The 113,338-nt window shown below is 64.9% G+C and carries 110 protein-coding genes (2 of these 110 cut by a window edge); 11 read left to right on the plus strand and 99 right to left on the minus strand.

Translation table 11 applies throughout. The features are described 5' to 3' along the window. Together deoB and deoC are read right to left on the minus strand one after the other, a co-directional pair. Nucleotides 1–544: the 5' end (the start) of a phosphopentomutase gene (gene deoB, locus HGI30_RS11650; protein ID WP_168907721.1), read on the minus strand. The gene continues 629 nt to the left of window position 1, outside the view; 544 of the gene's 1,173 nt are visible here — the first part of the coding sequence; its start codon is at nucleotides 542–544; the stop codon falls past the left edge of the window. A gap of 132 nt (nucleotides 545–676) precedes the next feature. Next, nucleotides 677–1,354 (minus strand): deoxyribose-phosphate aldolase, encoded by a 678-nt coding sequence (gene deoC, locus HGI30_RS11655; protein WP_168907722.1) that lies wholly within the window; start codon nucleotides 1,352–1,354, stop codon nucleotides 677–679. A 279-nt stretch (nucleotides 1,355–1,633) separates the two neighbouring features. On the opposite strand from deoC, the gene HGI30_RS11660 reads away from it, so the two are divergent. After that, nucleotides 1,634–2,896 (plus strand): DNA glycosylase AlkZ-like family protein, encoded by a 1,263-nt coding sequence (locus tag HGI30_RS11660; RefSeq protein WP_168907723.1) that lies wholly within the window; start codon nucleotides 1,634–1,636, stop codon nucleotides 2,894–2,896. Between the two features lie 194 nt (nucleotides 2,897–3,090). On the opposite strand, the gene HGI30_RS11665 is transcribed toward HGI30_RS11660, so the two are convergent. Then, nucleotides 3,091–3,606 (minus strand): DinB family protein, encoded by a 516-nt coding sequence (locus HGI30_RS11665; RefSeq protein WP_168907724.1) that lies wholly within the window; start codon nucleotides 3,604–3,606, stop codon nucleotides 3,091–3,093. Nucleotides 3,607–3,776: 170 nt separating this feature from the next. On the opposite strand from HGI30_RS11665, the gene HGI30_RS11670 reads away from it, so the two are divergent. Beyond that, nucleotides 3,777–4,346 carry a CGNR zinc finger domain-containing protein gene (locus HGI30_RS11670; protein WP_328805092.1) on the plus strand — a complete coding sequence of 190 codons (570 nt, stop codon included), beginning with the start codon at nucleotides 3,777–3,779 and terminating at the stop codon, nucleotides 4,344–4,346. Between the two features lie 18 nt (nucleotides 4,347–4,364). After that, nucleotides 4,365–4,841 carry a GNAT family N-acetyltransferase gene (locus HGI30_RS11675; RefSeq protein WP_168907726.1) on the plus strand — a complete coding sequence of 159 codons (477 nt, stop codon included), beginning with the start codon at nucleotides 4,365–4,367 and terminating at the stop codon, nucleotides 4,839–4,841. A 119-nt stretch (nucleotides 4,842–4,960) separates the two neighbouring features. Here HGI30_RS11675 and HGI30_RS11680 read toward each other — a convergent pair whose 3' ends face one another. From HGI30_RS11680 to HGI30_RS11780, 21 genes are all read right to left on the minus strand, one after another. Beyond that, nucleotides 4,961–5,752, minus strand: coding sequence for an SDR family oxidoreductase (locus HGI30_RS11680; protein ID WP_168907727.1), 792 nt, complete (start codon nucleotides 5,750–5,752; stop codon nucleotides 4,961–4,963). A gap of 81 nt (nucleotides 5,753–5,833) precedes the next feature. Further along, complete coding sequence (locus HGI30_RS11685) at nucleotides 5,834–6,904, minus strand: lactonase family protein (protein ID WP_168907728.1); 1,071 nt, start codon at nucleotides 6,902–6,904, stop codon at nucleotides 5,834–5,836. A 22-nt stretch (nucleotides 6,905–6,926) separates the two neighbouring features. Next, nucleotides 6,927–8,810: an LTA synthase family protein gene (locus tag HGI30_RS11690; protein WP_235680108.1), complete on the minus strand. Its 1,884-nt coding sequence runs from the start codon at nucleotides 8,808–8,810 to the stop codon at nucleotides 6,927–6,929. A 115-nt stretch (nucleotides 8,811–8,925) separates the two neighbouring features. After that, nucleotides 8,926–9,315, minus strand: coding sequence for a DUF350 domain-containing protein (locus HGI30_RS11695; protein WP_168909848.1), 390 nt, complete (start codon nucleotides 9,313–9,315; stop codon nucleotides 8,926–8,928). Then, nucleotides 9,309–9,998 carry a hypothetical protein gene (locus tag HGI30_RS11700; protein WP_168907729.1) on the minus strand — a complete coding sequence of 230 codons (690 nt, stop codon included), beginning with the start codon at nucleotides 9,996–9,998 and terminating at the stop codon, nucleotides 9,309–9,311. The genes HGI30_RS11695 and HGI30_RS11700 overlap by 7 nt, the downstream gene beginning before the upstream one ends. Continuing rightward, a complete protein-coding gene (locus tag HGI30_RS11705) occupies nucleotides 9,995–11,197 on the minus strand; it encodes a glutathionylspermidine synthase family protein (protein ID WP_168907730.1) in 1,203 nt (400 codons plus the stop codon). The genes HGI30_RS11700 and HGI30_RS11705 overlap by 4 nt, the downstream gene beginning before the upstream one ends. Then, nucleotides 11,194–11,841 (minus strand): hypothetical protein, encoded by a 648-nt coding sequence (locus HGI30_RS11710; RefSeq protein WP_168907731.1) that lies wholly within the window; start codon nucleotides 11,839–11,841, stop codon nucleotides 11,194–11,196. The genes HGI30_RS11705 and HGI30_RS11710 overlap by 4 nt, the downstream gene beginning before the upstream one ends. Before the next feature lie 21 nt (nucleotides 11,842–11,862). Next, nucleotides 11,863–12,072: a hypothetical protein gene (locus tag HGI30_RS11715; protein WP_235680109.1), complete on the minus strand. Its 210-nt coding sequence runs from the start codon at nucleotides 12,070–12,072 to the stop codon at nucleotides 11,863–11,865. Between the two features lie 184 nt (nucleotides 12,073–12,256). Then, nucleotides 12,257–12,565, minus strand: coding sequence for an HNH endonuclease signature motif containing protein (locus tag HGI30_RS11720; protein ID WP_168907733.1), 309 nt, complete (start codon nucleotides 12,563–12,565; stop codon nucleotides 12,257–12,259). Next, a complete protein-coding gene (locus HGI30_RS11725) occupies nucleotides 12,565–14,619 on the minus strand; it encodes a peptidoglycan D,D-transpeptidase FtsI family protein (protein WP_235680110.1) in 2,055 nt (684 codons plus the stop codon). Before HGI30_RS11725 ends, HGI30_RS11720 begins: the two co-directional genes overlap by 1 nt. Then, a complete protein-coding gene (locus HGI30_RS11730; protein WP_168907735.1) occupies nucleotides 14,616–15,083 on the minus strand; it encodes an OsmC family protein in 468 nt (155 codons plus the stop codon). The genes HGI30_RS11725 and HGI30_RS11730 overlap by 4 nt, the downstream gene beginning before the upstream one ends. Before the next feature lie 89 nt (nucleotides 15,084–15,172). Next, nucleotides 15,173–15,493 carry a metal-sensitive transcriptional regulator gene (locus HGI30_RS11735; protein WP_168909849.1) on the minus strand — a complete coding sequence of 107 codons (321 nt, stop codon included), beginning with the start codon at nucleotides 15,491–15,493 and terminating at the stop codon, nucleotides 15,173–15,175. Between the two features lie 235 nt (nucleotides 15,494–15,728). Then, a complete protein-coding gene (locus HGI30_RS11740) occupies nucleotides 15,729–15,947 on the minus strand; it encodes a cold-inducible protein YdjO-related protein (protein WP_168907736.1) in 219 nt (72 codons plus the stop codon). A 77-nt stretch (nucleotides 15,948–16,024) separates the two neighbouring features. Next, nucleotides 16,025–16,804, minus strand: a complete 780-nt coding sequence (locus tag HGI30_RS11745; RefSeq protein ID WP_168907737.1) for a GNAT family N-acetyltransferase — start codon at nucleotides 16,802–16,804, stop codon at nucleotides 16,025–16,027. A gap of 139 nt (nucleotides 16,805–16,943) precedes the next feature. Then, nucleotides 16,944–17,375, minus strand: a complete 432-nt coding sequence (locus HGI30_RS11750; RefSeq protein ID WP_168907738.1) for an organic hydroperoxide resistance protein — start codon at nucleotides 17,373–17,375, stop codon at nucleotides 16,944–16,946. A 94-nt stretch (nucleotides 17,376–17,469) separates the two neighbouring features. After that, nucleotides 17,470–17,862 (minus strand): hypothetical protein, encoded by a 393-nt coding sequence (locus tag HGI30_RS11755; protein ID WP_235680111.1) that lies wholly within the window; start codon nucleotides 17,860–17,862, stop codon nucleotides 17,470–17,472. Nucleotides 17,863–18,000: 138 nt separating this feature from the next. Continuing rightward, nucleotides 18,001–18,336, minus strand: a complete 336-nt coding sequence (locus HGI30_RS11760) for a hypothetical protein (RefSeq protein WP_168907739.1) — start codon at nucleotides 18,334–18,336, stop codon at nucleotides 18,001–18,003. 81 nt (nucleotides 18,337–18,417) lie between these two features. Beyond that, nucleotides 18,418–19,392 carry a serine hydrolase domain-containing protein gene (locus HGI30_RS11765; protein ID WP_168907740.1) on the minus strand — a complete coding sequence of 325 codons (975 nt, stop codon included), beginning with the start codon at nucleotides 19,390–19,392 and terminating at the stop codon, nucleotides 18,418–18,420. Nucleotides 19,393–19,562: 170 nt separating this feature from the next. After that, entirely contained in the window at nucleotides 19,563–20,480 is a 918-nt protein-coding gene (locus HGI30_RS11770; protein WP_168907741.1) for a hypothetical protein, read from the minus strand. A gap of 186 nt (nucleotides 20,481–20,666) precedes the next feature. Further along, nucleotides 20,667–21,245: a TraR/DksA C4-type zinc finger protein gene (locus HGI30_RS11775; protein WP_168907742.1), complete on the minus strand. Its 579-nt coding sequence runs from the start codon at nucleotides 21,243–21,245 to the stop codon at nucleotides 20,667–20,669. Between the two features lie 38 nt (nucleotides 21,246–21,283). Then, a complete protein-coding gene (locus HGI30_RS11780) occupies nucleotides 21,284–22,066 on the minus strand; it encodes a metallophosphoesterase family protein (RefSeq protein ID WP_168907743.1) in 783 nt (260 codons plus the stop codon). Between the two features lie 128 nt (nucleotides 22,067–22,194). Here HGI30_RS11780 and HGI30_RS11785 point away from each other — a divergent pair, with 128 nt between their 5' ends. Continuing rightward, nucleotides 22,195–22,638: a GNAT family N-acetyltransferase gene (locus tag HGI30_RS11785; protein ID WP_168907744.1), complete on the plus strand. Its 444-nt coding sequence runs from the start codon at nucleotides 22,195–22,197 to the stop codon at nucleotides 22,636–22,638. Between the two features lies 1 nt (nucleotide 22,639). On the opposite strand, the gene HGI30_RS11790 is transcribed toward HGI30_RS11785, so the two are convergent. From HGI30_RS11790 to HGI30_RS11800, 3 genes are all read right to left on the minus strand, one after another. Then, nucleotides 22,640–22,912 carry a hypothetical protein gene (locus HGI30_RS11790; RefSeq protein WP_168907745.1) on the minus strand — a complete coding sequence of 91 codons (273 nt, stop codon included), beginning with the start codon at nucleotides 22,910–22,912 and terminating at the stop codon, nucleotides 22,640–22,642. A 141-nt stretch (nucleotides 22,913–23,053) separates the two neighbouring features. Continuing rightward, entirely contained in the window at nucleotides 23,054–23,605 is a 552-nt protein-coding gene (locus HGI30_RS11795) for a macro domain-containing protein (RefSeq protein WP_168907746.1), read from the minus strand. Nucleotides 23,606–23,671: 66 nt separating this feature from the next. Further along, entirely contained in the window at nucleotides 23,672–24,124 is a 453-nt protein-coding gene (locus tag HGI30_RS11800) for a hypothetical protein (RefSeq protein WP_168907747.1), read from the minus strand. A gap of 365 nt (nucleotides 24,125–24,489) precedes the next feature. Here HGI30_RS11800 and helD point away from each other — a divergent pair, with 365 nt between their 5' ends. After that, nucleotides 24,490–26,838, plus strand: coding sequence for an RNA polymerase recycling motor HelD (gene helD / locus HGI30_RS11805; protein ID WP_168907748.1), 2,349 nt, complete (start codon nucleotides 24,490–24,492; stop codon nucleotides 26,836–26,838). Between the two features lie 62 nt (nucleotides 26,839–26,900). Next, nucleotides 26,901–28,346 carry a hypothetical protein gene (locus HGI30_RS11810; RefSeq protein ID WP_168907749.1) on the plus strand — a complete coding sequence of 482 codons (1,446 nt, stop codon included), beginning with the start codon at nucleotides 26,901–26,903 and terminating at the stop codon, nucleotides 28,344–28,346. Between the two features lie 165 nt (nucleotides 28,347–28,511). Here HGI30_RS11810 and HGI30_RS11815 read toward each other — a convergent pair whose 3' ends face one another. After that, a complete protein-coding gene (locus HGI30_RS11815; protein WP_407944985.1) occupies nucleotides 28,512–28,922 on the minus strand; it encodes a four-helix bundle copper-binding protein in 411 nt (136 codons plus the stop codon). A 185-nt stretch (nucleotides 28,923–29,107) separates the two neighbouring features. Here HGI30_RS11815 and HGI30_RS11820 point away from each other — a divergent pair, with 185 nt between their 5' ends. Beyond that, entirely contained in the window at nucleotides 29,108–29,284 is a 177-nt protein-coding gene (locus HGI30_RS11820) for a hypothetical protein (protein ID WP_168905838.1), read from the plus strand. A 90-nt stretch (nucleotides 29,285–29,374) separates the two neighbouring features. On the opposite strand, the gene HGI30_RS11825 is transcribed toward HGI30_RS11820, so the two are convergent. Genes HGI30_RS11825 through HGI30_RS11845 form a run of 5 tightly spaced genes read right to left on the minus strand, consistent with a single transcriptional unit; the run spans nucleotide 29,375 to nucleotide 33,509 of the window. After that, nucleotides 29,375–30,175: an undecaprenyl-diphosphate phosphatase gene (locus tag HGI30_RS11825; RefSeq protein ID WP_168907750.1), complete on the minus strand. Its 801-nt coding sequence runs from the start codon at nucleotides 30,173–30,175 to the stop codon at nucleotides 29,375–29,377. 26 nt (nucleotides 30,176–30,201) lie between these two features. Further along, a complete protein-coding gene (locus tag HGI30_RS11830; RefSeq protein ID WP_168907751.1) occupies nucleotides 30,202–30,561 on the minus strand; it encodes a Lin0512 family protein in 360 nt (119 codons plus the stop codon). A 43-nt stretch (nucleotides 30,562–30,604) separates the two neighbouring features. After that, nucleotides 30,605–31,750 (minus strand): DUF3900 domain-containing protein, encoded by a 1,146-nt coding sequence (locus HGI30_RS11835; RefSeq protein ID WP_168907752.1) that lies wholly within the window; start codon nucleotides 31,748–31,750, stop codon nucleotides 30,605–30,607. A gap of 24 nt (nucleotides 31,751–31,774) precedes the next feature. Further along, nucleotides 31,775–32,299, minus strand: coding sequence for a glycosyl-4,4'-diaponeurosporenoate acyltransferase CrtO family protein (locus HGI30_RS11840; protein ID WP_168907753.1), 525 nt, complete (start codon nucleotides 32,297–32,299; stop codon nucleotides 31,775–31,777). Beyond that, nucleotides 32,289–33,509 (minus strand): glycosyltransferase family 2 protein, encoded by a 1,221-nt coding sequence (locus HGI30_RS11845; RefSeq protein ID WP_168907754.1) that lies wholly within the window; start codon nucleotides 33,507–33,509, stop codon nucleotides 32,289–32,291. The genes HGI30_RS11840 and HGI30_RS11845 overlap by 11 nt, the downstream gene beginning before the upstream one ends. A 172-nt stretch (nucleotides 33,510–33,681) precedes the next feature. On the opposite strand from HGI30_RS11845, the gene HGI30_RS11850 reads away from it, so the two are divergent. Further along, a complete protein-coding gene (locus HGI30_RS11850) occupies nucleotides 33,682–35,181 on the plus strand; it encodes a phytoene desaturase family protein (RefSeq protein WP_168907755.1) in 1,500 nt (499 codons plus the stop codon). 119 nt (nucleotides 35,182–35,300) lie between these two features. Here HGI30_RS11850 and HGI30_RS11855 read toward each other — a convergent pair whose 3' ends face one another. From HGI30_RS11855 to HGI30_RS11930, 16 genes are all read right to left on the minus strand, one after another. Beyond that, nucleotides 35,301–35,480 (minus strand): hypothetical protein, encoded by a 180-nt coding sequence (locus tag HGI30_RS11855; protein WP_168907756.1) that lies wholly within the window; start codon nucleotides 35,478–35,480, stop codon nucleotides 35,301–35,303. Between the two features lie 153 nt (nucleotides 35,481–35,633). Then, nucleotides 35,634–37,130, minus strand: coding sequence for a methyl-accepting chemotaxis protein (locus HGI30_RS11860; protein WP_168907757.1), 1,497 nt, complete (start codon nucleotides 37,128–37,130; stop codon nucleotides 35,634–35,636). Nucleotides 37,131–37,187: 57 nt separating this feature from the next. Continuing rightward, complete coding sequence (locus tag HGI30_RS11865; protein ID WP_168907758.1) at nucleotides 37,188–37,751, minus strand: hypothetical protein; 564 nt, start codon at nucleotides 37,749–37,751, stop codon at nucleotides 37,188–37,190. A 164-nt stretch (nucleotides 37,752–37,915) separates the two neighbouring features. Continuing rightward, the gene (mnhG, locus tag HGI30_RS11870; RefSeq protein WP_168907759.1) at nucleotides 37,916–38,308 is read right to left on the minus strand and encodes a monovalent cation/H(+) antiporter subunit G; all 393 of its coding nucleotides are present in this window, start codon (nucleotides 38,306–38,308) and stop codon (nucleotides 37,916–37,918) included. After that, a complete protein-coding gene (locus HGI30_RS11875; protein ID WP_168907760.1) occupies nucleotides 38,301–38,576 on the minus strand; it encodes a Na(+)/H(+) antiporter subunit F1 in 276 nt (91 codons plus the stop codon). Before HGI30_RS11875 ends, mnhG begins: the two co-directional genes overlap by 8 nt. After that, nucleotides 38,576–39,052, minus strand: coding sequence for a Na+/H+ antiporter subunit E (locus HGI30_RS11880; RefSeq protein ID WP_168907761.1), 477 nt, complete (start codon nucleotides 39,050–39,052; stop codon nucleotides 38,576–38,578). Before HGI30_RS11880 ends, HGI30_RS11875 begins: the two co-directional genes overlap by 1 nt. A 6-nt stretch (nucleotides 39,053–39,058) precedes the next feature. Beyond that, on the minus strand, nucleotides 39,059–40,549 hold the full coding sequence (locus HGI30_RS11885) for a Na+/H+ antiporter subunit D (protein ID WP_168907762.1): 1,491 nt from the start codon (nucleotides 40,547–40,549) through the stop codon (nucleotides 39,059–39,061). After that, entirely contained in the window at nucleotides 40,542–40,880 is a 339-nt protein-coding gene (locus tag HGI30_RS11890; protein ID WP_168907763.1) for a Na(+)/H(+) antiporter subunit C, read from the minus strand. Before HGI30_RS11890 ends, HGI30_RS11885 begins: the two co-directional genes overlap by 8 nt. Then, on the minus strand, nucleotides 40,881–43,733 hold the full coding sequence (gene mbhE, locus HGI30_RS11895; RefSeq protein ID WP_168907764.1) for a hydrogen gas-evolving membrane-bound hydrogenase subunit E: 2,853 nt from the start codon (nucleotides 43,731–43,733) through the stop codon (nucleotides 40,881–40,883). It abuts the gene before it with no gap. Nucleotides 43,734–43,985: 252 nt separating this feature from the next. Then, nucleotides 43,986–45,233, minus strand: coding sequence for a nitric oxide synthase oxygenase (locus HGI30_RS11900; protein WP_168907765.1), 1,248 nt, complete (start codon nucleotides 45,231–45,233; stop codon nucleotides 43,986–43,988). Nucleotides 45,234–45,237: 4 nt separating this feature from the next. Then, complete coding sequence (locus HGI30_RS11905) at nucleotides 45,238–46,101, minus strand: EcsC family protein (RefSeq protein WP_168907766.1); 864 nt, start codon at nucleotides 46,099–46,101, stop codon at nucleotides 45,238–45,240. 160 nt (nucleotides 46,102–46,261) lie between these two features. Then, on the minus strand, nucleotides 46,262–48,334 hold the full coding sequence (locus tag HGI30_RS11910; protein ID WP_168907767.1) for a HelD family protein: 2,073 nt from the start codon (nucleotides 48,332–48,334) through the stop codon (nucleotides 46,262–46,264). Nucleotides 48,335–48,550: 216 nt separating this feature from the next. Further along, on the minus strand, nucleotides 48,551–48,832 hold the full coding sequence (locus tag HGI30_RS11915) for a DUF1294 domain-containing protein (protein WP_168907768.1): 282 nt from the start codon (nucleotides 48,830–48,832) through the stop codon (nucleotides 48,551–48,553). Nucleotides 48,833–48,863: 31 nt separating this feature from the next. Next, nucleotides 48,864–51,440, minus strand: coding sequence for an ATP-dependent helicase HrpB (hrpB, locus tag HGI30_RS11920; RefSeq protein WP_168907769.1), 2,577 nt, complete (start codon nucleotides 51,438–51,440; stop codon nucleotides 48,864–48,866). 35 nt (nucleotides 51,441–51,475) lie between these two features. Next, the gene (gene corA, locus HGI30_RS11925; protein WP_168907770.1) at nucleotides 51,476–52,426 is read right to left on the minus strand and encodes a magnesium/cobalt transporter CorA; all 951 of its coding nucleotides are present in this window, start codon (nucleotides 52,424–52,426) and stop codon (nucleotides 51,476–51,478) included. Between the two features lie 53 nt (nucleotides 52,427–52,479). Further along, nucleotides 52,480–53,502 (minus strand): coiled-coil domain-containing protein, encoded by a 1,023-nt coding sequence (locus HGI30_RS11930; protein ID WP_168907771.1) that lies wholly within the window; start codon nucleotides 53,500–53,502, stop codon nucleotides 52,480–52,482. Between the two features lie 129 nt (nucleotides 53,503–53,631). Here HGI30_RS11930 and gluQRS point away from each other — a divergent pair, with 129 nt between their 5' ends. Beyond that, entirely contained in the window at nucleotides 53,632–54,597 is a 966-nt protein-coding gene (gene gluQRS, locus HGI30_RS11935; protein ID WP_168907772.1) for a tRNA glutamyl-Q(34) synthetase GluQRS, read from the plus strand. 193 nt (nucleotides 54,598–54,790) lie between these two features. Here gluQRS and HGI30_RS11940 read toward each other — a convergent pair whose 3' ends face one another. After that, the gene (locus tag HGI30_RS11940; RefSeq protein WP_168907773.1) at nucleotides 54,791–57,016 is read right to left on the minus strand and encodes a heavy metal translocating P-type ATPase; all 2,226 of its coding nucleotides are present in this window, start codon (nucleotides 57,014–57,016) and stop codon (nucleotides 54,791–54,793) included. A gap of 233 nt (nucleotides 57,017–57,249) precedes the next feature. On the opposite strand from HGI30_RS11940, the gene HGI30_RS11945 reads away from it, so the two are divergent. Then, nucleotides 57,250–58,758, plus strand: coding sequence for a sensor domain-containing diguanylate cyclase (locus HGI30_RS11945; RefSeq protein WP_168907774.1), 1,509 nt, complete (start codon nucleotides 57,250–57,252; stop codon nucleotides 58,756–58,758). A 76-nt stretch (nucleotides 58,759–58,834) separates the two neighbouring features. On the opposite strand, the gene HGI30_RS11950 is transcribed toward HGI30_RS11945, so the two are convergent. From HGI30_RS11950 to HGI30_RS11995, 10 genes are all read right to left on the minus strand, one after another. After that, nucleotides 58,835–59,146, minus strand: coding sequence for a rhodanese-like domain-containing protein (locus HGI30_RS11950; protein WP_235680113.1), 312 nt, complete (start codon nucleotides 59,144–59,146; stop codon nucleotides 58,835–58,837). Continuing rightward, the gene (locus tag HGI30_RS23245; protein ID WP_235680114.1) at nucleotides 59,143–59,529 is read right to left on the minus strand and encodes a DnaJ family domain-containing protein; all 387 of its coding nucleotides are present in this window, start codon (nucleotides 59,527–59,529) and stop codon (nucleotides 59,143–59,145) included. The genes HGI30_RS11950 and HGI30_RS23245 overlap by 4 nt, the downstream gene beginning before the upstream one ends. Further along, the gene (locus HGI30_RS11960) at nucleotides 59,529–59,840 is read right to left on the minus strand and encodes a YbjQ family protein (RefSeq protein ID WP_168907776.1); all 312 of its coding nucleotides are present in this window, start codon (nucleotides 59,838–59,840) and stop codon (nucleotides 59,529–59,531) included. The genes HGI30_RS23245 and HGI30_RS11960 overlap by 1 nt, the downstream gene beginning before the upstream one ends. 40 nt (nucleotides 59,841–59,880) lie before the next feature. After that, nucleotides 59,881–60,246 carry a DUF3889 domain-containing protein gene (locus HGI30_RS11965; protein ID WP_168907777.1) on the minus strand — a complete coding sequence of 122 codons (366 nt, stop codon included), beginning with the start codon at nucleotides 60,244–60,246 and terminating at the stop codon, nucleotides 59,881–59,883. Between the two features lie 86 nt (nucleotides 60,247–60,332). After that, nucleotides 60,333–63,512, minus strand: a complete 3,180-nt coding sequence (locus tag HGI30_RS11970) for an efflux RND transporter permease subunit (RefSeq protein WP_168907778.1) — start codon at nucleotides 63,510–63,512, stop codon at nucleotides 60,333–60,335. Nucleotides 63,513–63,625: 113 nt separating this feature from the next. Then, a complete protein-coding gene (locus HGI30_RS11975; protein WP_168907779.1) occupies nucleotides 63,626–64,312 on the minus strand; it encodes a response regulator transcription factor in 687 nt (228 codons plus the stop codon). Continuing rightward, nucleotides 64,309–65,772 (minus strand): sensor histidine kinase, encoded by a 1,464-nt coding sequence (locus HGI30_RS11980; protein ID WP_168907780.1) that lies wholly within the window; start codon nucleotides 65,770–65,772, stop codon nucleotides 64,309–64,311. The genes HGI30_RS11975 and HGI30_RS11980 overlap by 4 nt, the downstream gene beginning before the upstream one ends. 184 nt (nucleotides 65,773–65,956) lie before the next feature. Continuing rightward, nucleotides 65,957–66,949: a DUF4184 family protein gene (locus HGI30_RS11985; RefSeq protein ID WP_168907781.1), complete on the minus strand. Its 993-nt coding sequence runs from the start codon at nucleotides 66,947–66,949 to the stop codon at nucleotides 65,957–65,959. Nucleotides 66,950–67,071: 122 nt separating this feature from the next. Continuing rightward, complete coding sequence (locus HGI30_RS11990) at nucleotides 67,072–68,325, minus strand: MFS transporter (RefSeq protein WP_235680115.1); 1,254 nt, start codon at nucleotides 68,323–68,325, stop codon at nucleotides 67,072–67,074. Between the two features lie 137 nt (nucleotides 68,326–68,462). Further along, nucleotides 68,463–71,114 (minus strand): ATP-binding cassette domain-containing protein, encoded by a 2,652-nt coding sequence (locus HGI30_RS11995; RefSeq protein WP_168907782.1) that lies wholly within the window; start codon nucleotides 71,112–71,114, stop codon nucleotides 68,463–68,465. A 169-nt stretch (nucleotides 71,115–71,283) separates the two neighbouring features. Between HGI30_RS11995 and HGI30_RS12000 the strand changes: the two genes are divergently transcribed. Further along, complete coding sequence (locus HGI30_RS12000) at nucleotides 71,284–71,898, plus strand: biotin transporter BioY (protein WP_168907783.1); 615 nt, start codon at nucleotides 71,284–71,286, stop codon at nucleotides 71,896–71,898. Nucleotides 71,899–71,963: 65 nt separating this feature from the next. Here the strand turns inward: HGI30_RS12000 and HGI30_RS12005 are convergent, their stop codons facing one another. From HGI30_RS12005 to infB, 39 genes are all read right to left on the minus strand, one after another. Then, a complete protein-coding gene (locus HGI30_RS12005; RefSeq protein WP_168907784.1) occupies nucleotides 71,964–73,127 on the minus strand; it encodes an iron-containing alcohol dehydrogenase in 1,164 nt (387 codons plus the stop codon). A 16-nt stretch (nucleotides 73,128–73,143) separates the two neighbouring features. Next, nucleotides 73,144–73,629 (minus strand): YlbF/YmcA family competence regulator, encoded by a 486-nt coding sequence (locus HGI30_RS12010; protein WP_101809209.1) that lies wholly within the window; start codon nucleotides 73,627–73,629, stop codon nucleotides 73,144–73,146. 181 nt (nucleotides 73,630–73,810) lie between these two features. Then, nucleotides 73,811–74,383: a phosphate propanoyltransferase gene (gene pduL, locus HGI30_RS12015; protein ID WP_168907785.1), complete on the minus strand. Its 573-nt coding sequence runs from the start codon at nucleotides 74,381–74,383 to the stop codon at nucleotides 73,811–73,813. A gap of 297 nt (nucleotides 74,384–74,680) precedes the next feature. Continuing rightward, nucleotides 74,681–75,553 (minus strand): 2-oxoacid:ferredoxin oxidoreductase subunit beta, encoded by an 873-nt coding sequence (locus tag HGI30_RS12020; RefSeq protein ID WP_168907786.1) that lies wholly within the window; start codon nucleotides 75,551–75,553, stop codon nucleotides 74,681–74,683. Continuing rightward, entirely contained in the window at nucleotides 75,540–77,288 is a 1,749-nt protein-coding gene (locus tag HGI30_RS12025; protein ID WP_168907787.1) for a 2-oxoacid:acceptor oxidoreductase subunit alpha, read from the minus strand. The genes HGI30_RS12020 and HGI30_RS12025 overlap by 14 nt, the downstream gene beginning before the upstream one ends. A 154-nt stretch (nucleotides 77,289–77,442) precedes the next feature. Further along, nucleotides 77,443–78,414, minus strand: a complete 972-nt coding sequence (locus HGI30_RS12030; protein WP_235680438.1) for a dipeptidase — start codon at nucleotides 78,412–78,414, stop codon at nucleotides 77,443–77,445. A gap of 139 nt (nucleotides 78,415–78,553) precedes the next feature. Further along, a complete protein-coding gene (locus HGI30_RS12035) occupies nucleotides 78,554–78,814 on the minus strand; it encodes a stage V sporulation protein S (RefSeq protein ID WP_028597363.1) in 261 nt (86 codons plus the stop codon). Nucleotides 78,815–78,939: 125 nt separating this feature from the next. Further along, a complete protein-coding gene (locus tag HGI30_RS12040; protein WP_028597364.1) occupies nucleotides 78,940–79,734 on the minus strand; it encodes a TIGR00282 family metallophosphoesterase in 795 nt (264 codons plus the stop codon). Nucleotides 79,735–79,795: 61 nt separating this feature from the next. Continuing rightward, nucleotides 79,796–81,337, minus strand: a complete 1,542-nt coding sequence (gene rny, locus HGI30_RS12045) for a ribonuclease Y (RefSeq protein WP_028597365.1) — start codon at nucleotides 81,335–81,337, stop codon at nucleotides 79,796–79,798. 182 nt (nucleotides 81,338–81,519) lie between these two features. After that, a complete protein-coding gene (locus HGI30_RS12050) occupies nucleotides 81,520–82,203 on the minus strand; it encodes a regulatory protein RecX (protein ID WP_168907788.1) in 684 nt (227 codons plus the stop codon). A 99-nt stretch (nucleotides 82,204–82,302) separates the two neighbouring features. Next, nucleotides 82,303–83,385 carry a recombinase RecA gene (gene recA / locus HGI30_RS12055; RefSeq protein WP_028597367.1) on the minus strand — a complete coding sequence of 361 codons (1,083 nt, stop codon included), beginning with the start codon at nucleotides 83,383–83,385 and terminating at the stop codon, nucleotides 82,303–82,305. Between the two features lie 259 nt (nucleotides 83,386–83,644). Continuing rightward, a complete protein-coding gene (locus HGI30_RS12060) occupies nucleotides 83,645–84,892 on the minus strand; it encodes a competence/damage-inducible protein A (RefSeq protein WP_168907789.1) in 1,248 nt (415 codons plus the stop codon). A 78-nt stretch (nucleotides 84,893–84,970) separates the two neighbouring features. Continuing rightward, entirely contained in the window at nucleotides 84,971–85,546 is a 576-nt protein-coding gene (pgsA, locus tag HGI30_RS12065; protein ID WP_168907790.1) for a CDP-diacylglycerol--glycerol-3-phosphate 3-phosphatidyltransferase, read from the minus strand. Between the two features lie 81 nt (nucleotides 85,547–85,627). After that, on the minus strand, nucleotides 85,628–86,119 hold the full coding sequence (locus HGI30_RS12070; protein ID WP_168907791.1) for a YajQ family cyclic di-GMP-binding protein: 492 nt from the start codon (nucleotides 86,117–86,119) through the stop codon (nucleotides 85,628–85,630). Between the two features lie 170 nt (nucleotides 86,120–86,289). Further along, nucleotides 86,290–87,204: a helix-turn-helix domain-containing protein gene (locus HGI30_RS12075; protein WP_168907792.1), complete on the minus strand. Its 915-nt coding sequence runs from the start codon at nucleotides 87,202–87,204 to the stop codon at nucleotides 86,290–86,292. Between the two features lie 23 nt (nucleotides 87,205–87,227). Beyond that, on the minus strand, nucleotides 87,228–87,992 hold the full coding sequence (locus HGI30_RS12080) for a DUF3388 domain-containing protein (protein WP_168907793.1): 765 nt from the start codon (nucleotides 87,990–87,992) through the stop codon (nucleotides 87,228–87,230). A gap of 153 nt (nucleotides 87,993–88,145) precedes the next feature. Beyond that, nucleotides 88,146–88,397, minus strand: coding sequence for a DUF3243 domain-containing protein (locus tag HGI30_RS12085; RefSeq protein ID WP_168907794.1), 252 nt, complete (start codon nucleotides 88,395–88,397; stop codon nucleotides 88,146–88,148). A 108-nt stretch (nucleotides 88,398–88,505) separates the two neighbouring features. Then, complete coding sequence (ymfI, locus tag HGI30_RS12090; protein WP_168907795.1) at nucleotides 88,506–89,237, minus strand: elongation factor P 5-aminopentanone reductase; 732 nt, start codon at nucleotides 89,235–89,237, stop codon at nucleotides 88,506–88,508. Between the two features lie 14 nt (nucleotides 89,238–89,251). Then, nucleotides 89,252–90,556, minus strand: a complete 1,305-nt coding sequence (gene yfmH, locus HGI30_RS12095) for an EF-P 5-aminopentanol modification-associated protein YfmH (RefSeq protein ID WP_168907796.1) — start codon at nucleotides 90,554–90,556, stop codon at nucleotides 89,252–89,254. 5 nt (nucleotides 90,557–90,561) lie between these two features. Further along, nucleotides 90,562–91,833 (minus strand): EF-P 5-aminopentanol modification-associated protein YfmF, encoded by a 1,272-nt coding sequence (gene yfmF / locus HGI30_RS12100; protein WP_168907797.1) that lies wholly within the window; start codon nucleotides 91,831–91,833, stop codon nucleotides 90,562–90,564. A gap of 157 nt (nucleotides 91,834–91,990) precedes the next feature. Beyond that, complete coding sequence (gene sleB, locus HGI30_RS12105) at nucleotides 91,991–92,803, minus strand: spore cortex-lytic enzyme (protein WP_168907798.1); 813 nt, start codon at nucleotides 92,801–92,803, stop codon at nucleotides 91,991–91,993. Nucleotides 92,804–92,867: 64 nt separating this feature from the next. Beyond that, complete coding sequence (locus HGI30_RS12110) at nucleotides 92,868–95,528, minus strand: DNA translocase FtsK (protein ID WP_168907799.1); 2,661 nt, start codon at nucleotides 95,526–95,528, stop codon at nucleotides 92,868–92,870. 47 nt (nucleotides 95,529–95,575) lie between these two features. Then, nucleotides 95,576–95,788, minus strand: coding sequence for a YlzJ-like family protein (locus HGI30_RS12115; protein ID WP_168907800.1), 213 nt, complete (start codon nucleotides 95,786–95,788; stop codon nucleotides 95,576–95,578). Continuing rightward, nucleotides 95,785–96,582 (minus strand): ClpP family protease, encoded by a 798-nt coding sequence (locus HGI30_RS12120; RefSeq protein WP_168907801.1) that lies wholly within the window; start codon nucleotides 96,580–96,582, stop codon nucleotides 95,785–95,787. Before HGI30_RS12120 ends, HGI30_RS12115 begins: the two co-directional genes overlap by 4 nt. A gap of 124 nt (nucleotides 96,583–96,706) precedes the next feature. Beyond that, nucleotides 96,707–98,386 carry a ribonuclease J gene (locus HGI30_RS12125; RefSeq protein ID WP_168907802.1) on the minus strand — a complete coding sequence of 560 codons (1,680 nt, stop codon included), beginning with the start codon at nucleotides 98,384–98,386 and terminating at the stop codon, nucleotides 96,707–96,709. Between the two features lie 395 nt (nucleotides 98,387–98,781). Continuing rightward, nucleotides 98,782–99,654 (minus strand): 4-hydroxy-tetrahydrodipicolinate synthase, encoded by an 873-nt coding sequence (gene dapA, locus HGI30_RS12130; protein WP_168909854.1) that lies wholly within the window; start codon nucleotides 99,652–99,654, stop codon nucleotides 98,782–98,784. A gap of 90 nt (nucleotides 99,655–99,744) precedes the next feature. After that, nucleotides 99,745–100,962: an aspartate kinase gene (gene dapG, locus HGI30_RS12135; RefSeq protein WP_168907803.1), complete on the minus strand. Its 1,218-nt coding sequence runs from the start codon at nucleotides 100,960–100,962 to the stop codon at nucleotides 99,745–99,747. Between the two features lie 177 nt (nucleotides 100,963–101,139). Then, nucleotides 101,140–101,727 carry a dipicolinate synthase subunit B gene (locus HGI30_RS12140; RefSeq protein ID WP_028597382.1) on the minus strand — a complete coding sequence of 196 codons (588 nt, stop codon included), beginning with the start codon at nucleotides 101,725–101,727 and terminating at the stop codon, nucleotides 101,140–101,142. Next, entirely contained in the window at nucleotides 101,724–102,623 is a 900-nt protein-coding gene (gene dpsA, locus HGI30_RS12145) for a dipicolinate synthase subunit DpsA (RefSeq protein ID WP_168907804.1), read from the minus strand. Before dpsA ends, HGI30_RS12140 begins: the two co-directional genes overlap by 4 nt. 255 nt (nucleotides 102,624–102,878) lie before the next feature. Continuing rightward, entirely contained in the window at nucleotides 102,879–103,322 is a 444-nt protein-coding gene (gene dut, locus HGI30_RS12150; RefSeq protein ID WP_168907805.1) for a dUTP diphosphatase, read from the minus strand. Next, on the minus strand, nucleotides 103,303–104,568 hold the full coding sequence (locus tag HGI30_RS12155) for a M16 family metallopeptidase (protein WP_168907806.1): 1,266 nt from the start codon (nucleotides 104,566–104,568) through the stop codon (nucleotides 103,303–103,305). Before HGI30_RS12155 ends, dut begins: the two co-directional genes overlap by 20 nt. 40 nt (nucleotides 104,569–104,608) lie before the next feature. Then, complete coding sequence (locus HGI30_RS12160; protein ID WP_168907807.1) at nucleotides 104,609–105,592, minus strand: polysaccharide deacetylase family protein; 984 nt, start codon at nucleotides 105,590–105,592, stop codon at nucleotides 104,609–104,611. Between the two features lie 170 nt (nucleotides 105,593–105,762). Further along, entirely contained in the window at nucleotides 105,763–107,862 is a 2,100-nt protein-coding gene (pnp, locus tag HGI30_RS12165; RefSeq protein ID WP_407944986.1) for a polyribonucleotide nucleotidyltransferase, read from the minus strand. Nucleotides 107,863–108,001: 139 nt separating this feature from the next. Further along, entirely contained in the window at nucleotides 108,002–108,271 is a 270-nt protein-coding gene (rpsO, locus tag HGI30_RS12170) for a 30S ribosomal protein S15 (RefSeq protein ID WP_028597387.1), read from the minus strand. Between the two features lie 166 nt (nucleotides 108,272–108,437). Next, nucleotides 108,438–109,388 (minus strand): bifunctional riboflavin kinase/FAD synthetase, encoded by a 951-nt coding sequence (locus tag HGI30_RS12175; protein ID WP_168907808.1) that lies wholly within the window; start codon nucleotides 109,386–109,388, stop codon nucleotides 108,438–108,440. A gap of 28 nt (nucleotides 109,389–109,416) precedes the next feature. After that, nucleotides 109,417–110,334 (minus strand): tRNA pseudouridine(55) synthase TruB, encoded by a 918-nt coding sequence (gene truB, locus HGI30_RS12180; RefSeq protein ID WP_168907809.1) that lies wholly within the window; start codon nucleotides 110,332–110,334, stop codon nucleotides 109,417–109,419. Further along, the gene (locus tag HGI30_RS12185) at nucleotides 110,331–111,314 is read right to left on the minus strand and encodes a DHH family phosphoesterase (protein ID WP_235680116.1); all 984 of its coding nucleotides are present in this window, start codon (nucleotides 111,312–111,314) and stop codon (nucleotides 110,331–110,333) included. Before HGI30_RS12185 ends, truB begins: the two co-directional genes overlap by 4 nt. After that, nucleotides 111,311–111,667, minus strand: coding sequence for a 30S ribosome-binding factor RbfA (gene rbfA, locus HGI30_RS12190; protein ID WP_028597391.1), 357 nt, complete (start codon nucleotides 111,665–111,667; stop codon nucleotides 111,311–111,313). The genes HGI30_RS12185 and rbfA overlap by 4 nt, the downstream gene beginning before the upstream one ends. A 16-nt stretch (nucleotides 111,668–111,683) precedes the next feature. Continuing rightward, nucleotides 111,684–113,338: the 3' portion of a translation initiation factor IF-2 gene (infB, locus tag HGI30_RS12195; protein ID WP_168907810.1), read on the minus strand. Its footprint extends 1,153 nt past the window's final position; 1,655 of the gene's 2,808 nt are visible here — the last part of the coding sequence; its start codon lies off the right edge, out of view; its stop codon occupies nucleotides 111,684–111,686.

A 113,338-nucleotide genomic window follows, 5' to 3' on the forward strand; every position in this document is an offset into this window, starting at 1 on the left:
TGATTTCCCGGCAGAACTCGCAGATCGCGTAGAGCTCGGGCAGCGGCACGATCTCCTCGTGCGCGGCGATCTGCAGCACGGAGTCGGCGGAGGTGTAGACGATGAGCGCCCCGGTGCGCATATGCTCCTCCCCGAGCTCGTCGATGATCTCGGTGCCGCTGGCCGGCTTGTTGCCGATCACCTTGCGCCCCGTATAGGCCTCGATGCGGTCGATCAGCTCCTGCGGGAAGCCGTGCTCGAAGACGCGGAACGGCGTGTCGATGCGCAGGCCCATCAGTTCCCAGTGGCCGGTCATCGTATCCTTGCCGCTCGACGCCTCCTGCATCCTTCCGTAAAACGCCCGCGGCTCGTCCGCCGGCTCGATGCCCTGAAACGGGCGGATATTGGCTAGGCCGAGGCTGCCCATGACGGGCATGCGCAGGCCTCCCTGCGTCTCGGCGATATGGCCGAGCGTATCGGCGCCGACATCGCCGAACGAGGCCGCGTCGGGGGCCTCGCCGATGCCGACGGAATCCATGACGATGATATGGATGCGTTTGAACATGACATCAAGTCCTTTCCTGGTCCTTCCTGCTGCTCTATCATAGCGGAATCGCCGCCGCGCGGGCAACTTGTCCGCCTCCAAACCAAACAGCCGAAAAACCGGGGTTTTTCGGCTGCAGCCGAGCCTGCTGGATCAGTAATTGCCTTCCGAGCGGCCGCCTTCCATGATCTTGACGCCGGAGCTGGCGCCGATCCGCGTCGCGCCTGCGGCCACCATGCGCTGCATGTCCTCGAGGCTGCGCACGCCGCCCGAAGCCTTGACGCCGATGTCGGGTCCGACCGTGCGGCGCATGAGCGCGATGTCCTCGGCGGTCGCGCCGCCGGTCGAGAAGCCCGTCGACGTCTTGACGAAGTCCGCTCCCGCCCGCACGGAGCATTCGCAGGCGCGGACCTTCTCCTCGTCGGTCAGCAGGCTCGTCTCGATGATGACCTTGACGATCGTCTTGCCCTCGGCCGCCTCCACGACGCCGCGGACATCCGCCTCGACATCGGCGTCGCGACCGTCCTTGAGCGCGCCGATGTTGATGACCATGTCGATCTCGCCGGCGCCGGAAGCGATCGCGTCCGCCGTCTCGAACGCCTTGACGCGGCTCGTCGTCGCGCCGAGCGGGAAGCCGATGACGGTGCATACCTTCACGTCGGTGCCCGCAAGCGCCTCGGCGGCCGTGCGCACCCACGTCGGATTGACGCAGACGGAGGCGAAGCCGTACTTGCGCGCCTCCTCGATCAGCTTGGCGATCTCGGCGGCGGTCGCGTCCGCGCGCAGCAGCGTGTGGTCGATCATTCCGGCGAGCTGTTGTTGCTGTTGCATGTCATAACCACTCCATTCTTGAACTGCCTCCATCATAGCACCGCGCTGAACAAATGTACAAGCAGGCTCAATCATATGTTCAGCGCGAGCCCCCGCACCTTGGTCATTGTTCCCTGCCTTTCCTTCCCTATCCTTTCGGGCGGGTCGCGCTGCAAAAAACCGGCGGGGCCGAGTTTTCCCGATCGCCTTCCCGCCGGAATCGATTTTGCCCTTTCTTCACGAGGCGGAATTCGTTATACTAAGCAAAATAGAACATTCGTTCGAGGAGGAGTCGACCGCATGGCTCATCGCAAGCTCAAGCTGTCCCGCACGGAAGCCCGCCGCTTCCTGCTCGATTATCACGGCCTCGGACCGGAGCGGCGCTACCGCGGCAAGTCCGGCATCATGGACTATATCCGGCAGGCGGGCTGCATCCAGTTCGACCCGCTCGACCCGGCCGGCCGCAACGCCGAGCTGGTGCTGCAAGCCCGCGTGGAGCGCTTCGAGCCGAGCCAGCTCGACGATCTGCTGTATGGAGATCGGCTGCTTGTCGACGGCATGGACAAAGTGATGAGCATCTACCCGTCCGCGGACTGGCCGGCATTCCGAAGAACCCGCGACGCCGCCCGCACGCGCTACGGCTCCATCCCCGAGGTCGCGGCGTTCGTGCCCGTCGTGCGCGAGGCGCTGGAGGCCAGGGGGCCGCTGCTCTCGCGCGAGCTGGAGAGCGGCGTCAAGCTCGACTGGGCCTGGTCGCCGGCACGCCAGGCCAAGGCGACGATGGAGAGCATGTACCTGTGGGGAGAGCTTGTCATCGACCGCAAGCAGCGCAACCAGCGCGTCTACCAGCTGGCGGAGAAGCTTTTCCCCGAGGAGCTGCTTGGCGCTCCGGACCCGCATCCCGCAGACGAGGACTATGCGCGCTGGCGGGTGCTGAGGCGGGTCGGAGGCGTCGGGCTGCTCTCTCCGCGCATGTCGGACGCCTGGGTCGGCACCGCTTTCCTCAAGGCTGCCGAGCGGGCGCGCATCTTCCGCGAGCTGACGGAGCAGGGCCTGCTCGTCGAGGTGGAGACCGAAGGGCTGAGCGCGCCTCATTACGCGCGTACCGCCGATCTGGAGCGCTGGCTCGATTCGGACTCCGCCGAGCGCTGGACCTCGCTGCCGCCGCGCACCTCCTTCCTCGCGCCGCTGGACAACATTCTCTGGGATCGGCGCCTCATCCGCGAGCTGTTCGGCTTCTCCTATATCTGGGAGGTCTACAAGCCAGCGGCGATCCGGGAGTACGGGTACTACACGCTGCCGGTGCTCCAGGGCGATGCGTTCATCGCCCGCATGGAGCCGGGCCGGCTGCCGGGCGGAGACCGGGCCGTGCTCGGCTGGTGGACGGAGCCCGGCGTCCGCCTGACCCGGGACAGCCAGCGCAGCCTGGCGCTGGCCTTCGCGGATTTTCGCGCTTATCTCGGCTGCAGCCGGCTCGCGATCTCCGAGCAGGCGGCTGCGGCCGAGCCGCGCCTGGAGCGTCTCGCCCAGGCCGGGGCGCGGCCGAGGCGTACGACGCCGTAGGAGCCGGACCGTCCGGCGCGGCCGACTCCCCGCGCTTGCGTCGCCCAAGCAACAAGCAAGAGGCGAGCCCGGAACGTCCGGCCTCGCCTCTTCGCGCTGCTTGCTTGTCATGCGTCTTCGAGACAGGCGGCGCGGCATCCGCGCCACCCGTACTTATCGCCCGCTCCGCCTGCGCGCCAGACCGCCGCTGCGCTCTAGCTGAACGAGCGCGTCGGAGCCCAGGACCCTTGAAGCTTGCGGACGAAAATGATCTGTCCGGCGTGATACGCATCGTGAACCGCTAGGCTGTTTACCCACGTTCCCGCCTCCGAGTTGCTGCCGATCCGTTTCTCGTAGCTGCTGTCGTCCTCCCACTCGCGGAGAATCGATGCGATGTCCGCATGCGCCTTTTCCAGCCTGCGCCGCGTCTCCTCCCAAGCCGCTCCCTCCGCCCCGAGGGCGGGCGCCTGGAACGTATCCGTATTGGTCACGCCCTCCGCTCTCGCGCCGCTTTCTCCCCGCCACGCCCGCAGGAAGGCCTCCTTGTAGAAGATCAGGTGATGGACCGTCTCGCGGATCGTGTTGGCTGCGGCTCCTTGCGGGCGCCAATCCGCCTGCTCCTCCGTCACGCCCTCGAGGGCGGCCTGCAGCGGCGGCGACCAGTCCTCCTTGCTGTACGCAAATTCCCATGCCTTCTCCACCAAATTCGTCTTCTCCCGGTTCGAGCCCATTGCGCTTGTCTCCCTTCCCTGGCCACGTTATAATGGCGATGTTGTCGGTAACGATGGAATTGAGGTTTGATCGTTACCCGCTGCTGTCCTTACTATACCCTGGACCGCTTCTTTTGTAACCACCTTTTCTCTTTTAGGACGTTACCACTTGACCCATGGAAGGAACTGCCATGATCTGGGAAGACTTCGCAAACAGCCTTTGGCATGACTGGAGAGGCAGCGGCGCGAGCGAGGACCGTCTTTTTCAAGCCTCATGGAGGCAATGGTTCTGGAGCAAGCATGGTCCGGACGCTGCCCGGATGCCCGAGCCTACCCCGACCGAGCTGGCCGAGCTTCAACGCCTGCGGGACGAGCTCCGCCGCCTCACCGCCGCACTCGTTGGCGCCCGTCGCGACTCGCTTCCGCTGACCGCATCGGAGCTGGAGCCTTTCCAGGCGGAGCTGCAGGAAGCTCCTTTCCGCCTGGACCTGCAGCTGGAGCAAAACGCTCTGCGGCTGGAGCGGCGTCCGCTCGCCTCGGACTGGCAGGCGATCCGCTTCCGCGTCGCCGCCGCCTACGCGGACATGCTGGCAAGCGGCGGAGCGGAACGGCTGCGCATCTGCGATAACCCGGACTGCAAGTGGATTTACTACGACGAGACGAAAAACCGGTCCAAGCGCTATTGCGACGACAAAGCATGCGGCAATCTGCTCAAAGTGCGCCGGTTTCGCGAACGCGCGCGCCAGCATCCTAAAACCTGACCCGATAGGAGAACGACCATGGACCTGAGCTTGCACAAGATCGACGTCGCCGACGCGGACGTCTCGCGGGAGCTGCGCCTCCTGCAGACCGCAGCGTACCGCGAGGAGGCGAAACAAATCGGATTCGACGCCATTCCCGGCATGAACGAGAGCCACGAGGAGCTGCTTGCCTGCCCGGCTGAGTTTTACGGCTGCCGTATAGGCGATCGGCTGGCCGGAGCGGTTGCGGTCGAGCCGGAGGCTGACGGCAGCGCAACGATTGCCCGGCTCGTCGTGCATCCGGATTTTTTCCGGCGCGGCATCGGCCGCTTCCTGCTGAAGGAAGCGCTCGCCCTCCACTCCGGAAAGACAATTCTCGTCTCGACCGGCGAGGCCAACGCCCCTGCCGTCTCTCTCTACCTCTCTTCCGGCTTCAAGCCCGACGGCCGCTTCGAGCCGGCTCCGGGCCTTTGGATCGCCCGGTTTCGCCTGGCCCCTGACGTGTCCGATCGTTGACCCCATTCCGGTCGGCCTTCTAAGTCCGTTCCAACCAAAAGCTGCCCCGCCGGTCCATAGGATGGACCGGCGGGGCAGCTTCTATTTCAATCGACCGCTCGGAGGAAGAAGGTCGCCGCCTACAGCAGCGACTCCGCTCCGTCGATGTAGATGTCGGTCCCCGTCACATGCGACGACAGGTCGGACGCCAGGTAAGTGACGAGATCGGCCACTTGAGACGCCTTGCCCGGCTTGCCCGCCAGCGGATGCGAGCCCTCCGGATATTCGACCGGAATCTTCGCCTTCTCGGCTTCCTCCGTCCGCTCCGTGTTGTCGTCGATATTGGTCTCGATCGCGCCCGGGCAGACGGCGTTGACGCGGATCCGATGCGGGGCGAGCTCCAGCGCGGCCATCTTCATGAGCGCGACCTGGCCGGCCTTGGACGCGCTGTAGGCGGTGGCTCCCGTATTGTTGAAGATGCGGTTGCCGTTGATCGAGCTCGTGATGATGATGCTGCCCCCGCCTTGCTTCTTGAGATGCGGGACGGCATATTTGAGCGTCAGGAAGGTGCCGCGCAGATTGATGCCGAGCGTCTGGTCCCAGTCCTCGACCTCCATGTCCTCCAGCGTCGTCCACACCCCGTTGATGCCGGCATTGGCAAAAACGATGTCGAGCCTGCCGAAGCGCTCCGCGATCTCGTTGATGCCCTTCTCGACCGCCTCGGCGTCGCTGACGTCCGTCGGCGCGACCCACGCCTCTCCGCCTTCGCGCTCGATTTCGGCCTTGACCTTCTCCGCTTCCTCCGGCGTCCGGTCGAGGAAGCCGACCTTCGCGCCGCGGCGCGCCAGATCAAGCGCCGACGCCCGGCCGATGCCGGAGCCTCCGCCGGTGACGATGGCGACCTTTCCTTCGAGAAGCTTGTCTGCTTGCATGGCTCTCACCCTTTCGATTCCATATCCCCATCAAGACCAGCATGGCCCCGATGCTTATAAAGGATACTTAATCGCGCCGCATCAAGCTTGAAACGGCTGAATGCAGACCGGCTGCGAAACGCCTTGCTTCCGGCCGGCATAAGTCAGCTTGCCGCTCTCGGCATCGACGGAAAAAATCGTCACGGAGTCCGTATCCTTGTTGGCGGCGAGCAGCCAGCGTCCGCCCGGCAGCAGCGCGAAATGGCGCGGGTGACGGCCTTCGACGGAAACGTGCTGGATCGGCTCCAGCTTGCGGCCGCCCTCCCCGACGGCAAAGACGGCCAGACTGTCATGGCCTCGGTTGGAGCCGTAAACGAACCGCCCGTCCGCGGAAACCGCCACTTCGGCGCAGGTATTGTCCCCCTGCCAGCCCTCAGGCAGCGTCGACACGTAGCCGAGCTCCTCGAGCGCCCCGGTCTCCGGCTCGTAGCCGAGCACGCTGACGGTCGAATCGACCTCGTTGATGACGTAGGCATATCGCCCGCCCGGATGGAAAGCCAGATGGCGCGGCCCCGCTCCGGGATGGATCGGGTTGTCGCGGACCGGAACCATGCGCTCGTCCTCCAGCCGGTACGTCCGGATGAGGTCGAGGCCGAGATCCTGGACGAACGCCCAGCGGCCGTCCGGGCTGAAGCGGGTCGAGTGCGGATGCGGGCGGTCCTGCCGCTCCGGATCGACGCTGCGGCCCGCATGCTGCGGCTGGTCGAGCCGGCGTCCGATGCGGCCGTCCTCCTCCAGCTCCATCAGTCCCGCCATCCCGCCGTGATAGCTGACGACGATCAGCCGCCGGCCGTCCGGGCTGCGCTCGATATGGCAGGTCGGTCCGTCGGTCGTCGGCGCTTCTCCGATGCGCTCGAGCGTTCCTTCGCCGGCATCGAACCGGTAGGAGACGGCGGTGCCGCATTTGCCTCCGGCCGCGTTCGCGCCTTCGGATATGACGTACAGCTTGCCCCCTTGCGGGTCCACATGCAGGAACGTCGGATTGCGGAGGCCGTCCGCCTCCGCCAGCAGCTCCAGCGCCAGCTCCTCCTCGTTCCAGCGGTACAGATGGACGCCTGGTCCTGCCGGCTGGGCATAGGAGCCGACGAACAGATACGTTTGCTTTTCGTTCATGAGCTTCACCTCTCCTTAGGGGTCAACGTTTCGGCAGCAGCTTCACATAATCGTCGGACAGCGCCATCAGCTGGAGCATGTACTCGTAATCCTCGCGATGCTTGGAGAAGTCCGCCACCGGCTGCAGCGTATCGAGGTCGATCGCTTCTCCGTCCTCGAAGCCTTTGTCCGGGACGAACAGAATCTCGTCGTTCAAGAACGATCCCGTCGGCAAGTAATACCTCATGCCGATGACGTTCCGCCCGGTGTTGAGCAGATCCCGGCCGAACGGCAGCACGCCCCCGTCCTCCGGCCGGATGCCGAGCAGGTTGGCGAGCGTCGGCAGCAGGTCCATCTGTCCGCCTGTGTTTTCAATCGTGCGGGGCTGCTGGCCCGGATAGCGGATGACGAGCGGAATGTTGAGGCGGCTGACCCGCTTGTCGTACTTGATGCCGAGCTGCTCCTGGATCAGCGCCGGATCCGTATCCTGCGGCTGCAGGCCGAAATGGTCTCCGTACAGCACGAGCGCCGTCCGATCCCAAAGCCCTTTTTCCTTGAGCCCGTCGATCAGGCGGCCGACCGCCCAGTCCGTATAATGCACCGACTGCAAATAGTCGCCGATGACCGTTCCCTCGAGCTCGTCCGGGAGCGTGAGCGCCTGCTTGTCCTTCGGAATGCGGAACGGGGAATGATTGGACGTCGTGACCAGATGCGCGTAGAAGGCGCCGCCTTCCGCCGCCGTCTCCGACAGCTTGTCCACCGCCGTCCGGTACAGCTCCTCGTCCGAGGCGCCGAAGCTGTTGAAATGATCGTTATGGAAGTAGGGCTTGTCGTAATACTTGTCGAAGCCGAGCGCCGGATACAGCTTGTTGCGGTCCCAGAAGCCGACGTTGTTGATGTGGAACGTGTAGGCGCTGTAGCCCTGCTGCTGCAGCAGCCGCGGCAGGCTCGGCAGCCGGCGGTTGCCGTAGCCCGTGCTCATCGCGATCGTGCCGGTCGGATAGATCGACGTATTGGCGATGAACTCGGCGTCGGACGTATTGCCCTGCCCGATCTGCTGGAAGAAATGCGGCGCGTACCAGCCCTCGTCCACGAGCCGGTTCAGCACCGGCGTCACCTCCTGATCGCCGAGCTTCAGCCGGATCGGAAAGTTCTGGAAGGCTTCCAGCTGGACGACGATGAGGTTCATGCCCCGCATGGCGCCGAAGCCGTCCGGCGTGCCGCCCGCTCCGGCGCCGCCATACGGATAGGAGGCCTGGAGCGCCTTGGTCTGCGCGATCGTATCGGCGATGCTGCCGGAGGCGATCTCCTTGTCCTCCTCGTAGGACTTGATCGCGCTTACGACCTGGTAGTTGAACAGCCCGACGCTCTCCGCCTGGGCCAGCTCGCTCTTGGTCGCCTCCGCCTCGCGCACGAACCACAGCGATCCGGCCGCGCCGGCCAGGCAGAGGACCGCCGCGAGCGGCTTGTACAGGCTCCGGCGTCCGTCGGGGGCGCTGCCTCTCCTGCGGCGCGCGGCCCATACGGCCGCGAAGGCTGCCAGATCGGCGAAGTACAGGTAGTCCAGCGGCCGGATCGTGCCCTTCACGCTCTCGCGCACGCCGAGCACCTGGCCCAGATTGCCGAGCGCCGTGTAGGTCGCGACCGTGCCGAAGTTCTTGAAATAGAGCGTTACCGCGAACAGAAGCGTGGAGAGGACCAGATTGAACGCCCAGTAGGCCGGACCCTTGCCCCGCCTCGGCGTCGCCAGCTCGAACAGGCCGAGCAGCGCGAGCAGCGAGAGCGCGTCCGCGGCCAGCGCGAGCGGCTCGATGCCGCCGAACAGCTCCATGCGCATCCATTGCAGCTTCAGCAGCAGCAGCAGGAACAGCCCGGCGAACAGGCTCCTTCCCTCCCGCCTCTGTCCGAAGGACAAGGGACGATTCATAGCGGATTCCTTCTTTCTCTAGCATCTTTTGCAAAATCTTTACCCAGTATAGCACAACGGCGAAGAAGCCCGCATTCGCGAGGAATGCGGGCCGAAGGCGGACCGGAACGAGGGTTCAGATGATGAGGCTGCTGATTGCGAAGCCGGTTCCGACATAGACGGCGGCGAGCAGGATGCCGACCGCCACGTTTCCTTTTTGCAGCTCCTGGGACACCTTGAAGCCCGGCGTCGCCAGCTCGAAGACGAGATAGGCGAGCACGAGGCAGACATAGCCGACCGCGAACCACAGCATCAAGTACCAGATCGAATGGTTCGTATAGGAGGCGACCCCGAGCAGGATGGCCGTGCCGAGGAACTTGCCGCCCATCGCGAGTCCGGCGGCGACGTTGCCCCGCTTCAGCTCCTCGAGATCCTTGTAGGGCGTGATCCAGCTGAAGATGAGCATTCCGACGAGCTGAAGGACGATGATGACGATGATGCTGACGAGCAGATTGACGGCTATGATGCGGCCCACCCCCTGAATTTGCTGTATGCGAGATCGAACTCGCTGAAGTCATGGATTTCTTCCAAAATGACGTCGGCCTGCTTGGCGGACTTGAGCGACGCATAGCGGTCCGCGTCGATCGGCTGCTTGACGACCTGGCCTGACGGCAGCTCGATGACGGCGAACTGGCGGCTCTTGCCGCCGAGCTCGGTCTTGTAGACTCCGACGAGGTCGACCTTCGTCTTCAGCCTCAGCTTGAGGCGCTCCAGATCGGCGTCCGCCGTCGCCTTGTCGCGGTAGGACTTGATCGGCGTCCACGCCGACAGGCTGACGGAGGCCTTGCCTTCGCTGTTCTCCTTGAGGTTGGCCGTCATGTATTGCAGCGTGAAAATTTTTTCTCCGGTCGCATACTGGTTGTCGTTGGCCATCAGCTGGTTGTCCGGCAGGATCGTCATGTCGCCGCCGATCAGGTCGCCGACCTCGGCTTCCGCGACGCGGTAGTCCCAAGGCACGACCGATGTATCGGCCGCTGCGCTTTGGCCGGCGGCCGACGTGGAAGCTCCGCCGCTGCTCGTGTCGAACACGCTGTTCGAGCTGGTCGAGCAGCCCGCCAGCGCCAGCGCCAGCAGGGCCGCGCCGATCGCGCCGGCGACGCGCTTGCGCATGCCCCGGACCGCTCCGGGCCGGATATCGGAAACGTTCATCGTTCTTTCACTCCTATCGGTACAAAATGGCTCGTGTTGCCGGTAATGAGGCCGCCGGCCCGGCCCAGCAGGCCGCACGGCTCGCCGCCGAGCATGAACAGCCCCGTCAGCAGGCGATAGCTGGACCCGCCGAGCTCCAGCTCCGGCAGATCCGCGCGGCGCTGGTAGACGGTCGGGAAAAAGACGCTCGTATCGAAGCCGTCCTTGTCCTCGATCTCCAACCCCCCGCCTTCCCCGTACAGCTTGACCGAGCCGCCTTCGCGGCCGAACATCGACTTGGATACATAGCTGCCGTCGAACAGCGGCTTCGTGTACGTCGGCAGCAGATAGGCCTCGATCGCCTCGCGCTCCTGCTCGCCGTACAGCATGCCGAGCTCATGCAACCCCCACACAAGCGCCTGCAGCCCCTTGGATTGAAGCAGGATCGCATGTGGGCTATTGAACAGCGTCAGCTGCCCGGTCTCGATCGCATAGGCCAGCGCCTCCCCCCCGTCATCGAGCGCCATCCATTCCTTCGGATAAAGGGCGAACATGCGCCGGATCGGCACGCCGTCGCCGTCCAGCACGACGCCATGCTCGACCGACAGGTCGAGCAGATCGAGCTTGCGCAGCTCGAGTCCGCTATGCCGGGCCAGCAGATCGATCGTGCCGGTATCCTCCGCATGCGACCCGTAGGCGGCGCAGGCGACGGCGTCCGGGCGCTCCTCGCTCCAGGCCGCCGCCAGCCGCTGCGCCATGGCCTCGTTGGGCGAGCGCAACCCTGCCTGCCGGCAGAGCCAGGGGGTAGCGGCCGCCGCTTCGGCATATCCGGTCGGCGTATCCGCGTTGAGCTCCAGCAGCTTGATGCCGCCATCCAGACCGACCGCGAAGTCGAATCGCGCGTATCGGCTGATCTGTCCTGGCGGAGGCAGCTCCAGCCCGTCCAGCATGTTCCAGAGAATCGGCGGGATGCCGATCAGCGCATAGAGCTCGCGTCGGCCGTGCATGTACCGCACCGTACGGTCGAAAATCGCCCACAACGACGATGCCGCCCGCTCCAGCCGCTCGTACACGTCCGCGTCCATGGCGACGACTTCATCGAGCCAGTACTCCTCTTGCTCGAGATCGGCCCAGCCGAAGCCGAGCTCCGCCAAGCGGGCTACGGCATCGGCGCGGTCAAGCCGCTCGCGGCGCGCCGCTTCCAGCGCAGGGGCGGTCATCCGGAAAATCCGCTGGACTTGCTGGAGCTTGGGCCCGACGAGTAGCCGCTCGAATTGCCGCCGATGCTGCCCTTCGACGAGGAGGTGGAGCGGCGGGTGATGCTCCCGCTGCCCGAGGACGTCTTGGGACGGACGGACGAGCCGACCGTCGGCTTGTTCTGGAAGCGGGTGCTGTCGTAGGCCGGCCGCTTGTACAGCTGGCCCGTGGAAGGATGATAGGCCGGATGCGAGGAGCCCCAAGCGCTGGAGGAGTACCCGCCGCCGCGATTGAAAATGAGGTGGTACAGCAGCATGTCGTCCCAGCCGAAGCCGCCGCCGTTATGAATGACCGTCGTGCCGCCGCCGCCCGAGCTGACGGAGCCGCTCGCGCCCGTTCCTTCGCCCTCTGCCGCCCCGTCCTCCTCCGGCTGCAGCTCCGGCAGGTTCCAGTCCTGCGCCGGATCGTAGTAAGCCTTGACCTTGTCGCTCGACCATTCGACCAGCTTCGGCGAGCCGCCGGCCGCAGCCGGACTTGCCGACGGCGCCGCGGCCGAGACGGCCGAGCTCGCGCTGCCGGCCAGCAGGACGAGGCCAAGCGTCGTCGCCATGACCTTCGGCGGCTTGGGAGCAGCCGGCGGGGTGGGATGCTTCATCGATTCGCTCATGATCGTCTCCTTTCTCGGACTCTAGCTGGAGCCGCCGGGTGCCGAGATCAGCAGCAGCTCCATCACGCCTTCGTCGACGTTGAGCCTGCCTTCGACCGTCTCGAATTCTTCTCCCCCGATGGTCAGATAATTGATATGATGCAGCGCGGCGAGCATGTCCGCCGACCAGCTGCGCTCATCGATCTTGCGAAGGCTGCCGCCTGGCAGCTTTTGAACCAATACGACTTTCATGGAAGATTCCAATTCCCCATCACCTTTTCCATTTCATATGCTTTCAGCCAATCCACCACGTATATACGCAGGTTATAGCAAAAAGGTTTACATTTAAAGAAAAAAAATGCCGACATCGCAAAAAGGCTCTGCCCGTCGGACGGGCAGAGCCTTGGACGCCGCAAGCAGCCTCGGCGAATTGGTTTCAGCGGCGCCTCACGCGCGCGGACTTGCGCAGCGCCGGCAGCACGCCGGGCGGCTGCTTGCGGATGTAGCGGACATAAGCTGCGATCGCCGGATCGGCGCGCAGCGCCTCGATGCGGGTGAGGCCGAGCTGCACGAGGTCGCGGTTCGTGTACAGGGCATGGATCTGGCGATGGCAGGCCGGACAGAGCAGCGCCTTGTCCAGCATCGCTCCGCCCTGCTCGCGCGGCGTCAGATGATGCTCGGTCAGAGCCGGAACGACTCGCCCGCACAGCTCGCAGCGCAGATCATCGGAGCGGTTCGGTTCCATCAGTTCGTCCCGGTTGCTTTTTTGGGCGTGCCGTACAAGCCGACGGCCTCGTCGTACGCATCGAAGATCTTGCGCGCGACCGGCGCGGCGCCGTACCCGCCGTAGCCGCCCTCGGGAATGATGATCGCGATCGCCAGCTTCGGCTTGTCGGCCGGAGCGAAGGCGATGAACACGGAGTTCTCGACAAGCTTGCCGCCGGCGACCTGCTGCTGGGACGTGCCCGTCTTGCGCAGGAAAGAGTAGGAAACGCCCTCGAAGCCTTGAACGGAAACCCTGCTCATGCCGGCATAGATCGTGTTCCAATATGCATCCGGGAAGCTGATCTTGTTCAGCACCTCCGGCTGCACCTTCTCGATGACATCGCCCTTGGGATCGAGAATCTCGTTGACGAACAGCGGCTTCATCCGCTTGCCCTTGTTGGCGAGCATCGAGGCGTACTGGGCGAGCTGCAGCGTCGTGTACTTGCCGAGCTGGCCGAACGAGGCCCGGACGAGCGCCGACTGGTTGCTTGCCGTCTTGGCCTCATGGAAATAGTCCTCGACGCCGGGCTGCTCGTACGGCAAGCCGCTGCCGGTCAGCACGCCGAGCCCGAACTGCTTCATGTAATCGTCCCAGACCTCGACCGCCTTGCTGCCCCCGTACTTGTCGAGCAGCCGCTCGCCGATCATCTCGGACATGTAGGCGTTGGAAGACTTGGCGAGCGCCTCGCGAGCGTCGATGTTGCCGTTCGGCTTGCGGCTGGCATTCCAGATCGTCACTTCATTCCCTTTGCTGCCGAAAACATAACGACCGACATCACGGTAGTTTTCTCCCGCCGTGAACAGCTTCTCATTGAGCCCGATCAGGATCGACAGCGGCTTCTGAGTCGAGCCGAGGTAGACGAGCGAGGGCGTGTGCTTCGCCTGCACTTTCGGATCCTTGTAGTTCGGAAAGACGGTTCGGATCGTGCCGTTGGTGACGAAGTTCTTGATCGGCTCGTACTTGTCCGGCGGAACGGAGCCGCCTTTCCAGATGTTCGTGTCGTAGTCCGGCATGCTCGCCATCGACACGACCTTGCCGGTGTCGACCTCCATCGCGACCGCGAAGCCCATGCGCGCGGCGTTGCCCTCGTTCAGCGGCCGGCTGGTCGCGTTCTGGAGCACCTCAAGCTGGTCGCTGATGGCTTTTTGGGTCGTCAGCTGCACCTGGCGGTTGATGCTGAGGACCAGGTCGTTGCCGCGCTGCGGAGGCTGCACCACGGGAGCTCCCGTCACCTTGTTCGTGCGGTCGACGGGATACGTCTTGAGCCCGTTGATGCCGCGCAGCTGCTCCTGGTACATGTACTCCAGGCCGTCGAAGCCGACCGTTTCCTCCTGGAGATACTTGTTGACGGGGTCGTTCTTCTCCTTGATCTCCTTGTACTTCGTCAGGTCGCCGGCCGACTTGTACTTCTTGAGATAGCCGACGAGCTGGGTGGCGACGCGGTCCTCGCTGTAGTTGCGGACGCTCTCCTCGACGATGTCGACGCCGAGGAACTGCTCCCTGTTCTCCGTGATGTAGGCGATCTCGCGGTTCGACAGGTCGGAGCGGATGCGCCGCGGCACGGAGATCGTATTCGTGCGGAAGTTCAGGTCCATGTTCTTTTGGATCTCCTCCGGCGTCATCTGCGCTTCCGGATCGTCGTTGAACTTCTTGAACACCTCGGACAGCTTGACGCTCATGTCGATCGCAATCTGCTTGTCCTTTTCCGCCTGAAGCGTATAGGTCAGCGTCTGCGTCGAGGTCGAGTAGGCGATCGGCTTTTTGTCGGAGTCGAGGATGTTGCCGCGGAACGGCGGGATCGACACGTCGCGCGTCCCTTGATCCTCGCGCATCAGCTTCAGCTCCGGCCCGTCGATGAACTGCAGCACCGCCAGCCGCACGATGAGGATGCCGAACATGACGAACGCCGCAAAAAAGAACAGATTGAGGCGGAACATGAACTGCCGCCGCACGACATAGTCCTTCTCCTCGTCGCGCCCGATGATTTCCGGCGGCTTGCCGTTGCCTTTCGAATTCATGCCGGGCTTCTTCATGCGCCGCCACCTCCGTCTCCGCTCAGCCGCACCTCGGGCTTCGCCTCCACCCGCACGTTGCCGGCGAGAGCTCGCGTCACCATGCAGGACTGCTCCGCCTTGAGGGCGATCCGGGCGGCACGCTCCGCAGCAGGCGCGTCCGCTCCCGCCTCCAGCATGATGAGCGGACGGTGCTCGATCGAGCGGTACGTCGGCTGGCCGGCATCATCCGTTTCGACGACCGCCGTCGAGCGCAGCGTCAGCTGCGTCGGCACGATGCCGGAGCGCTCCAGCATCGCGGCCAGCGAGATGACGTAGCAGGTCGCCGCCGCGCCGAGCAGCAGCTCGTCGGGATTCGTGCCGATGCCGGGCCCGTCCATGCCGGAGGGAATGGAGACCGCCGACTCCAGCGCGCCGCTGCGGATCGTTCCCGCCCCGCATCTTCCGCCCGACCATGCGGCTTCGAGCTCAAACTTATGTTCCATCGCCTTGCTCCTTTTATCTGGATATGCTTTCCTGCTGCTGTAGACGAGCGAGGGCCGGAAAAAGTTCGCTCCGGCCGCCTTGCGTCCGCTCAGCGGATCAGCTTGTTCATCGTCACCATCAGTTCGTCGATGACTGCGCTGTCGCCTTCCTGCAGCCGCTCCGCCACGCAGGACTTCATATGATGCTCCAGCAGCAGCTTGCCGACGCCGTTCAGCGCCGATTGAATCGAGCTGATCTGGTTGAGCACGTCGTCGCAGTACGTATCCTTCTCGATCATGCCCTTGATGCCGCGCACCTGGCCCTCAATGCGGTTCAAGCGGCTGATGAGGCTCGTTTTCGTCTTTTCGGAATGATGGCTCTTGCGCGGCTCCGAGCATCCGCAATCGGCTCCGTGCTCCGGGTGTTCCAGATGTTCCGAATGTTCCGGATGCCGCTCGGACGCTCGAGCGGCCCCGATCTCCTGTCTGATTTCCAAATCCGGCGCCCTCCTTCCCGAAACGGGTGTGGTCTTGATTCGCCCTCTATTGTAGCATACGAAGAGGCCGAAGGCATGCCGCCGCGAGCAGCAAAAAACCGCTCCGGCCGAAGGCGGCGGAGCGGCGGGAACGGCCTGGCGCAAGTATCGCAGGGCGGCGCGCGGAAGGTCAGAGGCCGTATTCGTCTTTCGGCTTCGGCTTGCGCTTGATTTTGTTCACGACGGCAGGCAGGTGCCGGATGCTGCGCAGCATCGGTCCTTTGCACATCGGGCAGAGCTGGGAGTCGGCGGCGAACTCGTCGCGCACCCACGCCTTGCAGTCGGCATTGCGGCATTTCCAGATCTTTGTGGGAATAAGCTCGGGCTTCGTTTCTTCGGTCGTAGACAAGGGGAAGCAGTCCTTTCTGATGTCGGCTCAGCGCTGCCCTCCAAAAAAGACAGCCTGACTACTATATCACCCTCGTTTCAACCAAGTAAAGACTTGACAGGATCGCTTTCCTGCACCCTGTACCAGTAGGGATAGGCTTCGCGGAAGCCAAGTCCGGCATAGAGCCGCTCGGCGGCCTTGTTGCCGGCCAGCACTTGCAGAAAGGCCTGGTCGGCGCCTTGCTCCAGCCCCCAATGCAGCAGATGGCGGAGCAGCCTCCGGCCATAGCCTTTGCCCCGGCTGTCCGGCGCCGTCAAAATGTCGTAGAAGCCGAGCAGGCGTCCGTCGAGCACCGCCAAGCCGAGCGACACCGGCCGGCCCTCGGCATGGAGAAGCGCGAACTGGCGGGGCAGCGTGGAGGCCTCGAACATCCTTTCCGTCAGCCGCAGCTCCTCTTCCCCGCAGCCTCCCCACTCCTGCATGAGCCGCAGCCACGCGGCACTCGGATCGCTCGAGACGAGCGCGTCCGCACCGGCGCACTCCGGCTTCAGCCGGCCGATCTCCGCCGTCATGACGACTGACGGATCGGAGACCCGGTAGCCGCGCCGGGCCAGCTCCGCATCGAGCTCGGCAGGCTCGGCGAACGGAGTGATCTTGAACATCGCCGGCTGTCCGGTGAGACGGTAGATGTCCTCGCAGCGCCGAATCTTCGTCTCCAGCTGCTCCAGGCTTCCGCCCAGGTGAAGGAGCGGCTGCACGGAATTCGAACGCTTCGTATAGCCGCCGTTCGACTTGACGAGCCATCCCCCGCAGCTGCTCGTCTGCAGCGCCGGCCAGCTGTTCAGCGCCGCTTCCTCGATCTCGTAATAGGCTTTCACTTCGCTTACCTCCCGGTCGTCTTGGCTTCAATAAGCATAAATATACTATTTAATTTATTTTTATTCAATATCAGGCGAAAAAGAACCTTCCGCCAGCTGGCGAAAGGCTCTCGGTTGTTTCGATCCTGTAGTCTTCATCTCAACGAGACGGCTCGGCCTCCAGCACTTCGAGCTCCACGTCGATATTGCCGCGCGTCGCCTTGGAGTACGGGCAGACCTGGTGCGCCTGCTGCGCCAGGTCGCGGACCTGGGCGAGATCGGCTTCCGGCACGTAGATCTGCAGCTTGACGCCGAGCTTGTAGCTCGGTTCGTCCTTGAAGATCGACACCTGCGCCGTCACGACCGCTTCCTTGGCCTCGACGCCGGCTTTGCGGGCGGCCAGCTGAAGCGCTCCCTCGAAGCAAGCCGCGTAGCCGGCGGCGAACAGCTGCTCCGGATTCGTCGCTTCTCCGCCGGGACCTCCGAGTCCTTTGGGAATCGCGAGCGGCAGCTCCAGAACGCCGTCGGAAGAGCTTATCTTCCCTCCGCGGCCGCCTTTTGCCCGTACTTGCGCCGTATACAATGCATCCATTCGAATCTCCTCGCTTTCGGGTTGCTGTCGTCCTTTGTTTGTACCCGAATGCAGGCAAGTCCAACCGCCGCCCGGCGGCCGGCTGCCTCAAGCGCTACAGCCGGCTCATGCCGCTATGGGCGCCGATCAGCTGGAGCATGCGCGGCGGAATCGGCAGGATGAACTGCATCGCGCCCGTCTGGAAGCGGCCGCTGCGATTGTGAACGACCGCCGCGCTGACATGGATGCGGTACACCGGAACGTCCGCCCCGCTGATCGCATACTCGGCCGTGCCGCCGCGGCTGTGTCCGGCTGTCATTTCCTTTGTCCGGCGCAGCTCGAACGGCACGAGGCTGACCATATCGTCCAGCTTGAGGTAATAATTGACATGCGGCTTGTGATAGACCAGCTCGCGGGTCGATACGGTAAGTCCGAACTCCGGCTTTTTGATGGACAAGAGCAGATGGCCCTCGAGGTCGCGCACCGGCAAGAAATCGGCATTCATCATAGCCAGGCCTCCTTTCGGCTCTATCCAGCATAGCATAGATGCCGCCGGCCGCTCCATCGCCGCCAAGCAAAAGCCCCGCTTTCCGGCTCCGACGTGTCGGAGGCTGCGGAAAGCGGGGCGCATGCGCGGAAAATAGGGTCAATGCAGCGCCGAGCCGCCGAGCGAGGAGCGGACCTCCGCCTCGACGGAGCTTGCGCGCTCCTTGAGCTTGCGCAGCTGCCGCAGCTGGGCGTCGGCCTGCACCTGGATCTGGTTCTCGGTCATGCTCAGCTCCTGCACGAGCTCCTGCATCGTATTGATGAGGCCGCGCACCTTTTCGGAGCTGCTGTCCGCGCCTGCCCGCAGAAGCGCCTGCCTGCCCTCGACCATTTCCTGATCGCGGCGCTGGCGCTGCTGCTCCTGGAACTGCTCGTAGGTCATGGTCAAGCTCGAATCGCCTTGCGGCTGCTGTCCGTTCGGATTCATGGAATTCATGGGTTTCCTGCCTCCTGCCCTAGGTCTTTCCTGCCCTTTCCGGGCAGGCTCGCCGTTAGCATGTCCCATTTTCGCTTCCCGCTATCCGTCGCGCAGCGCAGGCAGCAGATGACGCTCGAACAGCTGCCGGGAGAGGATCGCCTTGTTGCGCCCTTCCGGCCTCTTGCGCACGACTGCGACCGCCTCCAGCTCCGGCACGACGAACAGGTACTGACCCCCGTACCCGAACGCGAAGAAGTAATTCGGCCCAGGCTGCTTGTCCTGCGGCGACACCCACCAGTGATAGCCGTAGCAGCCGTATACCTGGGGCTCGTAATGGAGCAATCCTTTATGGCGAGGCTTCACCGACGCCTCCACCCATTCCTGGGGAACGATCTGCTCGCCCTGCCAGCGGCCGCCCTGAGCGTACAGACGGCCGAGCTTCGCCAGGCCGCGCATCGTCATCGACAAACCCGCGCCCCCCTCCTGCCCGCCGGCGAGGCGGCTCCAGCGGACCGGTCCGGCGCCTAAAGGTCCGAACAGATGCCTTCGCGCGAACGTGGAGAGGCTCCTTCCGCACGCCCGCTCAAGCGCGATCGCCAGCAGCTGCGAGCCGCCCGTATTGTAGGCGAACACGGCTCCCGGCTCATGCGCGAGCGGGCGGCCCAGCACGAAGGAAGCCGGATTTTCCGCGCGCTTCAGCTCCCGGTACGGCTTGTCGAAGTCCGGCCAGTCCAGCCCGCTCGTCATGTTCAACAGCTGCGCGATCGTGATGGAGCGCTTGCGCGGATCGTCCCGCAGCGCCTCGGCCAGGCCAGGCTCCTCCACATCCAGGTACGCGACGATCGGATCCTCTTCGCCGCCGATCAGGCGCTGTCCGATCGCGATGCCGATGAGCGCCGACAGCACGCTCTTGGTGCAGGACAGAACGGCCGCAGGCCGGTCCTCGCCGTCCGCGCTCCAATGCAGCCGCTCGCGGCCGGCCTGCTCGACGTGCACGCCTTTGATGCCCCAGTCCTGCAGCAGCCCGAGCTCGTCCTCCTCGAGCCGCAGCTCCTTCGATTCCATCGCCTGCATCCGCATGTCCCTCCCGAAGTGGCGGTTCGTCCGAATAGCATGCCGCCTCGCGGTCGGCGCTATCCTTTCTCCACCTTACCCCGAACCGTATCGTTTGTCCCGCGGAGCTTGCGGCAATCTTGCCGGAAAGAATCATGACGTCCGGCCGTACCGCCCCTGGCGACTCGGCGTCAAGCTCCGGGAGCGGCGGCCAGCGCTGCGTCGGAGCGCAGCCGCTGCAGCAGCAGCGAGCTCAGCTCCTCGGCGTCCTGCCAGCGCAGCGCCGCCGCGCCGGTCCATGCCGGCGGCGCGGCTGCTCCCTGGCGCGACGTCCAGAGCAGCGGGATGCCCGCGGCAAGCGCGTACCCGCCGGCCAGGCAAGCGGACGCCGCATCGCCGGACAGCTCGGCGAGGACGAGGTCTGCCCGTGCCAGCAGCTCGAGCGGGCGCTCGCCGTCGGCGTCGCCGTCGCGGCCGAGCACTCTCGGCGTGTAGCCGCATTGCTGCAGCAGGGGCAGCACGTAGCCCGTCCACTCCGCATCCGCCTCGTCGTCGCCGCTCCCGGCGACGACGCAATATTTCTGCAGCCCGCCTGCTGCGGCAAGCTCAGCCTGCTCCCAGCCTTTGGGCGTCAGCGAGAACACCGAGCCGGTCCGCTCGAGCAGCTCTTCGTCCCGCAGCTTCTCGATGACGTAGACCATCTCCTGCAGGTTCTGCGAGTAGGTGAGGTTAAAGCTGCGCGCGAGCCGGTGCACGATGACGGGCTCTCCCGGTCCGGCGCACTGGCGGCGCAAATAGGCGAGAAGCTTGGCGCATTTGGCCTCGACCGTAAGCGGCACGTGAGGCGAGGCGGGCAGCGCCTCCACCTCCTCGGCGGTGACGACGACGTCGCGGCCGAGGCCGGTCATCTCGCGGATGTAAGCGGACGCGAGCGGAAACAGCTCTCGCTGGCGCGGATACGAAAGCGAGCCGAGCACCTCGTATTGGTCCGCCGTCATGCCGTAGTCCGCTCCCGGGGCGCAGTCGCAGCCGATGAAGCGCTCCGCCGGCCCGGAGCCGACCTTCACGGGCACCGGCGAGTCGCAGAAGAGGCAGCGTTTGGTCATCATGATGTCATTCCTCCTGTCCAGTCGTCGTCCCAGTGTACCGGAAATGAGCCGGCAGAAGCGTTAAGCTTCTCTCATTCCGCTCTAAGGATTCTCATCGAGAGGCCGCCAGCCCGCGCTGCAAGGCGATTGCAGCAGGCGCAAAAAAAGCAGGACCGGAGCATCCGGTCCTGCCTGTCGCCTCCTGGCTCAACGAAGCTTCTCCATTTCATTCGCCGCTTCGGCCTCGGCCTGAGGATCGACCGTCGCGGAGGCATTGCCATATTCCTCGACCGCCTGCCAAGCTCCCGCATCGTCGAATCGGCCGGCATGCGACTGGCGGCCTTCGCCTGCCCCTTTGGGCGGAAGCGTCATGACCTGCTCCTCGACCGGGCGCTCGGGCGCCGGCTCCTGTTGCGGAACGTTCTGCACCGTATAGCGGGTCGATGGTATCGCCTCCAGACGCTCGAACGGAATGGGCTCGCCGGATTCGGCGTCGAGGCCGTACGTGCCGTCCTCCATCTGGCTCAGCGCCCGGTTCACTTGAGCCAGCTTCTTGCCGAGCTTCTCGTCGAGCGCCATGTCGCGCTCCCGCTCGAACGTCGTCGTCGCGGCATCGGCGGGATGGTTGTCATAGCTCGACAGCTCTCCGTCGGCCTCCTGCATCGTCGCCGGCCCGCCGTCCCCCGTCGTTTCGGCGTTCAGCTGAAAATGCGCTTCCAGCTCGGCTTTCTCCTCCAGAAGGGCGGCTTTCAGCTTCTCGATCTGCGATGGCTTCAAATGGTTCATATCGGCTTCCTCCTAAGCGTTCGTGTAGGTTTGTCTACCTATACCCTTGGAGGACGGCCGATGAAGCACGACCCGGCCGATTCGAAGCCGAGGTTGGCCGGAACGCTCTCCTCCTGCCAGCCGCCGTCCGGATCGAGCAGCAGCGCGTTCAGCTGATAGCCGTAGGCGCAGCCGCCGTCGATGCCGAGCTTGTCGCCCGCGTTCCAGACACCTGCGCCGTCTTGCAGCTTGCGCGTCTGCGTATGGCCGAACACGACCGTTTTCCCGGCAGCGACCGGATGGCGCAAGAACGGCTCGCGAACCGTGTAGAACATCGGCGCAGGCTGCTTTTTCCAGCGCTTGCCCCAGGCGGGATCGAGCCCTGCATGCGCATAGATGCGGAGGTCATCCTCCGCGTACAGCTCCAATCCCTGAAGCAGCCTCACATGCTCGGGATGCCGCCGCCGGATGAGGCGCAGCGCGTCGTCGAGCTCGCCCGGCGTCCAGCTGTGCTCCTGCGGCCAGCCGCCGTAGCTCGACAGCGCCGCTTTGCCCCCATGCTCGAGAAAGCTGCGCGCCAGCCCCGGGTGCCCGGTCTTGATGAGCTCCAGGAACCGGTGATCGTGATTGCCCTTGAGCAGCACGACGCTCTTCCCGCCCTCGGCCTTGAGCCGGATCAGGGCGTCCAGCGCCCCCTTGCTGTCCGGCCCTCGCCCGACGTAGTCGCCCAGGAGCAGGAGCCGATCCGCCGCCGGCTCGTAGCCGACCTTGCCGAGCAGCCGGCGAAGCGCATCCGGACAGCCGTGGATGTCGCTGATCGCGATCGTCCTTCCCATCCCCATCGCCATCTCTCCTTTTTCGCCGTCGAATTCTCGAAAAGCCGTTTTCGTTGCAGAGGCATGCGATCCTTGCTAGAATACGAGTCGATGCCTGTCCACAGGCGGTTACGGGAAAGGATGGATCCAACTTGATGCAAGCCATCGTAGTGAAAACGCCCGATCAGCTGGCCCAGTGCCTCGCGATCCGCAAGGAAGTATTCGTCCTCGAGCAGGGGGTCTCCCCCGAGGAAGAGTGGGACAGCTACGACGCCGCCCCGGACCGATGCCTTCACCTGCTGCTCCTCGACGAGGACGGCGCCACGGTTGGCACCGGACGGGTCAAGCCGTTCGAGGAAGGCATGGCCAAGCTTCAGCGCATCGCCGTTCGAGCCGAGCGGCGAGGCCGCGGCACGGGCGCCGCGCTCGTGCGGGCGATGGAACAAGCCGCCCGCGAGCAAGGCTACGGCGGCGCCGTGCTGGACGCCCAGGTCCAGGCCGAAGGGTTTTACGCCAAGCTCGGCTACGCGCCGGTCTCTCCGGACATCTTCCTCGATGCAGGCATTCCGCATGTGCGCATGTCCCGCACCTGGAGCTAGATCAGCCTTCGGGCGCGTAGGAGGAGCGGGCGGCCTCGACGAGCGCTTCGTACATCTCGTCGTTCTCCTCCAGCTCCTCCTCCACCTGCTCGATCTCCTCTTCGGGGCCGGCCTCGTTCAGGAAGAACAGGCCGTACGCCCAGTCCTTGCCCTTCTTGCTCTGCAGAGCGATTTCATAGGGCTTCTTATGCCCCGATACCTCGAAGTGCACCTTGCCGACGAATCCGTCTTCTTCCGTGCGGGCCATTTCCGCGTGAATCAGCTTCCATTCCATGCCTCTTGTCCTCCCAAGCTCGAATAGACCTATCATACTCGATTCCGGGTGAATGAAAAAGCTTCGCCAAAGGCGAAGCCCGATAAGGGTACGTTATTCGCCAACGGCGAAGCCCGATAAGGGTACGTTATTCGCCAGAACTCAGCTCGACGTGTACGCCAGCTTGATCTGCTTGCCCAGCTCCCGGCAGTCTTCCTCGTCGGAGCAGACGAAGCTGACGCGCCTGATCGACGTATCCGGATGCGATTTCAAATAGTCCGATACCGCAGCGAAAGCGATCGCGGCCGCCCGGTCCTTCGGAAAGCCGCAAAGACCGGTGCTGAGCGCAGGAAAGGCGATGCTGGTGGCGCTTTTCTCCTCGGCCAGCTCCATCGAGCGGCCGTAGCAGGACTCCAGCAGCTTGTCCTCCCCGGTGCCGCCGCCCTGCCAGATCGGTCCGACGGCATGGATGACGTAGGCGGCCGGCAGCTTGCCCGCCGTCGTCATGACCGCATCGCCCGGATCGCAGCCACCCCGCTCGTTGCGGACGAGCGTCAGCTCGTCATGAATGGCGATGCCTCCCGCATGTAGGATCGCCCCGTCCGTGCCGCCCTTCAAGCTCGAGTTGGCCGCGCTGACCAAAATGTCGGCCTCGGCCTGAGTCAAGTCCCCTTGCAGCGCCTCCAGCAGCGTCGAATTGATTTGAATCGTCATCTTCATCCCGCCTCCCGCTTGTCTGTTACCCCTATTTGGACGCAGCGGCGACGGCTGAATCGCGCATCAGTGCGAACCCGGCAACGGCTCGATCCGGCTGGCCAGCCAAGGATAAAGGCGAGCTCCCGTGCTGGACACGGCGAGAACGTACTCGATGCTGGAGCTGCGGCTCGTCAGCCTGACCCAGTCGCCCCAGGTCGGCAAGGGCTGGTCCGGCAGCGGCGGCACCGGAGAGACGTACAGGTCGGCATAGTCGAACCGGAACGTCAGCGTCCGGTTCAGTCCGTAAAACTGGAATACCGCCACGGAGGAGAAGGTCGGTCGCAGCGGCTCGAATTCCAGTTCGCGCTCTCCCAAGCTCAGCTGACCGAATGCCTCGAACGGAATCGGCACCTTGCGCAGCAGCAGGCGCATGCGGGGGAACGACGGGTCGCGCTGCCGCTCGGCCAGCGAGCATTCCCTCCGGTAGCGCCTCAGCAGCCCGGGCCCGGCGACCCAGACGGCGTTGAATCGGATCATCGCGCACCTCCTCCCCGTTCCGTCCCGCGCCTGGCGGCGCTGCCGCCAAGGGACGCGCAGCTGATCCATCCTATCGGCCGGAGGCGGAAATTATGCCTTCCAAGCCGGTGGTTCTGCGGAAGGAATTCGCCGGCGGACGGGGAACATGACTGCTTGGGGACGGAACGCAAAAAAATCCTACCCGCATGCGGGAAGGATTGAATCGGGACGGCGTCCCGTAGTAAACTGAGGAAGTCATGCAAAAAATAGAGCGATATTCAGGGTAGTAAAATTCTATTCTATTTTACTACAATAGCGGCCTTCTGTCAAGCTTCGATCCGCAGCTGGGACAGGCCGGTGCGACGAATGAAAGGATGTGTCCCTCCATGGATGCTGGCGAATGGAAAAAGGAACAGGCTCGAGTCGACGCGGTCCGCGGGCAGCTGAAGAAGCGGATCGCCCGCGACGAGCCGATCGTCTCGGAGCTGAAGGCGCAGGTCGTCGGAATCCGTTCGGAGTTCTGGGACGACGTGACCGTCAACCTGGCGGAGAGCGACGACCGGATCGAGACGGCGGTCAGCATGAAGCAGCAGGCCGAGGTGCTGTCCGAGCGGGAGCGGAGCCATCGCGCGCTGCGCAGCGGCCTGCAGAAAATGCGCCGCCTGCTGCCCGCTCCGTACTTCGGACGCATCGATCTCGTCGAGGAAGGAACGGACGGAACGCCTGAGCAGGCGTATGTCGGCGTAGCCTCCTTCCTCGCGGACGATGGGGAGACGTTCCTCGTCTATGACTGGAGGACGCCGATCGCGAGCCTCTACTACGACTACGGCCCCGGCGCGGTGCGCTACGAGACGCCGGGAGGCGAGATTGCCGGAGAGATGACGCTCAAGCGCCAGTTCTCCATCCGCGAAGGCCGCATCCGCTCCATGTTCGACACGGGCATGACGATCGGCGACGAGCTGCTGCAGGACGTGCTGAGCCGCACGTCCAGCTCGCAGATGCAGGCGATCGTCGGCACGATCCAGCAGGATCAGAACGCGATCATCCGCAACGACCGGGCGCGGCTCTTGATCGTGCAGGGAGCGGCGGGCAGCGGCAAGACGTCGGCCGCCCTGCAGCGCGTGGCTTACCTGCTCTACAAGCATCGGTCCCGCATTTCCGCCGAGCAGATGGTGCTCTTCTCCCCCAACCCGATGTTCAGCAGCTATATCTCGTCCGTCCTGCCGGAGCTTGGCGAGGAGAACATCAAGCAGACGACGTTCCAGGACTATCTGGAGCTGCGCCTCGGCCGCCGCTACGAGCTGGAGGACGCCGCCGAGCAGCTTGAAGCCGTGCTCGCAGGGCCGGAGGCAGACGACTCGATCCGGCTGCGCGCCGCTTCCATCTCCTGCAAGAGCTCCGTGCGGTTCCTGGAGCGGATTGAGGCGTTCGCCAGCGGACTGCTCCGCTCCGGCATGCGCTTCAAGGGCTTCCGCCTGCGCGGCCGCGTCGTTGTCGGGCGCAGCCAGCTGACGGAGCGCTTTTACGCCATGGACGCCTCCATCCGGCTGCCCAATCGGATCGAGCTGCTCAAGGAATGGCTGCTCGAGGAGCTCGAGCGGCTGGAGACGGCGGAGCGGGAAGCCGACTGGGTGCGCGAGGAGATCGAGTTTCTCGACGACGACCAGTATCGGAAGATCCACAAGACGCTGCGCCGGCAGCGGGCCGGGGCCGACGAGGAGGAGAGCGTGCTGGAGGAGCGGCTGCTGCGGACCGAGGTGGCCCGCCGGGCGTTCCGTCCGCTGCGACGCCTGGCCGAAAGCCTCGCCTGGATTGACGCCGCCGGCCTGTACAAGGACCTGTTCCGCGGCGAGCAGGCGGAGAATGCGGCGGAGGAGCGCTGGAGCGAGATCGCAGCCCGCACGCTTTCGGCGCTGGACGACGGCCGCCTGCTCCATGAAGACGCCGCCCCGCTGCTTTATTTGACCGAGCTCGTGCAGGGCTTCCGCATGAACACGTCGATCCGGTACGTCATCGTGGATGAAGCGCAGGATTTTTCGCCGTTCCAATTCCACTTCCTCAAGCGGCTGTTCCCGATGGCGAAGATCACGGCGCTCGGAGACTTCAACCAAGCGATCTTCGCCCACTCCACGGAGCTTGCGGCCAGCGCATGGCTGCAGCGGCTATATGGTCCCGACCAGACGGAAACGATCGTGCTGCGCCGCAGCTACCGCTCGACCCGGCCGATCGTCGAATTCACCCGCTCGCTGCTGCCGGACGGCACCGCGATCGAGCCGTTCGACCGGCCGGGCGAGCTGCCCGTGCTCGTCCGCGCCGGCAGCGCCGAGGAGCGCGACCGGCTGCTCGGCGCCGACCTGCTGAAGCTGGCGGCAGGCGAAGCGGCTTCGATCGCGGTCATCTGCCGGACCGAAGGGGAATCGCAGTCCGCTTGGGAAGCGCTGCGGGCGATTCCGGGCCTCGAGAGCTTGAAGCGGGTGACCAAGGATACGGCCAAGTTCGAAAGCGGCATGCTCGTCATCCCGGCCTATCTGGCCAAAGGCGTCGAATTCGACGCCGTGCTGCTCTACGACGCGAGCGCGGACGCTTACGGCGAGGAGCGCCTGCGCAAGCTGTTCTATACGGCCTGCACGCGCGCCATGCACGTGCTGCGCCTGTATGCGGCCGGAGCGGCATCGCCGTTCTTCGCCGATGCTTCTCCCGGCAGCTTCCGCGTCGTCGAGCCTGCCCGTCCCTGAGCGAACGTCACGTCCCGGTCCGGCATAGGATGCTTTAGCCTAACCGCGAAAGGACCGATCCTATGGACGTCACCGCCGGTTCCATCCACTGGCTTTACCTCTTTTTCGTCGGCGCCATCATCGTCCTGCTCACTCTCCGCCGCGATACGACGATCGCCTGCCTGCTCGGCATCGGCGCGATCGGCTGGATCGCCTCCGGAACGGCTAGCGGCGCCGTCGGCGGCCTGTTCAACAGCTTGATCTACGCGATCAAGGAGCTGTCAAGCACGATCCTCATCATCTCGATCATCGTGGCGATGAGCCGCCTGCTCGTCGCCACCGGCATCAACGAGATCATGGTCTCCCCCTTCGCCCGCCTGCTGCGGACGCCCGCGATGGCGTACTGTGGCATCGGCCTCATCATGATGACGGTCAGCTTTTTCTTCTGGCCTTCGCCGGCCGTTGCCCTGATCGGCGCCGTGCTGCTGCCGGTCGCGCTCCGGGTCGGCCTGCCGGCGCTCGGAGCGGCGATGGCGATGAACCTGTTCGGCCACGGCATCGCCCTGTCCGGCGATTACGTCATCCAGGGCGCGCCCAAGCTGACCGCGGACGCGGCCGGCATCGGCGTCGCCCAGGTCATGGAGGCGAGCGTGCCGCTCGTCATCGTCATGGGCGTTGCGACGACGGTAGCCGCGTTCTGGCTCATGCAGCGCGATAGGAAGACCGGCGCGTGGCGCGACGGGCTCGTGCAGCCGGGTGCCGGGTCGCTGTTCGGCGCGCCGGAAGAAGGCGGCGCGGACGCACGTCCCGAAGAAGCCGGCGACAACGCCGGCAAGGCGCTGCCGCTTGCGGCAAAGCGCGCGGCAGCGATCGCCATCCCGCTGCTGTTCGCCCTCGATGTCTATCTCCTGTTCCGCCTCGACCTGCAAGGAGGAGACGCCACCGCCTTGATCGGAGGCACCGCCGCCCTCATCGTCGCGGCACTGTCGCTGCTCGCCCATCGCGGGCGCGGCCTGGAACGGTCCACGACGTATCTGGTGGAGGGCTTCACGTTCGGCTTCAAGGTGTTCGGCCCCGTCATCCCGATCGCCGCTTTTTTCTATCTCGGCGACTCGGCGCTGCCGGCGCTGTTCGGCGATTCCGCCTTGCCTGCGGGCTCTCACGGCATCGTCAACGATCTCGGCGCTTTGCTGGCCCATTCGGTGCCGGTCAGCGGAGCGGTCGCGGCGGCCACGCTCGCCGCCGTCGGCGCCATCACCGGCCTCGACGGATCCGGCTTCTCGGGCATCTCCCTCGCCGGATCGGTCGCCAGCCTGTTCGGCACGGCGCTCGGCCACGGGACCGACGTGCTGACGGCGCTCGGCCAGATCGCCGCCATCTGGGTCGGCGGAGGCACGCTCATTCCTTGGGCGCTCATCCCGGCGGCGGCGATCTGCGGCGTCAGCCCGTTCGAGCTCGCGCGGCGCAACCTGAAGCCGGTGGCGTTCGGACTCGTCGTCACCACGATCGTCGCCATTTTCCTCCTCTAGCGCTCCCTGCAGCGCCGATAGGATCGCCAAAAGACGAAGCGGCCGGCGGCCGCTTCGTCTTGGTTCCGTCCAGCTATCGGAGTGGGCCTGCGCGGCGATTGGCCGTCCGCGGCCTCCGCCTTGCAGGCTTGCCCAGGCCGGACGGCCGTTCCGCCAAGCGCCGGTTCAGACTGCCATCGCCATGCAAGCCCGGGAGCAGGCGCGGCAGGCTTCGGCGCAAGCTTGGCAGTGGTCATGGTCATGCTTCGCGCACTCTTCGGCGCAAAGGTCGCAGGCTTGGGCGCACAGCAGCATGAACTCCTTGACGAAGGGACTGTTGCGCGTCATCATCTGGATGGCCATGCCGCATAGATCGGCGCAGTCGCGGTCGAGCCGGATGCACGCCTTCATCATCGCGGCGTGCTCCTCCTCCAGGCAGGCGTCCAGACAGTGGTTGCAGGCGGAGATGCAGGCGAGACAGGCGTCCAAGCATTCCTTCATCTTGCGCTCCATCTCCGTCGCGTCCATCGCCGCTCCTTGACCGGTGCCGCCCGCCATCGTTCCGTTCATCGGGTCCATCGTTTCGTTCGATTCCATTGTTGATCGCTCCCTTTCGGATTGGGTTCCCTGGTCCCTGCGTCCAGGCTCCAGCATGCCTCTCGTCCTTCTATACCCGGTTCGGGATCGTTCGCATCGCGAACTTCATCTCTCACCGCTAAAGTTTCTCGATCGGGTAAACGGGTGAAAAGAGAGCAGAACGAACGACAAGGGAGGAACCGAACATGAACAAAAAAGTACTCGGAACGGTGATTGGAGCAGGCGTGACCTACCTGATGCGGAACAAGAGCGCGAGGGACAAGCTGTTCTCGACCGTGCGCAACTTCGCTTCGAGCCGGCAAGGCTCGGCGCCGCGCACGCCGGCGCAGCAGGGCGACCGCAGCGGCTCCTACAAAATCTGACGCTTGCGCGATGAGACAAAAAAGCATCCGTCCCCACCGGGGGAAACGGATGCTTTTTTCGTCGTTCTTCCTTTGTACGCGCGGATGAAGCTACATGACGAACAAGAAGAACAAGGCCGCCAAGACGAAGCGGTAGTAGGCGAACCAGCTCAGCTTGAGCTTTTTGATCAAGTTGATGAAGGTGACGACGGCGATCAGGCCGACCACGAACGAGACGACGAAGCCGACGAGAAGCAGCCCGAAATCTTCTCGTACGAGCAGATCGCGGCTCTTGTACAGGTCGACGCCCGTCGCGCCGATCATCATCGGCACCGACAGGATGAACGTGAAGTCGGCCGCCGCTTTTTGGCTCGTGCCCATGAAGATGCCGCCGGAGATCGTCGAGCCCGAACGGGAGAAGCCGGACCATAGCGCCAAAATCTGAAAGACGCCGATGCCGAAGGCCTGCTTGTACGTAATGTCGTCGACCGTCTCCGCCGAGGGCGTATGCCGCTTCTGGTACTGCTCGGCGGCGATCATGAGCAAGCCGCCCGCGATCAGCGCGAGCAGCACCGTCGTCGGCCCGAACAGATACTCCTTGATGAAGCCGTGCAGCACGACGCCCATGACGCCTGCCGGAATCATGCCAAGCACGAGATGCAGCGCGTTGAGGCCCGAGCCTTTGGAGAAGTCGAACTTCAGGAAGCTGATGAACCGCTTGAAATAAAGCAAGAATACGGCCAGCACGGCGCCTAGCTGCACGACGACCTCGAAGGTGCCTGCTTTGTCCCCCGTAAAGTTCATCAGATCGCCAGCCAAAATCATGTGGCCGGTCGACGAGACCGGCAAAAATTCCGTCAATCCCTCGATGATGCCGAGGACGATCGCCTTGATGTAATCCAATCGCTCCACTCCTGTCCCTGCATGTTGAGTTCGTTTTAGTAGCCGGCCTCGACCGCGGCGAGCACGACATAGATCAGGTCGTTCCGGTCCTGCTTGTCCTCCAGCACGATGCCGCTTGAAGTGAGCATGCCTCCGGGCATGACCGCGATCTCGACCTCCCCGTAAGGAAGCTCGGCCCGCACGGCCTCCAGGTCAAGCCGGTCTTCGTCGCAAGGAACCGCCAGCTTGACGCGAACCTTCATCCGGTCGAGGCTGCCTCCGGGCAGCACCGTCCTCAGGCCCGGCATCGAGTTACGGCGGATCGCGTCCCGCACCGCCCGCACGGCCGCCTTGGTGACGTCCTGCCCGTGCAGATCCGTGCCCATGCCGAGCTCGATGAACATCACTTGCTTCATAGGCTTGATCCTCCCTCTGCAAAATAGACGTTGGCCGGCCGCCTTACCACGGCACTTCACCGTCGTCTTCCGGTCCGGATGCCCCGTCCGCGGCGCCAGCCGATGCCGCGGCCGCCGCGGCCTCCGGCTCGGAGGTTCCGATGACTTCCATCACCTGCGAGAGCTCCGGCGGATGGAGCAGCTCGACCGGCGAGAGGCCGCGCTCGAACTGGAACGCGTCTCCCTCGATGACGGCGACGTACTTGCCGTTGTGGCGGGCGAAGTGCAGCGAGCGCCCGAAGTCGGTAAGCAGGCCCTTGACCTGCACGCCGCCGAGCTTGAAGCTGAGCGCCAGGTCCTCCTTCTGCTCCACGAGCGCGGCCGAAGCCTCGTACACCTGCTCCGGCGTCCAGCGCTCGAGCAGCTCCCGCTTGTCGGAAGCGGCCCAAATCTCCACCGCCTCCTCCTCTTCCTTGCGCTGCGGACTCGCGTCGTCCTGCCACTTGTCCGTCATGTACTGCTGCACCATGTCCAGCACCTGATCGCCCATCACCTCGGGCAGCGGCCGCTCGTAGCTGACGAACTTGAGGAAGTCCTCGAAGTAGCGGGCATGCGAAGCCTGATGGATCTTGACCTCCCACGGCTCCAGCATCCCCTCCTCCGGCATGTGGGGGTACTGGATCGACTTGATCGTGCGCGCGCTGATCGCCATCTCGACGTTCGCGACGAGGCTGCGCTCGTCGGCGATGCGGGCGATCTTGGACTCGAAGTCGCACTTGAGCACGAACAGGAACGGCGCGTCGAACAGCTTGCTCAGCGTCGCCTGCACGGCGATGAGCGCCCCTCCGCGAACCGCCGAGGTATCCATGTAGATCCGCACCAGCTCGTCGGCGATGCCGTGGAACCGCTCGGCCGTATCGGCCGTGCGGAGCCGCTGCAGCAAATTGTAGTCGGGATTGCTGTCCAGCTCGTAGCCGGGCTCGACCCGGAAGCGTCCGAGCTTGGTCGGCACGGACTCGGAGGGCGGATGGCGCTCCGCCTTGCGCTTCACGATGCGCGCGAACTCGCCGCTCAGGAAATCCTTGAGCGGGCTGTCCTCGTAGTCCTCGCCGTCCATCGTCTGGAAATGACGGAACCGCTTGCCGGAATCCGTTCCTTCTCCATCCGTCTGGATCACAAAAAAGCTTATGTACTGCACGTCGAATTCCATTGCCGCAAGACCGCTCCCTCTACCCTATTCTTCCAGATGGCCGGATATCACTTTCCTAGAATAGCACAATCGGCTTGGCCGCGACATGACTTTCAGCAGGCGAGCCCGATTGTAGCGCTGCACGAAAATGCACGGAAGATTCGCGATAAGCACATAAACTGTCAGGATAACCATGCCGAACGCGTTATTCCACAGCGCGAACAACGGCAGCGGAAGCATCATCGCCCAGTGGGTCAGCTCGCCTCGCCGCGTCTCCGCCGCGAAGCGCTCGAGATGCTCCAGACGGCCCGACCGCAGGCGGCGCTTGGAAAAGCCCGACTTGACCCAGCCCCCTCCGTCCGGCAGCCGGTCCTTCCAGCGCTGGATGCGCAGCGTCCGCTCGTACCAGCGGCCGTCGGCCTCGAAGCCGCGCAGGCGGGTCAACGGGCCGTCCGAAGCGAACCGCTCCCATGGGATGCGGATCACCAAGGCTACGGCCAGCGCGTGCAGCAGCAGCCAGACGGCGGCATCGATCAGGATGACGCCTGCCGGGCCGAGCTCAACCGACATCGAGATCCCTTCCTTTCCAGCTTACGCGGCGGCGGAAGAACGACCGATAGAGCGAGTGGGCGAACACGGCGAAGAAATAGAGCAGCGGCAGCGGGTACAGCAGCGCGGCCGGCCAGCCGAACGAGCCGGCATGCCGCCAAGCCCGCCGAGCGCTGAGGGCGGCCAGCGCATACAGCAGCGCCGCTGCGGCCAGCGACCCGAGATCGGGCAGCGCGCCGTGGACAAGCGCGGCCGCCGCCCGCAGCAGCTGCTCCGTCCATGCCGCCGCCGCTCCGGTCAAGCCGCTCACCCAGCCGATCATGAGCAGCAGCGCCGCTGCCGGCGTCCCGCCGGCTCCGAGCGCGATGCTCTTGCTCCAGCCGGCCGTCATCTCGCCCCAGCCTTCCGCATACATGCGGAAGGCCAGCCGGTCGCCTCCGAGCAGCGCCAGGCTCCGCCTGCCGCAATCGGCGAAGCGCGCCGCCAGGCGGTCATGGTCGAGGATCTCCCCCTTGACCGCCTCGTGGCCGCCGACCGCCTCGTAATCGTCCCGCCAGCAGGCGAGGCACGGGCCGAACGAGCCCGGACGGGAGCCGCCGATGCGGCTCCAAGCGGCAAACCGGCCCGAGCCGGCGATGACGGCGGCGTTCAGCATCGCCGAAAGCTGCTCGCGGCGGCTGGCCGCGCGATGCCACGGCTGCACGGTAACGACGGCTCCGGGAGAGCAGACGGCCGAGAGCGCCTCGAGAAAGTCCGGTGCCGGACGCGCATCCGCATCCAGAAAGACGATACGGCTCCCCTCCGCGGCCGCGGCCCCGCGGCTGCACGCCCAGTTCTTGCCCCGCCAGCCCGCAGGCAGGTCGCCGGCCGGGACGGTCCGCACGCCGGCATGCGCCGCCGCGACTGCGGCCGTGCCGTCCTCCGAGCCGTCGTCAACGACGACGATGTCCGCATGCACCGTCTGGCGGAGCAGCAGCGGCAGCAGCAGGCGGAGATTGCCCGCCTCGTCGCGCGCCGGGACGATGACGCTCCAGCGCGGGGATCGCGCCGGCTCCTTGTCCGCTGACGAGCCAGCCCGGCGAAAAGATTCCGCCGCCCCCGCGCGGCCGTGAAGGCGGCCGTGCGCGCGGGCCGGCGCGCCCCCTAGCGCGGCCGCAATCAGGCGCTTCTCCGCCGTCAGCAGCCTGCCCAGCGCCAGCGAACCGGCCGTGATCCACCATCCTGCATCCATGCTGATTCCTCCTCGTCAGGATGCTGCGATTTTTTTTGAAATCCCCGCGTATTCGCGGAGGGGAATGCGTTCACAATGGGTAAAAGAGGAAATCGGGAGATTGGCCCGGTCCCAACTAGTATGGACGATCCATGGCGACTCAAAACCGAATGGACTAGAGGAGGAACTAGAGTTGAGCAAATCGATCATCGTTGTCGGAGGCGGTCTCGCCGGCCTGTCGGCTGCGATCCGCCTGAGCGCGGACGGACACAAGGTCACCGTGCTCGAAAAGAACGAACGGGCCGGAGGCAAGCTGAATCTCCGCTCCGGCAAAGGGTACCGGTTCGACACCGGGCCGTCGATCCTGACGATGCCCTGGACGCTGGAGCAGCTGTTCCGCTCCGCCGGGCGCGACCTGCATGACTATGTCAAGCTGAAGCGCGTCGAGCCGCAGTGGCGCGGCCTGTACGAGGACGGAGCGACGCTCGACCTCGTCGGCGACCTGCCGCAGATGCTGGAGGCGATCGGCGAGCTGTCGCCGGAAGACCGCGAGCGCTTCCTGGGCTACCTGGACTACAGCCGCAAGCAGTACGACCTGAGCATGAAGAGCTTCTACAGCCGCTCGCTGTCCGGGCTGACCGACCTGCGCCAGCAGCATACGCTCAAGGAGCTGCTGGCGATGGATCCGATGAAGACGGTCGCGCAGCTCACCGGCCAGCATCTGAAGCATCCGCATCTGCGCCAGATCTTCCATTTCTTCACGATGTACGTCGGCTCCTCCCCGTATGCCGCTCCGGCCGTGCTGACGCAGCTCGCCTACGTGCAGATGGGGCTCGGCATCTACTTCGTCGAGGGGGGCATGTACGAGATCGCCCGCGCCGAGCTGCGGCTGCTGGAGGAGCTGGGAGCGGAAGTGCGGACGGGCGCCGAGGTGGCGGACATCCTCGAGGCCGGCGGACGCGCCGTCGGCGTGCGCCTCTCCGGCGGCGAGGAGCTGCGGGCCGATGCCGTCGTCTGCAACCTGGAGGCGATCCCGGCCCACCGCTCGCTGCTGCGGGACGTGCCGGGCGCCGAGCGCCAGGCGGAAAAGCTCGCCAAGTACGAGCCTGCCGTATCCGGCCACGTGCTGCTGCTCGGCGTGAACCGGAGCTACGAGGCGTTCAAGCATCACAACTTCTTCTTCTCCCGCGATCCGGAGCGTGAGTTCCACGACATGTTCGTCGACAAGATTCCGACCGACGATCCGACCGTCTACGTCGGCATCTCGTCCAAGACCGACCCGACCCAAGCGCCGGACGGCTGCGAGAACTGGTTCGTGCTGACGCATGTGCCGCCGCTGAAGGAAGGCGAGAGCTGGGAAGCCCATCGCGCCCGCTATCGGGAGCTCGTGCTGGATAAGCTGGAGCGGATGGGCGCCGAAGGGCTTCGCGCTCATATCGAGTACGAGGAGCAGTTCATCCCGGACGACCTGCAAGCGCTGTACGGCGCGAACGGCGGCTCGATCTACGGCGTCGTCACCGACCGCAAGCTGAACGGCGGCTTCAAGATTCCGAGCCGCAGCCCGCTGCTCGGCGGCCTTTACTTCGTCGGCGGCTCCACGCATCCCGGCGGCGGCGTGCCGATGGTGACGCTGAGCGGCCAGCTGACGGCGGATCTGATCCGCGAGGACCTGTCCGCTTCGGAAGCGATATAGCCTCTCCCGACGCCATGCCAAAAAGAGGCTCTCCCGCCTGGAAGCGGGAGAGCCTCTTTTTTTGGGACTGCGCGGCGCCGGCGCTGCGGCTCCGCGGACCATGCCGCAGCCGCAGCGTCCTACATCCGCCGCCGACGGCCGGTCCGGCTCCAGCGGGGCTTATCCTCCAGCAGCGCCAGCGACCAGCGCGCGCCGACGAGGAACAGCGCCATTCCGACGGAATAGATGCCGAACGGTCCAAAAAAGAACAATCCATACACCATCAATAGCACGGCAACTCGTCCCAATAAGGCCAGCATGCTGAAGTTGACTCCATTTCTACCTATCATCATCGCGATCAATAGGAATATATTACCACATAGAGTCGGAATAAACGAGGAAAAGATGTTTGAAATTACCATATCAACTACCATCATCCCCACCAAGTCCATGGAAGGGATGACGAGCAAGCGTCAGCCGCGCGCGGCGCTGCGGCTGTCGACCAGCTGGCGAAGCTCCTGCACGAGCCGCCCAAGCTGCTCGTAGCCGTCCGCGATGCCGGAGATGCGCGCATGCTGGTCCGACATGCTGGCGTCCACCTCCTGCATCGATGCCTGATTCTGCTCGGTCGCCGATACGACGGCGGTCGTCTCGTCGGCGATGCGGCCATAGTCGTCCTTGAGCCGCGAAGAGGCGTCCACCGCAGTCGCCGCATGGCCGCGCACCTGCTCGCAGTTGGCGAGGATGCGCACGATAGAGGCGCCGACCTCGGCCGTGTGGGCCGAGCTGACGGCGACCGCGCCGCGGCCGCTCGATACGGCCGTCGCGATGCTGTGGACGCGCTCGCCGATGCGGCCGAGTATCGCGGCGATGTCGCCGGCCGCTTCCCCGGAGCTGTCCGCGAGCTTGCCGACCGCATCGGCGACGACGGAGAAGCCCCGTCCCTGCTCGCCGGCCCTGGCCGCCTCGATGGAGGCGTTGAGCGCCAGCAGGCGCGTCTGGGAGGCGATGTCGCCGATGCGGGCATTGATCTCCCCGATGCGGTCGTTCTGCTCCTGCAGCTCCTCCATCAGCTCCCCGAGCGTCGCCATGACGGACTCCGTCTCGTCCATCGCGGCAGACAGCCGGCGCATGCCGTCCTCGCCGCCGGCGGCAAGCCCCGCCGTCTCCTCCGAGAGCACGGACAGCGAGGAGGTGCCGTCCGCCAGGCCGATGACCGCCCGCTCGACCGAATCCACCGACTCGGAGATGCGGTGCATGGCCGAGGACTGGTGCTCGGAGGCGGCGCTCATCTCGCCGAACGCCTCCGTCACCTCGCGGGAGATGCGTCCGGCGGCCAGCATGTCCTCCCGATAGGCCGAGCTGAAGCCGTCCAGCGTCAGCACCGTTTCCTTGAGCCGGTCGAGCAGCAGCGACGACTCGCGGCCGGCCGCGGCGGCCGCCTCCGCCTCGTCCGCGACCTGCTGCTGGAGCTTCTCGCTGAAGCGCATCGCGAACGCGAGGCTGACCGTCAGGAAGATCAGGTACAGGTACAGATAGGCGAGCGACTCGCCGGGGAACAGCCGATCCCGGAATTCCGGAGTCAGGAACAAGTACGTGCTGACGCCCATGCCCAGCAGCCCGGAGAACACGATCGGCTTGTAATTGGCGTACAGCGTCATGACCGCGACGTTCACGTAGACCATGAAGTACGTGCTGACGATCGGAGCCGGATCGCTGACGATCAGCAGCACGGTGATGAGCGTCAGGATGCATGGAACCAGATACATGATGAGCGAGGGGAGCACGCGCAGATAAGTCAGCGCCGTGGCCAGCCCGCAGGTGAGCGAGCCCGCCGCGACGAGCAGCCAGATCATCGAGCTCGGCAATCCGGCGGCCAAATCGGCCGCGACGCCAAGCGCCAGCAGGCTCCACAGCAATTTCACGAACAAGCGGTTGCGCTTGTCCAGCACAGCAAGCTTCCTTTCCATTCCAACCTTCCCTTTCCAAGGCCTGTCATCCTCGTCCGGGATGTCTCTCTCGTCCTCTCAGGCCAGCACGGCTTGCCTCACTTCGTGCGCATGCGCATAAGACAGCCATTCGTGCCGCTCCGGGTCGCGATAGATTTCTTCCACAGGAAAAAGAACCGGCACGACAAAATCGCCCTTATAGGGCTGCTTCGGTCCGACGATGGTCATCGGAACCTTGAACGTGATGCGGAGCGCCCGGCAAAATACCGGCTCCAGCAGAGCCGCGCACCACCTCGCTCCCCGCTGCTCCGACATGTAGACGATGCTGGAGAGCAGCGCTTGGATCTGCTTGCCGCGATAGTTCGGAAGAAGCGCGATCCGATCCGCCACGACCACCTTCTCCGGGTCTTCTGCGACCTCGCCGAGGCGGGAGAACGGAGCGATGCGTTCCAGCTCCTCCGCTTCGGACGCATAGGGCCTGATCTCGGCCGTGCCGCAATAGGCTCCGTCCGGAGCGACGATCAGCCGGCGGTCCAGGACCTCGTCGGGGAACTCGAATTCATAGCCTTTTTCCTTCCATACGGTCATCCAGATGTAATGGAACAAGGCCAGCTCCCTTTCTTTTTCAATCCGTTTGAACAACGCGTGAACCCCCTCAGGCAATAATGTACAACTCCTCCTTTCTTCCCTCGAATTCCCATTTTTCCTTCTGTAAATCGACAAAAAAATAAAAATTGCCTCCACCTATGACTTTTTCGGTCATAAATGAGGCAATTGTAAGGGATTCCGCTCATGTCGTTATTTCGCTATCGAGCCTTGTCTTCCAGCTCCGACCTTTTTCGCGCTTGCTCCCGTTCCTGCTGCAGCGCTTCCTTGAGATCGTCGCGCGTGCTCCGCTCCCAGAGATGCACGCCCGTCCGGTAGGCGGCGCGGGCGTTGAGATGCCCGGCGACCGGTCCGGTCAGAAAGACGAACACGATGCCGAGCAGCAGCTTGACGCTGACGACGTCATGGACGAACGCGTAGTACAGGAAGGCACCGGTCAGGATGAACAGGACGCCGAGCGTGGCGCTTTTGGTCGCCGCGTGGGAGCGCAGGTAGACGTCCGGCAGCCGGATCAGGCCGAAGGCGCTGAACAGGCTGAGCAAGGCTCCGAGCAGGACGATGACGGCCGATGCGATCGCAAGCGCATCATTCATCCTCCATCACCGCCCCTCTCTCGATATAGCGCGCGAAGGCGGTCGTGCCGATGAAGCTGACGATGCCGATGACGAGGATGATGTCGAAATAGACGGTCGTACCCTGCAGCATGCCGAATACGGCGATCATCGAGAGCAGCAGGATGCCGATCGTGTCGAGAGCGGCGATGCGGTCGGACACGGACGGGCCTTTGAGCAGCCGGTACATGCAGCCTGCGATCGAAAGGATGAGCAGGACGAGCGACGCTTGCAGCAGCATGTCGACCATCAGCGCGTCACCTCCATGATCGCCCGCTCGAACGTCGTGCGGATCTGCTGGCGCAATTGCTCCGCATCGCCGATGTCCATCGCATGGATGTACAGCGTCCGGTGGTCGTCCGCCACGTCGAGCGTCAGCGTGCCGGGGGTCAGGCAGATGAGGCAGGCGAGCAGCGTCATCTCCCCGTCGGTCTTGAGCTGCGTCTCCATCGCCACGATGCCGGGCCGGATCGTCAGCTTCGGCTTCATGATCTGATAGATGACGGTGAAGCTCGACAGGAACAGCTCGCGGATGAAGATGACGAGCAGGTACAGGACCGCCTTGACCTTGCGCAGGTAGAAATCGCGCTTGAGGAAGCGGTTGAGCAGCCCGATGAACAGCAGTCCGAGCGCGAAGCCCGCCGCGAAGCGGGGCAGGCTCAGATCGTCATAGAGGAACATCCACAGGAAAGCGATCAGCAGATTGATGAGAAACTGGGAAGCCATCGGGGCTCACTCCTTCCACACGGCATCGATATAGTCGGTCGGCGTGGCGAGCGTGCGGGCCGCCTCCGCGGAAGCCTGGACCATCCATTCCGAGCCGAGGCCCATCAGGACGACGAGCAGGCAGAGCACCGCGGCCGAAGCCGCGTGGGCCGCTCTGATGCGGGTTCCGGCCGTCTCGGCAGGCGCCGCTGCCGGAGCCTCGCCCCAGAAAACCCGCATGAACAAGCGCACGAGCGTGTACAGGACGACCAGGCTCGTCGCCAGCGAGATGCCGGCGAGCAGATGCGAGCCGGCCTGCAAGCCGCCCTGCACGAGCAGCAGCTTGCCGCCGAACCCGCTCAGCGGCGGGATGCCGGCCGCGGCGAGCGAGGCGACCAGGAACATCCAGCCCACGAGCGGAATGCGTCCGATCAGTCCGCCCATCTCGTCCAGACGGCCCGTGCCGGCCGCCGCGACGATCATGCCGCCGAGCAGGAACAGCAGCGCCTTGACCGCCATGTCGTGGATCAGATAGAACACCGCGCCTTGCAGCGACGTCTCGCTGGAGACGGCCAGGCCGAAGGCGAGGAAGCCGACGCTGATGACGATGTTGTAGTTCAGGACGCTCATGACGTCCTTGCCAGCCAGCGCGCCGGCTGCGCCGAGCAGCATCGTCGCTCCGGCCATCCAGGCGATCCACTCCTGCGCCGCGAAGCCGTGTCCCGTCGGGAAGATGAGCGTGAACGTGCGGATGAGCGCGTAGAGCCCGACTTTGGTCAGCAGCGCGGCGAACAGCGCGGAGATGGCTGCGGGCGGAGCCTCGTACGAATCCGGCAGCCAGAAGAACAGGAACAGGCCCGCCTTCAGCGAGAACACGATCAGGAAAAAGACCGACAGGACGTCCAGCATGCCGCCGGAGCCGACCTCGGCGATGCGGGCCGACAGATGGGCCATGTTGAGCGTGCCGATCATCCCGTACAGGTAAGCGACGCCGGCGACGAACAGCGTCGACGAGATGATGTTGACGAGCATGTACGACAGCGTCGCCTTCAGCTGCCGCTTCGTGCCGCCCAGCACGAGCAGCGCATACGAGGAGATGAGCATCACCTCGAAGCAGACGAACAGGTTGAACAGGTCTCCGGTCAGGAACGAGCCGTTCACTCCGGCGAGCAGGAACTGCAGGAACGGGTAGAAATAGAACTTCTCCCGCTCCGCTCCGACCGTGCCCATCGCCTGCACGAGGCAGAAGCCGGTCGTCACCGTAGCGGCCGTCACGAGCAGCGCGGCGAAGAAGTCGGCGACGAGCACGATGCCGAACGGAGCGGCCCAGCCGCCCATCGCCAGCGTCTGCAGGCCGCCCGCTCCCGCCTTCGCGAGCAGCAGGACGCTCGCTGCGGCCGTCGCGGCGATGCCGGCTAAGCTGACGATGCGCTGCGTCAGCACCTTTTCCTTGAAGAAGAGCAGCACCACCGCCGTGCAGAGCGGCAGCAGCAGCGGCAGCACGACGAGATTAGTCATTCGCTTCCCTCCTGAGCAGCTCCGTGTCGTCGGTGCCGATTTTTTTGTACGCCTTGTAGGCAAGGACGAAATAAAGCGACGTCATGCCGAAGCTGATGACGATCGACGTGAGGATGAGCGCCTGCGGCAGCGGATCGACGTAGCGCTCGGCTTGCTGGCCGAGCAGCGGGGCCGCGCCGCTCTTGAGGCCGGACATTGTCAGCAGCAGCAGATGGACGCTGTGCGTCAGCAGGGACAGGCCGAGGATGACGCGCAGCAGGCTTCGGGCCAAGATCATGTACACGCCGACGCCGAACAGGGCGCCGACGGCGAGCGCGAGCAGCAGCTCCATTTATTTGTCCCTCCCGATCGCCAGAATGATCGTCATCGTGATGCCGACGACAGTAAGATAGACGCCCAGATCGAACAGCACCGCGGTCGCCAGCTCGTTCTGCCCGAAAAACGGCAGCTGGGCGTAGCCGAACGAATGGCTGAGGAACGGCTTGCCGAACACGAACGAGCCGATGCCCGTCAGCAGCGCCAGCGAGATGCCGCAGGCGCTGACGATGCGGAAGTTGACCGGCAGCGCCTTGCGGATCGTCCGAACGCCGAAGGCGATGCTCATCAGCACGAGCGCCGATGCGGTCATGAGCGCGCCGATGAAGCCTCCCCCGGGCTGATGATGGCCGGCGAACAGCAGGTAGAACGAGAAGGTCAGGATGAGGAACAGGATCACCTTGGCCAGCGTCTGCAGGATGACGTCGTTGCTGCGCGCATCCTCATAGACGAGGCGGAACTCCCTCTCTCCCCATCCGCCCCCCTCCTCCATCGCCTCTCCCGGCCATTTGAGCCGGATGACCGCGTAGATCGCGTAGGAGGCGATGCCGAGCACGACGATCTCCAGCATCGTATCGAAGCCGCGGAAGTCGACGAGGATGACGTTCACGACGTTCTTGCCCCCGGCGAGCTTGTAGCTGTTGGTCAAGTAATAGTCGGAGATGGAGCCGAACTTCCGGTTCGACAGCGCGCCGAGGGCGACCAGCGTCATGACGAGCCCGGCCGCGCCGGCGATGAGCCCGTTCGCCGCCTTCGTGCGGCGCGGGATGCGCTCCCGCTTGAGCGCCGGCAGATGATAGAAGCAGAGCAGGAACAGCGTGACCGAGACCGTCTCGACGATCATCTGCGTCAGCGCCAGGTCCGGCGCGCGGAACAGGACGAAGAAGAGCACGACCATGTACCCGACCGAGCCGGTCAGGATGATCGCCATCATCCTCGACTGCGCGAACGGCACGGCGAGCGTGGCCGCGATCAAAGCGAACACGGCGATGCCCTCGAACAGCGTCACCGGCGCCATGCCGTACAGCGCGATCGGGATGCCCCCGGCCATGGCGGCGGCGATGGTCAGGAAAACGGCCAGCACGACGAAGATGTAGCCGGCGCTGCGCCGCATGCCCCCTCCCATATAGGAAGCGGTCAGCCGTTCCGAGCCGGCGTCGAGTCCCTGCAGCAGGCCCTCGTACAAGCGGTTCCAGCTGAGCGGCGCGCGCACGGCCCGGTGCAGCGGAGCCCAGCGCGGAGCGGCGTACAGCAGCAGGCCGCCGACGGCAAAGACGCCTGCCGTCAGCAGCAGCTCCGGCGTGACGCCATGCCAGAGGGCGAGCTTGCCATACGCTTCCGGCGCCGCGGGATGCATCGAGAGCAGCGCCGGCTGCAGCAGGCCCGGGGCGACGAGCGACGGCGCAAGTCCGAGCAGCAGCGCCGCGGCAGCCAGCAGCAGCGGCGGCGCCAGCAGGCCCCAGGACGGCTCATGGACGGGAGCCTCGCGCGTCTCCCGCGCCGCTCCCCCGAACGTGCGCCAGGCGAAAATGCCGCTATAGACGAAGGTGAACGCGCTGGCCGTCCAGGCGACGGCAGGAATCAGCAGCGCGGCCAGGCTGCCCTCGCCTGCGCGCCAGGCGTTCAGCGCCGAGCCGAAGAACAGCTCCTTGCTGAGGAAGCCGCCCAGCGGCGGCACGCCGGCCATCGACAAGGACGCGGCGAGCGAGATCGCGAACGTGACCGGCATGAACCGGATCAGTCCGCCGAGCCGCCGCAGGTCGCGCGTTCCCGTTTCGTGGTCGACGATGCCCGCCGTCATGAACAGCGCGCCTTTGAACGCGGCATGGTTGAGCAGATGCAGCAGCCCCGCTGCGGCCGCGGCTGCGCCGTAAGCGGCGTAAGGCGAGGCCGAGCCGGCCGGATAGACCGCGCCGAGCCCGAGCAGCGCCGTCACGAGGCCGAGCTGGCTGATCGTCGAATACGCGAGCAGCGCCTTCAGGTCGGTCTGCTTGATGGCGCGGAAGCTGCCGTAGATCAGCGTGACGAGGCCGACCGCCGTGAGCGCTCCGTACCAGAGCTGCTGGCCGGCGAACAGCGGCGTCAGGCGGGCGGCCAGGTAGAGCCCGGCCTTGACCATCGTCGCCGAGTGCAGGTAGGCGCTGACCGGCGTCGGCGCTTCCATCGCGTCCGGCAGCCAGATGTGGAACGGGAACTGCGCCGACTTGGTGAATACGCCGAGCAGGATCAGCCCCATCGCCGGCACGAGCAGCGGGCTCGCAACCAAGGCGTCTGCGGACGCGATCAGCTCCGTGACGCGCAGGCTGCCGCCGGCGAGGCCGAGCAGCAGGAAGCCGGCCAGCATGGCGAGGCCTCCCATGCCGGTGACGAGCAGCGATTTGAGCGCGCCCGCGAGCGAAGCCTGCCGTCCGTGCCAGAAGGCGATGAGCAGGAACGAGCTGACGCTCGTCAGCTCCCAGAACCCGTAGAGGACGATCAGATGATCGGACAGCACGACGCCCAGCATCGCGCCCATGAACAGGAGCAGGCAGGCGTAGAAGCGGCCGACCGCCTCGCGGCGGCGGTCCAGGTAGAAAATCGAGTACAGCACGACGAGCGCGCCGATGCCGCTGATGAGCAGGGCGAACAGCATCGCGAGGCCGTCGAGCCGCAGCTCGATGTTGACCCCGAGGCTCGGCATCCACGGCATCGACGCGGCGCGGCGCGGCCCGTCTCCCTCCGCCTGCAGCCCGAGGAACGCCGCCAGCAGCAGGACCGGAGCGGCAAGGGCGATCCAGCCCGCATGCAGCCTCGGCAGGAGCCGGCTCAGCCAAGGAAGCGCCGCCGCCAGCAAAAACGGTAGAAGCAAGAGGACATGAAGCAGTGGCAAGGTACAGCCTCCTTACGGTCGGAATGGAGCCTGGCATTCGTTCCAGTATTTCCTGGAATGCCATGAAACATCGGCCTATGGCCTGGATTTACCCGAAAAAAGACAAAAAGAGCCCGCTGGTGGCAGGCTCCTCCGATCATTCGTATGCTTTTTTTCGGGATATAGGCAAGTTAGGCAGTAGGAATATTGTACCCCATTCTGCTGCAGGCTGTCAATCCGAATTGGAGACGCCGCACGCGGAAAAACGGCCGATCAATGGCCTCGAAACGGGCAGCCGGCCGCCGCAGGAGACGATTCGTCCGCGGGCTCGGCCGAAGGATCGGACGGCATGCCGACCGGACAGCCCGCGGCTGCCGCAGCTCCGGCGCGGCTCTCGCTCAGGCGCTCCAGCCGCTGCAGCCGAGGCGGCTTGTCCTGCGGCAGCAGCCGCGGCGACAGCTCCAGCTCGCGCATCCCCCCGTCATGCCAGACCGGCGTCAGCGAAGGCGACAGCGGCGGAATCAGCCACGACCAGCGGGCGCTCGTCTCGCGACCGTGCTCCGCCTCCTGTCGCTGGAAGCGGACGAACTGGTCGGCGGCGGTATGATGGTCGACGATGCTGACGCCCGCCTGGCGGAACGAATGCAGCACCGCCACGTTGAGCTCGACGAGCGCCCGATCCTTCCAGAGCGTCGCGTTGCGGCTGCGGTCAAGGCCAAGCGCGTCGGCGACGGCGGCGATCCGATCATAACGGTCCGCGTCGCCGAAGTTGCGCGCGCCGATCTCCGTCTCCATGTACCAGCCGTTGAACGGAGCCGCCGGATAGACGGTCCCTCCGATCTCCAGCGCCATGTCGGAAATGACGGGCACGGCGTACCAGCGCAGGCCGAGGCGGCCGATGCCCGGGTGCTCGGGATGCTCGATCGCCACCTCCGGCGCGAGATGCTGCGGAATGGGGAACCAGCGCGGCTCTCTCCCGGCCGCGCTGATGACGAGCGGCAGCAGGTCGAAGTCGCCGCCCGTTCCCCTCCAGCCGAGCTCCAGGCAGAGAGCGGTGAACGCATCCGAAGCCGGATCGCCCCGCCGCGCCTCTCCTGGCGACGCGGCTGGATAGCCGGCGTAGCGGAGCAGCTGATGGTTCCAGACGCGGATGTCCGCTCCGGAATCCGCGCTCGGCAGCACCGTCATGACCGAGCGGATGCGGCCGCCGTTGGCGGCTGTCTCCAGGTGGCGCAGCAGCGCTCCCGCCGCCTCCTCCTCGCTCCGTACCCCGCGCGCGTCGATGACGTCCAGCGACGGCCAGAACAAGCGTCCGATGCAGCGGCTGCTGTTGCGCCACGCGACGCGCGCTCCCCAAGCCAGCTCCTCCGCCGAAGGCTCGTACCCTTCTCCGCTGCCGATCGCGGCCTTCACCGCCGCGATCCGGGCCGCGACGCGCTCCTCATCCCATTCGTTCTCCATGCCGAACTGTCGCAGCCAGGCCTCCGCCTGCTCCGCTCTCCGGCCGCTGTCGCCGCTCATGCTGTCATTCCCCGCTTTCTGCCAGCCTCTCCATGATCCGCCGCTTGCGATAGAGCATGATCGCGGATTCCGTCACGTTCTGCAGCATGCCGCGATTAATGAACGCTCCGAACAGCACTCCCGCGACCGGAACGGCCTGGAGCAGCTTCTTCCAGCCCCAGTTGTCCCGGTAGACGGCGATCACCTCGCGCCAGCCCTGGATGCGGGAGACGGCTTCGCCGGCCGCCTTGCCGCCATCCGCAGCGTCCCGCATCATCTCTTCTAGGATAGCACGTTTGCCGACAATATCCGAGGACGCGAACTGCATGACCTTGACGGTGAAGACACGCTCCTCCTTGAGCGTCGGGTCATACCCGTAGCTGAGCGCGATTTCCTGGATCGCCTTCAGCGACAGCCCGAGCACGGCGGGCACGTCGATCGCCAGCGTGAAGATGCCGCCGAAGCCGGTCGTCGCGCCTTGAGCGGTCGCGAAGCGCGTCCGTTCCTCCGCGAGCCGGGCGGAAGCCGCATTCATCGCCGACAGCGGATAAGGGCCGTCGCCGCTGCCGCCCTGGCTCCGGTCCGCTTCCCGCAGCAGCTCGCCGACCTTGCGCCCCGCGACGAGATACTTGCCTCCGTTCTGAATGTAGCTGCCCAGCTCGTCCAGCGCCTGGCCCAGCTTCTCGTGCACGATCTTCGGCGTCAGCCGGTCGAGCAGCTTGAACGGGAGCCTCGCCATCCGGTCCCAGATCATCAGGTTCTTCTGCTCCTTTTCCCACTGCTCGATCTCCGCCATCGCCGCCTGCAGCTGCTCGCGCGTCTCCAGCCGGGCCGCCGGCTGCTCCGGGCGCTCTTCGAGCGCTCCTATCGTGTCTTTGTCCGTCTCCATGCGTCGTCTTCCTCCTTCGGGATCGCCTGCGCCGCCGGCTCCGGCTAAGCTCGGGCCGCGCGGTCCAGGCGCTGCCGTGCAATACGCAGCCGCAGCCGGCGCGGTTGCGGCAAGCCGGCTTTACCCGGTATTACCCTGTATGCCCCGATTTGTCCCTTCTTCAGCCGGGAAGGACGGCGGGCTCGCCGCGATGCAGCAAGCCGAGCCGGTGCAGCGCCCTCGTGCAGGCGACGTACAGCAGCTTGGCGTCGGCCGCTCCGTAAGCCTCGGCGCTCGCGTCGGCGATGAGCACGGCATCAAATTCCAGCCCCTTGGACAAATAGGCCGGCACGACGGTCAGGCCGCCGCCGTATGCGGGCTGGCGCGCATGGACGAGCGCCGCCTCGATGCCGGCCTCCTCCAGCGCCGCCTGGACGTCCGCGCATTCCCGCTCCGTGCGGCCGATGACGGCGATCGTCTGGAAGCGGCCTTCGCGCTGCCAGTCCGAGACGACCGCGGCAAGCCGCGACGCCCATTGCTCGGCGCCGACCCGCTCCAGCACGACGGGATCGCCGCTGCGGAACACCGGCACCGCCGGCTTGACTGTGCTGCCCATGCCCGCCAGCACGCGATTGGCGAAGTCGATGATCTCCGTCGTTGAGCGATAGCTGCGGTCCAGCTCGAAATAGCCGGTGCTTCCTTCGCCGAACCGTCCGCTCAGCTCGCTCCAGTCGGCGATGCCGGCATAAGCGTGGATGCCTTGCTGCAGGTCGCCGAGCACCGTCATCGACGGCTGCTGCTGGCAGAGGCGGAGCGCCTCGAGCTGGAACGGCGAGTAGTCCTGCGCTTCGTCGATGACGATATGGTCGTAGAACGGCCGTCCGAGGCCGTGCAGGCGGATGTGCAGGTAGACGAGCGGAGCGAGGTCCTCCGCCTCGGCTTCCCCTTGCTTGAGGCGCGCCGCCGTCGCTTTGGCGAGCTTGGCGGGCAAGAGCTGCGCGCCGCTCTTGCCCTCCAGCCACTTGCCGTACAGCTGCGGAGCGCTGTAGGCGGGGACGCGCTTGGAAAAGGCGTTCAGCTTGCTCGTCGCTTTGGCGCGCAGCTTCTTGTCGGCGATGCCCCGCTGCTTGAGCTCCGACTCGAGCCAGCGCTTGGCGCGGCTGACGAGCCGTTCCCTGCGGCGCATGATCGATTCCTCGCCGTAATCGGTCTCATGCCATTCCCTCATCTTGGCGACGGACAGCTGAAGGCCCGGCAGCGGCTCGAACGGCTCGGCCGGCAGCAGCGAAGCCTCCAGCTCCGCGAGCCGGACGTCGAGCGCTTCCTTGAATGCCGCGCTCCCCTTGAGCCGCCCGGAGGCCTCGGCGTATTCCTCCGGCGCATGGGGCTGCTCGAACCAATAGGCGAGCGTCTCCGCCGGCGGACGCAGCGTCACCTCGCGCTCGAGCAGGTCGATCGCCCAGTCGGCGAACGTCGTCTGCACGATGTCGCCGACGCCGAGCTCCGGCAGGACGCCGCTGATGTAGTCGAGGAACATGCGGTTCGGCGCGAAGATGACCATCCGCTCCGAGCGGATCCGCCCTGCATACTGGTACAGCAGGAACGCGAGCCGGTGCAGCGCGACCGTCGTCTTGCCCGACCCGGCCACGCCCTGGATGAACAGCGCCAGGTTCTTGTCGGCGCGGATGATCTTGTCCTGCTCCTGCTGGATCGTCGAGACGATGTCGCGCAGCTTGTTGTCCTTGCTCTCGCCGAGCCGGTAGAGCAGGAACTCGTCGGTGACGGCATCGTCCTCCTGCCCGCGCACGAAGCTGTCGACCAGCCGCAGCAAATCGTCCTGCCGGACCATCAGGTTGCGCTTGAGATGCACCGTGCCCCCGATCTCACCGTCCGGCGAGTCGTAGTTCACCGGCGCCTCGCCGCCGCTGAAGGAATAGAACAGGCTCGCGACCGGCGCCCGCCAATCGATGACGAGCAGCTCGTCCGAGCCCGCGCGGGCGACGCCGGCCTTGCCGATGTACAGCGGCAGCGGCTGCGTCTTGCCCTCCTCCTGAAAGTCGATCCGGCCGAAGTACGCTTCCTTGCGGGCGATCTCGAGCCGCTGGCGGCGCTCCTCGCGCTGCAGGTCGAGCATCTGCTCGGTGAAGTCGTCGCCGGTGTAGCGCGGGCCGATGCTGCCGAGCTGGCCCCTGATGTCCTCCACGGCTTTCGCAAGCCGCGTTTCTTCCGCTTGATAGGCACTTTGAGCGCTCATGGTCAGTTACCTCCTAAGGGATTCCAATTCAAAAGCGAAAGAAAACTATACCATGGCGGCGCTCGCGCCTGCAAGAACGATTCGGTACGGAGCCAAGCGGGAGGACGGGGCCGCGCGGGCCGGCGGAACGTCGCGGCAAAGAAGTCGGACGCGCCTGATCGAAAAAGCGAGCCGCCCCCAAGGGGCAGCTCGCTCGGTTGTTGCTGCGAGAAGCGTTCAGCGGACGAGCCAGGCGAGAACGCCAAGCGCGGCCGCGTTCCAAAGCGCCAGCAGCGGCACGCCGATGCGGAAGGAGGCATGCTTCGTCTTGTGCCGCCACGCCGACATGCCGATCCATGCGCCGAAGCCTCCGCCTAGGAAGCTTGCGGCGAACAGCCTTTTTTCCGGGATGCGCCGGCGGGATCGCCGCGCCGCCTTTTTATCGATGCCGAACAGCGCGAACGCATAGACGCTCAACGCCGCCGCGTACAGAAGGATCGCTCCCTGCCATGCATTCATCGTCCCGTCTCCTTTCGCTTCGATGATCGGCTCAAGCCTTCGGCCGGACGCGGCTCGTCGGCTGGGCTTCCAGCGGATTGTCCGGCCAAGCATGCTTCGGATAGCGCATCTTGAGCTCCTTGCGCACCTCGAAGTACGTGGAGCTCCAGAAGCTCTCCAGGTCGCGCGTCACTTGCACCGGACGCTGAGCCGGTGACAGCAGGTGCAGGACGACGGGAAGCCGGCCGCCGCCGACGCGCGGCGTCTCCTTCATGCCGAACAGCTCCTGGAGCCGCACGGCGAGAAAAGGCGCCTGCGGGTCGCTGTAGTCGACCGGGATGCGCGAGCCGCTCGGCACGGCCAGATGCGTCGGCGCGTAGGAGTCGAGCTGCCGGCGCCGCTCCCAGCCGAGCCGCGAGTCAAGCGCTTCGGCCAGCGGCAGCTTCTGCAGCCCGGAGGCGCTGCGGATGCCGGCGGCATGCGGCGCGAGCCAGTCCTCCAGCGTGGCGAGCAGCCCTTCGTCGGACGCATCCGGCCAATCGGGCCGCACCGCATGCATGAGCTGCATGCGCGCTTGCAGCTGGCGCGTCTGGCGCGACCAAGGCAGCAGGCGCAGGCCTTGGCGCCGGATGCCCTGCAGCAGCGCCGCCGTGACCCGCTCGGGGTCCGGACGGTCAAGCTGCGACTCGCGGACGACGATCGCGCCGAGCCGCGTCCGTCTCCGGCTGCGCACCGCCTGCGCGGCGTCATCCCATTCGACGGCCTGCTCCGGCTCGAACAGCTCCGGCAGCAGCGCCTCCAGCGCCGCGAGCTCGACCGGCGCGGCCAGGTCGATGCGGCTTTCCACCCCGGCGTCGTCGAGGTCGGCGGCGACGAGATATGCCGCCGAGGAAATCGGCTGGACGGACGCCAGCGCCGCTCCTCGGCCGATCGCGAGCACGTAGCGGCCGTCCGGGCGCCGCTGCGCGATGCGATCGGGATAGGCGAGCGCGAGCAGCAGCCCGATGTCGGGCGGCTCCGAGCCCGGCTCAAGCGGCATGGAACCGCTGCGGGCGCTCGCGGAGCGGCCCCCTTCGCCGCCGGCCGGTCGCTTGGACGCGGCCGAACCGGCCCGGCTCATCGCTTCCAGCGACCGGCGCCACTGGCGCGCTTCGGCCGCGATCCGCGAGGCGGCGGCCGCCAGCGCCGGATCGCTCCCGCCTCCGCGTCCCGCCGCGCGCAGCGCTTCGACGCGCAGCCGCAGGTCGGCGCTGCGCTCGCCGCGCAGCAGATCCCGCTCGCCGAGCAGCGCCGCCAGCTCGCAGGCGGCCTCGCTCCAGCCGAGCCGCTCCGCGCACAGCGCCATATGCGCAAGCCGCGGATGCCCGCCGAGCGCGGCCATGCGCCGGCCATGCGGCGTGATGCGGCGCTCCGCCGTCAGCGCGCCGAGCCGCTCCAGCAGCGCGCAGGCCTGCTCGTAAGCGCCGGACGGAGGCGCGTCCAGCCAGTCCAGCTCCGACGGATCGGCCGTCCCCCACGCCGCCAGCTCCAGCGCGAGCGGCGCGAGATCCGCCTCGAGCAGCTCCGGCGTGCCGTAGGCCGGCAGCAAGGCATGAGCCTCCCGGCTCCACAGCCGCCAGCAGCAGCCCGGCGCGGTACGTCCCGCGCGGCCGCGCCGCTGGTCGGCGGACGCCTGCGACACCGGCACCGTCTCGAGCCGCGTCATGCCGGTGCGCGGCGAGAATCTCGGCACCCGCATCAGTCCGGCGTCGACGACGGACCGGACCCCGGCGACCGTCAGGCTCGACTCCGCAATCGACGTGGCGAGGACGACCTTGCGCCGGCCCGGCGAGCAGGCGGCGACCGCCTCGTCCTGCTCCTGCAGCGGCATGCCGCCGTGCAGCTGGCGCACGTCGACGCCATCCGGCAGTCCCGCCCGCCTCAGCTCGAGGCCGGTCCGCCGGATGTCCGCGATGCCCGGCAAAAAGACGAGCACGTCGCCCGCGGAGTCGCGCAGCGCCTCCCCCACGGCCGCAGCCGTCGCGTGTTCCAGCCTCGAGCCTGCCGCTCGCGGCCGGTACCGCGTCTCGACCGGATGCTGGCGGCCTTCGCTCGCCAGCACCGGCGCTCCGCCGAGCAGCTCGGCCACGCGGGCGGCGTCCAGCGTCGCCGACATGACGGCGAGCCGCAGGTCCTCGCGCAGCAGCGCGGCGGACTGCAGGCAGAGCGCGAGACCGAGATCGCTGTGCAGATGCCGCTCGTGGAACTCGTCGAACAGCACCGCCCCGTACGCCTCGAGCGCCGGATCTTCTTGCAGCAGCCTCGTCAGGATGCCTTCCGTGACGACCTCGATACGCGTAGCGGGCCCGACCTTGGTATCGAGCCGCACGCGGTAGCCGACCGTGCCGCCCGGCTCCTCGCCGAGCTGCCTGGCCATGAACGCCGCCGCCGAGCGCGCGGCGAGGCGCCGCGGCTCGAGCATCAGCACCTTGCGACCGCCGAGCCAGTCCGCGCCGAGCAGCGCGAGCGGCACGCGCGTCGTCTTGCCCGCGCCGGGCTGCGCGACGAGCACGGCCCGGCCTTGCTTTTCGAGCGCGTCCAGCAGTCCCGGCAGGATGTCGTCGACCGGCAGCCTGCTTGTTCCTTCCATCGTTCCACCTCTTCCCGTATGCTTGCCCGTCCCGCTCAGTCGAACCATCCCTTGCGCTTGAACCAGGCGAACATGCCCGCCGCGATCAGCCCCATGCCGGCCAGGACGCCGAAGTAGCCGTATCGCCACTGGAGCTCGGGCATGCGGACGAAGTTCATGCCGTAGATGCCCGCGAGGAACGTCAGCGGCATGAAGATCGTCGTGATGACGGTGAGCGTCTTCATGATGCCGTTCATCCGGTTGGAGCTGTAGCTCATGTAGCTGTCGCGCATGTCCGCGGTCATGTCCCGGCACGCCTCCAGCGTCTCCGCCTGCTTGAGCAGATGGTCGTAGATGTCGTGGAAAAAGGCCCGGTACTCCTTCAGCCCCGGAATCGCCTCGATCGTCGTCAGCCGGTACAGCAGGTCGCGCATCGGCACGATCGTCTTGCGCAGGCGCAGCAGCTTGCTGCGGATCTCGAACACCTGATCGATGCCGGTACGGTCGGAATAGCCTCCGCTGCCGGGATCGGCGTCGAGCAGCTGGTCCTCCAGCTCGTAGACCGACGGGAAATAGCGGTCCACGAGCCGGTCCATGACGGTGTGCGCGGCGGCGAGATGGCCGCTTCGGGGATGCTTCGGATGCACGTGGGCCGCCCGCCAGGCCTCGTCGATCTCCGTGCAGGCGGCGAAGTGGAACGTCACCGCGAAGTTCGGGCCGAGGAACAGGTTCACTTCCTGCACGCGAAGCGTCTCCGGCTCAAGCGCATGCAGGACGAAGAAGTGCACGTCGTCGTAATGGTCCACTTTGGGCCGCTGCAGCAGATGCAGGCAGTCCTCGATCGCCAGCGGGTGAAAATGAAAATACTCGTCCAGCAGCCGGGTCTCGGCCTCGTCCGGCTCGCCGATGTCGGCCCAGAACCAGACCGGGTCCAGCGCCTTCAGCTCGCCGAGCCCGACGTCCTTGCGGAGTCGGCCGGCTGAATCCATCGCCATGATGCGCAGCATGCTTGCAGCTCCATTCTATCGTTGAACTCGGGAAGGACTCCTCCCCGTCCTCGTCAGACCGCCGAATCCAGCAGGGACGCGCGGCGGATGCGCAGCGCGGACAGGTCCTGCTCCGCCTGGGCCGCTTCCGTCTCCAGCCGCCGCCGAAGCCGGCGCGCCTCGCCCAGCAGGCGGTCGTTGTCTTCCCTCGCGCCGTTGATCTTGCCTTGGACATGCCAATCCATGAACAGCCCGTCCAGCACATAATCGCCCAGCCGGACTCCGTCGCCGATCGGGATGTCAAACGAAGCGGCCTGCCCCACATCGGCCAGCTCCTTGTGCAGCCGCCGCGCCGCCGAGCGCGCGCCGAGCAGCGCCTCCTGCGCCTCGTCGAGCCGGCTGTGCTTGGCCGCCGTGGCGATCATGCCGCCGCCGAGCATGTCGTACGTGCCCCATCCGGCCGCCGCGTCCAGCCGGTCCACCGCCAGCTCCAGCTGCGAGGCGAGCGCGGCAGCCGCATGGATCGCCTCGCGCAGCTCCGCGAGCAGCGCCTGCTTGGCGCGGAGCTGCCCGTCGATTTCCCGCACGCCGGCGGCGATGGCCGGGAAAGCCGCCAGGACGAGCTGTTCCCGCTCGATCCGGATCGGCTCGCTGCTGCCTGACGCAGGAGCGAGCTCGCCGAGCCGGACGCTCGTCCGCGCTTGCATCTCCCGCAGCTCGCGCAGCTCCGCTTCTCCCTCCTTGACCTCGGCGGCGGCCCGCTCGGCCTCCAGCTGCTCCAGCTCCAGCTGCTCGTCCAAGTCGCCGGTGAGTCGCAGCCAGAGCGAGCTCCAGCTGCGCCGCGACAAGCGCTCGACGTCCGCCGCCTCCTTGCCGAGGCGATCCAGCCGCTCCGACTGCTCCCGCTCGAGCTGCAGGATCTCTCGGTCCAGCCGCTCCCGGCTGCGCTCCAGCACGCGCTGCTCCGACTCCGCCTCGAGCGCCTCGTCCAGCCGCCGTCCGAGCTCGCGGATGCGCTCCGCCGCCGATGCGTCCGGCGCGTCCGGCGCGTCCTTCCCGCCGGCTCCCGGGCCGCAGCCTGTCGTCCTGTCGTCCATCGTCGTCCTCTCCTCTCAAATTGCAGCCCGCAATCTCTCATGCTATCATACCAGTCAGATCGGGCCCGCCCAAGCCCGAAGTTGAAATCGCGGGAGCCGCAGGCTTCCGCCGCGAGGAGGAAGTATCCGATGATCGCCGGCCGCTTCGCCCCGACCCCGTCGGGGCTCATGCATCTCGGCAATGCCCGTACCGCCCTGCTCGCCTGGCTTCAGATCCGCCGCCTCGGCGGCTCGTTCCTGCTCCGCATGGAGGATATCGACGGCCCCAGGTCGCGGCCGGACTATGCCGAGGCGGCGCTGCGCGACCTGCGCTGGCTCGGGCTCGATTGGGACGAAGGCCCCGATCGGGGCGGCCCGCGCGGTCCTTATACGCAGAGCGAACGGCATGCTCTCTATGAACAGGCGCTGGAGCGGCTGCGCGGGCAAGGACTGCTTTATCCTTGCTACTGCAGCCGGGCGGAGCTGGCGGCCGTCGCCAGCGCGCCCCACGGCCTGGCCTCGGAAGGGCCGGCCTATCCCGGCACCTGCCGCTGCCTGACGGAGGAGGAGCGGCGGGAGAGGGCGCTGCGCAAGCCGCCGTCGCTCCGGTTCGCCGTGCCGCCGGGGCGGATCGTCCGGTTCGACGACGAATGCGCCGGTCCGCAAGAGACGCCGCCCGGAGCCGGGGGCGACTTCGTCGTGCGCCGGGCGGACGGCATCTTCAGCTACCAGCTTGCGGTCGCGGTCGACGATGCCGCCATGGGCATCACCCATGTGCTGCGCGGGAGCGACCTGCTGGACTCGACGCCGCGCCAGCTGCTGCTCCTCGAGGCGCTCGGCCTGGCCCCGCCGCGCTACGCGCATGTCCCGCTGCTGATGGGACCCGACGGCAAGCGGCTTGCCAAGCGCCACGGCGGCACGTCGCTGCAGGCGCTGCGGGAGGCCGGCGTGCGGCCCGAGCGCGTCGTCGGCCTGCTCGCCCGCTGGAGCGGCTTGCTTGAGCGGGCCGAGCCGGTCCGGCCGCGCGAGCTCGTCGAGGCGGCGGCGAAGCGGCCTTTGCCGGCCTTGCCGATCGTCGTGCGCGAGGAGGAGCTGAGCGGCATGCTCGAGGGATGACGCGTGTTGCGGCGGTTTGCCGCTGCGGCGCGCGGAGCCTTATGTTTACACTAGTATTGCTGACTCAAGCCGAACAGGCGTCATTGCAGCGAGGGACTACTCCCGCCTGCATGACGCCTGTTTGGACTATTTCCCCTCTTCCTACGAGCGCGGCTCCCCGCCAGCGGCGCTCTCGCCATGCCGTATTCTCCGTTCAGCGCAGCTCCCTCGCCAGGCGCCCGGAGAGCCGCAGCGCGTTGCCGACGACGGTGACCGAGCTGAGCGCCATCGCCGCGCCGGCCATCCACGGCTCCAGCAGGCCGCAGGCGGCGACCGGCACCATGACGATGTTGTACAGGAACGCGAAGCCGAGGTTCTGCTTGATGTTGCGCATCGTCAGCCGGCTTGCCGCGACCGCGGCATGGATGCCCGTCAAGCTCGACCGCAGCAGCGCGACATGGCCGGCAGCGAGCGCGGCGTCCGTGCCGCCGGCCATCGCAAATCCGGCATCGGCCGCAGCGAGCGCCGGAGCGTCGTTCCAGCCGTCTCCGGCCATCGCGACGACGCGCCCCTCGCGCTGCAGCGCGCGAATCAGCTGCAGCTTGTCTTCCGGCAGCATGCCGGCCTTCCAGCGGGCGATGCCCGCCTCCTTCGCGGCGGCAGCGGCAGGTCCGGCGGCGTCTCCCGTCGCCAGCCAGACGTCCAGGCCGTCCGTCCGCAGCGCCTGCACCGCCTCCGGCGACTCCCGCTTGAGCCGGTCGCCGAGCGAGATCGCCCCGATGCACTCGCCGCCAAGCGCGACGAACAGCACCGTCTCTCCCCCCGCCTCGCGGATCGCCGCAAAGCCTTCCGCCCGCTTCATGCCGCTCCAGCGCTCTTGCTGGGCCAGCTGCCGGCCGCCCACGGCGATCCGGCCTTCCGCGCAGTCCGCGGCCACGCCGTAGCCGGTCCATTCGAGGCGGCCCGTGGCCGGCGGCGGCACGAGCCCGCGCCGCCGAGCTTCTTCGCGCACGGCGGCCGCATACGGATGCGGCGACTCCGCCTCGGCGGCCGCGGCGAGCTTCAGCATGGCGGCCGCGCTCCAGCCCGGAGCAGGCTGCATGCCGGCGACGCACGGCCTGCCTTCGGTCAGCGTACCCGTCTTGTCGAGCAGCACGACCTCCACTTTGGCCAGGCTTTCCAGCGCCGATGCCTCCTTGACGACGATGCCGCGGCGCGCCAGCTTGCCGGAGGCGATGACGAGCGAGATCGGCGTCGCCAGACCGAGCGCGCACGGACAGGCGACCAGCAGCACCGCCAGCGCGCTCAGCGCCGCCCGGGAGCCGTCTCCCGGCGCGAGCCAGAGCGCCCAGGCCAGATAGGTCATGGCGGAAGCGAGCAGCATGAGCGGCACGAACCGTGCGGAAATGCGGTCGACCTTGCGCTGGATGCCGGTCTTGGACGCCTGCGCCTGGCGCAGCAGCGCATCGATCCGGCTCAGCAGCGTTCCTTCCCCGGTCGTCTCCGTGCGGATGCGCAGCGTATCGCCCCGGTTCGTCGTGCCCGCCCAGACGCGGCTGCCGGGACGCTTCGGAACGGCCCGGCTCTCGCCCGTCAGCAGCGATTCGTCCACCTCCGACTGCCCTCCCGTCACGATTCCGTCCACCGGCACGAGCCCTCCCGGCCCGACGAGCACGATATCGCCGTCGCGGACGCTGGCCGCCGGCACGCGGCGCGCCTCGTCGGCACGCAGCACGGTGATTTCCTCGGCCTTGAGCTTGGCGTATCCGTCGCTCTCCCGCAGCGCCCGCGCCGCCGAGCGGGACTCCATGTATTTGCCGAGCAGCACGGCCGTGATGACGACCGCTCCCGTATCGAAATACAGCGGCAGCATCCCGTCCGGATGAGAGCCGGCAGCTCCGTGGGCGAAAACGACGTAGTGGCTGTACAAATAAGCGGCGGACGTTCCGAGCGCCACGAGCACGTCCATGTTGGCGCCGCCGGCCCGCAGCGCGCTCCACGCGTTTTGATAGAAGGGCAGGCCGACGCCGAACTGGATCGCCGTGGCGAGCGCGAGCTGGACCCAGCCGCTGCGGATGAACGCGGGAACCGGGACGAAGGAGAGCGCCTCGTAATGACCGGCCATCGCCCACAGCAGCGGCAGCGTGAGCAGCGCCGAAACGAGCAGCCGCAGGCGCAGCAGACGCATCGCGGCATATTCGGCGCTTCGGTCGCCCGGGTCCGAGACGCCGAAGCCGAGACGGCGGACGCGCTCCTTGATCGCCTCCGCGTCCGTCTCGTCCGGCGCATAGCGGATCCAGGCCCGGCGGGAGGCGTAGCTGACCGCCGCCTCCTGCACGCCGCCGAGCTTCCCGAGCGACTTCTCGATGCGCGCCGCGCATGCCGAGCAGCTCATCCCCTGGATGCCCAAATCAAGCGCCGCTCCTTTTGGTCCTTCCATCTTCGGCCTCCCCCTTCGCCGCTCCGCCTGGCCTCAGACTCTCGCAGCCTTCCCTAGTTTCATAGAATCGCTTATCCTACTCTATGGCGCCATAAGGCCGGATTATGCGGACGCAGCGCAAAAGTTGCGCGCGGCCGGCGCCGAAGGAGCAAGTTTTGCGTCCTTCCTGCCGATATACGGAAGGAGGCGCGGCCCAAGCGCTTCAAGGACAACAAGAAGGAGCTTTTCCCGACATGACCGAACGAATGACGACCCAGCTGCTGCAGCTGCCTTCCAGCCGCAAGCAGAGGTCAGCCGCAGCCGTCTCCGCCGCGCTGCTCGCCGCCATCTCCATCGCCGCCCTGCCTTTCGGCCAGCACCAGATCGGCACGATCGAGCCGTTCCTGCCGGCGTTCATCGCCTGGTTCATCTTCGCCGACCTGCTGACGGCGCATCTGCTGTTCAGCCAGTACCGCGCCGCAGGCAGCCGGGCGACGCTCGTCCTCGCCGCCACCTATCTGTACAGCGGCCTCATCATCATCCCGCATATCCTGACGTTTCCCGGCGTCTTCTCCGACACGGGCCTGCTCGGAGCCGGACCGCAAAGCGCCGTCTGGCTCTGGTCCCTCTGGCATGCCGGATTCCCGGTCGGCATCATCGCCTACCTGGTCGTCGCCCGCTTGGAGCGCGGACGGCCCGCCGGACGAGGCAGCATGCGGCTCGCCCTGTGGACGGGAGCCGTCACGATCGCGCTGGTCACGGCGCTGTCTCTCGTCGCCGTGCTTGCCCATGACCATCTGCCCGTGCTGGTCGTCCGAGGCAAGTTCACGCCGATGCTCAGCCTGGCGATCGGCCCGTTCATCAGCCTGCTCAGCATCGTCGCGCTCGTCATGCTATGGGTGCTTCAGCGCGGCCGCACCGTGCTCAATCTGTGGCTGACCGTCGCGATGCTCGCCTTCATGCTCGACATCGCGCTGACGGTGTTCGCCGGCGCCCGCTACTCGCTCGGCTGGTATCTGGCCCGGGTCAACTCGCTCGTCTCCGCCTTCGCCATCATCTGCGCGATCATCTACGAGGTGAACCGGCTCTATATCCGGCTCGTCCGGCACCAAGAGGACCTGCTGCAGACGCAGGAGGAGCTGCATGCGCTCAACGACGAGCTGAGCCGGCTGTCGCAGCTCGACGGCCTGACCGGCATCGCCAACCGGCGCCGCTTCGACGAGCAGCTGGCGCGACATCTGGCCGAATCGCGCCGCTCCGGAGCCCCGTTCAGCCTGCTGCTGCTGGACATCGATTCGTTCAAAGCCTACAACGACCGCTACGGCCATCAGCAGGGGGACCGCATCCTCAAGCAAACCGCCCGGCTCATCGAGGACAGCGCCCCTCCGGCTCCGGCCTCGGCGGCGCGCTATGGCGGCGAGGAATTCGCCGTGCTGCTGCCGGGCTTCGGCGGCCACGATGCGGCACGCGCGGCCGAAGCGATCCGGAGGGCGGTCGAGGACGCCGCGATGCTCCATGAGCATTCGCCCGCCGCCTCGTGCGTGACGCTGAGCATCGGCGTCGCCTCGGTCGAGGCCGGCGCGCTCCGGGACGAGGCTCGGCCGGGAGCCGGCCGGGAGCTCGGCGAGGAATCGGCCGCGGCGGGACCTTCCGCAGCCGCGGACTTGATCGGACGCGCCGACAAAGCCCTCTACCGCTCCAAGGAGGACGGACGCAACCGGGTCACGCTGGACGACGGCATGGGCACCTCCTCCTTCGCTTGAAAAACCAAAAGGGACGCAGCGGAAATGAATTCCGCTTGCGTCCCTTTTTTGAATGATAGAGGAATCCGAGAGCCGCCTAACGCCCGGTCACGATCTCGCCCGGCCAGGACAGCATGCCGCCCTCGACGTTGACTACGTCGTAGCCGACCGCGCTCAGATAGTCGCAGGCCCGCCCGCTGCGAGCGCCGCTGCGGCAGATAAGCCATATCGTCCCGTCCTCGGGGCGCAGCTCGTCCATGCTCTCCTGCAAGCGGGAGAGCGCGACATGGCGCGCCTGGGCGATATGCCCGTCCTCCCACTCCTCGTCCTCGCGCACGTCCACGAGATTGATCGCTTCGCCTTGCTCGAGCCGCTTCAGCAGCTCCTCCGTCGTCTGCACCTTGCTCACCTTGTCGACTCCCCTTCCAGCTTCTCCCTGATTTTGTCCCCGTACTCCGCATGCGCCGCCAGATGCTCCCAGCCGCGCGAGCCGGAGATCGCCTGCAGCCTCATCCGCTTGAGCGACAGCTCCTTGCCGAGGCTGCGGCGCTCCTCTTCGTCGCGGCATAGCGCGAGCAAGCCGTTCAGGCCGGCGATATCGCGCGAGAGCTGCACCTCCTCGGGCACCATGCCGGCGTTCTTCAGCATGCGGTATCCGGCCCGAAGCTCCTCCGGCACATGCGCCAGATCGTCGATCTCCAGCGGCTTTCCTTTGCCCGCCACCTCCTCGAACTCCCCTCTCTGCATCGCGTCGCGAATCTTCTCCTCGGCGATCCGGTAGAGGAAGTCCATCAGAGGAGGACGGCCGTGCCGCTGCAGGTGACCATCAGCATGCCGTCGCGAACGACCTCGTAGTCGAGATCGACGCCGACGATCGCGTTGGCGCCGAGACTCGACGCCTGCTGGCGCATCTCCTCGATGGCGAGGTCGCGCGCCTGTTTCAGCTTGCCCTCGTACGCGCCGGAGCGGCCGCCCACCACGTCCGTGATCGAGGCGAGGAAGTCCCTCACTACGTTCGCTCCCATGATCGCCTCTCCGTTCACGATACCTACGTACTCGCGGATCGGCCGTCCCTCCACGGACGGCGTCGTCGTGATCAGCATTTCGCTTTCTCCTCCTTGGATATCGGCTGGCTGTCGCTCCTCACGGAGCGCTCTCCGTCCATTCTACCTCCAGCAAGCGGCCCTCTTCAACCTGCACGCGGCAGACGACCGCGGACGGCGCGCCGGGCTTCGGCTCCAGCACGAGCTTGAAGCGGTACGAGACCGTGCCGCTCTGATCCGGAAACGCGCCTTCGAAGCGGTAATCGCGAATGCCCGTTCCGAACTTCCGCATCGTCTGCTCGACCGCGACCCTGCCCCATCTCGCATAGGCGGGAGCCGCGTGCGAAGGCGTCATGACGGCCTCGCGAGCCCTCCCGTCCGCCTGTCCCGACGTCGCGTCGGCAAGACCCGAGGCGGAGGCCAGCAGGCCCGCTACGATCACCAGTCTTGCGATCATCTTCCTCATGCGCAAGGCCTCCTTTCCGTTTCCCCTAGCTTTGCCCGCAAATAGAAAAAGCATCCTGCCGGCAAGGGCAGGATGCTCGGGGGAAGCTATTCCGCAGCCGGGCGGACGCCGTCCTGGCGCTGCAGCTTGGCGCGGCGGCGGTTCAGGAACTCGTAGACGACCGGCACGATGATGAGCGTCAGCAGCGTGGAGCTGATGAGGCCGCCGATGACGGTGACGCCGAGCCCTTTGGAGATGAGCGCTCCCGACTCGAAGCCGAACGCCAGCGGCAGCAGCGCGCCGACCGTGGCGAGCGCGGTCATCAGAATCGGACGCAGGCGCGTGCCCGCCGCTTCGAGCAGCGCTTCGCGCACGCTCATGCCGTCCCGCTCCATGTGGATGACGCGGTCGATGAGCACGATCGCGTTGGTGACGACGATGCCGATCAGCATGAGCATGCCGATCAGCGCCGTGACGCTGACCGTCTCGCCTGCGATGAGCAGGCCGACGAGCGCGCCGATGACCGTGAACGGCAGCGAGAACAGGATCGTCAGCGGCGTCATCGCGCCGCCGAACGTTATGACGAGTACGAGGTAGACGACCGCGATCGCCACGAGGATGGCCAGACCCAGCTGGCGGAACGATTCATTGATGTCCTCGGTGACCCCGCCCATCTCGACATCGACGTTCGCCGGCAGCTGCAGCTCGTCGATGACCGTCTGGACGTCGCGCGACGCCTTGCTGATGTCGCTCGACGTGACGTCCGCCGTGATGTCGGCGTAGACGCGGTCGCTCTTGCGGGTGATCGTGTTCGGCGACGTGCCTTCCTCGATCGTCGCCACGTCGGACAGCTTGACCGTCGTGCCGAGCGGCGTGACGATCGGCATGCTTTCCAGCGAGGCCTTGTCGGAGAACGTCCGCTCTTCGGTCTTGACGTAGACGTTCAGCTTCTGGCCGTCCTTTTCGATCGTCGCCGCGAGCGGCCGCTCGCGGACCGGACTGAGCGCCATCGCCAGCTGGCCGGCGCTGAGCGCGTTTTCGCTCAGCTTCTTCGTGTCGGCGACGATGCGGTACTGCTCATACGTTTCCGACAGGCTCGTATCGAGATTGGTCAGATTCTCGACGCCCTCCAGCTTCTGCTTGAGGTCGGCGACGACCGGCTCGAGCGCCTTCATGTCCGGTCCGAAGGCAGTGACGGTCAGGCTGCTTCCTCCCAGCCCGCCGCCGGTGAAGTCCTGCTGCTTCCACTCGCCCTGGCTGCCGCTTTCCTTCAGCAGCTCGATGACGCGCTCCTTCTCGGCGTCGAACTCTTTGTAGTCGGGGCTGTACCGCAGGTTGAACAGCGCTTGCTTGGAAGCGCCCGGATTCATCGGATTGCTGCCGCCGATCGAATACTGCACGACCTCGACGCCTTCGCGCTCCAGCAGCTTCTTCTCCGCGTCCAACGCGTACTTCTCCACGTCCTCGAGCTTCTCGCCTGGAGCCGGATTGTACGTGACGATCATGGAGTTGTCGCCCGTGCTCGGGATGAAGCTGACGCCGATGAGCGGGAACAGGAACAGGCTGCCGACGAGCAGCAGCGTCGCGGCTCCGAAGCTGATGCCTTTGTGGTCGAGCGTCCAGTTGAGCAGGCTCTTGTAGCGGTTCGCCAGACGGCTCGGCTTGTCCTCGTGCTTCGAGCCCTTGAGCCCCTTGCGGAACATCATGTGGGCGAGCATCGGCACGATCGTGATCGCGACGAGCAGCGAAGCGAGCAGCGCGAAGACGATCGTCAGCGCGAACGGCAGGAAGATTTCGCCGATCGGTCCGGTGACGAGGCCGAGCGGCAGGAACACCGCGATCGTCACGACGGTGGAGGCGAGGATCGGCACGAACATCTCGCGCGTCGATTCGAGGATGAGCGCCTTACCCTCCAGCTTTTCGCCGGACATCGCCATGCGTCGGTAGATGTTCTCGATGACGACGATCGAGTCGTCGACGACCCGCCCGATCGCGACGGTCATGGCGCCGAGCGTCATGATGTTGAGCGTGATGTCCATCTCCTGCAGGACGAGCACCGCGATCAGCAGCGACAGCGGGATGGAGACGACGGCGATGATCGTCGAGCGCAGGTCGCGCAGGAAGATCAGGATGATGAGCACGGCGAACGCGGCGCCGAGCACCGCCTTGGACAGCATCGTCTCGACGGACTCCTTGATCGGCGTACCCTGGTCGAGCGTCACGGTGGAGTTCAGTCCCTCGTGGTCTTGCGCCAGCTCCGCCATGCGGCTGGAGACGGCGTCCGAGACGTCGACCGTGTTCGCATCGGCGGCCTTGACAATGGACACCCCGATCGCGTCCTTGCCGTTCGTGCGGGAAATGGATTCCGCCTTGTCGAGCACGGTCACGTCGGCGACCTGGCTCAGCTTGACGGTCGGCAGCTTGATGCCGCCTGCCGGCGCTCCTGCCGCGCCCTCGGCGCCTCCTTGGCCTGCTCCGGCTGCGCCTTGGCCTGCTCCGGCAGATCCGCCAGCGCCTTGGCCTGCCGCGCCGCCGGCCGATGAAGGCGTAAGCGGAATCTCAATGTTCAGCAGGTCCTGCTCCGTCGCGACCCTGCCGTCCACGACGACCGACTTCTCGGAGTCGCCGAACGGGAAGATGCCGAGCGGAGCGGTGACGGCCGACGCCTTGATCGCGTTCTGCACCGACTCCGCGGTCAGGCCGTACTTGGCCAGCTCGTCGGCCTTGTAGCTGAGCTCGGCCTCCTTGACGTTCTGGCCGGATATCTGCACGGAGGCGACGCCTTCGAGCGACTTCAGCTCGGGCAGGATCTCCGTCTCGACCGTCTTGGTGAGCGCCACCAGATCCTGGCTGTCGCTGGAGATGCTGAGCGACAGCACCGGGAACGCGTTGAGGCTGAGACGCGATACGCCCGGCTCCTGGACGCCGTCCTTGAGGCTGAGGCCGTCAAGCGCCTCGCGCACCTCGTCCTGGGCTTTCTCCATGTCTTTGCTGAAGTCGTACTCGATGATGATGGACGAAGCGTTCTCCATCGAGGTGGACATGACGTCCTTGACGCCGTCCAGATTACGGGTCGCCTGCTCGATCGGCAGGGTGACCTCGTTCATGATCTCTTCCGGGGAAGCCCCCGGATAGACGGTCGTCACGCTGACGATCGGCACCGTGATGTCCGGCATCGTCTCCATCTTCATGTTCGTGCCGGCATAGATGCCTCCGAACAGGACGATGATCGTCATGATCCACAGCGCGAACTTGTTGTTCAAGGAAAAATTGATGATGCTCTTCAAGCCGCCATCCACTCCTTTTCTCTATATGCGATGAACCCTTCTCTATGGATAACGCGGCCTTGGCCGCGATGCTCCCGTCAAGGCGTGATTGCTTCGAAGCATGCGAACACGCCCTATGCGCGCAGCCGGTAGCCGACCCCCCAGACGGTCTCGACGTACTTCGGCTCGGACGGCGACTCCTCGAGCTTCTCCCGCAGGCGGCGGATGTGCACCGTCACCGTGGCGATGTCGCCGAGCGAGTCATACCCCCAGATGCGCTCGAACAGCTCCTCCTTGCTGTACACCTTGCCCGGATGGGAGGCGAGCAGCTGGATCAGCTCGAATTCCTTGTTCGTCAGGCTCTTCTCCTCGCCGTTGACGGACACCTGATGCGACGCCTTGTCGATGAGCAGGCCGCGCACGCGGATCTGCTCCTGGGCGCCGGCTTGCCCGGTGAGGCGGTCGTAGCGGCTCAGGTGCGCCTTCACGCGCGCGACCATCTCTCCCGGACTGAACGGCTTGGTCATATAGTCGTCCGCGCCGAGACCGAGGCCCCGGATCTTGTCGATATCCTCCTTGCGGGCGGTTATCATCAGGATCGGCACCTCCTTCTCCTGGCGGACGCGCCGGCAGATCTCGAAGCCGTCCAGCATCGGCAGCATGACGTCCAGCACGACGAGGTCGAACGGCTCCTTGAGCGCCCGCTGCAACCCGACGTCGCCCCGATGCTCGATGCTGACGGAAAAGCCGTAGCTCTCCAGATAGTCCCTCTGAAGCTCCGCGATGGAGCTCTCGTCCTCGATAATGAGGATCTTCTTCACGGCTCCGCCTCCTTCTCCCGTTCCGCGGCGAGCGGCAGCTCGATGATGAACGCCGCTCCGCCCTGCGGACGATTGGCCGCCGCGATCGTGCCGCCATGCTCTTCGACGATCTGGCGGACGATCGCCAGGCCGAGGCCGCTCCCGCCGGTCTCGGAGCTGCGGGACAGCTCCGCCCGATAGAAGCGGTCGAACAGATACGGCAGCGCAGCCGTCTCGATGCCGGGCCCGTTGTCCTCGAGCGTCAGCCTCGCGATGCCGCCGCTAGCCTCCAGCCTCGCCCACACGGAGGGAGGCTCGCTGCGGCCGCCGTCGCGCATCGGCATGTACTTCGCGCTGTTGTCGAGCATGTTGCCGAGCGCGCGGCTCAGCTTCTCCGGGTCCGCAAGCACAGGTACCGAGGACTCGCCCTCCTCCATGGACAGCGCGATGCCGCGCTTATCCATCTCGAACTGCTGGTCCTCCATATAATGCGCCACGAACGCCCGCAAATCCATCCGCGCGAAGTGGAACTCCTCCTTGTGCAGGTCGAGCTTGGAATAGAGGAACAGCTCGTCGATGAGCCGATCCATCCCGTCCGCCTTGGCATAAACGGTGCGGATATACTTCTCCTGCTTCTCCGGCGTGTTGGCGACGCCGTCCATGATGCCCTCGATGTAGCCCTTGATGGCGGTGATCGGCGTCTTGAGGTCATGCGAGATGTGCGACAGCAGCATCTTGCGGTTCTCTTCGTACTGCTGCATCTGCAGGATCGTATCCTTGAGGCGCTGGCGCATCTCCTCGAACGCCGTCCCGACCTCGCCGAGCTCGTTGCGCGAGCGGGGCAGCGGCACCGGCTCGAGGTTGCCCTCCTTGAGCGACAGCGCGGCGTCCCGCAGCGTCGACAGCGGCCGCACGATGCTGCGCGAGACGACGACCGTCATGAACACGCTGACCAGCCCGACGAGCAGCAGCATGCCGAGGGCGCTCACCGGCCGCCAGATGACCGGGATGTCGTCCTTGCGGAAGATGAGCGCCGCTTCGGATGCGGTGCCGTCTCCATAGCGGAAGTCGAACGTATAGACGCTGTACGAGAAGCCGCCGACCGTCTTGTCGACGGAATGGTTCTTGCGGTCCGAAAACCAGGCTTTCGGGTCGTCGCTCGCCTCCGCCAGTTCCGAGACGTACAGCCCGCTTCCTGGGATCGTCAGCACGAAGCCGCTGCCCACCGCTTCGAGCCGCTCGTCGATGTCGGCGACGTAGGACTCGTCCAGCAGCTTGTCCGCGTCGTGGTTGAGCACGTACCACATCTCGCCCAGCTGCACGGACTGGCGGTACGTCTTGTCGCGGTTCTCCTCGAAGAAGTCCCGTACGTCGTCGTAGCCGAGCAGATAGATGACGGTCATCATCATGATTCCGAGCAGCACGACCGGGATGGCTGCCATCGCGATGTAGGACAGCAGCAGCCTGATGCGGATCGACAACGGATCACCCCCCCGATGCTTTGGTCCTGCCGCGCCTGTTTCAGTGTAACCGACAGTTCTAAACGATTGAGGAAGCAATTCTTACAAAAGTATAAACCATTTCCATTCGTTTCATCATCCGGCGGCCCGATCGGCATGCTGGAGCGGAACGCGGCCGAAAAAAAAAAGGACCCCTCGGGGTCCGTCAGACAGCCGGGCCGGATCGCCGCTGCGGATGCTGCGCCGTCCCGCTCGCCGTCGCGCGGACTGGCCTCGCAGAGGCGGAAAGCGCGATGAAGGCGATCGACAGCAGCCATATGTACAAGAGCCAGAGCGGCAGCTCCGCTGCGGAAAACCGTTCTCCTCCGACGTCGCGGGCCATCATTACCGCCTTGTAGCCCGCCGCGAGCAGCGGCACGAGCGCGGAGCCGGCGAGCTTGAGCGGCAGGCGGCCGGGGCCCAGCAGCAAGCCCGCCGCGAACAGGCCGTACAGCGCCGAGCTGCAGGCGGCGACCAGCCACAGCACCGGATTGTCGGGCGACGGGGCGAGCAGCAGCTTGGGCACGAACAGGAGAAAGCCCAGCGCAGCGGCAAGCATCCAGCGGGCGAGCAAGGCGAGCGGCCGAGCGGCGGAGCTCGCAGCGGCGCGGGCGGATCGGCGCCAGCGGGCGTAGTCCGTTGCCAGCCAAACCGCGCCTGCCAGCAGGCCGAGCATCGACAGCAGGTACTGGAGCCAGCGGTACACCGGCAGCCCCGCATGATGCGCGTGAAAGAGGTCGGGGCGCCAAAGCACCAGCCAGCCGTACGTATGCGTCATCCCATCGACGAACAGATGGCTGAGGAAGCCGATATAGAGCGAAAGCAGAAACCAGGCGGCGGCGCGCGGCGATTCCAGCGCGAAGCGCCGTCCGGCGATTCGGTCGGCCGCATAGCGGTCGAGCCGCAGCGCGGCGGGCAGCAGCCGCGGCAGCAGCGGCGCGAGCAAGAAGTGCCACGCGGCTGCGGCCGCGAGGCTGAGCGGCACGCCCAGCAGCAGGAAGCCCGGCCAGGAATGGCCGATCGAGCGGAACGGCTCCATGGCGACGAAGTACTCCATGTCCGGCGTCATGCTGCCGAGCAGCAGGCCGGACAGGCTCAGGCTCGGCGCGAGCCGGCGCAGCGGCACCGCGAACAGCGGATGCGAGAACGTGAACGGCATGTCGGCCTCCTTTTCAGCCTGATCGGGCGCAGGTCCCGATTCCCGCGAAATCCGGGAACCGGGACGGCGCCTCTTTCTGCTACGACGAGCATCGGCTGGAAAAGGCTTCTATAAAATGCGGTTCAGCCTGCGCCGCCCTCCACGCCTCCTCTGCGCCGCAGCATGCCGGCGGCGAACAGCAGCGTGCCGATCCAGCCGCATGCCGAGGCGAACAGCAGCATCCAGCTCAGCGTCAGATGGTCCGACAGGCCGGTGCTGAGCAGCGGCCCGACCGTGCCGCGGATGCCGAACAGCATGAGGTGGATCGAGAAGACGGCGCCTTCGCGTCCAGGGGCGAGGCGGAAGATGAACGCCAGGATGCCGATGTCCCAGATCGCCTCGCCCATGCCCTGGATAAAGTTGCCGAGCATGACGGCCTCGTACGTGCCCCAGAGGCCGTACAGCATCGGCACGACCGCATAGGCGCCGATGCCGGCGAGCAGCGTATAGCGGATGTCGAACCGGTCCAGCATCCTCCCCGCGATCAGGTAGGTGAGCAGCAGCGCCGTGAAGTAGGCGACACGCGTCAGGCCGATCTCGGCATTGGACAGGCCGAGGTAGGATACCTGGAAGATCTGGTAGAGCGGATAGGCGAGCATGTTGCCGAAGCCGGCGAACATCGTCGCGCCGAGAAACGCCGCCAGCGGCCGGTTGCTCTTGACGAGCTCCCATTGGGACCGGGGGCTGAAGCGCGGCGGCGCCGTCCGGCGCGGCGGCTCCTTGCGCAGCTTCATCGTCTGGAACAGCAGGATCGACGCGACGCCCATGAGCGATGCCGCCGCCAGCGGGCCGGACGGACCGGACGCCTCGGCCCAGATGCCGACCAGATACGACATCGGAATCATGAGCACGCCGGAGGCCATCCGTACATAGCCCATCAGGCGTCCCCGCAGGTCGGGCGGATAGATTTTGGGCAGGAACGCCGCGTAAGCCGGCGCCTGAATGCCCATCAGCAGCTGGAAGGCGAACGCCGTCGCCACATAGACCTGCGGATCCGGAAACAGCGCCGGAAGCAGGATGAGCAGCCGTCCGATCAGATTCGGCAGGACGACGTAAGGCTTCGGCTTGCCGCTGCGCTCGATGAGCGCCGCCCATAGCGGGGAGAAGATCAGTCCGACCGCCGGCGCGGCGGCGAGCAGGCCCGCCTCCGCGTTGCTCGCCCCCTGCTTGAGCGCGAACGTGATGAAAAACTGGTTGATGACGACGTTGAACAAGCTGAACAGGCAGGTGGCCGCAAGGTCGATCCTCGCGTTGAGCCAGACTCGGGGGCTCATGACCATGCCGAATTTCAGCAGACGGGCCCTTCCTGGCCGTCCTTCTGCTTGCACTTGATGCACCTTCGCTTCTTCGAATGATCTTGCCGGACGAAGTGGCTTCGTCCGGCCGCATCCACATTATGGTCCAACGGAACCGGCGTGTACATCTTTTTTTGAGGCGGCGCCGCCCTTGGCGCGCCGCGTGCGAACTCCCGCAGCTAGCGCAGCGCCAGCAGCAGCAGACACGCCGCCGAAGCGCAGGCCAGCAGCAGCAAGTCCGCGCGGGTGAACCGCAGCCGGAACGCCGCCGTCTTGCCGGCCGCGCCATGTCCGAACCCGCGCGCCTCGAGCGCGTCGGCCACCGAGTCGCCGAGCCGGATGAGCGACAGCAGGAACGGCAGCACGATGCGGGAGAGCATCGCCGCCGGAACCTTGCCTGGACGCGCCGCCAGCTTGCCTCGAGCCGCCGCAATGCGCGCGTACCGTCCCCACTCTCCGGCCAGCAGCGGCAAAAAGCGGAACAGCAGCGAGATGGACAGCGTCACTCGCGACACCGGCGCGCCGAAGCGGGCGAGCGGCCGCAGCAGCTGATCCGCGGCCCGCTGCAGCCGGAAGGGCGGCAGCAGCGAGAGCAGCGGCAGGCCGAGCAGCAGCACGGCAAATAGGCGCGTCAGCTTGAACAGCGTCAGCGCAGCGGACGGCGCATCGAACCCGATCGGCGACAGCTGGATGCCGGCGATGGCCGCCAGCGTCAGCGCAAAGACGGCATAACCGCGCGCCAGCGGCAAATAAAGCCGGATGCGCTCCCGCTGGCTGGCCGCCAGCAGCACCGCTCCGGCGAGCGCCAGCGTCAGGCCGGTCCAATTGCTCTGGGCCATGACGCCGGCGCCGACGAGCAAATACGACGCGACTAGCGCGCGCGGGTCGGGCAGGCCGCTGCCGGGCAGGCGCGCTTGCGCGCCGGCTGCGTCGGGCTGCGGCTCGGCCGGCGAGTCGGGCGAGTCGGCATCTGCGGGCGTTTCGGCCGCGCAGTCGGACTCCGCAGCGAGATCCGCGCCCGCCAGCCGCTCCGCCAGCTCCTCCGGCTCGAGCCAGAGGCGTCCCTCCTCCGCCGCGCCGAAGCGCGCGGCTGCGAGCAGCTGCGGCGGAGCGGCGCCATCCCCGCGCGCGGCAAGCTGGCGGGCATAGCTTTTCGCAGGCAGCGTCTCCTTGAGCGCGCCTGCTTCCATGACGGCGACGCCGTCGGCGATCGGCAGCAGCGCCGCAAGGCTATGCGCCGACACGACGGCCGAGCCCCCGTGCGCCCGGTGCCGCCGCAGCAGCTCCGCCAGCCGCTCGATCCCCTCGGCGTCCAATCCGGCCGCCGGCTCGTCCAGCAGCAGCCATTCCGGCCCGCCGACGAGCGCGCAGGCCAACGCGAGCCGGCGCTGCTGGCCTCCGCTCAGCGTCAGCGGGTCCTGCTCCAGCAGCCGCTGCGGCAAGACAGCCTGCCGCAGCGCTTCCGCTATGGCGCCGTCCCGCTCGGTTGCCGTCAGCCGGAACGGCCGCGCGGAGTACTCGAGCTCTTCCCTCACCGTCCGCGCGAACCACTGCGTCTCGGACTGCTGGAGCGTCGCGCCGAGCCGAAGCAGCACGGCCCGGTTCGGCCGCTTGCCGAGCCAGAGCCGGTCGGGACCGTATCGGATCGTTCCCGTCGAAGGCATCCGCAGCCCGGCCAGCGATTCCAGCAGCGTCGACTTGCCGGAGCCGTTGCTGCCGACGAGCAGCAGGATGCGCCCTGGCGGCACCCGCAGCTCCGTCGCGGCTCCCTTGCCCACGTCAGCCGCGTCGGGACGGAACTGCTCCACCGCCAAGCCTGATTCGGCCGCATCGGCAAGATCGGCGTCCTCCATTCCGCGCCGGCGGCGATCGATCGCGACGGAGCGCTCGCCGCGCGCAGACTCCTTCTGCTCCGCGCCGTCGGGTCCGCCTCCATCTGCCCCGTCGGACACCGCTCCCGACGCTTCGGCGGCATGCCTTTCGCCAGACGACGGCTCCAGCGCCGGGGCGAGCTCCTCCAGCCGCAGCGGCAGCCGGCTCAGCCTCCGGCCCCGATCCTGCAGCGCCCAAGCCGCGCGCACGGCATAAGGCGCGGCCAGCCCGACCCGCTCGCAGGCCGAAGCCTCTCCGCCCTCCCGAACGAAAAACGCATCGGCGCGTCCGTCGAAATCAATCTTGCCGTCCGCCAGTGCCAGCACGCGGTCCTCTCTCTCCAGCTCGTCCAGCCGCTGGGTGCACCATACGACGGCCGCCCCGGCCCGGTGAAGCTGCCGCACTTGCTGGAGCACGAGCCGCGCCGATTCCGCGTCCAGCATCGACGTCGCCTCGTCGAACAGCAGCGCCGGCGAGCCGGCCGCGACCGCGCCGGCGATGGCGACGAGCTGCTTCTGCCCGCCCGAGAGCCGCTCCGCCGGCGTGTCGGCCAGCGCCTCCAGGCCGAAGCGCTTCAACGTCTTCTGCACCGTGCTCAAAATCCGCGATCCTTCCATGCCCGCGTACTCGAGCGTGAGAATAAGATCCTCCCTCGCCGTCGATCCGACGAGCGCCGCATCGGGCTGCTGCAGCACGACGGCAAAAGGCCGTTCGGCGAAAGGCGCGGCGGCGAACCGCTGATGCCGGATTCCGTCAGGCGAAGCGCCGAAGCCCGCCAATTCGCGAAGCAGCGTCGACTTGCCGGAGCCGTTGCTGCCGCATAGAGCGAGCCACTCTCCCTGGCGCAGCTCCAGGCTGGCCGGCCCTAATATCGTTCGAAGCCGCTCCTGAACGACTCTCTGCACGATATGCCCGTCCCAACGGACAAGACGTTCTTCCGCTGCTTGCGCCCTTTGCATGTCCTGATTCCATCCTTCTGCCGGCTTCGGCCTGGTCTGCAAAAAAAGGCCCGGTCCGGCTTCTCAAACCGGGAAGGCTATGCTACAATCCGTTCTGTCAACCAAATCTATCATATCAAGGTTAACCTATCAATCTGAAGTTCCGACATCACCAAAGGAGAGATTGTTCGTGCCCACCGTATCTCCGCTTCGCCGCATCGTCTTCATCGCGCTGTTCGCCGCCCTGTTCGTCGTCTTCAGCGCCATCCAGATCCAGCTCGGCTTCTCCCCGGTGCCGTTCACGCTGCAGACGATGGCCGTAGCGCTCGCAGCCTCGTTCCTCGGGGCCAGGGACAGCTTCCTCAGCCTCATGCTTGTCTATGCCCTTACCGCGACCGGCTTGCCGCTCATCGGCTATAAAGGCGGACTCTCGCTCTTTGCCGGACCGACGGCAGGATTTCTATGGATCTTCCCGGCGTGCGCCTTGCTGATCGGGCTGATCGTGCCGCGCCTGCTCGCCCGCACCGCGGAGCTCGGCCCCGTGCGGACGTTCCTCGGGACGCTGATCGTCATGGAGCTGTTCGGCTCTCTGCTCGCCTACGTGGGCGGCATCCCATGGCTGATGCAGGCGACCGGCATGAGCTTCGCCAAAGCGATGGCCGGCGGCTGCTATCCGTTTCTGCTGCCCGACCTGCTCAAGAACATCGTGGCCGCCGCAGCAGCCGTCGCGCTGCGCTCCTACCTGCCTTCGCTGCGGCTGCTCCGCGCAGCCGAACGTTCCGAGCATCCGACCGCAGCCGCATAAGCATTCGCAGCAAAAAACAGCCGCGCCCATGGCGCGGCTGTTTTTTTTGGCTTCCGTCTTCGCGATCAGAGCGACATGCGGTAGATGTTCTGCACGTCCTGCTCATCCAGCTTGCGGAAATGGCCGATCTTGCGTCCGGGAGCCGCCTTGCCCGCCATCTCCTCGAGCCGGCTCTCGTCGATGCCGTAGTCGGCCAGCCGGGACGGCGCTCCGAGCGAGCTCCAGAACTCGCGCAGGCGGCGGATACCCTCCTCCGCGATCTCGCGATCGCCGCGCCCGTCGTCCTTGACGTCGAAGACGTTGACCGCAAGCTGCTTGAAGCGGCTGACGTTGTCGTCCAGCACGTAGGTCATCCAGTTCGGGAACAGAATCGCCAGGCCGCCGCCATGCGGGATGTCGTACACGGCGGAGAGAGCATGCTCCATGTCGTGGTTGGCCCAGTCGCCGAGCGTGCCCATCGCCAGCACGCCGTTCAGCGCCATCGTGCCGGCGTAGAGGATCGTGCCGCGGTGCTCGAGATTGGCGAGATCGTCGACCAGCTTGGGGGCGGTACCGACAACCGCGCGCAGCACCGACTCGCAGAAGCCGTCCTGTACCGGCGTCAGCGCGTCATGATGGAAGTATTGCTCGAACACATGGGACATCATGTCGACGATGCCGTAGACCGTATGATCCTTGGGCGCGGTCGCCGTGAACGCCGGATCGAGGATCGAGAAGCGGGGAAACACATGCGGGCTGCCCCAGCCGTGCTTCTCCTGCGTCTCCTCGTTGGTGATGACCGAGCCGCTGTTCATCTCGCTGCCGGTCGCAGCCAGCGTCAGGATCGTGCCGAGCGGCAGCGCTTCCTGAACGGAAGCCTTGCGGCTGACGATATCCCAGAAGCTGCCTTCGTAGCGGGCCGCCGCCGCGATCGCCTTGCCGCAGTCAAGCGTGCTGCCGCCGCCGACGGCGAGCACCCAGTCGATGCCGTGCTCGCGGCACAGCTCCGCTCCGCGATGCACGGTGGAGAGGCGCGGATTGGGCTCGACGCCGGCGAGCTCGACGACGCTGCAGCCGGCTTCGGCCAGCACGCCGAGCACTTGGTCGTACAAGCCGCTGCGCTTGATGCTGCCGCCGCCGTAGGCGAGCAGCACCTTGCGGCCGAGCTTGTCCGCTTCCTTGGCGAGCTGCTGCAGCTGTCCCTCTCCGAAGTAAAGCTTCGTCAGGTTATGGAATACGAATGGTCTCATGCCGTCCCGCCTCCTTCTATTCGTCGCAGCTTTCGGGATCTTCCGGACGGGCGCCGTCGAGCGTGATCTTCTCCGCGACCGTATCCTGGATGATGGAGACGACCATCTGCAGCAGGTAATTGATGTCCGCCTGGCTCTGCTGGAACTGGCTGACGATCGGAATGCCGTCCAGCTCGTTCTGGAGGTCGTCCATCTCCCCTTCGATCTTCTGCACCATCGTCGGGTTCTTGAACGTCTGCTCGAAGGCGACGAGCTCCTTCTGCTTTTTCTTCAGGGTGGACATGAGTCCCTGCACCCGGTCGTTGCCCTTGATCTGATCCTCGGCCTTGCGGAACTGCTGCACCTCGTCGGAGGAGAAGATCAGCCCGGCGAGCTCGCGCGCCTTTTGCATGATGTCGTCGCGCACGAGCAGCTCCCGCGTATCGTAGACTTCGACGGGACAGTTCGGTCCGTGGTCATGCACTTGCCCAGGCTTCAGCGCCGATGGTTGCTGTTCTGCCATTTGTCAATCGCTCCTGTCTGCTGACGTGTATGTAGAGCCATGCGGCGTAGCACCGCTTGGTCTGGTTGTCCAAGTCCACATTATACCACTCCGCGGACATAAAAACGACTGCCCGCTTCGGGCAGCCGCATGGGCCGGATGGCGGACGGCTCCGGCCTGCCGCTTCTCGGACCTTCCGGCTTCAGCCGACGATTTCGGCCGTGTCGCCGTTTTTGACGCCGGCCGCGTTGGCCTCGTCCGTATCGATGTGCATGTCCAGCGCGTAGCTGTCCGACACGCGGGCGATGACATTCTCGAAAACGAGGCCGCGCTCGCCGCCGACGCGCACGTTCAGCAGCTGCTGGTCCTCGATGCCCCAGCGAGCCGCGTCATCCGTATGGAAATGGATATGGCGCGCCGCCACGATGACGCCTTCCTCGATCGTGAGCTCTCCGGCCGGACCGGTGATCGTGATGCCGGCCGAGCCGGCGATGTTGCCGGATTCGCGCACCGGCGCAGGCACGCCGATCGCGAACGCGTCCGTGCGGGAAATTTCGAGCTGAGTCGCCTTGCGCGCCGGGCCGAGGATGCGCACCTTCGGGAAAGCGCCTTTGGACCCTTTGACGGCGACCGTCTCGTTGGCGGCGAACTGCCCCGGCTGCGACAGCGGCTTGAACTCGGTCAGCTCATAGCCGGCTCCGAAGAGCGCTTCGACATGGGCTTGCGATAAATGGATATGGCGCGCGGAGACGCCTACAGGTACGGTTTTGGTCATGATGATCTCCCTTTCTCGACTTGCTTTCTGGACGGAATGGCGAGTCGAAACCCGCTCCGACATTCAGAACAAACAACCCGCTTCCGGGAATGAACGGAGGCAGACTTGTCTTGTTTCATTATAGCTTTCTCGAATGGTCATGTCGAATGGCCGCGTTTCGCCCCTTCGGCATCCCCCGCACACGTCCATCGATCGCCGAAGCCGTCTGGTCCGCAATGAAAAAAAACGCTTGTCCAGACCTCTCCGCATCGCAGAAGGGTCTGTCCAAGCGTTTCTTTTAAGCCTTCATTCGGCACGCTAGACGAAATCCGCGGCCAGCTTCGCGAAGTCCTCGCGGGAAATCTTGATGTCCTGGTTCACGAGTCCCTGCTCCTTGAACCCGGTAATGAGGTTCTCGTAGGAGCGGCGCTTCGTGTCCTGATAGACCAGGCCGGTGACGAGTCCGTTCGTCTCCATGATCTTCGTCATGGCGGCAAGGCGATTCGACGGGTCATAGCCTTCGCCGGCCTCGCCGTCGAGGTTCACGATATTTTCCTTGAACCAGTCGTACGTGTTGACCTTGTTGAACGTGACGCAGGGGCTGAAGACGTTGATAAGCGAAAAGCCTTCATGCTTGATGCCGGCCTCGATCAGCGCGGTCAGCTGCTTGAGGTCGCTCGAGAACGACTGCGCCACGAACGTCGCGCCCGCCGACAGGGCGATCTCCAGCGGCGAGAGGACCGACTCGATCGAGCCCTCCGGCGTGGACTTCGTCTTGAAGCCTTCCGCGCTGCGCGGGGAAGTCTGTCCCTTGGTCAGCCCGTAAATCTGGTTGTCCATGACGATGTAGGTCAGGTTGACGTTGCGCCGGATCGCATGCACCGTATGCCCCATGCCGATCGCGAAGCCGTCGCCGTCGCCGCCGGAGGCGATGACGGTCAGCTCGCGGTTCGCCAGCTTGACGCCTTGGGCGATCGGCAGCGCGCGGCCGTGGATGCCGTGCAGCCCGTACGCGTTGATGTAGCCGGAAATCCGGCCCGAGCAGCCGATGCCCGAGATGACGGCGAGCTGCTCGGGCTCGAGTCCGACGTTCGCCGAAGCCCGCTGGATGGCGGCCTGGATGGAGAAGTCTCCGCAGCCCGGGCACCAGTTCGGCTTGACGTTGTTGCGGAATTCCTTAAATGTGGCCAATTTGGCTCATCTCCTTCGACGCTTCATAAACCTCGGACGGCAGGAACGGATTGCCGTCGTATTTGAGCAGGCTGCGGATCTTGTCCGCGCGGCCGCAATGGAGCTTGATCTGCGCCGCCAGCTGGGCGGTCGCGTTGTTCTCCAGGACGATGACGGTGCCGGCCGCCTCCAGGTACGGAGCCAGCTGCTCCGCCGGGAACGGATGGATCTGCCGGATCTGGATCTGGCCGGTCGAAGCTCCGTCCCGCTCGAGGCGGGTGCGCGCTTCCTCGATCGTGCCGCCGGTCGAGCCCATGCCGACGATCAGGATGTCCGGGCGCTCATGCGGCACGTCGACGCGGATCGCCTCGGGGATGAGCAGGTTGGCCAGCTTGCCGAGACGCTTATCCATCATCCGCTTGCGGTTGAGCGCGTTCTCGGACGGACGTCCGGTCTCGTCGTGCTCGACGCCGGTCACATGGTGCAGGCCGCCCTTGTCGCCCGGCAGCGAGCGCGGCGATACGCCGTCCTCGGTGAGCTCGTAGCGCTTGAACAGCACGTTCGGCTCGAGCTCAGGCAGCTCGCGCTGCAGCTTGCCGCGGCGGATCTCGATGCGGTCGTAGTCCAGCGGCTCGCAGCTCTGCTTGCCGAGCGACAGTTGCAGGTCCGTCATGAGGATGACCGGCACCTGGTACTCCTCGGCGATGTTGAACGCCTCGACCGTATCGTAGAAGCAGTCCTCGATGCTCGCCGGGGCGATGACGACCTTGGGAATCTCGCCGTGCGTGCCGTAGACCATCGCATTGAGGTCGGATTGCTCCTGCTTGGTCGGGAGTCCGGTCGAAGGACCGCCGCGCTGCGTGTCGACGATGACGAGCGGCTGCTCCGTCATGCCGGCGAGGCCGATCGCCTCCATCATGAGGGACAAGCCGGGGCCGGCGGATGCGGTCATCGTCCGCACGCCGGCGTAGTTCGCGCCGATCGCCATCGTGACGGCCGCGATCTCGTCCTCCGTCTGCACGACCGTGCCGCCGAACTTCGGCAGCTTCTTGATGAGGTATTCCATGATCTCGGACGCCGGCGTAATCGGATAGGCGCTCATGAGGCGGCAGCCCGCGGCTACGGTGCCGAGGCCGATCGCCTCGTTGCCGATCATGAACAGCTTCTGCTTGCCGTCGGCCGGCTCCAACGCGAACGCCTCCAGCGGTCCTCCTGCCTGCTCGAGGACGAATTCGGCGCCGCGCTTGACGGCTTCGACGTTCTTTTCGACGATCGCCGGACCTTTGCGTCCGAACTCTTCCTCGACCGCCTGGTTGAACACCTCAAGCGGCAGGCCGAGCAGCGCCCATGAAGCGCCGGAGGCGACCATGTTCTTCATGAGGGACGTTCCGAGCTCTTCGGCGATCGCCGTGATCGGCACGGCGAACAGGCGGGCGTCGATGCCCTCCGGCAGCTCCGGCTTGAATTTCGCGTCGGCGACGACGACTCCGCCGGGGCGCAGCTCCGGCGCGTTGAGGTCGATGCTCTCCTGATCGAATGCGACAAGAATATCGAGATCGTCCGAGATCGCTCGGATCGGCTGCGTGCTGATGCGAATCTTGTTATTGGTATGGCCGCCCTTGATTCTCGAAGAAAAGTGGCGGTATCCGTACAGATAGTACCCGAGACGGTTGAGGGCGGTGGAGAAGATCCGGTCCGTGCTTTCCACGCCTTCTCCCTGCTGGCCCCCGATCTTCCAAGACAGCTGACTAATCACGATAAGTCCAACTCCTCATCTGCTGTGAGAACTGCTTTCAATCCTTCTAAATTTTATGCCTCGCTATTGAAAAATGCAAGGAAATATCGGAACTTGCCGCATTCGGCATTCCAATGAAAGTGATAAAGATTCCTGATAAAGCGGTCATATCCGTTTAATCCGGGAGGTTTTTCAATAAAAAGCGGACTGCGTTGCCGCCCAGGAGCTTTTCGGCGAACGTCGCGCCGTAGGCCCGCTCGACTTCCTGCCGCACATGGACCGCTTCGCCGGCATGGCGCAAGCCTTTCGCATACTGCTCGATGCCGTCGAAATCCGATCCCAGCATCAATTGGTTTTCCCCTCCGAGGGAGCAGATATGTTCGATATGAGGCAGCAGGTCGCGCGCCTCGGCCTGCCCGCGATCCGTCATGAAATAGGGCACGTAGGTCAGTCCGATGCGGCCGTCCATGGCGATCAGAGCGCGCAGCTGGTCGTCGGTCAGGTTGCGCGGATGCGGGCAGATGCGCCGCGAGTTGGAATGGGAAGCGATCAGCGGCCGTTCGGTCCGCTCGACGAGCTCCCAGAAGCCGGTGTCGGTCAGATGGGAGACATCGAGCACCAGGCCGAGATCGCGCGCCTCGTCGACCAGCTTCCGGCCTTTGACGGTCAGCCCTCCTTGCCTCGGCTCCAGCACGCCGTCCGCGGCCCAGTTGGCGTAGTTCCACGTCAGCCCGAGCACGCGCACCCCAAGGGCGAACGCCGTCCGGAGAAGCGTCCCGTCTCCTTGCAGCGCATCCGCTCCCTCCAGCGTCAGCAACGCGGCGATCTTGCCCTCCTGCAGCGCCCGTTCCAGATCGCGACGTCCGAGGACCTTCCGGTACCCGGCATGAGCGGCGATCTTCCGCTCGAACAGATCGATCGACCGGAGCACCGCATCCATCGTTTTCGGCTTCGATTCCGTCAGATAGACCGCATAGGCCTGAAGCATGTAGCCGCCCGCCCGCTGACGGTCGAGCGTCGCGTCGATCGTGACCGGCCCGTGATTGTTGGCCGAGTCGATCGGATCTAGATCGGGATCCGCCAGCAGCTTGCTCAGCACGTCGCAGTGGAAATCTGCGATGAGGCACTCTTGGCCCAATTCCTTCACGTTCAATTCGTCCGCCTCCTGTCCGTTCGCGGCCCCCGATGCCGGCCTTTCCTCTACGTTATGCCGCCGGCTCGACGAAAACGCAAAAAAACCTGCTTACACCGTAAACAGGTCGTTGCCTATGCGACTTATGCTCCGCTCAGCGAGGCTCTACGATCAGCTTGATTGCGGTTCGGTCCTCGCCGTCGATGACGATATCGGTGAAAGCCGGGATGCAGATCAGGTCAACGCCGCTCGGCGCGACGAATCCCCTTGCGATCGCGACCGCTTTGACGGCTTGATTCAAGGCGCCTGCCCCGATCGCTTGAAGCTCGGCCGCACCACGCTCCCGGAGAACTCCTGCCAGCGCCCCTGCTACGGAATTAGGATTGGACTTTGCGGAAACTTTTAAGACGTCCATGTCGAGTACCTCCTCAGGAATAGTGGCGTATCCCTATATCCCTAAACCTATTCGAGAGAGGACAAAAAATTCCTGCTTCCGCAGCGGCATTACCCCTGCCAGGCGATGTCAGGTCAAGAGGCAGCCTAAAACATCGCGAGCGACGTTTCCGTCAGCCGAATCTTCTCGAACCGCTGCGCCCGTCCTGTCGCTTCATCCAGCACAGCCAGCACGCCGTGCAGATGCCAGTCTCCCTCCGCCACGACGAATCGGGACGGCAAGCCGGTCAAGAACTTGTGCAGCACCGCATCGCGCTCCATCCCGAGGATGCCGTCCATCGGCCCCGTCATGCCGACATCGGTCAGGAAAGCCGTGCCCTCCGGCAGAATCCGGTCATCGTTCGTCTGGACATGCGTATGGGTGCCGACGACGATGGAAGCCCGGCCGTCCAGATACCAGCCCATCGCGATCTTCTCCGATGTCGCCTCGGCATGGAAATCGACGAGCACGCAGCTCGTCTCGCGCTTCAGCCGCTCCAGATGCGCGTCGGCCGTCTTGAACGGGCAGTCGTTCGGAGGCAGGAACGTGCGTCCCTGGACGTTGAGGATGCCCAGCTTTTTGCTGCCGGCCTTGATGACCGTGGAGCCGATGCCCGGAGCTTCGCTCGAGAAGTTCGCCGGACGGACGAGCCGCGATTCGTCGTCGATCCAATCGAACAAATCCTTGTTGTCCCACGTGTGGTTGCCCATCGTAATGCCGTTCACGCCCCAGTCGAAAAACTCCTTGGCGATCGCGGCGGTGATGCCGCGGCCGGCGGCGGCGTTCTCGCCGTTGACGATGACGATATCCGGGTTGTGCTTGGCTCGGAGCGCGGGCAGCGCCTTGCGCAGCGCCGCTCGGCCGACGTTGCCGACGATGTCGCCGATAAACAGAACCTTCATTCTTGTTGCCTCCTGTCATGACAAAATCCCGCTCCGGCAGGAGCGGGATGGTCTGGGTCGCCTACTTGGCGTATTCGACCGCACGGGTTTCGCGGATGACCGTGACCTTGATATGTCCCGGATAATCCAGCTCCCCTTCGATCTTTTTGGTGATGTCGCGCGCCAGGCGGAACGCTTCCGTATCGTCGATCTTCTCGGGCTGAACCATGACGCGAACCTCGCGCCCAGCCTGGATGGCGTACGATTTCTCGACGCCGTCGAACGATTCGGAGATCGCCTCGAGCTTCTCCAGACGCTTGATGTACGTCTCGAGCGTCTCGCGGCGCGCTCCCGGACGGGCAGCGGACAGCGCGTCCGCAGCTCCGACGAGCATCGCGATGACCGAGGTCGCCTCGCAGTCGCCATGATGGGACGCGATGCTGTTGATGACGACCGGATGCTCCTTGTACTTGCGGGCCAGCTCGACGCCGATCTCGACATGGGAGCCCTCGACTTCATGGTCGAGCGCCTTGCCGATATCATGCAGCAAGCCGGCACGCTTGGCCAAGGTGACATCCTCGCCCAGCTCGGCAGCCATCAGGCCGGTCAAATAAGCGACCTCCATCGAGTGCTTCAGCACGTTCTGGCCATAGCTTGTCCGGTACTTCAGGCGGCCGAGAATTTTGATGAGATCCGGGTGGATCGCATGCACCCCGACCTCGAAGGTCGCCTGCTCGCCGTATTCGCGGATCCGCTCGTCCACCTCGCGGCGGGACTTCTCGACCATCTCCTCGATCCGGGCGGGATGGATCCTGCCGTCGGCGACCAGCTTCTCCAGCGCCGTGCGGGCAATCTCCCGACGAATCGGATCGAATCCGGACAAGATGACCGCTTCCGGCGTATCGTCGATAATCAGGTCGATGCCGGTAAGCGTCTCGAGCGCGCGGATGTTGCGGCCCTCGCGGCCGATGATGCGGCCCTTCATCTCCTCGTTCGGCAGCGTCACGACGGATACCGTCGTTTCCGCGACATGATCGGCGGCGCAGCGCTGGATGGCCAGGGAGATGATGTCGCGGGCTTTTTTGTCCGCTTCTTCCTTGGCTTGCTGCTCCAGCTCCTTGATCATCTGCGCCGTCTCATGACGGACCTCCTGCTCCACGTTGTTGAAGATGATCGTCTTCGCATCCTCTGTGGTCAGGCCGGAAATCCGCTCCAGCTCGCTCTGCTGCTGACGGTAGATGGAGTCAATCTGCTCTTGCGTTTCCTCGATTCGTTTCTCCTTGTTGGCTACCAATTCTTCTTTGCGTTCGAGTGCCTCAATTTTCTTATCCAACGACTCCTCTTTTTGCAGCAAGCGCCTTTCAAGACGCTGATTCTCATTGCGTCTCTCCCGAATGTCCTTGTCCGCTTCCGAACGGAGTTTATGGATTTCGTCTTTCGCTTCCAGCACCGTTTCTTTTTTCACCGCATCCGCTTCCTTTTTCGCCTGTTCGACGATCTGGAGGGCGGCCTGCTCGGCACTGGAAATCTTAGCCTCGGCAAACGACTTTCGGACGAAGTAACCAATCCCAAAGGTAATCGCGCCAACAACGAGAACGATCAAGATCCACCAGATGGTGTCCATCTTGTTCACCTCCTCGTTGCATTCACCAAGGCATCAGCCGGGAATGATATTCAATTGTTGCCATTCGGATCCATACTGTGCTTTACGACTGTAGAAATGGAGACAAAAAACCTGAACCCATTTACGGAAGGAAAGGCATCCCATGCCAGATGGATGCTTTATTATTGTAGCTTTCCATAAAATCAATTGTCAAGCCAGCCCCCGTCGGCCTCGTCCTCGCCTCCGGCAGCGCCTTGGATATGCCGCACGGTCTCCCGTACGAGATCGCTCGAAAAGCCCCTTCGCAGCAGAAAGCCGGTCAGCTTCATGCGCTTGTCGCGCTCATCTCCCTTCAGGCTGCGCCATTTCTTCTCTCCGGCCTTGAGCGCGGTCCGCCGTTCCTCCTCGTCGTCGAGAGCTTCGACCGCGCGGCCTGCCGTCTCCTTGGGGATGCCGCGCTGCTCCAGCTCCATCCGGATGAGCCGCCTGCCCTTCTGGCTGCCTCGCAGCCGCTGGGAAGCGAACATGCGGGCATAGTCGCGATCGTCGATGACGCGCTCCTGCTGCAGCCGCTCGATCGCGTGGCGGATGTCCTCCTCCTCGAATTCCTTTCGCTTCAGATAAGAGGTCATTTCCTTTGTCGTCCGCATCTTGAAGCCGACGTAGAAGACGGCGGCCGCATACGCCCGGTATCGGGCGTTCTCCTCCGCGATGCGCGCCATCAGCTTCGGCTCGATGAGCGCACCCTTGAGCAGGCGGTATTTGACGAGGATGTCCTCATGCACGGACAGCTCCGGCTCCTCGCTGCCTTCGATATAGATCCAATAGATCGATGCCTTTTTCTCATCCTGCTCGACGCGCGTAATCCGTTTTTCCTGCTCCTCCATCCCAGCCGCCGCCTCCCTCGTCCTTTAATGAAGAAAAAGCATCCCTGACTCCATCAGGGATGCTTGCCATGCCGGTATTTCCGCAGAGCGGAAAGGAAATCAGACGTCGAGCTCCAGCTCCTCGAACTCGTCCTCCTCGTCCTTGGAGACTTCGGCGCCGGCGGCGCGGTCCGCAGCCGCGTTGAGGTTGTGCGCTTCGCGAATCTTGCCTTCAATCACGCCCGCGACCGCCTCGTTGTCCTTGAGGAACTGCTTGGCATTCTCCCGTCCTTGGCCCAGACGGTCGCCGTTATAGCTGAACCAGGCGCCGCTCTTCTGCACGATGTCCATCTCCACGCCGATGTCGATGATGCTACCGACGCGGGAAATGCCTTCGCCGTACATGATGTCCAGCTCGGCCTGACGGAACGGAGGCGCGACCTTGTTCTTGACGACCTTGATGCGGGTCCGGTTGCCCACGACGTCCGTGCCTTGCTTGATGCTCTCGATGCGGCGCACGTCCAGACGCACGCTGCTGTAGAACTTCAGGGCGCGTCCGCCTGGAGTCGTCTCCGGGTTGCCGAACATGACGCCGACCTTCTCGCGGAGCTGGTTGATGAAGATGGCGATCGTCTTGGACTTGCTGATCGCTCCGGACAGCTTGCGCAGCGCCTGCGACATGAGGCGCGCCTGCAGGCCGACGTGGGTGTCGCCCATCTCGCCCTCGATCTCGGCCTTCGGCACGAGCGCCGCGACGGAGTCGATGACGATGATGTCGACGGCGCCGCTGCGCACGAGCGCCTCGGCGATCTCCAGCGCCTGCTCGCCCGTATCCGGCTGGGACAGCAGCAGCTCGTCGATGTTGACGCCGAGCTTGCTGGCATAGAGAGGATCCAGCGCATGCTCCGCGTCGATGAAGGCGGCTTGTCCGCCCGTGCGCTGCACTTCGGCGATCGCGTGCAGGGCGACGGTCGTCTTGCCGGACGATTCCGGTCCATAGACTTCAATAATACGGCCGCGAGGGAAACCCCCGATGCCGAGCGCGATATCCAATGCGAGCGCGCCGCTGGAGACCGTCTCTACGGCCAGCTGGGCGGATTCGCCTAGTTTCATGATGGAGCCTTTTCCGAACTGTTTCTCAATCTGGCGAAGCGCCATATCTAAAGCTGCGCGGCGATCTGACAAGAGATCCACATCCTTCATTCGTCGATTTATAGTTCTATTTTAGTCTACTTGAAGCGGTTTGCCAAGACTTTTTTCGAACATACATTCGCTTTTTTTGAAGCGCGCTCCGTCCCTCCCCGAGTCCCGCCGCCGCCCTGAGAAAGACAAAGAACCGCAGCTGGTCCGACTCGCTGCGGTTCTTCCGTCAACTGCTTCTATTGTACGCCATCGGCGCCGGCCCGCGCAAGCGCCCGCACGGCGCGCCAGCTACTCCGCAAGCGCCCGCACGGCGCGCCAGCTACTCCGCAAGCGCCAGCCAGAGCCGGTACAGGGCGTGCTTGGCGGCGCGGATACGCACCATGTCGCGGTTGCCGCCCGCATTCAGCTCATGCGTCTGGACCTCCCCGCCCTTGCGGGCGATGCCGATATAGACGAGCCCCACCGGCTTGCCCTCCGAAGAGCCCGGTCCCGCCACGCCGGTGACCGACACGCCCCAGTCGCTACCGGTCGTCTCCGCCACCCGCTGCGCCATCAGCGCCGCGGTAGACGCGCTCACGGCACCGGGGGCGTCCGGACCGTCCAGCTGGGCAAGCGGAATGCCGAGCAGCTTGTGCTTCATCGTATTCGTATACGTGACGATGCCGCCGAGGAACTCGCCGCTGCTGCCGGGGATGCCGGTAATCAGCTCGGCCAGCAGGCCGCCCGTGCAGCTTTCCGCCACGCTGACCCGCATCCGCCTCGTCCGCAGCCTTCGCAGCACCGCCTCCTCGAGCGAGATGTCCTCCTCCGCGTAGATATGCGCGCCGAGGCGCTCGCGGATCCGCTGCGCCATGCGCTCGATGCGGTCGAGCGCCTGCGCCTCGTCGGCAGACTTGCTGGAGAGGCGGATCGCGACCTCTCCCTCCTTGGCATAGGGGGCGATCGTCGGATCGCTCTGGCTCTCGATCAGATCGATCAGCTCATGCTCGAGCCGCGACTCGCCGATGCCGGCGAAGCGCAGGATGCGGGAGTGGAGCGGCGCCCCCGCGCCGATCTCGGCCAGCAGCCAGCGCGTCGCCGGTCCTTCGAACATCGGGACCATCTCCTTGGGCGGGCCAGGCAGCAGGATGTAGCGGGTGCCGTCCTGCTCCAGCGCATTGCCGACGGCAAGCCCCGCCTCGTTCTCCAGCGGCTCGCTGCCCTCGATCCAGTTGGCCTGCCGGCGATTGCTCTCCACCATATGGCTGCCCCGGGAGGCGAAAAACCGCTCCATCGCTTCCATCGTCGGCTCGTGGATGAGGATGCGGCGGCCGAGATAGCCGGCAAGCACGTCTTTGGTCAGGTCGTCCATCGTCGGGCCGAGCCCGCCGGTGAACAGCAGCAGGTCGGCGCGGGAACGCGCCGTCTCGATCGCCTGGCGGATGCGGGCGTCGTTGTCGCCGACGACAGTCTGGAAGAAGACGTCGATGCCGAGGGCAGCGAGGCCCTGGGAAAGATAGCGGGCGTTCGTGTTGACGATCTGTCCAAGCAGCAGTTCCGTTCCTACGGCGATGATTTCGGCTTTCACAGCGCTTCACTCCTGTCGTGGATGGACTGTCGATAACGGACAAGGTCCCTTTCCCGGAGAGGAAAGAGACCTTGTGGACTATTCGACGGGAATCAGGTTGCGGTTCTTGACGAAGTAGTCGATGCCGGACCAGATCGTGATGAGGGCCGCGGCCCAGCTGAGGATCAGGTCCATGCGGATGTCCACCAGCGCGAACGGGAAGTTGTTGAGCAGCAGCGCGATGATCATCGCGATCTGCACCCCGGTCTTCCACTTGCCCCAGGTGCTGGCCGCCAGGACGGCGCCCTCGAGCAAGGCGACCTGGCGAAGCCCGGTCACCGCGAACTCCCGGCTGATGATGACGATGGCGATGAACGCGGAAAGCTTGTCCATCTGAACGAGCGAGATGAGCACAGCCGCCACGAGCAGCTTGTCCGCAAGCGGATCGAGCAGCTTGCCCAGATTGGTGACCATCTTGTTCTTGCGGGCCAGATAGCCGTCCAGCCCGTCGGTGCTCGCGGCGATGATGAAGATCAAGGCCGCGATGATCTGCGTGTATGTAAGCTCGAAATCTTCGAACCGGACCATGCCCAGATCGAAACGGATCAATAGAAAAAACAGGATGACAGGCACTAAGAAGATGCGCGCGAGCGTGATCTTGTTGGCCAGGTTCAAGCCCTTCCCCTCCCTGACGTTTCAAACTTCACAAGTATAATCGAAGCGGAAGCGGCCTGTCAAAAGCAGGAACGCCGGCCGTCAGCGATAATTGGTGTACTGCAGCTCGAGCTCGAGATTCGCTCCGCGAAGCAGCGAGATGACCGCCTGCAGGTCGTCCCGGCTCTTGCCCGTCACGCGCAGCTGGTCGCCCTGGATCTGGCTCTTCACCTTCAGCTTGGAATCGCGGATGAGCACGTTGATCTTCTTGGCGTCGTCCTGGCCGATGCCTTGCTTGAGCTTGATCCGCTGGCGGACCGTCCCGAGCGAGGCGGCCTCGATCTTGCCGAAGTCCATGTTTTTGATCGGCACTCCGCGCTTGATCATTTTCGTCTGGAGGATGTCGATGACGCTTTTCAGCTTGTACTCGTCATCGGAGGCGACGATCAGCTCCTCCTTCTCCAGCTTGATGCTGCTCTTGCTCCCTTTGAAATCGAAGCGGTTCTCAATTTCCTTTTCCGCTTGGTCGATGGCGTTGCTCAGCTCCTGCAGGTCTACCTTGGATACGATATCGAACGAACTTTCCGAACTCATAGGTCCAATCCTCCTTGCGTATTCATCGTTCTCTATTATAAATCATCCGAAAGCGAATGTATAACGCGCCTCCGGGGCGCAGAAAGGCGCTCCTTCCCGAAAGAAGGCAGCGCCTTTTAGCCTTGGGCTCGCGGGTGCGAGCGTTGCGGCGAGAGAAGCGAAAGAGCGTCTCACTCGTTTGAATCGTTCGCGGCATCGGCTTCGTCCGAGGAAGAAGCCGCATCGTCCGCGGCCGGCTCGAACTGGAAGCGCTTCGGTCCTGAACGGTCTCCGTCCTCCAGAAGCGTGCCGTCGATGTAAAACTCCGTGTTGTCCGCACGTCCCGTATTGACATAGATGATCGAGTCGAGCGGAATCTCGATCGTGTCCTCGGCGGTGACGTTCTTATTGTAGAGAAGGTCGCCGGATTTTCCGCCCTTGCGGGCTTCCAGCCAGGCGCCTCCCGAGAACTTGAGCTGAAGCGTCGGCTGGCCCGTGACGAAGTAATAGTCGACTCCGCCCGACTTGCGGTCGAACGTCACCGCGCCTGCCGGAGGCGTCGGAGTCGGCGTCGGCGTTGGCGACGGGCTCGGCGATGCGATCGCTCCGCTGCCCGGGGAAGCCGTCGGCCGGCTGTCGTTCGGCCCTGGCGTCGACGTCGTCAGCGGCGTCTGGTCCGTGGAATCGGCGCTCTTGGTGCCGTCATCCCGGATGACGAACATCCAGAGCAGGAAGACGATCAGGCCGAGGAACGCCCACATCAGGACGGAGAAGCCGAGCTTGCCGAAGCGCTCCGACATCGTTCTGGACGTCGATGCCTTGCGCGGCGGTTGAGGCGCGGTCGCCGGCTCGGCGGCGGCTGTCTGCGGAGCGGAGGGCAGCTCGTTTTTGTAATAGCTGAGCACCTCCTCCGCGTTCAAGCCGACCGCCTCGGCGTAATTCTTGACGAACGCGCGAGCATAGAAGCTGCCCGGCAGCGCGCTGTAGTTGCCTTCTTCGATCGCGATCAGGTAATGCTTGCGGATCTTGGTCATCTCCTGCAGCTCGTCCAGGGACAAGCCGGATTCTTCCCTCGCGGTCCGCAGGGTTTGGCCCAGTTCAGACATGTCAGGCATAGCCTCCTTTCCGATTAAAAGTCGTTATAATTGACGGTGAAGGAGTCGTAGGTGATCTCCTCGTCCGGCGTATTGCGCAGCTCGATGATGGTCGTAAAAGTGCTGTAATCGAAATTGGACTCGCGGATGAAGATGTCCGGATGCTCGATGACTTTCGTCGAAGGCATCTCCATGATTTCCTGGAGCAGCGAATGGTGCTTCTCATTGGAACGGATCGTGCTGACGATGCCGTCGATGATGAAGATGTTGTCCGGATTCATCTCCTCGCTCGAAAGCTGGCTGCGCACGGTTTGACGGAGCAGCGTGGAGCTGACGAACGTCCAGCGCTTGTTGGAGCAGACGCTGCCGGCGATGATCGATTCCGTCTTGCCGACACGGGGCATGCCGCGCAGTCCGATCACCTGGTTGCCGTCGCGCTTGAAGATCTCGCCCAAGAAGTCGACGAGCAGCCCGAGCTCGTCCCGCGTGAAGCGGAACGTCTTGCGGTCGTCCGAGTCGCGCTCGATGTAGCGTCCATGGCGCACGGCAAGGCGGTCGACCAAGCTCGGAGGACGAAGCTTGTTGACGGTGATGTTTTCGACCTTCTGCAGCATCTTGCCGAGAATCTCGATCTTTTCGTCGTCGTTGGTCTGCAGCAGCATGCCTCGGGTGCGATCCTCGACCCCGTTGATCGTAATGATGTTGACGTTCAGCATGCCGAGCAGGGAAGCGATATCGCCGAGCAGGCCCGGCCGGTTCTTATGTATTTTGTATTCCATATACCACTGTTTCGATTCCATCAATCACACCGTCCCAAGGTTGCAGGCGCTACGAACCGCCTTCATTATAAGCCTACATTCTACAGGATTCGCCACGATTCCGCAATGAGCACGCTCGTTCTGCATGACAGAAAAGCTCCCGTAACCGGGAGCTCTTGTCCATGACGCCGATGATTAACGATGTCCGACCAGCTTCACCATCAGCCGGGCGATCGTCTTGCGCTCATTCTCGTCGCCGACATCCCAGATCTCCTTCAGCACGCGCTGCTCTTCGTTCTTCGGATCGACCTTCTCGTCGAGGAAAGAACCGATTTCATACGCGAGGTTGCCGATCGCTTCTTCGTCCAGGCCGAGCTTCTTGCCTTGCTCCAGCCGCTCGGCTAGGAATTCCTTCCAGGAATCGAAGTTCGAAAGTACAGTAGACATGCGGGTCGCCTCCTTAAAGTCGTTGAGAATAGCATCATCAACGGCATTAGTGTGCGCGGCGTCCGCGTCAGCTATACGACGAGCGGTCCTGGCAAAAGGTTTCAGCGCTCAGGTGATCCAGCCTCCGTTCGGACTGATGACTTGCCCGGTGATGTAGGAGGATTCCGGCAGCGACAGGAAGTAGACGAGCGAAGCGATCTCGTCGGGCTGGCCGAGCCTTCCCGCCGGAATGTCCTGCTCGAGCTGCTTCAGCTCCTGGGAATCGAAGCCCCCGAGCATCTCCGTGTCGATCGCGCCGGGCGCGACCGCGTTCACCGTCACGCCCGAAGGAGCGAGCTCCTTGGCGAGCGCTTTGGTGAAGGCGTTGACGCCGCCCTTGGTGGCGGAATAGAGCGCTTCGCACGAGGCTCCGGCGACTCCCCATACCGAAGAGATGTTGATGATGCGGCCCCAGCGGCTGCGGATCATGGCGGGCATGAACAGCTGGGTGCAGATGAACACGCCCCTCAGGTTGACCGCACTGACGTCATCCCACTCGTCATCGGTCAGGTCCGAAAGCAGCCCGTAATGCGAGATGCCCGCGTTGTTGACGAGGATATCCGGGAGCAGGCCCGCTCCGTCCAGCTTCTCCCGCATCCGCTCCAGGCTTTCCCGCGAGCGCAGGTCGGCCGATACCGTCATGACCCGTCCGCCTCCGAGCGCGAGGCATTCGCGAGCGGTCTCGTTGGCCTGTTCATGCGAATGGAGATAATGAAGCACGACATTCATGCCCTCCCGGGCGAAGCGCCGGGCGATCGCGGCGCCGATGCCGCGGCTGCCCCCGGTGACGAGCACGTTCATTTCCTGCAGCGGCTTCAGCTCGGCTCCGCTCCTTGCTCCGCGGTCGGCAGCACGAGCGATACGGCAAGCTGGCTCAGGTCGAAATGCTCCCGCAGCCGCGCGTTCGCCTGCTCGAGCGTCAGGCTCTCGTAAGCCGGCAAAAGCTCGAACAGGTCTTGCCCGCGGAACTTGTAGCGGGTGAACTCTCCGGCGATGGCTTCCGGCGAGTTGAGCATGCGCAGGTAAGAGCCGATCCGCTTTTTCTTCGTCCGCTCGAACGCGGCGGCGTCGAGGCCGGACTGAAGCGCGTCTCCGATCGCTTCCTTCACCCGCTCGACGAGACGGTCCGGATCGGACGTATCGCCGCCGATGATGCTGAAGCCGTAGTCCGTGCTGCAGTTGTACTCGTATCCGAACGAATCGGAGATCAGGTTGTCGTCATACAGGCTCTGGTAGAGCGGCGAGCTGGAGCCGAGCAGCGTCTCGAGCATGAGCTTCGTCGTCACGTCGCGGACGAGCAGCTCGGCGCTGCCGAGTCCGTTCGTCTTCTCCTTGAAGCCGAACAGGCATTTGGGCAGCGACACCTGCAGCCGGATCGACTTGAGCGGCTCGCGCACGCCCTGCGGCTCCGGATCGAAGAAGCGCTCGATTTCGCCGATGTCCTCGACAGGCTTGGCCGCCTGGTTGCTTCGGATCAGCTCCATGATCCGGTCCGAATCGATGCCGCCGACGACGAACAGCAGCATGTTGGACGGATGGTAGAACGTGTTGTAGCACAGGTAGAGCAGCTCCTTGTCGATCTTGTAGATCGATTCGACGGTGCCGGCGATGTCGATGTGCACGGGATGCTTTTGGTACATCGCCTCGATCAGCCCGTAGTACACGCGCCAGTCCGGATTGTCGCTGTACATGTTGATCTCCTGCGCGATGATGCCCTTCTCCTTGTCGACGTTCTGATCCGTGAAATACGGATGCTGCACGAAGTCGAGGAGCGTCGTCAGGTTGGCCTCGATCTGCTCGGTCGCGGAGAACAGGTAGACGGTGCGGTCGAAGCTCGTGAACGCGTTGGCCGAAGCCCCTTGGGAAGCGAAGGTGGCGAAGATGTCGCCCGTCGGCTCCTCGAACATCTTATGCTCCAGGAAGTGGGCGATGCCGTCCGGCACGCGCGTCAGCGGCTGGCTGCCGCTGCGGAAATGGTTGTCGACGGAGCCGTAGCGGGTGGAGAACGTCGCGTACGTCTTTTGGAAACCTTCCTTCGGAAGCAGGTAGACGCTCAGTCCGTTCGGCAGCTGCTCGTAGTACAGCGTCTCCTCGACTCCCGGATAATGCAGCTTCTGCATGGCGGCTAGCCCTCCTTTCGGTCGCGCAAAAAGTACACCGTGTCCAGCTCGACGCCTGCGGCGACGCGCATGATCTGCTCCGGCGCCACCGCCTGCACGGCGTCAAGCAGCTCCTGAGCGGTGCGCCTGCGTCCGGACAGGACGCTGTTGAAGTCGAAGGCGATCATCTCGTAGGCGGAGTCCTGCAGCTCGCGCAAGGAGTTGACGAGCATCGCCTTCGTCTGGCTCAGCTCCAGCTCCGACAGCTGGCCCTGGCGCATGCTCTCAAGCTGCTCCTTGATGATGGCGACCGCTTTCTCGTAGTTGGCGATCTCGATGCCGGACTGGATCGTCAGCAGCCCTTTGTGTCCGTCCATGCGAGAAGAGGCGTAGTAGGCCAGGCTCTCCTTCTCGCGCACGTTCATGAACAGCTTGGAATGCGGGAAGCCGCCGAGGATGCCGTTGTACAGGAGCGCGGCCGCATACTCGTCGTCGCCGTAAGCGATGCCGGTGCGGAGGCCCAGGTTGAGCTTGCCCTGAGCCACATCGAGCTTCTCGACGACGGTCTTGACCTCTCCGCTGCGGCGACGGATGTCCGGCGCTCCATAGTCGGTCGGAGGACTTTGCGGCAGCTGGAAGGAGGCTTCCGCCAGCCGCTTGACTTCCTCCAGCGTCGTATCCCCGACGACGTACAGGTCGAGCACCGCTTCGGAAAGCCACGCGGCATAGGCTTCATGCAGGGTTTGCGGCGTCAAGCCCGACAGATCCTGGATGCGGCCCAGCGAGGGCAGCCGATACGGATCGCCCTCGCACATGATCTCGAGGCAGCGCTCTCCCGCGTAGCGGATCTTGTCGTTGATGATGCTCTCCAGCTTGCGCGTCAGCGTGTTCTTCTCGCTCTCGACGTACTTGGCTCGGAAGGCTCCGTTCTCCAGCGCGGGCGCGGTCACCGCCTCTCCGAGAAACCTCATCGAGCGGGCCAGCAGGGAGCTGCCGGCGCTGACGAATCGGTCGTTGATGACGTCCATGCGGAACTGCACGATCTGCGAGCTGCCGCGCTTGTAGACGTCGAAGCCGAACCCGGCTCCGTACATTTCGTCGAGCTGCTCGCGGAAGGCGATCGTCTCCGGGGCGCTCTGCGTCCCCCGGCGCAGCACGAACGGCGTCAGCGCCGTGGACGTGACCGTGTCCTCGCGCAGTGGAACGCCGGCGAACAGCGATATGGCATACGTCTTGAACCGGTTCGTCGGCAGCACGTGCAGCCGGAGCCGGCCGGTTGTTGCTTGCTGAAAAGACATAGAAGGTAACGCCTCCCGCCATTGCATAGTGGTCAATCGGAGCTAGCCGCTTGCTGTCATTCCATTCTATCCCAAGGCGGCCTTGGCCCGCAAACAGAGAAGGCAACCGGGAAGGAGACCCTCCCGGCTGCCCGCGAGCCGGCGCAGCCGGCTGATGCTACATGCAGAAGATGTGCTTGCCGATCGTCTTCACCTGCGGCCGGGACCAGATCCACTTGGATGTGGCCGTCACCGGGTTGAAGTAGTACAGGCAGCCGTCCGAAGGATCCCAGCCGCCAATCGCGTCCTGTACGGCCTGCTTCGCCCTTTCGTTCGGCGTCAGCCAGATCTGGCCGTCCGCCACGGCGGTGAAGGCGCGGTTCTGGAAGATGACGCCGCTGATCGAATTGGGGAACTCCGGCGACCTCAGCCGGTTGAGGATGACCGCCGCCACCGCCACCTGCCCTTCGTAAGGCTCGCCGCGCGCCTCGCCGTAGACGGCGTTGGCCATGATCTTGATGTCGTTGGCGGTAAGGCCGAGCTTGTTGGACTTGTCCATCGCGCTGCCGGCAGAGCTGCTGGAGCTGCCTCCGGAGCCGCCGCTGCCGGAGCCGCCGCTGCGGGCGGGTGCGCTTTGCCCGCCAGGAACATCCGCCGCGGTCGGCTTCCAGCTTTTCGTCGCTTCCCACAGCTTCAGCTTCGTCTTCGGTCCGACGACGCCGTCGGATTTCATGCCGAACTTCCATTGGAACCAAGTCACGGAGTTTTTCGTCTTCGGCCCGAACTGCCCGTCGATCTTGCCCTCGTAAAACCCGAGGAAGCGCAGGCGGCCCTGCAGCTCGACGACATCCTTGCCGGAGGCGCCCTGCTGGATCGTCGCCTTGCTGAATGTTTGGGCCGAGCGCTGCGGCCAGCCTTCCTTGAGCGTATGCAAGCTGAGCAAAAGCAGCGTGGCTGCGACCGTCATGACGATCAAACGCATTTTTTTCATGGGGATCTGCCTTTCTGCTACGGGATGTTTTAACCGTCCCTAGTATGAGAAAGGCAAGTCCCTTCTATGCATGTTTCTGGTTCGCCTGGAACTGGTCGAGCGTCATCATGACCTCCCGCGGCTTGCTGCCTTCGTAAGAGCCGACGATGCCTTTGGCCTCCAGCTGGTCGATGAGCCGGGCCGCCCTCGTATAGCCGACGCGCATCCGGCGCTGCAGCAGCGAGACGGACGCCTGCTGCGCCTCGACGACGATCTGCATCGCTTGGTCGAACAGCTCGTCCAGCTCCTCGCCCTCTCCGCTGTCTCCGCCTTCGTCCAGCTCCGGCACCAGATCCTCCTTGTACTCCGCTTCGCCTTGCGAGCGGGCGTACTCGACGACCGCCTCCACCTCGTTGTCCGACAGGAACGCTCCCTGGACGCGGATCGGCTTGGACATGCCGACCGGCAGGAACAGCATGTCGCCGCGTCCGAGCAGCTTCTCCGCTCCGACCATGTCGAGAATCGTCCGGGAGTCGACTTGGGACGAGACGCCGAACGCGATCCGCGATGGAATGTTCGCCTTGATGACGCCGGTGATGACGTCGACCGAAGGTCGCTGCGTGGCGATGATGAGGTGGATGCCGGCCGCGCGCGCCATCTGCGCGAGCCGCGTGATGCTGTCCTCGACATCCTTGGCGGCGACCATCATCAGATCGGCGAGCTCGTCGACGATGACGACGATGTACGGAAGCACGGCCTGCGGATTGTCCTTCATCAGGCTATTGTAGCCCTCGATGTTGCGCGTGGCGGACTTGGAGAACAGCTCGTAGCGCTTCTCCATCTCGACGACGATCTTCTTGAGCGCGAGCGACGCCCGCCGCGGGTCGGTGACGACCGGCGCGAGCAGATGCGGGATGCCGTTGTACATGTTCAGCTCGACCATCTTCGGGTCGATCATCATGAACTTGACCTCGTCCGGCGCGGCCTTGTACAGGATGCTCGTGATGATGCCGTTGATGCACACCGACTTGCCGGAGCCTGTCGCGCCGGCGACGAGCAGATGGGGCATCTTGGCGAGGTTGCCGACGATCGACTGGCCCGCGATGTCGCGTCCGAACGCGATCGACAGCTTGGACGAGGCGCTCGCGAACGTCGGGGTCTCCATGACCTCGCGCATCGTGACGACGGCCACCTCGGCGTTCGGCACCTCGATGCCGATCGCCGACTTGCCGGGTATCGGAGCTTCCATGCGGATGTCCTTGGCCGCGAGCGCGAGCGCGATGTCGTCGGTCAGGCCGACGATGCGGCTGACCTTGACGCCCGTGGCGGGCTGCACCTCGTAGCGCGTGACCGCCGGTCCCGGCACGACGTCGAGCACCTTGGCGCGGACGCCGAAGCTCTCGAGCGTCGCTTCGAGCTTGCGGCGGGAATCGTTGTTGATGTCCGTCAAATCCCCCGCCCTGCCGGGCGAAGCAGGCTTGGCGAGCAGCGACAGCGGCGGCAGGCGGTACGGCTTGCTTGCGAGCACCGGCGCGGGAGCGCCGTCGCCGTCGCCCTCAGGCCCCGCCAGCGCTTCCGACTGCTCGGCGGGATGGGCCGCAGGCGATGGGGACGGGAAGACGTCGGCATCGTCGTAGTCACCGAACGGATCCTCGTCATCGCCGGGCTCCGGCCGCTGCGCCGCGTCCAGATGAGCGGCGCGCGCGGACGGCGCGGGCGAAGCTTCCACAGGCCGGACGTCCTCCCAGTCCTCCCCGTCATCGTCCTCCCATGGAGCGGCATCCGGCTGCGCAAGGGGCTCCGCCGGGCGGCCGCGCATCGTGACGGCCGGCTTGGAGGCGGCCTTGGCCTGATTCAGCGCGGACTCTTCCATCAGCCACTCTTTGTCCGGCGCTCCGCCCGCGTCCTCATCGTCGCCGCCTCGGCTGCCCCAGGAGAAGAAGAGCGAGCGGCTCTTGGCCGCGGGCGCGGCGACCGTGCTCCCGAAGTCGTCGTCATGGCCGTCCGCATGGAGGCCGTAGCCGAGATGATCCGGCCCGGGTGCCCCGGCGGGAGCAGCGGCTGCGCCGGCTCCCGAGGCGCTTTTCGGAGCTTTCGGCTTGCGCGGCCTGCTGGCGGCCTTGGCCTGCAGCAGCTTGGCCAGCCGGCCCAGGCGATCCCGAATGACCCGGCCAAGCTCGACATACGAGCGGCCCGTGATGAGCATGGCCGATATGGCGAACATGACGATAAGCAGCAGCTTGGAGCCGAAGTAGCCGAACAGCGTGTACAGGAGCGAGTATTGCAGCGCTCCCAAATAGCCGCCGCTGACCGAAGCTCCGATTGGTCCGCCCGGCTCGGCCTCCGTGCCGTCCGTCAGCAGCCCGTCGCGGATGTCCTGTCCGAGCTGGGCGAATATGGCCGAGCCGCTGACCAGGTCCGCCGGGGCGAGCTTGCGGTCGATCTCGCCCATCGAGCTCATGAGCGTGAGCGCCATGAGCAGCAGCAGGAAGCCGGTCCGGCGGTACGTCCAGCCTTTCGGCCAAGTCCTCGTCACCATCACATATAGCCCGGCCGCGATTCCGACGAGCGCCAGCGCAAAATGAAACTTGCCCAAAACGAGCGCGAACAGCTTCGTCAGCGATCTGCCGACCGTAGCCTCGCCTGACAAGGCGATTACCGACACCGTTATGAGCAAGATTCCATAAACCTCGTATTTTAAGTTTTCTCCGAACGTGCGTCTTTTGCGCCGCCTTTTCTTGGCCAATCCTCTCACCTCTGGTTCAGTATTATACCATAGGTGGTGGAATGTTCCTATCGGAAGGGGAGCACCGCCCCCGGCTGGAAGCGCGGGTCAAGAAAGCTTTCAAGCGGCCCGTCCACGATGCGGACGACCTTACCCCAGCCGGGCTCGAGAGGCTCGAGCTGCAGCAGCACGCCGTCCAGCCGAGCCTCGAGCCACGGCTCCCTCTCGTCGTCCGTTCCGTTCAGGACAAGTTCCAGCGGCATGATCGTATAGAGGGTCATTGAGGCAGGCCGCCTTCCGCTCCGGGAACCGCCCCCGCCATCGATGCGGCCGGCACGAACGGAACCGCGCCTGCGTCCGCTTTCGGCTTGCGCTCCTGGATGAGCGCGTTCAGCGCGGCGATCGCCTTGCCGAGTCCGCCGACCTCGTCGATCAGGCCGTGGCGCACCGCATCCTCGCCGATGACGGTCGTGCCGATGTCCCGCGTCAGCTCGCCCGTCTTGAACATCAGCTCCTTGAACGTCTTCTCCTGAACGCGCGAATGCGACGTGACGAACCGCACGACCCGCTCCTGCATCTTGTCCAAGTATTCGAACGTCTGCGGCACGCCGATGACGAGGCCGTTCATGCGGATCGGGTGGATCGTCATCGTCGCCGACTCGGCGATGAACGAGCGGTTGCCCGCGACCGCGATCGGCACGCCGATCGAGTGGCCGCCGCCCAGCACGAGCGTAACGGAAGGCTTGCTCAGCGAGCTGATCATCTCGGCGATCGCCAGACCTGCCTCCACGTCTCCGCCGACCGTGTTGAGGACGATCAGGATGCCCTCGATCTTGCTGCTCTGCTCCGCGGCGACGAGCTGCGGGATGAGATGCTCGTATTTCGTCGTCTTGTTTTGAGGCGGAAGCACCATATGGCCTTCAATCTGGCCGATGATCGACATGCAGAACACGTTTGACGGATCCGCAGCCGGCACCGCGATCTGGCCCAGCTGCTGGATCGCGTCGAGCTTCGCTTTGTCGATAGCCGCCGCAGGCTCCGCCTCCGCTCGCAAGCGGGTGGATGGCTCGTTCATGCGTCATCTCCTCCTTTGTTTTCCTTCGAATTGCCTGCCTAGTATGAAGCGGGAGGCATCGCCCCATACGCCGGCCGCGAAGCACGAAAAAGCCTGCCTCCGAAATGGAGGCAGGCGGGGACGATCAAACTTCCATGATGATCGGCAGGATCATCGGACGACGGCGGGTCTGCTCGTAGAGGAAGCGGCCGAGCGCGTCCTTGACGTTGGTCTTGAGCGAAGCCCACTCGTTGACTTTGTCGTTCATGAGCTTGTGCAAGGTGGTCGTCACGATACGGTTCGCTTCGTCGAGCAAGCCTTCGGACTCGCGGACGTAGACGAAGCCGCGGGAGATGATGTCCGGACCGGACTTGATCGTCCCGTCCTGCTTGCTGAGCGTGACCACGACGACGAGGATGCCGTCCTGCGACAGCAGCTTGCGGTCGCGCAGGACGATGTTGCCGACGTCGCCGACGCCAAGGCCGTCGATGAGCACGTTGCCGGAAGGAACCTTGGAGCCTTTGCGTCCGACGCCGCCCTGGAACTCGACCGTATCGCCGATATCGCAGATGAAGATCTTGTCGGGATCAACGCCGACCGCCTCGCCCAGCTTGGCGTGCTGGCGGAGCATGCGGTACTCGCCGTGGATCGGCATGAAATATTCCGGCTTGATGAGATTGAGCATCAGCTTGAGCTCTTCCTGGCTGCCGTGTCCGGATACGTGCACGCCGGAGACGGAGCCCGGACCGTAGATGACGTTCGCGCCGAGGCGGAACAGCTCGTCCACCGTGCGGCCTACGTCGCGCTCGTTGCCCGGGATCGGCGTCGCTGCGATGATGACCGTATCGCCCGGCAAGATGTCGATCTTGCGATGCGTCGAGCGCGCCATGCGCGTCAGCGCCGACATCGGCTCGCCCTGGCTGCCCGTGCAGAGGACGACGACGCGGTCGGCTGCCATCTTGTTCACTTCTTCCGGCTCGATAATCATGCCTTCGGGAATGTTCAGATAGCCGAGCTCTCCGGCGATCGTGACGACGTTCACCATGCTGCGGCCGACGATCGCAACCTTGCGCTTCGTCGCCATCGCCGCGTTGAACACCTGCTGGATGCGGTGCACGTTGGATGCGAACGTCGCGACGACGACGCGCTGCTGCGACTTGCGGAAAATCTCGGTCAGCTCGACGCCGACGTTGCTCTCCGAAGGCGTCATGCCCGGGCGCTCCGCGTTGGTGCTGTCCGACAGCAGCGCCAGGACGCCGCGCTTGCCGATTTCGGCGATGCGCTGCAGGTCGGCATACTGGTCGTTGACCGGCGTGAAGTCGAATTTGAAGTCGCCGGTATGGACGATGGTGCCCTCCGGCGTATCGAGGCAGACGCCGACCGAGTCCGGAATGCTGTGGTTCGTCTTGAAGAAGCTCGCCGTAATCGAGCCGAGCTCCAGCACGGAGTCGGCGTTGATGAGGATGCGCTTGGTCTCGCCGAGCAGGCCGGCTTCCTTGAGCTTGCCCTCGATCAAGCCGAGCGTCAGGCGGGTCGCGTAGACCGGCACGTTGAGATGCCGCAGCACGTAAGGCAGGCCGCCGATATGGTCCTCGTGGCCGTGGGTGATGATGATGCCGCGCACTTTGTCGCGGTTGTCGGTCAAGTAGGTGATGTCGGGAATGACGATGTCGATGCCGAGCATGTCCTCCTCCGGAAACTTCAGGCCGGAGTCGACGACGACGATGTCATTGCCGTGCTGGATGACATACATGTTTTTGCCGATCTCGCCTACGCCGCCTAGGGCGAAGACGAGCAGCTTGTCTTGGGGATTCTTTTTGGACAAGGGAAATCTTACCTCCTAATATATGTGAAATAGTTAACGATCGAACGCATGGGCAAGCCAGCGACGGCTTGCCGTCCCTCCGGGACGGTCTTTCGCATGCAGGGCTCCTGCCGAGCTGCCGATACCAAGATGTCGGACCGCGGCCGAAAACCGCTACCATGCGGGGAACGACCAAATACATGCAACGTTATGCACGGATCCACCCATCTGCCGCGCGGATGGGGTTGAAGCCATATTCACTTTGCCGCACCAGTCATTTAGGAATATTATACATGATGCAAAAGATGGAACACAAGCCGAAGCTCTCGGATGCCGGCCGCTGCGGATCGAGCCCCGCCATGCAACGCGAAAAAGCCGGCCCTGAAGGGCCGGCGGAAATGAATTCATTCGGAAAATCAATAAGCCTGCAGGAGCTGGCGAAGCGTCTCGGTTTCGTCGGCATCGGCCTCGATCAGAGGCAGGCGCAAGCCTCCGACGGGCAGCCCTTTGAGCTCCAGCGCCTTCTTGACGAGCGTCGGGCTCGGAGCCGCGAACAGACCCTTGTACAGCGGAACAAGGCTGCGGTGCAGCTCGGCCGCTTCGGCCGTGCGGCCGTCTAGGAACGCTTCGATCATCGCCTTCATCCGGCCGCCTGCGATGTGCGACGCTACGCTCACGACGCCATGCGCGCCGACCGCAAGGGCGGGCAGCGCGGCGCTGTCGTCGCCCGTATAGACCAGGAAGCTGTCCGGAGCGCCGCTGATGATCTCCGCTACATGCTCGAGCGAATGGCATTCTTTGGTCGCGATGATGTTGGAGACATCGCGCGCGAGCCGGATCGTCGTCTCCGGGCTCATGCTGACGATCGTGCGGCCGGGAACGTTGTACAGCATGACAGGCAGCGAGGTCGATTCGGCGATCGCCTTGAAATGGCGATAAAGCCCTTCCTGGCTCGGCTTGTTGTAATAAGGGACGACCAGTAGCGCGCCGTCGACCCCCGCCTGCTCGGCCGCTGCCGTCAGATGGATGCTATGGGCGGTATCGTTGCTGCCCGTACCTGCGATGATGCGCGCGCGCCCGGCGCTGCGGGAGACGGCAAAGCGGAACAGCTCGACCTTCTCCTCGTCCGTCAGCGTCGGCGATTCCCCCGTCGTTCCGCTGATGACGATGCTGTCGGACTTCTGGACGTCGATCAGCTCGTCGATGAGCTTGCCGGCTGTCTCCCAGTCGACCTCGCCCTTCGGAGTAAACGGAGTCGCCATTGCTGTAATCAGTCTGCCATAATCCACCATGAAGGTTCCCTCCTCGGCAAAGGCGGCATGCCACTCCCGCACCAAGCCCCAATGAATACTAAGTATGCCCGATGGAAATGCTAGCTGTCAAAGATGCAGCTCGAATTTGGCGTGCAGCGCGCGCAGCGCGCCCCCCATATGCTCCTCGCGGACGAGCACCCAGATCGTCGTATTGGAGTCGGCGGACTGCAGGATCGGAATGCCTTGCTCCGCAAGCGCCTCCACGATCTTGGCCATGACGCCGGGCACGCGGTGCATGCCGCCGCCGATGACCGACACTTTGGCGCAGCCGTTCACCGTCTCGGGCTCGAATCCGAGCTCCTGCAGCACGCGCACCGCTTTGGGTGCGTCATCGTCCATGACCGTGTACAGCGCGCCGGCCGGCGTCACATTGATGAAATCGACGCTGATATGATGCCGCGCCATCGACTGGAACACCTGCAGCTGCGTGTCGGCGATGCCGTCGACCGTGCGCACGGAAATCTGCGTCACGCCCGGCACGTGAGCGATGCCCGTCACATGCCGGTCCTTGAGCGGCGAAGCGAGGCTGAGCGCCGTAGGCAGGTCGGTGACAAGCGTGCCCTCCTCGTCGGAGAAGGTCGAGCGGACGCGCAGCGGAATGCGCGCCTGCTGGGCGATCTCGACCGCGCGCGGATGGATCACCTTGGCGCCGAGGCGCGCCATGTTGCATATCTCGGCATAGCCGACGACCGTCAGCGGCTTCGCGTCCTTGACGATGCGCGGATCGGCCGTCAGGATGCCGTTGACATCCGTATAGATGTCGACCATCTCCGCCTGCAGCGCCGCGCCGAGCGCGGTCGCGGATGTGTCGCTGCCGCCCCGTCCCAGCGTCGTCAAGTCGCCCTGAGCATCCTGGCCTTGGAAGCCGGTGACGACGACGACCTCGCCCCGCTCCATATGGCGCAGCATCCGCTCCGTGCGGATCTCTTCGATGCGGGCCTCGCCGAACTGGCTGCCGGTCAAGATTCCCGCGCATCCGCCCGTCAGCGCCACGGCAGGAATCGAGCGGGCCGCCAGCGCGCTGCAGAGGACGACAGCCGAGATGATCTCGCCGCAGCCCATCAGCAGGTCGCGCTCTCGCGCGTGGAGCTCGCCTCCCTCCTCCCTGGCCAGCGATAGAAGCGTATCCGTCGAGTAAGGATCGCCGGTGCGCCCCATCGCCGAGACGACGACGACAAGGTTATGCCCGCTGCTCCGCTCCCGTTCGATGTGGTTCACGACGAGCTCCCTCGTCTGGCGCGTCGCTACCGACGTTCCGCCGAACTTCAAAACCCGTACCCCCATTGATGTCATCCCTTCTCTGCCCTTAGTGCAAGCAGAATGAACCCGCTTGAAGGCGGGGACCTCGGTCCCCGCCTGTAAAAAAAGCCGCCAGCGTATGGGCTCGCTGCCGGCTGTCTATCCATGCTGCTCGCAGGCGGAACGGCCCGATTAGACCGTTCCGACCCGCTGCCTGCTTCGTCAAGCCCTCTCGACGAGAACCGGCTGCATCTGCCTGCCCTGGAGCGCATGCTCGCATGCCTCCATCACCAGATCCATCCGGGCGACCAGCGAATTCGGCTTGTTGACGGGATCGTCCTGCCCGAACGGCACGAAGTAGATGTTCTTCGCGACCATGAGCTTGGCGATGTTGGCCATGTTGAGGCCGAGCCCGTCATTGGTGGAAATGGCCAGCACGACCGGACGGCCGTTGCGCATCTGGGCCTTGGCCGCCATGAGCACCGCTCCGTCGGTCAGCGCGTTGGCGAGCTTGCTCGTCGTATTGCCGGTGCACGGCGCGATGAGCATGACGTCCAGCCGCTTGGACGGGCCGAGCGGCTCCGCCTGCACGACGGTCGAGATGATCTCGTTGCCGGTGATCTCCGTCAGCTGCCGCCTCCACTCCGCCGCCGTGCCGAAGCGGGTATCCGTCGTCATCAGGCTCTGCGTGACGATCGGCACGACGTCCGCGCCGGCGTCGACGAACCGCTGGATCTGCGGCATCACTTCGGCGAAGGTGCAGTGGGAACCCGAAAGCGCGTAGCCGACCGTAAGTCCGTTCCAGTTCATTGTGCATTCCCCCGCGCGCTGATCTCATCCAGAATCAGCTGAGTGACACAATCCGCTATGATGCGACCAGCGGTCACGGGGGCGACGATTCCGGGAAGTCCCGGCGCCAGAATGGCCTTCAGGCCGCGCTTTTCCGCGAAGCGGAAATCGGTGCCGCCCGGCTTGGAGGCCAGGTCGATGATGACCGCGCGGGAAGGCATTCTGGCAATCATTTGCGCTGTGACTATCATAGTGGGAATTGTGTTAAAAAGCAAGTCGATGTTGCCTGCATGATCTTGCAAATCCCGCGTGTAGAAAGGCTTCGCGCCCATCTCCGCCGCTCTCGCGAACGGCTCCGGACGATTCACGCCGGCCAGCACGGTCGCCCCCAGTCCCTGCAGCGTGCGAACCAGCGTCAGCCCCGTGCGGCCGAGTCCGAGAACCATGCAGGTCGATCCGTGGATCGTGATGTCGGTATGCTCGATCGCCATCTTGACGGCTCCTTCTGCCGTCGGGATCGAATTCAGGATGGCGACGTCGTCCCGCTCGAACAGCTCGACAAGGCCGATGCCGTGCTCGCGGCACAGCTCCTTCAAATAAGGTCTGGCCATCCCGGCATAGATCGTGGCATGCTTCGGCAGCCGGGCAAGCATGGCGCCCGTCAGCCGCAGCTCGCTGTCGCTGAAGGCTGCCGGTATGAGGCCGGCATCGTCGGTGCCGACTGCCGGCAGTATGACCGCATCCGTCTTATCAAACAGTTCTTCCCGCAGCTCGGTGTCCGAGCTGTCTCCGGGAAGGGTGCGGAGCCCGTCGAATCCGGACACCGTAAGCGAAGCATCCAGCTCGGACAGCCTGCGCATGACCTCAAGCTGCCTTGCGTCGCCGCCGATCAGCAGCACCTGAACGCCGGTCAGCATGCTGGCGTCACATCCTCTCCCCAATATCGCGTCGCGCGGCTTCCTTTCGATTCCATCGCAAACGACCGCCCGCCGGAGCCTGCAGCCGTTTTGCTTGGTATAGGGCAGTTTATGCCGCACGGCGGGCGGGGGTTACTGGCGGACGGCCCCGGACTTGCGCGCCGACGAACCCGAAAATGCCGCAGCCGCGGCCGTCCTGGAATCGGACGGCCGCGGCTGCGGCTCCACAGTCATAAAGAAGGACCGGCGAATCGGTTACTTGCCCGTATGGCCGAAGCCGCCGGCACCGCGAGCCGTGTCCGGCAGCTCGGCCGCCTCGGCGATCGCCACAGCCGGCACGGAATGGAACACCATCTGGGCGATCCGTTCGCCGCGCGCGATGGAGAACGGCTCTTGGCCATGGTTGATCAGCAGCACTTTGACCTCGCCCCGGTAGTCGGCGTCGATCGTGCCGGGAGAGTTGAGGCACGTGATGCCGTGCTTGTAGGCCAAGCCGCTTCGGGGACGGATCTGAGCCTCGAGCTCCGGCGGCATCGCCATCGCGAAGCCCGTCGGAACGAGCGCTCGCTCTCCCGGCTGGAGCACGAGCGGCTCCGCCACGGCCGCATGCAGGTCGAAGCCAGCCGCAGCGGCGGACATGCGCGCTGGAAGCGGCACGTCCTCGTTGCCGGGCAGTCGCTTAAAGTGGACTTGATGCAAAGCGATCCCTCCTGAGAGCGGCGGCCGGCCCTTCTTCCGTTCCGACCATCGCGACTGCGAACGGCTTGTCGAGCATGCGGGCGGTGACCGTGCGGATGTCCGCCATCGTCACGGCTTCGATGCGTTCGATGATCTCGTCCATCGTGAAGTGGCGGCCGAGCATGAGCTCGTTTTTGCCGTTGCGGTTCATGCGGCTGCTCGTGCTCTCCAGGCTCAGGATGAGGCTGCCCTTGAGCTGCTCCTTGCCCCGGCGCAGCTCGGCCTCGCTCAGGCCCGAAGCCGACACGTCGGCGAGCAGCTCCATCGTCAGGTCGAGCACGTCGGCCGTCTGCTTGGGCGCCGTGCCCGCATAGACGGTGAACAGGCCGGAGTCCGCGTACGACGTATGGTAGGAGTAGACCGAGTAGGCCAAGCCGCGCTTCTCGCGAATCTCCTGGAACAGGCGCGAGCTCATGCCGCCGCCGAGCGCGTTGTTCAGCAGCACCATCGCGTACAGCTTGTCGTCGTCGATCGAGCAGCCCGGGAAGGTGAGGCAGATATGGTTCTGCTCGGTCTGCTTCGGATGGAACAGGTACTGGCCCTGGAATGCCGGAGGCGTCAAGCCGCGTCCTGCGCCGCGCGCGCTCATGCCTCCGAACTTCTCCTCGAGCAGCGCGAGCAGCGCCTTCTCCTCGATATTGCCCGCTACGCTGATGACGGTATTCTCGATCGTATATTGATCCTGCATGTAGCGGCGCAGGTCGTCCGGCCCCATCGCCTCCAGCCGCTCCTCCAGGCCGAGGATCGAATAAGCGAGCGGATGATCTCCGTACGACGCCCGCGAGGCTTCGTCATGGACCTTGTCGTCCGGCGTATCCTCGTACATGGAGATTTCCTCGAGGATGACGTTCTTCTCCTTGGCCAGTTCCTCCTCGTCGAAGCGCGAGTGGAAGAACATGTCCGCCAGCGCGTCGACCGCGAGCGGCAGATGCAGGTCGAGCACCTTGGCGAAGTAGCAGGTGTATTCTTTGGCCGTGAATGCGTTCACGTTGCCCCCGATGCCGTCGAACAGATCGGCGATGTCCTTGGCGCTGCGCGTATCGGTGCCCTTGAACAGCATGTGCTCGATGAAATGGGAGATGCCGTTGTTGGCCGGGGTTTCGCTGCGCGAGCCCGTCTTCACCCAGATGCCGAACGAAACGGAGCGGCAGGTCGGGATCGGTTCCGCGACGACGCGAAGCCCGTTGCTAAGTCGATATAGATTCACCGGTTCTCCTCCTCGAAGTTTAATTACCATCATAACAAAATCAGCGTCCGCTCTCAACCGAGCCGTCAAGCCGCGCCTCCGAAAGCGTCTGGCTCACCGGACCGAGGACGAGGCCCTTTTGCTTGGCCGAATCGATGATGCCCTGCAGCGCCTGGCTCGAGGCGTAGGTCGGATGCATCAGCACGAGCGATCCGGGCTTCAGGCCACGGGAAATCTTGGCGAGCACCGCCTCCGGCCGCGGCTTCATCCAGTCGACCGTATCGAGCGTCCAGAGCACGGTCGTCATGCCCTGCTCCCGCGCCGTCTTCACCGTCAGCGCGTTGAAGCTGCCCGAGGGAGGCGCGAAATAAAGGCTCTTCACGCCGAGCGTCTGCTCGATCAGCGAGCTCGTGCGCTCGATCTGGCTCTTTTGCTCCGCCTCCCCCAGCTTGCTCATGTCGGGATGCGTGTAAGCATGGTTGCCGATCTCATGCCCGCCCTCCTTGATCCGCAGAGCCAGCTCCGGGTAGCGCTTCAGCCAGCTGCCGTCCAGAAAGAAGGTCGCCTTCACGCCGCTGCGCCGCAGCGTCTCCAGCATCGGCTCCAAATATTCGTTGCCCCAGGCCACGTTGATCATCAGCGAAGCCGCAGGCTTGGCCGGATTGCCCTTATACACCGGCTCCAGCGGAAAGTCCGCCAGCTTTTTGGCCGGCGCGACCGGCTTGTACCGGAACGTCAAGCCGTCCTCCGGCCGCTGCAGCGTGGCCCGATACGAAGCCTCCACGTCGACCTCTCGGCCTTCGTAGCCGGGAATGGCTCGGAACCAGCGGTCGACCGAAGCATCGATAGGCGGCACGCTGCGGCCAGGCGCTTGCTTCCGAATCTGATCCAGCAGCGACTGGTCGGCGTCGCTGGCGGCCATCGCCGCGCGAAGCTCGCCGTCTCCCAGCGAACGGATATACGTACCGGCGGGGCTCCAGGCCGCCGCCGCAAGCACCAGCACCGCTCCGCATGCGGCCGCCGCGCTCCATGCACGGAGTTTCATCTGCCTCCCCCTCCACCTTTTCTCCCCCCAATGTATGAGCGGGACGAGGCGATTATGCGGCTTGGCCCTTTCTCCGGACGACGCATGGATGGAGGAACGAACGACGCTTTCAGCAAAAAAAGAACCAGAGACGAGTCTCTGGTTCTCGATGTGGGCTTGTGGAAGACAGGCTACGAACCAGCCGGAGCCTCGGCCGTCAGAACCGCTTTGCGGGACAGGTTGATGCGTCCTTGCCCGTCGATCTCGGTCACCTTGACGGTGATGACGTCGCCGATGCTGACCGCGTCCTCGGTCTTCGCGACGCGATCGGTCGACAGCTGCGAGATGTGGACGAGACCGTCCTTGTTCGGCAGGATCTCGACGAAGGCGCCGAACTTCTCGATGCGCTTGACCGTGCCGGTATAGATCTCGCCGACGACGACTTCCTTGACGATGCCCTCGATGATCGCACGGGCGCGCTTGTTCATCTCCTCGTTGGACGAAGCGATGTAGACCATGCCGTCCTGCTCGATATCGATCTTGACGCCGGTCTCCTCGATGATCTTGTTGATGATCTTGCCGCCGGCGCCGATGACGTCGCGAATCTTGTCCGGGTTGATGCGGAGCGTCGTGATCTTAGGCGCATACTGCGACAGGCTCTCGCGCGGCTTGGCTATGATCTCGTTCATCTTGCCGAGGATGTGGATCCGGCCGAGTCGAGCCTGCTCGAGCGCCTGCGTCAGGATGCTGCGGTTGATGCCGGCGATCTTGATGTCCATCTGGATTGCGGTGACGCCTTCCGCCGTTCCGGCTACTTTGAAGTCCATGTCGCCCAGATGGTCTTCCATGCCTTGGATGTCCGTCAGGATCGAGAAATGGTCTCCGTCCTTGATGAGGCCCATCGCCACGCCGGCTACCGGAGCCTTGATCGGCACGCCGGCATCCATCATCGCCAGGGAGCTGGCGCAGATGCTCGCTTGGGAAGAGGAGCCGTTGGACTCCAGCACCTCCGACACGAGGCGGATCGTGTAGGGGAAATCCGCTTCGGATGGCAGCACTTTGGCGAGCGCGCGCTCGCCAAGAGCGCCGTGTCCGATCTCGCGGCGGCCAGGGGCGCGGAGCGGACGGGCTTCGCCGACGCTGAACGGAGGGAAGTTGTAATGGTGCATGAACCGCTTGGTCGTCTCCGGGCTGATGCCGTCCAGGATCTGCACGTCGCCGAGGGCGCCGAGGGTGCAGATGCTGAGCGCTTGCGTCTGGCCGCGCGTGAACAGGCCCGTGCCGTGCGTGCGCGGCAGCAGGTTGACATCGCACTCGATCGGACGGATCTCGTCCAGTCCGCGTCCGTCCGGACGGATCTTGTCATGCGTGATCAAGCGGCGCACTTCTTCCTTGACGATATCGTACAGCGTCTCCTTCACGTCGCCCATGCGCTCCGGCTGGTCGGCGTAAAGCTCCTCGAAGCGGGCTACCGTCTCGCGGTTGACGGCGTCAATCGCCTCTTGGCGGGCATGCTTCTCCTCGATCCGGATCGCTTCGACGAGGCGGGCGGACGCGAAGCCGCGCACTTCCGCGCTCGTCTCGGCGTCGACGGCATGGAGCACGACGTCCATCTTGGGCTTGCCGCTCAAAGCGGTCAGCTCGTCGATCGTCGCGCAGATCTTCTTGATCTCGTCATGGCCGAACATGATCGCCTCGAGCATGACTTCCTCGGAGACCTCGTTCGCCTCGGCCTCCACCATCATGATCGCGTCGCGCGTTCCGGAAACGACGACATGGATGTCGCTCTTCTCTTCCTGCTCCACCGTCGGATTGATGATGAACTCGCCGTCGATGCGGCCGACGATGACGCCGCCGATCGGGCCGCTGAACGGAACGTCGGACACGCTCAGCGCGGCGCCTGTGCCGATCATCGCCGCGATCTCAGGCGGGCAGTCCTGGTCGACGCTCATGACCAGATTGAGCACCTGCACGTCGTTGCGGAACCCTTCCGGGAACAGCGGACGGATCGGACGGTCCGTCAGGCGGCTCGACAGGATCGCCTTCTCGCTCGGACGGCCCTCGCGCTTGATGAAGCCGCCTGGAATTTTGCCGACGGCATACAGGCGCTCCTCGTAGTTGACCGTCAGCGGGAAGAAGTCCAGATCCTTCGGACCCGAGGACGCGGTCACCGTACAGAGAATGACGGTATCGCCGTAGCGTACCGTTACAGCCGCGTTGGCCTGCTTGGCCAGGCGTCCGGTCTCGAGCACGAGCTCGCGGCCGCCGAGTGTCATTTGAACCTGGTGCATGATATCCCTCCTATTTGTTGGATCGAATTATGTATGGGTGCATGTAGGGTTTCCTTCATGATAAAAAGCAACCCGGCTGCGCTTCTTCCGGATTCCCGGACAGCTTGCAAACCAGGTTGCTTCTTTTACAGCGGCATTCCTAGCGGCGAAGGCCAAGCTTCTCGATCAGAGCGCTGTAACGGCGTACATCGTTGTTTTTCAGGTAAGCCAGCAGCTTGCGGCGCTGACCGACCATTTTCAGAAGACCGCGGCGCGAGTGGTGATCCTTCTTGTGCGTCCGCAGGTGGTCTGTCAGGTTGACGATGTTCTGAGTCAGGATAGCGACCTGAACCTCGGGGGAACCCGTGTCAGTTGCATGCGTTTTGTGCTCTTCGATGAGCTCTTGCTTGCGTTCTTGCGTAAGTGCCATCCATGTTCACCTCCAAATTCGTTATGGTTGCCTAAGTCGCCGTCAGCCTCGCCGCCGCCGGTGAGAGCGGCCGGCCAAGCCGGGGCCAGCGTATCCAGAGGAAGCCTCTTGGACAACATGACATAGTATAGCATCAACGGAGCCTAAAGTAAACCGGGATGCCCCGTCAGCTCCGCAGCAGCTCGGCGGACCGGTCCCGGTCCTTCCCCAGCTGCTCGACGAGCTCGGCGACGCCGGAGAATTTCCGCTCCGGGCGAAGGAAATGAAGGAATTCGATGCGCACGCGCAGGCCGTACAGATCGCCTTCGAAATCCAGCAGATGGGCTTCGAGTACGGGAACGATGCTTTCCTTGTTGAAGGTCGGCTTCATCCCGTGGTTGAGCACGGCCGGCAGCGTCTGGGCCGGAAAGCCGTTCCGCTCCGGGAGGTGGACACGGACCGCGTAGACGCCTAGGCGCGGGACGACATAGGCGGAGTCCTGCAGGACGTTCGCGGTCGGAAAGCCGATCGTGCGCCCTCTCGCGTCTCCATGAACGACGACGCCGCTCACCGCATAAGGCCGGCCGAGCAGCTCGGCGGCCAGCTCGACCTGCCCGTTTTCCAATGCCTCGCGCACGTACGTGCTGCTTACCTTGAGGCCCTCCCGGCTATAGGCTGGAACGATTTCGACGCCGAAGCGGCCTTCCCCGAGCTCGCTCAGGCTTTGGGCGCTGCCTTCACCGAAGTGGCCGAAGCGGAAGTCGAAGCCGACGACCGCGTGGCAGACGCCGAGGCGCAGCAGCACCTCTTCGACGAAAGCGCGAGGGCTGATCTCGGCAAAGGCGGGCTCGAAGCGCATGACATACACCGCATCGGCGCCAGCCTGCCGGAACAGCTCCAGCTTGTCGTCCAGCGGCGTGAGGCTCGCGGCATAGCCGCTGCCCCGCCCGAGCACCTCGCGAGGATGGGGATCGAACGTCATGACGGCCGCCCGCATGCCGGAAGCGGACGCTTTGGCGACGGCCCGCTCGATGACGGAGCGATGGCCAAGATGCACGCCGTCAAAATGGCCGATCGCCAGCGCGCACTTCTCTTTCGCATCCGACTCCAGCGGATAGCTTACAACATGGACCTCCATTTGCTCCCACCTGCATTTCTCTTTAGGTTCAGACCTCTTCCGGACGGGCGAATACCTTGACGGGCTTGAGCATGCCGTCCTCCGGCTCCGCCTCGAACAGACCGGCGAACAAGCCGCCCTGGCTGTATAGCCGCAGCATGCCGCTGGCGGGTGCCGTACCGTCCAGCCAATCCAGCGGGATGCGGCGCCCTTGCAGCGCCTGCCGCACGGCGGGCACTGCCGCGGTGAAGGCGGGAATGCCGGAAAGCGAGCGGTCGGCCGCCAGCAGGCGGCTCGCTTCCGCTCCCTCCTCCCGCAGCGCCTCGAGCTCCTCGAGCGTGACGCAGTCCTCGCGCCGGAAGCCTGCGGACAGCGTCCGCGTCAGCTCCGCCATCGCAGCGGGCACGCCCAGCTTCTCGCCGATGTCGACGCACAGCGTGCGGATATAGGTGCCCTTGGAGCAGAGCACGCGGAAACGGATGCGAGGATGGTCCGGACGAAGGTCCGCCTCCAGCAGCTCCAGCTCGTGGATCGTCGCCTGACGCGGCTTGCGCTCCACGGTCTTGCCTTCGCGAGCCAGCTCGTACAGCCGCTTGCCGTCGACCTTGACGGCGGAATACATCGGAGGCAGCTGCCGGATCTCTCCGACGAACGAGAGGAGCGTCTCCAGGAGCCGCTCCTCTCCGATCTCGACCTTGTCGACACGCTCGATCGTCTCTCCGGTCAGATCCTGCGTATCGGTCGCCACGCCGAATTGCAGCACCGCCTCATATTCCTTGGGCATCTCCTGCAAATACTCGACGAAGCGCGTCGCCGGTCCGATGCAAAGCGGCAGGACCCCGGTCACCATCGGATCGAGGGTGCCGGCATGGCCGATCCGCTTCGTCCGCAGCAGCCGGCGGCATTTGGCTACGACATCATGAGACGTCCAGCCGGCGGGCTTCCAGATCGGTAAAATTCCATTCATCTCGATTCCAGCGCCTCCCCGACCGCAGCCAGCAAGGCGTCGATCTGGACCTCGCCCTCCAGCCGGCATCCGGCCGCGCGGACATGGCCGCCTCCGCCGAACGCCGACGCGAGCGCGGCGACGTCGAGCGTTCCGCCGGATCGCAGGCTGGCCTTGACGCTTCCGTCGCGCATGCCTTTGAACAGGATGCCTGCTTCCACGCCTTCGACATTGCGGGCGTAGTTGACGAGACCTTCCAAATCCTCGGGCGCGGCGCCGGTGTCCGCCATGTCCTCCGGCGTGATCCGCATCGAGCAGACCCGGTCGCCGAAGCGGAACTCCATCCGGTTGAGGCCCAGACGAAGCAGCTTGAGCTGCGGCAGCGTCATCGTCTCCAGCAGCCGGTCCGCGATGCGGTAGCCGTCGGCGCCTGCTTCCAGCAGCTTCGCGGCGGTCTGCATGACCCGAGTATCCGTATTGGAATAGCGGAAGCCGCCCGTGTCGGTCAGCAGGCCGGTGTACAGCAGCTCCGCCGCGGACGGATCCAACGCATGCCCGGATTCGGCGATCAGCTCGTAGAGGATCTGAGCGGTCGCTGCCGCTTCCGGCACGATCAGATTGCAGGCGCCATAGGCGTCGTTGGTCGGATGATGGTCGATGTTGAGCAGCTCGGCGCCGTCCGCGAACCGATCGGCCAGCAGGCCGATCCGCTTGTAATCGGCGCAGTCGACGGCGACGATCCGCTTGAAGCGGACGTCCGTGCCGAGCTGGTCCAAGCTCCGGATGCCCTCGCTGCCGCTCAGGAAGCGGAGCCGGTCCGGCACCGGGTCCTGGTTGGCGAGCACGAAGCGCTTGCCCAGCCGACCGAGCAGCCAGGCGGCGGCGAGCGTCGAGCTGATCGCATCCCCGTCAGGCTGAACATGGGAGACGACTAAATAGTCGTCTCCCTCGTTCAGAAAATGCATGGCGGCTTTGAAATCGCGGTGCATGGCGCCGCTCATTCGCCGCCGTTCTCCCGGTTGATCTTCGTCAGAAGCGATTCGATCCGGCTGCCGTACTCGATGCTGCCGTCGAACTTGAACAGCAGCTCCGGCGTATGGCGAAGGCGGATCCGCTTGCCGAGCTCGGAGCGGATGAAGCCGGTCCCCCGCGCCAGAGCCTTTAGCGTCTCTTCCTTCTGATCGTCGTTCCCGAGCACGCTCAAATAGACGCGCGCCTGGGACATATCGTTCGTGACGTCCACTCCGGTTACCGTAATGAAGCCGATGCGGGGATCCTTGAGCTCGGTCTGAATGATCTGGCTGAGCTCTTTCTTGATCTGCTCCCCCACGCGGCCGACACGGATTTTAGCCATGATGGACCACCTCTTCTTAGCGTTCTACCTTTTCCTGAGTGAAGCCTTCGATGATGTCGCCTTCCTGGATGTCGTTGAACTTCTCCAGCGTAATGCCGCACTCGTAGCCTTGCGACACTTCCTTGACGTCATCCTTGAAGCGCTTGAGCGTATCGATCTTGCCTTGATGCACGACGATGCCGCCACGGATGACGCGGGCTTCGGCCGAGCGCGAGATTTTCCCGTCCGTAATCATGCAGCCGGCGATCGTGCCGACTTTGCTGACCTTGAACAGATTGCGCACTTCGGCATGGCCGGTGACGACTTCCTTGAAGATCGGATCGAGCATGCCCTTCATCGCCTGCTCGATTTCCTCGATGACGTTGTAGATGATGTTGTGCAGGCGCACGTCGACCTTCTCCTGCTCGGCCGCGACGGCCGCCTGGGATTCCGGACGGACGTTGAAGCCGATGACGATCGCGTTGGAAGCCGAAGCGAGGGCGACGTCGGATTCGGTGATGGCGCCGACGCCGTTGTGGATCGACTTGACGCGCACGCCTTCGACCTCGATCTTCTCCAGGGAGCCGCGCAGCGCCTCGAGCGAGCCCTGTACGTCCGCCTTGATGATGACGTTGAGGTCTTTGATCTCGCCTTCCTTGATGTGCTTGTAGAGATCGTCCAGCGTGACGCGGGAGTTCGCTCCCATCTCGGACTGGCGCTGCTTGATCGAGCGGCGCTCGGAGATCGCGCGGGCTTTGCGCTCGTCCTCGAACACCATGAACGGATCGCCCGCTTGCGGAACTTCCGTCAGGCCCGTGATCTCGACCGGAGTCGAAGGATCGGCTTCCTTGAGGCGGCGGCCCTTGTCGTTGATCATCGCGCGGACGCGGCCGAACGTGTTGCCGGCGACGAACGCATCTCCGATCTTGAGCGTGCCGTGCTGCACGAGCACGCGAGCGACCGGACCTTTGCCCTTGTCGAGCTCGGCCTCGAGCACGGTGCCGCGCGCGCGCTTGTTCGGATTCGCTTTATAGTCGTTGACCTCGGCCACGAGCAGGATCATCTCGAGCAGCTCTTCGAGATTGGTGCGCTGCTTGGCGGAGACGTTCACGAAGATCGTGTCGCCGCCCCACTCTTCCGGCACGAGCTCATATTTGGTCAGTTCCTGCTTGATGGTGTCCGGATTGGCATCCGGCTTGTCGATCTTGTTGACCGCCACGATGATCGGCACTTTGGCCGCCTTGGCATGGTTGATCGCCTCGACCGTCTGCGGCATGACGCCGTCATCGGCTGCGACGACGATGATCGTGATGTCCGTCACCTCGGCGCCGCGCGCGCGCATCATCGTGAACGCTTCGTGGCCCGGAGTATCGAGGAACGTAATTTTCTTTTGGTTGATCTCGACCTGATACGCGCCGATATGCTGGGTGATGCCGCCCGCTTCGCCGCTGGTCACGTTGGTCGAGCGGATCGCGTCAAGCAGCGTCGTCTTGCCGTGGTCGACGTGGCCCATGATCGTGACGACCGGAGCTCGGGTCTCGAGGCTCTCCTCTTCGTCCTTCTCCTCGACCGTCTCGAAATCGTCCTCTTCGACCGGAATCTTGACTTCGACTTCCTCGACCTTGAACTCGGAGGCGACCAGTTGGATCGTCTCGATGTCGAGCTCCTGGTTGATCGTCGCCATGACGCCGA

This window comes from Paenibacillus albicereus (genome assembly GCF_012676905.1).
Taxonomy (GTDB): Bacteria; Bacillota; Bacilli; order Paenibacillales; family Paenibacillaceae; genus Paenibacillus_O; species Paenibacillus_O albicereus.

Coding starts and splice junctions, on each gene's coding strand:
- deoC (WP_168907722.1), bottom strand. CDS start 1,354: ATGCAACAGCAACAACAGCTCGCCGGAATGATCGACCACACGCTGCTG.
- HGI30_RS11660 (WP_168907723.1), top strand. CDS start 1,634: ATGGCTCATCGCAAGCTCAAGCTGTCCCGCACGGAAGCCCGCCGCTTC.
- HGI30_RS11665 (WP_168907724.1), bottom strand. CDS start 3,606: ATGGGCTCGAACCGGGAGAAGACGAATTTGGTGGAGAAGGCATGGGAA.
- HGI30_RS11670 (WP_328805092.1), top strand. CDS start 3,777: ATGATCTGGGAAGACTTCGCAAACAGCCTTTGGCATGACTGGAGAGGC.
- HGI30_RS11675 (WP_168907726.1), top strand. CDS start 4,365: ATGGACCTGAGCTTGCACAAGATCGACGTCGCCGACGCGGACGTCTCG.
- HGI30_RS11680 (WP_168907727.1), bottom strand. CDS start 5,752: ATGCAAGCAGACAAGCTTCTCGAAGGAAAGGTCGCCATCGTCACCGGC.
- HGI30_RS11685 (WP_168907728.1), bottom strand. CDS start 6,904: ATGAACGAAAAGCAAACGTATCTGTTCGTCGGCTCCTATGCCCAGCCG.
- HGI30_RS11690 (WP_235680108.1), bottom strand. CDS start 8,810: ATGAATCGTCCCTTGTCCTTCGGACAGAGGCGGGAGGGAAGGAGCCTG.
- HGI30_RS11700 (WP_168907729.1), bottom strand. CDS start 9,998: ATGAACGTTTCCGATATCCGGCCCGGAGCGGTCCGGGGCATGCGCAAG.
- HGI30_RS11705 (WP_168907730.1), bottom strand. CDS start 11,197: ATGACCGCCCCTGCGCTGGAAGCGGCGCGCCGCGAGCGGCTTGACCGC.
- HGI30_RS11710 (WP_168907731.1), bottom strand. CDS start 11,841: ATGAGCGAATCGATGAAGCATCCCACCCCGCCGGCTGCTCCCAAGCCG.
- HGI30_RS11715 (WP_235680109.1), bottom strand. CDS start 12,072: ATGAAAGTCGTATTGGTTCAAAAGCTGCCAGGCGGCAGCCTTCGCAAG.
- HGI30_RS11720 (WP_168907733.1), bottom strand. CDS start 12,565: ATGGAACCGAACCGCTCCGATGATCTGCGCTGCGAGCTGTGCGGGCGA.
- HGI30_RS11725 (WP_235680110.1), bottom strand. CDS start 14,619: ATGAAGAAGCCCGGCATGAATTCGAAAGGCAACGGCAAGCCGCCGGAA.
- HGI30_RS11730 (WP_168907735.1), bottom strand. CDS start 15,083: ATGGAACATAAGTTTGAGCTCGAAGCCGCATGGTCGGGCGGAAGATGC.
- HGI30_RS11750 (WP_168907738.1), bottom strand. CDS start 17,375: ATGGATGCATTGTATACGGCGCAAGTACGGGCAAAAGGCGGCCGCGGA.
- HGI30_RS11755 (WP_235680111.1), bottom strand. CDS start 17,862: ATGATGAATGCCGATTTCTTGCCGGTGCGCGACCTCGAGGGCCATCTG.
- HGI30_RS11760 (WP_168907739.1), bottom strand. CDS start 18,336: ATGAATTCCATGAATCCGAACGGACAGCAGCCGCAAGGCGATTCGAGC.
- HGI30_RS11765 (WP_168907740.1), bottom strand. CDS start 19,392: ATGCAGGCGATGGAATCGAAGGAGCTGCGGCTCGAGGAGGACGAGCTC.
- HGI30_RS11770 (WP_168907741.1), bottom strand. CDS start 20,480: ATGATGACCAAACGCTGCCTCTTCTGCGACTCGCCGGTGCCCGTGAAG.
- HGI30_RS11775 (WP_168907742.1), bottom strand. CDS start 21,245: ATGAACCATTTGAAGCCATCGCAGATCGAGAAGCTGAAAGCCGCCCTT.
- HGI30_RS11780 (WP_168907743.1), bottom strand. CDS start 22,066: ATGGGGATGGGAAGGACGATCGCGATCAGCGACATCCACGGCTGTCCG.
- HGI30_RS11785 (WP_168907744.1), top strand. CDS start 22,195: ATGCAAGCCATCGTAGTGAAAACGCCCGATCAGCTGGCCCAGTGCCTC.
- HGI30_RS11790 (WP_168907745.1), bottom strand. CDS start 22,912: ATGGAATGGAAGCTGATTCACGCGGAAATGGCCCGCACGGAAGAAGAC.
- HGI30_RS11795 (WP_168907746.1), bottom strand. CDS start 23,605: ATGACGATTCAAATCAATTCGACGCTGCTGGAGGCGCTGCAAGGGGAC.
- HGI30_RS11800 (WP_168907747.1), bottom strand. CDS start 24,124: ATGATCCGATTCAACGCCGTCTGGGTCGCCGGGCCCGGGCTGCTGAGG.
- helD (WP_168907748.1), top strand. CDS start 24,490: ATGGATGCTGGCGAATGGAAAAAGGAACAGGCTCGAGTCGACGCGGTC.
- HGI30_RS11810 (WP_168907749.1), top strand. CDS start 26,901: ATGGACGTCACCGCCGGTTCCATCCACTGGCTTTACCTCTTTTTCGTC.
- HGI30_RS11815 (WP_407944985.1), bottom strand. CDS start 28,922: ATGGAATCGAACGAAACGATGGACCCGATGAACGGAACGATGGCGGGC.
- HGI30_RS11820 (WP_168905838.1), top strand. CDS start 29,108: ATGAACAAAAAAGTACTCGGAACGGTGATTGGAGCAGGCGTGACCTAC.
- HGI30_RS11830 (WP_168907751.1), bottom strand. CDS start 30,561: ATGAAGCAAGTGATGTTCATCGAGCTCGGCATGGGCACGGATCTGCAC.
- HGI30_RS11835 (WP_168907752.1), bottom strand. CDS start 31,750: ATGGAATTCGACGTGCAGTACATAAGCTTTTTTGTGATCCAGACGGAT.
- HGI30_RS11840 (WP_168907753.1), bottom strand. CDS start 32,299: ATGTCGGTTGAGCTCGGCCCGGCAGGCGTCATCCTGATCGATGCCGCC.
- HGI30_RS11845 (WP_168907754.1), bottom strand. CDS start 33,509: ATGGATGCAGGATGGTGGATCACGGCCGGTTCGCTGGCGCTGGGCAGG.
- HGI30_RS11855 (WP_168907756.1), bottom strand. CDS start 35,480: ATGCTGGCCTTATTGGGACGAGTTGCCGTGCTATTGATGGTGTATGGA.
- HGI30_RS11860 (WP_168907757.1), bottom strand. CDS start 37,130: ATGGAAAGGAAGCTTGCTGTGCTGGACAAGCGCAACCGCTTGTTCGTG.
- mnhG (WP_168907759.1), bottom strand. CDS start 38,308: ATGAATGATGCGCTTGCGATCGCATCGGCCGTCATCGTCCTGCTCGGA.
- HGI30_RS11875 (WP_168907760.1), bottom strand. CDS start 38,576: ATGGTCGACATGCTGCTGCAAGCGTCGCTCGTCCTGCTCATCCTTTCG.
- HGI30_RS11880 (WP_168907761.1), bottom strand. CDS start 39,052: ATGGCTTCCCAGTTTCTCATCAATCTGCTGATCGCTTTCCTGTGGATG.
- HGI30_RS11885 (WP_168907762.1), bottom strand. CDS start 40,549: ATGACTAATCTCGTCGTGCTGCCGCTGCTGCTGCCGCTCTGCACGGCG.
- HGI30_RS11890 (WP_168907763.1), bottom strand. CDS start 40,880: ATGGAGCTGCTGCTCGCGCTCGCCGTCGGCGCCCTGTTCGGCGTCGGC.
- HGI30_RS11900 (WP_168907765.1), bottom strand. CDS start 45,233: ATGAGCGGCGACAGCGGCCGGAGAGCGGAGCAGGCGGAGGCCTGGCTG.
- HGI30_RS11905 (WP_168907766.1), bottom strand. CDS start 46,101: ATGGAGACGGACAAAGACACGATAGGAGCGCTCGAAGAGCGCCCGGAG.
- HGI30_RS11910 (WP_168907767.1), bottom strand. CDS start 48,334: ATGAGCGCTCAAAGTGCCTATCAAGCGGAAGAAACGCGGCTTGCGAAA.
- HGI30_RS11915 (WP_168907768.1), bottom strand. CDS start 48,832: ATGAATGCATGGCAGGGAGCGATCCTTCTGTACGCGGCGGCGTTGAGC.
- hrpB (WP_168907769.1), bottom strand. CDS start 51,440: ATGGAAGGAACAAGCAGGCTGCCGGTCGACGACATCCTGCCGGGACTG.
- corA (WP_168907770.1), bottom strand. CDS start 52,426: ATGCTGCGCATCATGGCGATGGATTCAGCCGGCCGACTCCGCAAGGAC.
- HGI30_RS11930 (WP_168907771.1), bottom strand. CDS start 53,502: ATGGACGACAGGACGACAGGCTGCGGCCCGGGAGCCGGCGGGAAGGAC.
- gluQRS (WP_168907772.1), top strand. CDS start 53,632: ATGATCGCCGGCCGCTTCGCCCCGACCCCGTCGGGGCTCATGCATCTC.
- HGI30_RS11940 (WP_168907773.1), bottom strand. CDS start 57,016: ATGGAAGGACCAAAAGGAGCGGCGCTTGATTTGGGCATCCAGGGGATG.
- HGI30_RS11945 (WP_168907774.1), top strand. CDS start 57,250: ATGACCGAACGAATGACGACCCAGCTGCTGCAGCTGCCTTCCAGCCGC.
- HGI30_RS23245 (WP_235680114.1), bottom strand. CDS start 59,529: ATGGACTTCCTCTACCGGATCGCCGAGGAGAAGATTCGCGACGCGATG.
- HGI30_RS11960 (WP_168907776.1), bottom strand. CDS start 59,840: ATGCTGATCACGACGACGCCGTCCGTGGAGGGACGGCCGATCCGCGAG.
- HGI30_RS11965 (WP_168907777.1), bottom strand. CDS start 60,246: ATGAGGAAGATGATCGCAAGACTGGTGATCGTAGCGGGCCTGCTGGCC.
- HGI30_RS11985 (WP_168907781.1), bottom strand. CDS start 66,949: ATGCCGTTCACGTTCTCGCATCCGCTGTTCGCGGTGCCGCTGCGCCGG.
- HGI30_RS11995 (WP_168907782.1), bottom strand. CDS start 71,114: ATGCAAAGGGCGCAAGCAGCGGAAGAACGTCTTGTCCGTTGGGACGGG.
- HGI30_RS12005 (WP_168907784.1), bottom strand. CDS start 73,127: ATGAGACCATTCGTATTCCATAACCTGACGAAGCTTTACTTCGGAGAG.
- HGI30_RS12010 (WP_101809209.1), bottom strand. CDS start 73,629: ATGGCAGAACAGCAACCATCGGCGCTGAAGCCTGGGCAAGTGCATGAC.
- pduL (WP_168907785.1), bottom strand. CDS start 74,383: ATGACCAAAACCGTACCTGTAGGCGTCTCCGCGCGCCATATCCATTTA.
- HGI30_RS12035 (WP_028597363.1), bottom strand. CDS start 78,814: ATGGACGTCTTAAAAGTTTCCGCAAAGTCCAATCCTAATTCCGTAGCA.
- HGI30_RS12040 (WP_028597364.1), bottom strand. CDS start 79,734: ATGAAGGTTCTGTTTATCGGCGACATCGTCGGCAACGTCGGCCGAGCG.
- rny (WP_028597365.1), bottom strand. CDS start 81,337: ATGGACACCATCTGGTGGATCTTGATCGTTCTCGTTGTTGGCGCGATT.
- HGI30_RS12050 (WP_168907788.1), bottom strand. CDS start 82,203: ATGGAGGAGCAGGAAAAACGGATTACGCGCGTCGAGCAGGATGAGAAA.
- recA (WP_028597367.1), bottom strand. CDS start 83,385: ATGAAGGATGTGGATCTCTTGTCAGATCGCCGCGCAGCTTTAGATATG.
- HGI30_RS12070 (WP_168907791.1), bottom strand. CDS start 86,119: ATGAGTTCGGAAAGTTCGTTCGATATCGTATCCAAGGTAGACCTGCAG.
- HGI30_RS12075 (WP_168907792.1), bottom strand. CDS start 87,204: ATGTCTGAACTGGGCCAAACCCTGCGGACCGCGAGGGAAGAATCCGGC.
- HGI30_RS12080 (WP_168907793.1), bottom strand. CDS start 87,992: ATGGAATCGAAACAGTGGTATATGGAATACAAAATACATAAGAACCGG.
- HGI30_RS12085 (WP_168907794.1), bottom strand. CDS start 88,397: ATGTCTACTGTACTTTCGAACTTCGATTCCTGGAAGGAATTCCTAGCC.
- ymfI (WP_168907795.1), bottom strand. CDS start 89,237: ATGAACGTGCTCGTCACCGGGGGCAGCCGCGGCATCGGCGCCGCGATC.
- yfmH (WP_168907796.1), bottom strand. CDS start 90,556: ATGCAGAAGCTGCATTATCCGGGAGTCGAGGAGACGCTGTACTACGAG.
- yfmF (WP_168907797.1), bottom strand. CDS start 91,833: ATGTCTTTTCAGCAAGCAACAACCGGCCGGCTCCGGCTGCACGTGCTG.
- sleB (WP_168907798.1), bottom strand. CDS start 92,803: ATGAAAAAAATGCGTTTGATCGTCATGACGGTCGCAGCCACGCTGCTT.
- HGI30_RS12115 (WP_168907800.1), bottom strand. CDS start 95,788: ATGACCCTCTATACGATCATGCCGCTGGAACTTGTCCTGAACGGAACG.
- HGI30_RS12120 (WP_168907801.1), bottom strand. CDS start 96,582: ATGAACGAGCCATCCACCCGCTTGCGAGCGGAGGCGGAGCCTGCGGCG.
- dapG (WP_168907803.1), bottom strand. CDS start 100,962: ATGGGGGTACGGGTTTTGAAGTTCGGCGGAACGTCGGTAGCGACGCGC.
- HGI30_RS12140 (WP_028597382.1), bottom strand. CDS start 101,727: ATGAACTGGAACGGACTTACGGTCGGCTACGCGCTTTCGGGTTCCCAC.
- dpsA (WP_168907804.1), bottom strand. CDS start 102,623: ATGCTGACCGGCGTTCAGGTGCTGCTGATCGGCGGCGACGCAAGGCAG.
- HGI30_RS12160 (WP_168907807.1), bottom strand. CDS start 105,592: ATGAAACTCCGTGCATGGAGCGCGGCGGCCGCATGCGGAGCGGTGCTG.
- pnp (WP_407944986.1), bottom strand. CDS start 107,862: ATGCACCAGGTTCAAATGACACTCGGCGGCCGCGAGCTCGTGCTCGAG.
- rpsO (WP_028597387.1), bottom strand. CDS start 108,271: ATGGCACTTACGCAAGAACGCAAGCAAGAGCTCATCGAAGAGCACAAA.
- HGI30_RS12175 (WP_168907808.1), bottom strand. CDS start 109,388: ATGGAGGTCCATGTTGTAAGCTATCCGCTGGAGTCGGATGCGAAAGAG.
- truB (WP_168907809.1), bottom strand. CDS start 110,334: ATGAATGGAATTTTACCGATCTGGAAGCCCGCCGGCTGGACGTCTCAT.
- HGI30_RS12185 (WP_235680116.1), bottom strand. CDS start 111,314: ATGAGCGGCGCCATGCACCGCGATTTCAAAGCCGCCATGCATTTTCTG.
- rbfA (WP_028597391.1), bottom strand. CDS start 111,667: ATGGCTAAAATCCGTGTCGGCCGCGTGGGGGAGCAGATCAAGAAAGAG.